Raw genomic sequence first — 115,343 nt, 5'->3', positions numbered from 1 at the left:
CGACTGCCGCCGCCACCGCCGCGGGATGCGGGGCGGCTGATGGGGCGGTGGGCGTCGGGCGCCGCGGCATCGGCCGTGTCGTCGGCGGCGCCTTCGCGCACGTCGGTGTCGAAGTCGGCCTTTGCCCCCGTCTCCGTCTCCGCCCCCGTCTCCGGGAGGCTGAACTCGGCGGTGGGGTGGGGCTCGTACGGGTCGAAGGAGTCCTGGTCGGCATAGGACTCATACGACTGGTGCGCCTCTTGTGCTTCGTGTGCCTCGTGGGTCGCCGACGCCTCGTGCAACATCTGTGCGGTTTGCGTGGTTTGCTCGGTTTGCTGTTCCTGCTCGGGCGTGGCGCCGGTGTTCCAGGCGGTGGCGTCGTATGCGCCGGTGTCGTACGTGGCCGTGCCGGTCGTCGCCCACTGGCCGGTCTGGTACCAGCCGTTGGTGTCCCACTGGCCCGTGGCGTCCGGGGTGCCGCCCTGTGCCGGAATTTCGGCGAAGGTGGCGGTGGCGGCCGTGGTCGCTGCCGTGCCGTAGTCGGCTCCGGGCGTCCAGGTGGCTGTGGTGTCGTACGTCGGGCCCGCGGCGTACTGCTGCTGGGGATCCGCTGTGTACGGGGCGTAGGCGTCGTACGAGGTGGTGGCGTGTGCACCCGTGTCCCACTGCGTGGAGTCGTACTGGCCGCTGTACCCGGCCTGGCCGGCGTCGTAGCCGCTGCCGTACGTGCCGTCGCTGCTGCCGGGAAGGGAGCCGAAGAGCGGGTCGCTGTCGAAGCTGCCGGTGGCTTGGCTGTCGTATCCGGCGTATCCGGCGTACCCGGCGTGGGGGTGCTGGTCGTTCACCAACTTCTCTCTCGCCTCGGCAGCAGGACCTGTGGTCTGGGGTCCGGCGGAGGGATCCCAGGGGGAGCAATGGCCGCGACTGTACCCGGCGGTACGTGACGTCGACAATCTTCGGCAGGCTCGGGCGGCTCAGGAAACGGGCAATCGGCCGTCTTTCGACGGACTGCCTACACAGCCTTGGCTCTATGTTCGAAACGCGTTCTATTTTTGGAGCCTCCGGCGGGGTGAGGTGAGGTGAGGTGAGGTGAGGCCGGGCCGGTCCGGTCAAGCCACCGAAGCTGCTCCTGTGGCTCCCGTGGCTTCGATCATCGATTCGCGGGATTCCAGCGCCTGCCGGACCGCGGCGGCGACGGTGGGGTGCACCGGGAGCGCGAGATGGCCGATGCCGCTGACGCGTACGTTCAGCGCGTCGAGATCCGGATGGTCGATGCAGGCCGCCTCGGCCGGGACGATCACCCGGTCCAGCTCGCTCCAGAAGCTCACGAACCAGGTGCGGCAGCCGGGGGCCGGCCTGCGCAGTTCCTCGATCGGCTCGGAGCCCGTACGCATCTGGCGCACGATGGGGTGAGCGCTGGCCAGTGGGGCGACGGATGTGCCCCCGTGCGGTGTGCCGAGGGTGACCAGGGTGCGGACCCGCTGGTCACCGCCCAGCCGCTGTACGTAATAGCGGGCGATCAGGCCACCGAGGCTGTGCCCGACGATGTCGACCTGGTGGTGTCCGGTGCGGGCGCAGATCTCCTCGACGTGCCGCCCGAGCAGCTCGGCCGCCGTACGGATGTCGCAGGTCAGCGGCGAGTAGTTGAGCGACTCCAGATGGCGCCAGCCGTGCCGGGCGAGGGAGCGGCGGAGCAGGACGAAGACCGAGCGGTTGTCGATGAAGCCGTGCAGGAGCACGACGGGCGGCCGCTCGCCGCCCTCGGCGGGGAGGGCGGACGTCCCGGCCGGGGCGGTGGGGGGTGTGGTGGTCGGTTCGGCCGGGCGCTGCGGGGGCCGTCGCTCCCCGGCGATGCCGGTGGGGTACAGGAGCACATGCCCGGCGAGGACCACCAGCTCAAGTGCGGTGGCCTTGAGCAGCGCGGATGACAGCCGGGCGCAGCACAGACACGGCCGGCGCAGCGGTAGGGGAAGGAAAGGCAGGACCTTCATGGCCGACCTCCTGCTTCGGCAAGCGGGGAGGCGGCTCCGGTCCCCGTATGCCCTCATGGGGTGCCGTTGCGGAGGTACGGGCGGCCCGCCCGTACCATCCGGCCGGGGTTCGGCCCCGATTCGCAGGCCCCTGCTCGCCGGTGGTGACCGGCGAGCGATCGGCCGACGGGCCCGATGACGATGGGCCCGGCAGCCCGTACCACCGTGCCGCGCGGCTGGCGGCGCGGTGGTACGGCGACCTCTTGGCGGCTCCCCTGGCGGCCGGTCCCGCACGGCAGGTGTGCCGCGTCAAGCGGGAACGGTGCCCGGTGAACATGTCCCACGTGTGATTTCCCCCTCCCCGTCCACCGCGAAACGACGGGTTGCGGGATGCTGGCGATAACGTTCGTTCACATCCCCGGCCCTTCAGGCACGGGAGACGCATGTGGAGGCAGTGATGGGTGTGACCGGTCCGATCCGTGTGGTGGTGGCCAAGCCGGGCCTGGACGGCCATGATCGCGGGGCCAAGGTGATCGCGCGGGCGCTGCGCGACGCCGGTATGGAGGTCATCTACACCGGGCTCCACCAGACGCCCGAGCAGATCGTGGACACCGCGATCCAGGAGGACGCCGACGCGATCGGCCTCTCGATCCTCTCCGGTGCGCACAACACGCTGTTCGCCAAGGTGATCGAGCTGCTGAAGGAGCGCGAGGCGGAGGACATCAAGGTCTTCGGCGGCGGCATCATCCCGGAGGCGGACATCGCACCGCTGAAGGACAAGGGCGTCGCGGAGATCTTCACCCCGGGTGCGACGACGGCGTCGATCGTCGACTGGGTCAACGCGAATGTCCGCCACCACGCGGAAGCCTGACTCCTCTCCACCGCAAGGCAGCGGGCCGACAGGCCCGCCTGCCCGTGGCGGTGTGCCGGGTGACGGCTGGGCGGGGGGTGGCCGGCGGGGGCCGCTTGCCGCCCCGGGCCCCGGCCCCTGCCGGACACTCCGGCCCCACTCGGGCCCCGGTCCCTCCGGGCCCCCGCCCGGGCCCAGGCGCCCGGCCCTCCCCCCGCCCAGGCGCCCGGTTCCCGCCTATTCCTCTCGGGCCGGAGTCCGCCGCTCCCCCCTCAGCCCGGTATCAGTTCCAGGTCCATCGCCGAGCGCAGCCGCAGCGTGGAGACCAGCCGTTGGAATGCCTCCGACCAGTAGCCGTTCGCGCCCGGTGCGGCGTCCTCCGGTTCGTCCGGGGTGGTGGTGAGGACCTCCAGGCGGTCCGCCTCGGCCGGGTTCAGGCAGCGCTCGGCGAGGCCCATCACGCCGCTGAAACTCCAGGGATAGCTGCCCGCGTCCCGGGCGATGTCCAGGGCGTCGACGACCGAGCGGCCGAGTGGTTCGGCCCAGGGTGTCGGGCAGACCCCCAGCAACTGGAAGGCCTCCGACAGTCCGTGCGCCGCAATGAAGTCGGCCACCCATTCGGCCCGTTCGGCTGCGGGAAGTATGGCGAGCAGTTTCGACCGCTCGGCGAGCGACGCCGTACCGGGGCCGTTCGACGGGGGGACGGACGGGGCGCCGAGCAGCGCGCGGGCCCACTCCGGATCCCGCTGCCGCACTGCTGCCCGGCACCATGCCGCGTGCAGTTCCTCGGCCCAGCCGTCGGCCACCGGCAGGCCGACGATCTCCTGTGCGGCGCGGCCACCGAACCGCACCGGCCAGGTGGCGAGGGGGGTCGCCTCCACCAACTGGCCGAGCCACCACGACCGTTCGCCCCGCCCGGACGGCGGCACCGCCACCACGCCGTCGCGCTCCATCGCCGCATCGCATTCGTGCGGGGCCTCCACGGCGACGGAGGCCTCGTCGCCGGTGAGGTCCGGGCTCACACAGGACATCGCGCGGCCCGCCATCCGTTCGGCGAACGCCGACTCCGGCAGCGCCGACAGCAGTTCGGCAGCAGTCGAGCGGACATTGCGACTGCGGTCGGAGAGCGCCTGTTCCAGGAAGGTCTCGTCCACTCCGGACAGTCCGGTGCGCAGTGAGTCGAGGAACATCAGCCGGTCCTCGGCGCGCTCGGTGGTCCATGTGGTGGCGAGCAGCGCGAGCGCTTCAGCGGGATCGTGTGCCCGTACGTCCCCGAGCAGGGTGACCCGTTCGGCGAACAGGCCCTCCTCCCACAGCCGGGCGACCGCTTCCGGCTCCGTGACGTCCGGCAGCAACGAGCCGCCGGACGAGCCGCGCAGCGCGAACTTCCACTCGGGGTTCAGCCCGGCCAGCCACAGCCCGCGCGGCCCGGCGAAGGCCAGGGCCTGCGGCCGCAGGTCGGTACGGGACCTGGCCGCGTCCAGCAGAGGCGGGAGCAGCGCGGCCGGGGCCCGGTAGCCGTGCTGATTGGCGGTGGCCAGCCACTGCGGGATCAGCTCCGTGAGATCAGGAGCCGTACCCCGCCGGCCGCCCGAGCCGCCCGGCGCCGACCGGTCCGCGAGCAGCTGGGCGAGCCTGCGCCGCGCGGCCGGGGGCAGTGGCGGCCGCGGGTCGGCGGGCGCAGGCTCGGGCCGGGCGGCCGCGGAGGCGGGCAGCAGCCCCGCTCTGCGTTGCACGGTGTGGAGCGCCGCCGCATCCAGAAGTCCGCCCGGTCCGCCGCCTCCCTCGGCCGGGCGGCGGTCGGTGCCGAGAAGCGCCGAGGTGACGAGCTCTTCCCAGGGCGCGGGTGTGACGGTGCGAGGCATTGGTCCCCCTTCGAATCCAACGTCAGATGAGCGGCACGGTCTCGGACATCGTGTCGACGCTGCCGATCCCGACGCCGTCGGCATCGACTCCGCAGGCTCCGGCGTCCGCGTCCGTGGACCAGGCCGCGAGCGGGTCGAACCCGCGGTGGCCGCACTCGCCGAAGACCGTGATGGGCGAGCCGCCGGAGAGCGCGACGAGCTTCCACAGGCCGGGCCGGGACAGCGCCGAAGGGGCGACGGGCAGGGCCGCGTCGCCCGCCGCGTCGACCAGCTGCCAGCCGTCCCCGGACGGTACGGGTATGACCTCGCGCAGTGTCACCGGCCAGGCGTCCAGCCAGGGATCGTCCCGCAGGGCGTCTCCGTACGCGCCGATCGCGGCCGCCGCCGTACCGCCCGGCGGTGGCGTACCGGTCGGTGACGGGACACCGAACTGCTCGCCCAGCTCCGCCCGTAGCCGGCCGGCGCCCGGATAGGGCGTCATTTCGGCGTCGATCGTGACGCCCACCGGCAGTGCCAGCCCGGGGGTGCGCCCGGCCGCCCCGAAGGAGAGCAGCAGAGCCGTGCGGCCCGAGTCCCTCCCGTACAGCCAGATGCGGCGTGTGACGATCTTGCCGTCCGGGGTGTCGTACTGGGCGAGGACCAGCCAGTGGTCGCGGACCGGTGGGCCCTCGGCGGGGGCGGTCAGCCCCACGCGGGTACGGACCGTGGCCGCCAGCGGCTCCGGCAGCCGGTCGATCCCCAGCCATGCGCTGTCCAGCAGATGCAGCAGCGCGCACTCCTCCAGCAGCCGCACCGGCCAGCCCGGCCCGGATGCCGGGATGGAGCCCAACTCCCGTACGCAGGCGGCAAGTCCGGGCGCCTGGGCGTCGACCATGCGGGCTGCCGTCTCCTCCCACAGCCCGTACCCCGACTGATCGGCTGCTGCCAGACCGCCGCGCAGCAGATCCGTCAGCCGCTGCTCCAGTTCCTGTGCACCGTCGGTGATCCGCCCGGCCCGGCGCTCGGCGCGTCGCCGGGCGGCCTCGGGGTCGGCCGGGCCCGAGGCCGGGGCGCCACCCGCCGGCGGCCCGCCCTTCTCCCCCTTGTCCGCCGTGCGCTTGCGACGGCCCGTCAGCCACTCACCGGCCCAGTCCGGCATCTCGTCGGCGGGCAGGGCCGATTCGCCGGACGCCCAGACCAGCAGCAGACCCAGTGCGTGCTTGCACGGGAACTTCCGGCTGGGACAACTGCACTTGTACGCAGGACCGGTGGTATCCACCACCGTTTGATACGGCTTGCTTCCGCTTCCCTTGCACAGCCCCCACACCGCACCCGAACCGTCACACCCGCCGCCCGACCACGGACCGGCCGAACCGAGCTTGCTCCCCGCTTTGCGTGACGTCTCGTCAGGAGCCAGGGCCAGGACCTGCTCCACCGTCCAGCGCGCCGCCGGGTCGGCGGTGCGCAAGGGTTCTCCCCCGTGAGATAGCAGCATGGGAACGACGGTAGAACGCGCCACTGACAATCGTCCTGACCTGCTGATTTGCCGTCACGCGTACCACTTGACTTTACCTGTCCTTTGCGATTCGCTGCGAACTCCAGACCTTTGAATCCGGGGGGATCAGCTGATGAACCGCACCGTCCGCAACATCCGCAACGTCCGCACCGTTCGGACGGCCGTCTGCGCAGCCGTCGTCCTCGGTCTCGCCGTGGGTCTCGGTGCCTGTTCCGAGACCGTCGACCAGGTGGACAAGGCCGTGGACGAGACATACGAAGTCACCTACGAGGTCACCGGCAGGGGTGTGGACGAGATCCAGTTCCACGCGGGCGGCGGCAAGGCCATGGACCCGGAGATCGAGACGGTCAAGTCCCCCAAGCTGCCGTGGCGGAAGACCGTCACGCTGCGCGGGATCATGCCGCCCGCCGTCATGCCGATCGCCCTGGACGAGGACGGGGCCGACGTCACCTGCTCGATCACGTACAAGGGCAAGGTCATCAAGAAGGTCGAGGGCGAGGGCCTCGTCACCGCGGGCGGCTGCGTCGCGGTCTCGCCGGTGACCGGCTGAACGCTCCACCCGTAACCGCTGAATCGGCCCTGACCTGCGGTCGGGGCCGATTGTCAGTGCCATGGTGCACGGTGGAAACCACATCAGGTCGACCGATCTGGAGGGGGATCCATGACCGTGTCCGAAACCACCGCCGCCGTTGGTGTACAGGCCCTGCGACCGCATGCCGAGGACGCCTTCGCCCACGAGCTGAAGGCCCTTGCCGCGGCCGACGACCGCCCGAGGCCCGCCCGTTGGCAGCTTTCCCCGTGGGCCGTCGCCACCTATCTGCTCGGCGGCACACTGCCGGACGGCACGTTGATCACGCCCAAGTACGTCGGTCCGCGCCGCCTCGTCGAAGTCGCCGTGACCACACTCGCCACCGACCGGGCCCTGCTGCTCCTCGGCGTTCCCGGTACCGCCAAGACCTGGGTCTCCGAGCATCTCGCGGCCGCCGTCAGCGGCGACTCGACGCTGCTCGTCCAGGGCACGGCGGGCACCCCGGAGGAAGCCGTCCGCTACGGCTGGAATTACGCACAACTGCTCGCGCACGGGCCCAGCCGCGACGCCCTGGTGCCGAGTCCGCTCATGCGTGCCATGTCCGACGGCATGACCGCGCGGATCGAGGAACTCACCCGCATCCCCGCCGATGTGCAGGACTCGCTGATCACGATCCTTTCGGAGAAGACGCTCCCCGTCCCCGAACTGGGCCAGGAGGTCCAGGCGGTCCGCGGTTTCAACGTCATCGCCACCGCCAACGACCGCGACCGCGGGGTCAACGAGCTGTCCAGCGCGCTGCGCCGCCGGTTCAACACCGTCGTGCTGCCGCTGCCGGCCACCCCCGACGCAGAGGTCGACATCGTGTCCCGGCGCGTCGACCAGATCGGGCGTTCGCTCGACCTCCCGGCCGCGCCCGACGGCATGGCCGAGATCCGGCGCGTCGTGACGGTCTTCCGCGAGCTGCGTGACGGAGTCACCACCGACGGCCGTACCAAGATCAAGTCCCCCTCGGGGACGCTGTCGACGGCCGAGGCGATCTCCGTCGTCACCAACGGCCTGGCGCTGGCCGCGCACTTCGGCGACGGGGTGCTGCGCCCCGGTGATGTGGCGGCGGGCATCCTGGGCGCGGTCGTCCGCGATCCCGCGGCCGACCGGGTGGTGTGGCAGGAGTACCTGGAGACCGTGGTCCGGGAGCGGGACGGGTGGAAGGACTTCTACCGCGCCTGCCGCGAGGTATCCGCATGACCCGGGCCGCGCGATCCGCCGGACCGCTGCTGCTGGGGGTGCGGCACCACGGCCCGGGCTCGGCCCGAGCCGTCCGTGCGGCCCTGGAAGCCGCCCGCCCGCAGGCGGTGCTGATCGAGGGACCTCCTGAGGGTGACGCACTGCTGCCGCTGGCCGCCGACGAGCAGATGCGGCCGCCGGTCGCGCTTCTTGCCCATGCTGTCGACGACCCGGGACAGGCGGCGTTCTGGCCGCTGGCCGCGTTCTCGCCCGAGTGGGTCGCGATCCGCTGGGCGCTGGCGCACGACGTCCCGGTCCGCTTCATCGACCTGCCCGCGGCGAACTCCCTGGCCATGGCACAGGCAGCGGAACGCGGAACGGACCGGCACGGGGACGGGGAAGTGGATGGGAATGGGGGAGTGGACGGGGACGGAGCCCGGGAGCCCGCTGCGGGCGGCTTGCCTGCGCATGCCCCGATCGACCCCATCGGTGTACTGGCCGAGGCGGCGGGTTACGACGATCCGGAGCGCTGGTGGGAGGACGTCGTCGAACACCGCACCCAGGGCGGCGAAGCCGTCGACCCGCGGGCACCGTTCGCCGCGCTCGCCGAGGCGATGACGGCCCTGCGCGAGGTGTACGGGGACGGCGGCCATCCTCGTGACACCGTCCGCGAGGCGTATATGCGCATCCAACTGCGCAAGACGGTGAAGGAGTTCGGGGACGACATCGCGGTCGTCTGCGGTGCCTGGCATGTGCCCGCGCTCGTTTCGAGGACCACGCTCGCCGCCGACCGGGCCCTGCTCAAGGGGCTGCCCAAGGTCAAGGCCGAGCTGACCTGGGTGCCCTGGTCGCACCGCCGGCTCGCCCGGCACAGCGGATACGGGGCGGGCATCGACTCGCCCGGCTGGTACGGACACCTCTTCGAGACCGCCGACCGCCCGATCGAGCGGTGGATGACCAAGGTCGCCGGACTCCTGCGCGACGAGGACCGGTTCGTCTCGTCCGCCCATGTCATCGAGGCCGTCAGGCTCGCCGAGACCCTCGCCGCCATGCGGGGCCGCCCGCTGGCCGGGCTGAGCGAGACGACCGATGCGATCCGGGCCGTGATGTGCGAAGGCTCCGATGTGCCGCTCGCGCTCGTACAGGACCGGCTGATCGTCGGCGAGACACTCGGCGAAGTGCCGGACACCGCCCCCGCCGTACCCCTGCAGCGCGACCTCACCCGACAGCAGCGCGCACTCCGGCTCAAACCGGAGGCGCTGGAGCGGGAGTTGGAGCTCGACCTGCGCAAGGACACCGACGCGGCCCGCAGTCGGCTGCTCCACCGGCTGCGGATCCTCGCCGTCGGCTGGGGCGAGCCCGCCGCAGGCCGGGCGAGTACCGGCACCTTCCGGGAGAGCTGGCGGCTGCGCTGGGAACCCGAGCTGTACGTACGGGTCGCGGAGGCCGGGACATGGGGCACCACCGTGCTCTCCGCGGCGACTGCCAAGGCCGAGACCCAGGCGGCCCAGGCGACCGCACTCGCCGAGGTCACCGCACTCGCCGAGCACTGCCTCCTCGCGGAACTGCCCGACGCGCTGCCTGCGGTGATGCGGGCCCTCGCCGACCGCGCCGCACTCGACGCCGACGTCGGCCGTCTCGCCGACGCCCTGCCCGCGCTGGCCCGCACCCTGCGCTACGGCGACGTGCGGTCCACGGACACCGCGGCTCTCGGCGAGGTCGCGGCCGGGCTCGCCGAGCGGATCTGCGTCGGACTCCCTCCCGCCTGCACCGGACTGGACGCCGACGGCGCAGCCGAACTGCGCCGTCGGGTGGATGGGGTCCACACAGCGATCGGGCTGCTCACCGGAGCCGTTCGGGCGGATGCTGACGGGGCCGGGCTGCGTGAGCGCTGGACCGCCGTGCTGCACAAGCTCGCCGCCCGGGACACGGTCGCGGGTGTCATCCGGGGCCGCGCGGCCCGCCTGCTGCTCGACGAAGGACGGCTCGCGGAGGACGACGCGGCACGGCTGATGGGCCTGGCCCTCTCGCCCGGCACACCCCCGGCCGACGCCGCGGCCTGGATCGAGGGGTTCGTCGGCGGAGCCGCCGGGGGCGGCATGCTCCTCGTCCACGACGAGCGACTGCTCGGCCTGGTCGACGCCTGGCTCACCGGGGTTCCATCCGGCACTTTCGCCGATGTGCTGCCCCTGTTGCGCCGCACCTTCTCGGTGTACGAAGCGGGCGTACGGCGCACGCTGGGCGAACTCGTACGGCGCGGTCCGTCCGCCGGGGGACCGACAGCCACCGCCACCGGGACGACGGCACCCGGCTTCGGCCCCGGACTCGACGGAGCCAGGGCCGACGCGGTGGTGCCGGTGCTGCGTCTGCTGCTCGGTCTGGACGCCGGCACCGGTCCGGACCCGGGCGGCGTCGACCCGGACAACAGAGATCCGGACGAGAGAGTCGAGAACGTCAAGGAACCGCTGGGGGCAACGGGATGACCACGGACACGGCCGGCACCGCACCGCACCCGGCCCACAGCTCGCCGCCCGGCCCGGCGGACCGCTCGGCACGACCCCGCCCGCAGTCGGGCCCGGCGAACGACGAGCGGCTGCGCCGGTGGCGGCTGGTCCTGGGCGGGGACAGCGCAGAGAGCACCGGCTGCACCCTCACCGGACGTGACGCCGCGATGGACGGCGCACTGACCGCACTGTACGGCGGCGGAGGCAGACCCGGGGGCCGGGGCGGGAGCAACCGCTCGGCCGGACTCGGGGCCTCCGCCCCCTCCGTGGCCCGCTGGCTCGGCGACATCCGCACGTACTTCCCCAGCTCCGTCGTCCAGGTCATGCAGCGCGACGCGATCGACCGACTCGGCCTCTCGGCGCTGCTCCTCGAACCGGAGATGCTGGAGGCCGTCGAGGCGGACGTCCATCTCGTCGGAACGCTCCTCTCGCTCAACAAGGTCATGCCCGAGACGACGAAGGAGACCGCAAGAGCCGTCGTGCGCAAGGTCGTCGACGATCTGGAGAAGCGGCTCGCCACCCGCACCCGGGCCACACTCACCGGCGCGCTGGACCGCTCGGCCAGGATCGACCGGCCCCGCCACCACGACATCGACTGGGGGCGAACGATCCGGGCCAACCTCAAGAACTACCTCCCCGAGTACGGCACCGTCGTCCCCGAGCGGCTCATCGGCTACGGGCGGGCCGCGCGGTCCGTGAAGAAGGACGTCATCCTCTGCATCGACCAGTCGGGGTCGATGGCCGCCTCCGTCGTCTACGCCTCCGTCTTCGGCGCGGTGCTCGCCTCCATGCGAACCCTGCAAACCAGGCTTGTCGTCTTCGACACGGCAGTGGTCGACCTCACCGACCAGCTCGACGACCCCGTCGACGTACTCTTCGGCACCCAGCTGGGCGGCGGCACCGACATCAACCGGGCGCTCGCCTACTGCCAGTCGAAGATCTCCCGCCCCGCCGACACCGTCGTCGTCCTCATCAGTGATCTCTACGAGGGCGGCATACGTGACGAGATGCTGAAGCGGGTCGCCGCGATGAAGGCATCCGGCGTGCAGTTCGTGACGCTGCTCGCGCTGTCCGACGAGGGCGCGCCCGCCTACGACCGCGACCATGCGGCGGCCCTCGGGGCCCTGGGCGCACCGGCATTCGCATGCACCCCGGATCTCTTCCCGGGAGTGATGGCGGCGGCGATCGAGAAGAGGCCACTTCCCATACCGGACAAGGAGACTCATCAGTAACAAGGGGCCTGCGCGACCCCGGGAGGTCCGTGCAAGCATCGTCCCGTCATCCGCGGAGGACCGCATTCCGCGGTCCGTCCCGCTGTCGGGAACGCGGCCTACGGCGCCGAGGGCCTGACGTCGGTCACTCCGGCGTATGTGGCCGATGCGACAGACTCGGTGCCCTCGTTCGGCACTCCCGAGTACCCGGCCCGGAGCATCTGATACCGGCGGCCCCGGACCGCCCGATCGGCCCGGTCCGGGGTACGTCCCCGCTGCACCGCAGGAGTGCCCGTTTGTCCACTGCGACCCGGGCACGGGCGGGATCTGTGACCGTAATCACCGCTCAGGTGCGATCTGCGATTTAGGGTCCTGTGGAGCGCGGGGATAACCTGCGAGATGGACATGCCGCGTACCCCGGGTCACCGTGTGCGCCTTCCTAGTGACAGAGCAGTCACGTTGCCCCTCGCGGCACGCCCACGCTGAAAACGAACCGCGAGACCACTGAAAAGGGACGGACGCGCGTGGACCTGTTCGAGTACCAGGCGAGGGACCTCTTCGCCAAGCACGGTGTACCGGTGCTGGCCGGTGAAGTCATTGACACGCCTGAGGCAGCCCGCGAGGCGACTGAGCGGCTGGGCGGCAAGTCTGTCGTCAAGGCGCAGGTGAAGGTCGGCGGCCGCGGCAAGGCCGGCGGCGTCAAGCTGGCCGCCACCCCCGACGAGGCGGTCGCCCGCGCGACCGACATCCTCGGCATGGACATCAAGGGCCACACGGTCCACAAGGTGATGATCGCCGAGACCGCGCCGGAGATTCTTGAGGAGTACTACGTCTCGTACCTCCTCGACCGCACCAACCGCACCTTCCTGGCCATGGCCTCGGTGCAGGGCGGCATGGACATCGAGGAGGTCGCGGAGAAGACCCCCGAGGCCCTCGCGAAGGTCCCGGTCGACTCCAACACCGGTGTCACGATCGAGAAGGCCCGTGAGATCGTCGCCCAGGCGAAGTTCCCGGCCGAGGTGGCCGAGAAGGTCGCCGAGGTCATGGTGACGCTGTGGGACACCTTCGTCGCCGAGGACGCGCTCCTCGTCGAGGTCAACCCGCTCGCCAAGGTAGCCTCCGGCGACGTCCTGGCGCTGGACGGCAAGGTGTCTCTCGACGAGAACGCCGACTTCCGTCAGCCCGAGCACGAGGCGCTCGAGGACAAGGCCGCAGCCAACCCGCTCGAGGCTGCCGCCAAGGCCAAGAACCTCAACTACGTCAAGCTCGACGGCGAGGTCGGCATCATCGGTAACGGTGCCGGTCTGGTCATGTCGACGCTGGACGTCGTCGCGTACGCCGGTGAGAACCACGGCAACGTGAAGCCCGCCAACTTCCTCGACATCGGTGGCGGCGCCTCCGCCGAGGTCATGGCGAACGGCCTGGAGATCATCCTCGGCGACCCGGACGTCAAGTCCGTCTTCGTCAACGTCTTCGGTGGCATCACCGCGTGTGACGAGGTCGCCAACGGCATCGTCCAGGCTCTTGCGCTGCTCAAGAGCAAGGGCGAAGAGGTCACCAAGCCGCTGGTCGTGCGCCTCGACGGCAACAACGCGGAGCTGGGTCGCAAGATCCTTTCCGACGCCAACCACCCGCTCGTTCAGCGCGTGGACACCATGGACGGCGCGGCCGACAAGGCCGCCGAGCTCGCCGCGGCTGCGAAGTAAGGGACGAGGGACTCCAACACCATGGCTATCTTCCTCACCAAGGACAGCAAGGTCATCGTCCAGGGGATGACCGGTGCCACCGGCATGAAGCACACCAAGCTCATGCTCGCTGACGGCACCAACATCGTCGGCGGCGTGAACCCGCGCAAGGCCGGCACGTCCGTCGACTTCGACGGCAACGAGGTACCCGTGTTCGGGACCGTCGCCGAGGCGATGGAGAAGACCGGCGCGAACGTGTCGGTTCTCTTCGTGCCGCCGGCCTTCGCCAAGGCCGCCGTCGTCGAGGCGATCGATGCCGAGATCCCGCTCGCCGTCGTGATCACCGAGGGCATTGCCGTCCACGACTCCGCCGCCTTCTGGGCGTACGCGGGCTCGAAGGGCAACAAGACCCGGATCATCGGCCCGAACTGCCCCGGCCTGATCACCCCCGGCCAGTCCAACGCCGGCATCATCCCGGGCGACATCACCAAGCCCGGCCGCATCGGTCTCGTGTCCAAGTCCGGCACGCTGACCTACCAGATGATGTACGAGCTCCGTGACATCGGCTTCTCGTCCGCCGTCGGCATCGGTGGCGACCCGGTCATCGGCACGACGCACATCGACGCCCTCGCGGCGTTCGAGGCCGACCCCGAGACCGACCTGATCGTGATGATCGGCGAGATCGGCGGCGACGCCGAGGAGCGTGCGGCCGACTTCATCGCGAAGAACGTCACCAAGCCGGTCGTCGGTTACGTCGCGGGCTTCACCGCCCCCGAGGGCAAGACCATGGGCCACGCCGGCGCCATCGTCTCCGGCTCCTCCGGCACCGCACAGGCGAAGAAGGAGGCCCTCGAGGCCGCCGGCGTCAAGGTCGGCAAGACGCCGACCGAGACCGCCAAGCTGGCGCGCGAGATCCTCGGCGCCTGATCGCTTCACCGCGACGGAGCAGCACCGCAGTATCGCGTCACCGCACAGACGGCGCGGGCCCGTACCCCGGTCAGGGGTACGGGCCCGCGCCGTATCTGTTTCTCCGTTCGGCCGCCCGCCTGTCGGTGCTCCCGGTCCTCCCGGTCAGCCGGCGTCGGGGACCAGCCGGGCCGGACCCTGTACGAGCTCGCCCTGAAGCTTCTTCTGCAGATTCAGGTCCTGCGGCGTCAGCTTCTGCGGGCCACCTCGTGGCGGCACCCCGCCGACCTGCTGAGCGGGCGACTCCGGGGTTTCGTACCGGGTCGGAGCCGTCGCCAGGGTGAACAGCGTCAGACCGATGAGCAGCACCGTGAAGGAGATGGCCGCTCTGGTCCACACCTGGGCCCTGCGCTCGCTGTCCGTACGGATCGCGTCGGGCGAGGGGAGCGAGGCGGGGGGCTGGGCCCGGGCGAGTGCGCCGAGCTGTTGATGCAGGAGCGCCGACTGCTCGGTGGGGGACGCCGACTCCGCCAGGTCGGGCAGCCGCTCGGCGACCGCGGCACGTGCGTTCATCAGTCTGCTCGCCGTCGCCGGGGTGCTGGCCTCCGTCTCCGCCGCGGTCTCCGGAAGATCCAGGCCGACGCCGTCGTAGAGCAGCAGGGTGCGGCGGTACGACGGCGGCAGGTCGAGCAGCGCGCCGAGCAGTACGCGCGCACCGGGTTCGGCGGGCGGTGGGTCGAGGGGGCGGTGCGTGCGGCGCAGCCGGTGCCAGGGCGACATCGCGTACTCGTACGCGGCGGCCCGCACCCAGCCCGCCGGATCACAGTCCACCGCGACCTCCGGCCAGTGTTCCCAGGCCCGCGCGAAGGCCCGCGCGACGGACTCCTGGGAGAGGTTCCGACGCCCGGTCAGCAGAAACGTCTGGCGGAAGAGGGCGGCGGCGCAGCTCTTGTACAAGGCATCGAACGCCTCGGCCGGCGCTTCAGATGCTTCAGGCATTTCAGGTTTTTCAGGCGCTTCGGACGCGGTACGGGTGGCGGATGGGCCGTCAGTGACAGATGTGCCGGATGCGCCGTGCTTGTCTGGCAGTTCAGGGGTGGCGCTTGGCTCGGTCGGGGCCATGGCGGTGCTCCCAGTGGCTTCGACGGGGGTCGGTGGACGGGACAGCGGACGGGATGGCGGTTGCTTCGTCATCACCGGCTCGGACAGCCTCGCGACCGCCTCCGGTGTCGCCGGGCGGGCCGCCCGTGTGGCGCATCGGACGAGCTCTCTGTCATGAAAGACCCCTCAGGGCCCGCGCTGGGTGAAAAAGTACATAAACGCATATTGAGCGACACAGCGGTCGTTCGCCTGTTACACGGAATAAGCGCGTGTCGTTGGGAGCATTGCCATGTGACCCAAGTGACCGAACGCAGCCCGTCGTTGTCGGCAGAGCAGGGCCGGTCCTCCGTTCTGGCCTTCGCCTTCCTGCGTGGGGCGCTTGCGGCCGGGCTGGGGCTGGGCGCACTCGCCGTGCTCGCCATGACGCTGTGGATCAGCTCCCCGACTCCCGACAACGGCCCCGGCGGGGCCCTCCATGTGGCGGTCGGGCTCTGGCTGCTTGCCCACGGTGCCGAGCTGATCAGAACCGACACGCTCGGCGGAGCCCCTGCCCCGGTCGGCCTCGTCCCGCTGCTGCTCGCCGTGATGCCGGTGTGGCTGGTGCACCGTGCGGCCCGTGACGCCCTGGAGTCGGTCGAGGAGCGCCCGGCGCCCCCGGCCGCGGGCGCGTTCGCCATGGTCAGCGGCGGATATCTGCTGGTCGGAGCCGCTGCCGCGGTCTATGCACGGGGTGGTTCGCTGTCCGTGTACGCACCGTCGTTGCTCTTCCCTTCAGCCGTTGTGGTGATGGGCGCGGCGGCTGCCGGGGTCTGGACGGCATCGGGGCACCCGATCGCGCCACCGTCCTGGGCGCCGGTGCGCCTGCACGAGAAGCTGGCGCGCACCCGGTTCAGGGAGCGCGCGGAGGCGGTGTGCCGGTCGGCCGCGGCCGGGGTGGCGGTGCTGCTCGGTGGCGGGGCGCTGCTCGTCGCGGTGGCGCTGGTGTGGCATGCACAGGCGGCTCAGCAGTCGTTCGTCCAGCTCTCGGGCGACTGGGCGGGCCGGGTCCCGGTGCTGCTGCTCGCGCTGGTGCTGGTGCCGAATGCAGCGGTGTGGGGTGCCGCGTACGGACTCGGGCCGGGCTTTGCGCTCGGTACGGCGTCCGCGGTCACCCCGCTCGCCTTCTCGGGGCGCCCGGCACTGCCCGTTTTCCCGTTGCTCGCCGCGGTGCCGGCCCAGGGTCCGGGGACGGTCCTGAACTGGGCGGCCGCCACGGTGCCGGTCGCGGCCGGGGTGACGGTCGCCTGGTTCACGGTACGGCGGGCCGCGCCCGCCCATGCGGGGCGGGAGGATGCGTGGAGCCTGTGGGAGACCGCGCTGACGGCCGGCCTGGGAGCGGTGGGGTGCGGGGTCGGCACGGCGGCGCTGGCCGCGGCCGCGGGCGGACCGCTCGGCACCGGGGCTCTGGCGGAGTTCGGCCCGTTGTGGTGGCTGACGGGTGCGGCGGCCCTGGCGTGGACGGCGCTGCTCGGCGTCCCCGTGGCGCTGCTGCTCCGGGCCTGGCGGCTGCGGGGAAGCGACGGGGGACGGCGGGTGCGACGGTCGGTGGGGGAGACCGCAGCGGCGGAGTGCGCGCCCGCAGCTCAGGTGCCTGCCAAGAGCCCCGGGCAGGTACCTCAGGAGCCGGATGATGGCAGCCGGCGGTGGTGGAAGCGGTCCGGGCGTCGGGACGAGGACGAGGTGGCCGAGGCGGTGCCCGGACCGGGAACCGTTCGCGTACCCGTCCGCGCTTCGGGGTGCGTACCCGCTGCGGCGGCTTCCCCCGCAACCGGCGGTGCTGCGTCGGCGTCCGCGGCGGGCGGGAGGAGCGACGACTCCGAGCCGTACGACTTCCTGCCGACCGACCCCTGGCACGAACGGACGGCCCGGCCAGGGGAGGCTGGGCCGTCCGTGGATCCGTAAATCCGTGACGTGTCAGTTCTTGACGCCGAAGAAGGGCTCCAGCGGCTTCGGCAGCAGGTCGTTGCAGGCCAGCTGCCCGGACTTGGTCAGGGCGTCGTTCACGCAGGTGTAGTAGTCGCGGTAGACGAGCTGCACCGTGAACGTCGTCGCGACGATCGAGAGTGCGAGCAGCGCCGTCACCAGGCCGCTGACCGCAGCCGTGGTCTGCTGCCTCCCGTAGCCAGGAGCGGCGGGGGCGCCGGGCGTGGACGCCGGAACACGCCCGGAACCGGAACCCTGGAGGGGACCGACGGCCGGCGTACCGGACGCTGCGGCCGTCCCGGGTGCTCCGGCGGCGCCGGGCGCGGACGCGCCGTTCGGCTTCGCCCGGAGCGAGCTGATCGACCAGTACACGGCGAGTGCGCCGAGCAGCAGGGCGATCTCCGGGAAGTCGAAGAGTGCGAAGAAGAAGGCCCACATGCCGCAGAGCAGTGCGTAGCGTGCGCGGCGCTGGGCGGGGTCGGTCGGATCCCAGCGCAGTCCGCCGGGGCTGCCCCCGGGGCCGCCCTGGCCGTTCGGCCCGCTCTGGCCCCCGGGGCGGCCGCCGAAGCCGCCGCTCTGGCGACCGGGCTGTTGGCTGCTCCACTGGCTGCCCCAGACCGGCCGGTCGTCGGAGGAGCCGCCCTCGGACGACCCGTCGCCGTTGCCCCGGCCCCCGTTCCCCTGGTTGTTCCCGTTGCCGTTTCCGGCGTCAGAAGGATGGCGGGGCTGCCAGGGCTGGTCGGGCCGGTCCTCGGGCGGTGCAGCGAACGGGTTGTCGCCCGCGGGACCGGAAGAACCGGAAGAGGGGGAAGGGCCCGTGGGGGACTGGCGCTCCCGCAGCATCAGTGGGGTCCGCTCGGGCAGCGGGTGGCGGAAGGCGGTGCGGCGGCGTCGGTCCGGCATATGGTGAACGTCTTCCCCATCTCGTCATTTCCGCCCTGCGGACGGTTCCCTGTCCCCTGACGCTACCTCCCGGCCAGGAGGGGCCGAAAGCTGGGAGCGCGGCTCAGGTGGCCGATACCCGTCACCCGGACCCCTCTCGTGCTTCGCCGCGGCCGACCTGCGGCCTCTCACCCCCGTCCCGTGGGGGTCTCCCGAGGTGCCGGTATCGTTGCTGGCGGTCGGCTCGTTCGTAGAGTTCCCCGTATCGAGGGGCTCGATTCTTTCGTACGACCATACAAATCAGCGTTGCTCTGCTTCACCACGCGAGAAAGGGCCCAGCCGTGGCCTCCCCGCCCCCCTCCGCCGCACCGGCCCGTCTGGTCGTGCTGGTCTCCGGCTCAGGTACGAATCTCCAAGCCCTGCTCGACGCCATCGGTGACGACCCCGAGGGCTTCGGCGCACAGGTCGTCGCGGTCGGCGCCGACCGCTCCGGCATCGTCGGCCTGGAGCGGGCGGAGCGCGCCGGACTGCCGACCTTCGTGTGCAGGGTCAAGGACCATGCCACCCGCGAGGAGTGGGACGCGGCACTCGCGGCCGCGACGGCCGAGCACCGCCCGGACCTCGTGGTGTCCGCGGGATTCATGAAGATCGTGGGCAAGGAGTTCCTCGCCCGGTTCGGTGGCCGGTTCATCAACACCCACCCCGCCCTGCTCCCCAGCTTTCCCGGTGCCCATGGAGTGCGTGACGCACTCGCGTACGGCGTGAAGGTCACCGGGTGCACCGTCCACTTCGTCGACGACGGCGTCGACACCGGCCCGATCATCGCGCAGGGCGTGGTCGAGGTGGCCGAAGAGGACACGGCGGAGGGCGAAGCCGCTCTCCACGAACGCATCAAGGAAGTCGAGCGCAAGCTGCTCGTCGAGGCCGTGGGGCGGCTCGCCCGTGACGGCTATCGCATTGAGGGACGAAAGGTTCATCTCGGTCATGTCGGTGAATAAGCCCATCCGTCGCGCCCTGGTCAGTGTCTACGACAAGACGGGGCTCGAAGACCTCGCCCGCGGTCTGCACGAGGCGGGTGTCGAGCTCGTCTCCACCGGCTCCACCGCCGGGAGGATCGCTGCTGCCGGGGTGCCGGTCACCAAGGTCGAGGAGCTCACCGGCTTCCCCGAGTGCCTCGACGGCCGCGTCAAGACGCTGCACCCGCGCGTCCACGCCGGCATCCTCGCGGACCTGCGCCTGGACGCCCACCGTGAGCAGCTCGCCGAGCTGGGTGTGGAGCCTTTCGACCTGGTGGTCGTCAACCTCTACCCGTTCAAGGAGACCGTCGCCTCCGGCGCGTCCGCCGACGAGTGCGTGGAGCAGATCGACATCGGCGGTCCGTCGATGGTCCGCGCCGCTGCCAAGAACCACCCGTCCGTGGCCGTCGTCACCAGCCCCGAGCGGTACGCCGACGTCCTCGCCGCGGTCAAGGCGGGCGGCTTCGACCTGACGACCCGCAAGCGCCTGGCCGCCGAGGCGTTCCAGCACACGGCCGCGTACGACGTGGCCGTCGCCTCCTGGTTCGCGGACGATTACGCGGCCGCCGACGACTCGGGCTTCCCCGACTTCTTCGGCGCGACGTACGAGCGCAAGAACGTCCTGCGGTACGGCGAGAACCCGCACCAGCCCGCCGCGCTCTACACCTCCGGCGCCGGTGGCCTGGCCGAGGCGGAGCAGCTGCACGGCAAGGAGATGTCGTACAACAACTACACGGACACGGACGCCGCGCGCCGTGCCGCGTACGACCACGCCGAGCCGTGCGTGGCGATCATCAAGCACGCCAACCCGTGCGGCATCGCGATCGCCGACGACGTCGCCGAGGCGCACCGCAACGCGCACGCCTGCGATCCGCTGTCGGCCTTCGGTGGTGTCATCGCCGTCAACCGTCCGGTGACCGTCGCCATGGCCGAGCAGGTCGCGGAGATCTTCACCGAGGTCATCGTCGCCCCGGCGTACGAGGACGGCGCGGTCGAGATCCTCGCCCGCAAGAAGAACATCCGTGTGCTGCGCTGCCCCGACGCCCCGACCTCCACGGTCGAGGTCAAGCCGATCGACGGCGGCGCGCTGCTCCAGGTCACCGACCGCCTCCAGGCCGACGGCGACGACCCGGCCAACTGGACCCTCGCCACCGGTGAGGCACTCCCCGAGGACGAGCTGAAGGAGCTCGCCTTCGCGTGGAAGGCCGCTCGCGCGGTCAAGTCCAACGCGATCCTGCTCGCCAAGGGCGGCGCCTCGGTCGGCGTCGGCATGGGCCAGGTCAACCGGGTCGACTCCGCGAAGCTGGCCGTCGAGCGTGCGGGCGAGGAGCGGGCCCGGGGCGCGTACGCCGCGTCCGACGCGTTCTTCCCGTTCCCGGACGGGCTGGAGATCCTGACCGCGGCCGGCATCAAGGCTGTGGCCCAGCCGGGCGGTTCGGTCCGTGACGAGCTGGTCGTCGAGGCCGCGAAGAAGGCGGGCGTGACGATGTACTTCACGGGTACGCGGCACTTCTTCCACTGATACGAGTTGCACCCGGGCAGCCCGGGTAAGACGGAAGGCCGCCAATTCCCCGGAACGAGTGGGGAATTGGCGGCCTTCGCAAGGCGGTGAGGGTGTTACACCTTCAGCATGCTCACTTCGTCTTGATGACGATCGTGCTGCCGGCGCGGTCGTGCCAGCCCTGGAGCTTGCCCGAGTTGTCGAAGAAGGGGGAGAGGTAGACCAGCAGCGTGCCGAGACCGCAGAAGAGCGAGCCGACCATCGGGATGATCCAGCGGATGAAGCCCGCACCCAGACCGGGGGCCTGGCCGGTGCTCTCCTTGACGACCTTGACGTTGAGGACCATCTTGCCGAGCGTGGCGCCCCAGATGGAGACCATCAGCCATTCGTAGAGCAGCGCGATCAGCGCGAACACGGCGATGAAGCCGAAGAAGCCCGCGAGTATGCCGACGCTGGCGTCGGTCGCGTCGTTCATGCACTGGGTGTAGGCAGCGGTGCCGTACTCGGTGCTGCTGCAGTCGTCGATGGACTTCGAGGCGCCCACGAGGCTCGCGACGCCGATCGCCGAGAAGATCACGTAGAGGATGCCGTACGCGACGCCGTCCAGCGCACGCGCGCCCAGGCGACGCCCCATCGTGGCGAGTTCGACGGTGCCGAGGCCCGCGACGTTGATGTAGCCGTTGTTGGCCTGGAGGGTGCCGCCCGGCTGCTGCTGCGGGTAGCCGTAACCCGGCTGGCCCTGCGGCTGGCCAGGCTGCTGCGGGTAGCCGTAGCCCGGCTGACCCTGCTGCGGCGGTACGCCCTGCGGCGCCTGCGGGTAGCCGTAACCGGGCTGGCCCTGCGGCGGCTGGTTCGGCTGCTGGCCGTACGGGTTGTTCGGATTCGGGTTCGGGTCGCCGAAACTCATCTGGGCGTTCCTCCAACGTGCGTGCGGGGACGATGCGGCCGCACGGAGGAAAGAAAGGTCAGCGGTCCGCCCCCCGGGTACTGCTGCGGCACTGCGGCAATAATCGTTATAAATGAAATGTAAGTTTGTCCAGTCGCGGCCCTTGCTTGTTGCGCAAGCGCAACATCGCGCCACCGCCTGCGGCCCGAATTGGTATGCGGGCGGGGTCATCCGCGAGTATGGGGACATGACTGCCCAGATTCTCGATGGCAAGGCCACCGCAGCCGCGATCAAGTCCGATCTCACCGTCCGCGTGGCGGCCCTCAAGGCGCAGGGCATCACCCCTGGCCTGGGAACCCTGCTCGTCGGGGACGACCCGGGCAGCCGGTGGTACGTGAACGGCAAGCACCGTGACTGCGCACAGGTCGGCATCGGCTCCATCCAGCGCGAACTCCCCGACACCGCCACCCAGGAGGAGATCGAGGACGTCGTACGGGAGCTCAACGCCAACCCCGAGTGCACGGGGTACATCGTGCAGCTTCCCCTGCCCAAGGGGATCGACACCAACCGCGTCCTGGAACTGATGGATCCGGCCAAGGACGCCGACGGCCTCCACCCGATGAACCTCGGCCGGCTCGTACTGAACGAGACGGGCCCGCTGCCCTGCACCCCGCAGGGTGTCGTCCAGCTGCTCCGCCACCACGACGTGGAGATCAACGGGGCACACGTCGTGGTCGTCGGCCGCGGTGTCACCATCGGCCGCTCGATCCCGCTGCTGCTGACCCGTAAGTCCGAGAACGCCACCGTCACCCAGTGCCACACCGGTACGCGTGACCTCTCCGCCCAGCTCAAGCAGGCCGACATCATCGTCGCCGCCGCCGGAGTGCCGCACATCATCAAGCCCGAGGACGTGAAGCCGGGCGCGGCCGTGCTCGACGTCGGCGTCAGCCGGGACGAGCACGGCAAGATCGTCGGGGACGTACACCCGGGCGTGGCCGAGGTCGCCGCCTGGATCTCCCCGAACCCCGGCGGTGTCGGCCCGATGACCCGTGCCCAGCTGCTCGTCAACGTGGTCGAGGCGGCCGAGCGCAACGCAGCCGACGCCGTCTGAGCCGGCTGACCCGATCCGGAAGGAACCCCATGGGTGCTGGTACGAGTCCGGCCGACCCGGCCGCCGAGGCGGACCGGACATCTCCGGTGCCGTCGGACGCGGACGTGCCCGCTGCGGGCGCGGCGGATGAGGCTGCGCCGGATCGGGCTGCGACCCGTGAGGGTGCTGCTTCGGAGGGCGCTGCTCGTGAGGGGGCGGTCGTCCGGTCGGATGCGGACTTCGATACCGAGGCCGATGAGGACTCCGGCGACGCGGACCGGGGCGAGGACACCCGCCCGGAGGCTGCCGCTGCCGCCGGCCCCGGTAGCGGTGCCCCGGTCGGCGCACCGCACAGTGGTCCGCGTCCGTCGCGGAGGTTCCCGTCCTTCACCCGGGACACCGCGCGCCCCGAGGGCGGTGGCCGTGCCGCGTCCGGGGACGCACCCGCCCCGGCCAGGCAGTGGCCGCTGCTCGCCGTGCTCTGTACGGCCGGGATCGGGCTGCTGATCGTGGCCGTCGACCCCTTCGCAGAGGCCTTCAGGATCGGCACGATGCTGATCGGTGTGGCCCTCATCGGGGGTGCCGTGCTGCGAGTCGTGGTCCCGTCGGTGGGCATGCTGGCGGTCCGTTCCCGCTTCACCGACATGGTGACGTACGGGTTGCTCGGCTTCCTCATCGTGATGCTCGCGCTGGTGGCGCAGCCCGAACCGTGGCTGGACATTCCGTTCCTGGAGGACGCGGTCCACTTCACGATCCGCTGAGGCCGTCCGTACAGCTACAGCTATGGCACACGGCTTGAGGACGGTGTCCGTCCCCTCCCCCGAGAAGGGACGGACACCCGAGGGCGGGGGCAGCCACCGGAACGCAAGCGTTCCGGAATGTGGTGGCTTGAGCGGCCTTGCCCCCGTCCTGGCTTCAGCCTCGTGGACGGCGAAGACCGCTACAAGGGAACCCTGTGGCCTGTGGCACGGAAGTGACCATTCCGCCACGGTGTGATCGCTCCGCAACGTGTTCGGCACGCATCGGTGTGTTCGGCACGCGTCGGTGGTGCCGGGGGCGTGCGCGGGCGCGCCCCGAGTCCCGAACACCCCCGTGCGCCCCGTCTGCCGGAACTGTCGACCTGCGTTCGTGCGTACTCCTGGGTAGTCCGGAGCGGAAGAAGAACCGGATCCGGGCAAGGGGAAGCAATGCCTCGTTGGAAGGCGCTGTCGGATGAACTCGACCCGCAGGTCAGGGAGTTTGCCGGCCAGCTGCGCAGGCTCGTCGACCGCAGAGGGCTGAGCATCGCCGCGGTGGCCGACCGCACGGGCTACAGCAAGACGTCGTGGGAGCGGTATCTGAGCGGGCGCCTGTTCGCGCCCAGAGGAGCGATCGTCGCTCTCGCCGAGGCGACGGGTACCAGTCAGGTGCATCTGACGACCATGTGGGAGCTGGCGGAGCGGGCATGGAGCCGTTCCGAGATGGGCCAGGACATGACGATGGAGCCCATCCGGATCTCCCGGGCGCGTGCGTCGCTCCCGCTGGTCCCGCAGCAGCCACCGCACCGGACCGGGGGCGGGGGAGCGGACCGCTGCGGTGGCGGCTGCAGGCGACCGGCCGTGCTCCTCGCGGGGGCGGTCGGTGTGCTGCTCGTACTGGCCGGGGCGGTGCTGCTGACCGGAGCGGGGCGGTGACGACGATGGCGAGAAGGCCCACCATCGAGCGACCGCCTCCCGGGTGAGCGGATACGGCTGGGTGAGCGCTGTGTGACGGGTTGTGTGCGGTGCCACAGGGGGCCGGGCGGTCGGGGGGTTCCGGGTCGGATAGCCTGATCGCTGGATATCTCTTCACGTCAAGATTCAGGGATGTCCAGCACCAGGGGCAGGGACCCCCACCGCCAGCTGTCTAACGGAGATCGCCATGACCCGCACTCCCGTGAATGTCACCGTGACCGGCGCAGCCGGCCAGATCGGCTACGCGCTGCTCTTCCGCATCGCCTCCGGCCACCTGCTCGGCCCCGACGTGCCGGTCAACCTGCGCCTCCTGGAGATCCCGCAGGGGCTGAAGGCCGCCGAGGGCACCGCGATGGAGCTCGACGACTGCGCCTTCCCGCTGCTGCGCAACATCGAGATCACCGACGACGCCAATGTCGGCTTCGCCGGTGCCAACGTCGCCCTCCTGGTCGGCGCCCGCCCGCGTACGAAGGGCATGGAGCGCGGCGACCTGCTCTCCGCCAACGGCGGCATCTTCAAGCCGCAGGGCAAGGCCATCAACGACAACGCCGCGGACGACATCAAGGTCCTCGTCGTCGGCAACCCGGCCAACACCAACGCGCTCATCGCGCAGGCCGCCGCCCCGGACGTACCGGCCGAGCGCTTCACCGCGATGACCCGCCTCGACCACAACCGCGCGATCTCGCAGCTGGCCGCCAAGACCGGTGCCGCCGTCTCCGACATCAAGAAGCTGACGATCTGGGGCAACCACTCGGCGACCCAGTACCCGGACGTCTTCCACGCGGAGGTCGCCGGCAAGAACGCCGCCGAGCTCGTCAACGACGAGGCGTGGCTGGCCGACACTTTCATCCCGACCGTCGCCAAGCGCGGCGCCGCGATCATCGAGGCCCGTGGCGCGTCCTCGGCCGCCTCGGCCGCCAACGCCGCCATCGACCACATCCACACCTGGGTCAACGGCACCGCCGCCGGCGACTGGACCTCCATGGGTATCCCGTCGGACGGCTCCTACGGCGTGCCCGAGGGCATCATCTCGTCCTTCCCGGTCACCACGAAGGACGGCAAGTACGAGATCGTCCAGGGCCTGGACATCAACGAGTTCTCCCGTACGCGCATCGACGCGTCGGTGCAGGAGCTCATCGAGGAGCGCGACGCGGTCCGCGAGCTCGGCCTGATCTGATCCGTACGCCCTTTGAGGCGTACACCACCGCCCCCGGCAGCGATCGTTGCCGGGGGCGGCTGCGTCGGTACGTGGCCGTGGCCGGGAACCGGCCGCCCCGCTCCCCGAGTCTGGGCTGTCATGCGCGTGACGATGATCCTTCCGGCCCTGACCGAGGCGACCAGCCCGCTGTTCCGGCCCATCAAGTACTCGCTCTTCCCGCCGCTCGGCCTGGCGACCCTCGCCGGCTACCTGGACCCGGACGACGAGGTGACGCTCCTCGACGAGCATGTCGAGCGGGTCGACATCGAGACGCTCGACAGCCCCGATCTGCTGGTCGTCCAGCCGTACATCACCTCCGCCCGGCGCAGCTACGAGATAGCCGACCACTTCCGCGCCCGGGGTGTCCACGTCGCCATGGGCGGCCTCCATGTGACCTCGCTCCCGGACGAGGCGTCGGCACACGCCGACACGATCTTCACCGGGCCGGGGGAGGACACCTGGCCGCTGTTCCTGAAGGAGTTCCGGAACGGTGTGCCGGGCCGCCGGTACGACTCGAAACTGCGCACCCTGGCCGGACTGCCGCCCGTGCGACGGGACCTGATCAAGCGGCATCTGTATCTGGTGCCCAACTCGATCGTCGTCTCGCGCGGCTGCCCGCACCACTGCGACTTCTGTTACAAGGACGCGTTCTTCGAGGGCGGCAAGTCCTTCTACACCCAGGCCGTGGACGACGCCCTCGCCGAGATCGAGCGGCTGCCCGGCAGGCATCTGTACTTCCTCGACGATCATCTGCTCGGCAACCGGCGCTTCGCCGAGGCGCTCTTCGACGGGATGGCCGGAATGGGGCGGCTCTGGCAGGCGGCCGGCACCGTGAAGTCGGTCCTCCAGCCGGATCTGCTGGAGCGGGCCGTGGACGCGGGGCTGCGCAGCCTGTTCGTCGGCTTCGAGACAGTCAACAGCGCGAACCTCGCCGAACGCCGCAAGGACCAGAACATCGGCAAGGACTACGCGGCCGCCGTGCGCCGGCTCCATGACGCCGGTGTCATGGTCAACGCCAGCTTCGTCTTCGGGCTCGACCACGACGGCCCGGACGTCTTCGACCGTACGGTGGAGTGGGCCGTCGAGCAGGGCATCGAGACGGCCACCTTCCACATCATGACGCCGTATCCGTCCACCGGTCTGTGGAAGCAGATGGAGGCCGAGGACCGGATCGTCCACCGGGACTGGGATCTCTACGACACCCGCCATGTCGTCCACCGCCCGAAGGGGATGACTCCCCGCCAGCTGGAGGACGGGTACTGGCGCGCGTACCGGGACTTCTACCGGTGGTCCAACATCTGGCGCGGTGCGGCTGCCCAGCCGGGCACGCACGAGCGGCTCAGGCATCTGGCGTACGCGGGCGGCTGGAAGAAGTTCGAACCCGCCTGGGACGCCCTGATCCGCTCCCGCAACGTGGTGCGGGCCATGCCGATGCTGGAACGGACCCTGGCGGCCTTCGGCGGCAGACAGGCGTGACCGTGCGCGGCCCCGGGGCGCCTACCCCTTCCGCAGCTCGTCCGCGATCTCGCGTACGGCTGCCATGGCCCGGCGCTGCAGCCCGGGGCCGAAAGTGATCCGGTCGGCGCCCAGTTCCCCCAGCCGGCGCGGGGTCGGGCCGTCCGGCCGGGCAAGGGCGTTGAGCGGGGCCGGGACAGCGGCGGCCAGCCGGGGCAGGGCCTCGGGCGGGGCCGCGATCGGGTAGACGCAGTCCGCGCCCGCCGCCACGTACAGCAGGGCGCGGCGAACCGTCTCCGCCTCCTGGTCCGTGCCGTCGGGGACGCCGTGGACGTAGGTGTCGACGCGGGCGTTGATGAAGAGCCGGTCGCCCGCGACCGCCCGTACCTCCGCCAGCCGGTCCGCCTGCCGCTGGGCATCGACGAGGGTGCCGTCGGTCGAGTCCTCCAGATTGCAGCCGACGGCTCCGGTGCCGAGGAGGCGTTCCACGAGTTCCTCCGGCGCCAGCCCGTAGCCCGCCTCGATGTCCGCCGAGACGGGGACGGCGGCCGGGACGGCGCGCACGATCCTGGCCACGGCCGCGAACATCTCGGCGGCGGGCGTCGCCCCGTCCTCGTAACCGAGCGAGGCCGCGACCCCGGCACTGGGCGTGGCGAGCGCCGGGAAGCCCGCATCGGCGAAGACGCGGGCGCTCGCCGCGTCCCACGGGCCGGGGAGGACCAGCGGATCGCCGGGGGCGCGGTCGTGGTGCAGTGCACGGAGGACGGATGCGGTCATCACGGGGCTCCCGGGGGTGTTCCGACGCAGGGGCGGGCGGGCGGGGTGGAGGCGTGCCGGGTCAGTGCTTGATGTCGCCGGGCTTGTAGTGACCGGGCACCATGCGGGTGGTCACGGCGAACCGGTTCCAGGCGTTGATCGTCGTGATCGCGGCGATGAGGTGGGCGAGCTCGGTCTCGTCGAAGTGCTTGGCGGCCTTCTCCCACACCTCGTCCGGAACGAAACCGTCGGTCAGTACGGTCACCGCCTCGGTCAGCTCGATGGCCGCGATCTCCTTCGGCGTGTAGAAGTGCTGCGACTCCTCCCACGCGCCGAGCTGGACGATCCGCTCGATGGACTCGCCCGCCGCCAGTGCGTCCTTGGTGTGCATGTCGAGGCAGAACGCGCAGTGGTTGAGCTGCGAGGAGCGGATCTTCACCAGCTCCCCGATGACCGGGTCGAGGCCCTTGCGGGATGCCGCGTCCAGCCGGACCAGGGCCTTGTAGACATCGGGGGCGAGTGCGGCCCACTGCTGCATACGGGGGGTGTGCTCGGGGGTGAGTCCGGAGGTCGGGTGGCTGTGCTCGTTCGTCGTCATGGGTACGACGTTACGGTGAGGATGGCGCAGCGGTATGGTCCATTTCCATGACGGATTCCTGGGCCACTTTCGGTGCCGACCTGCATCTGGAGACGACGGGTGCGGCGGGGTTGCGGGCCGGGCTCATGGACGCCCTGCGCGAGGCCGTACGGACGGGGCGGCTGGCGCCCGGCACCCGGCTGCCGTCCTCCCGCAGCCTCGCCGTGGACCTCGGCATCGCCCGGAACACCGTCGCCGACGCGTACGCGGAGCTGGTCGCCGAGGGGTGGCTCACCGCCCGGCAGGGTTCGGGGACCAGGGTGGCGCGGCGGGCCGAGCCGCGCCGGACGGCCACCAGGGCGACGCGCTCCCGGCCGGTGCGGTCCCAGCCCGCCCACAACCTGCTGGCCGGGTCGCCCGACCTCTCGACGTTCCCGCGCGCCGACTGGCTCAAGGCGGCCCGCCACGCCCTGACCGCCGCACCCAACGACGCCTTCGGGTACGGCGATCCGCGCGGGCGCATCGAGCTGCGCACCGTCCTCGCCGACTATCTGGCCCGCGCCCGCGGTGTGTACGCGGACCCGGAGCGGATCGTGATCTGCGCCGGTTTCGTGCAGGCGCTGAAGCTGATGGGGACGGTGCTGCGCAAGCGGCGGGTGCGGGAGGTTGCCGTCGAGTCGTACGGACTGGACGTGCACTGGAAGCTGCTCGCGGATGCCGGGCTGCGCATGCCCTGTCTGCCGGTCGACGGACTCGGGGCCAGGACCGGTGAACTGGCCGGGCTGCGCGGCGTGGGCGCGGTCCTGATGACGCCCGCGCACCAGTTCCCGACGGGGGCGCCGCTCCATCCGGACCGGCGGGCCGCGGCGGTCGACTGGGCGCGCGGCACGGGCGGCCTGATCCTGGAGGACGACTACGACGGGGAGTTCCGCTACGACCGGCAGCCGGTCGGGGCGCTCCAGGGCCTCGACCCCGAACGCGTCGTACACCTGGGAACGACGAGCAAGTCGCTGGCGCCGGGACTGCGGCTGGGGTGGATGGTGCTGCCGGAGAACCTGGTGGGGGAGGTGGCCGAGGCCAAGGGGGTGAGCGACTGGTCGTCGAGCGCGCTGGAACAGCTGACGCTCGCGGAGTTCATCGCATCGGGTGCGTACGACCGTCATGTGCGCTCGATGCGGCTGCGCTACCGCCACCGTCGCGACCAGCTCGTCGCGGTGCTGGCACAGCGGGCGCCCGATGTCCGGATCAGCGGTATCGCCGCCGGACTGCACGCCGTGCTCGAACTCCCGGAGGGCAGCGAGCCATCGGTGATGCGGGCGGCCGCGTGGCAGGGGCTGGCACTGGAGGGGATCTCGCGCTTCCGCCACCCGGAGGCGGCGCCGGGGCGCGACGCCCTGGTCATCGGTTACGGGACACCGACCGACAGCGCCTGGGCGGGCGCACTGGACGCACTGTGCCGGGTGCTGCCGTAGGCCCCGCCGTCGTACGGCAGACGGCAGTCCGACGACAGGACCGAGTACACCTGGGTCCTACAGCCTTCCGGGGGTGGTCGGTTCGGTCGGTTCGGCCGGTTCGGGCGTGTCCGCCGGGGCCTCGCCGAACCGGGCCAGGGCCAGCGCTCCCGCCACCGCCACCACGAAACCGGCGACCGCCGGCCAGACCAGGCCCTCGCGGGTACGGTCCCCGAGCCAGATGACGCCCACCAGCGCCGGGCCGATCGTCTCGCCGAGCACCATGCCGGCCGTCGCCGTCGTCACCGAACCGCGCTGCAGCGCCGATGTCAGCAGCAGGAACGCCGAACCGCCGCCCAGCAGCAGGGCGTACCCGGCCGGGTCGGCGAGTAGCGCCGACGGGGACATGTCGTTGATCAGCCGGACCGTGACCTCCACCACCCCGAAGCCACACCCCGCGCCGAGCCCCAGAACGAGCGCCCGCGGCCTCTCCGGGAGGCGCCCGGCTGCCACGCCGATCAGCAGAATGCCGAGGGAGATCCCCAGCATCGTCCAGCCCAGGGCCGCCGAGCCGGTCCCGTGGCCCTCACCGCCGGAGGCGAGCCCCAGCATGCCCAGGCCCGCGCAGACGACGCCGACCGCGGTCCATTCGACGCCGCTCAGCCGCACCTTGAGGAGCCGGGCGGCGACTACGGCGGTCACCGCGAGACTCGCGGCCAGGGCGGCGCCCACCGCGTAGATCGGCAGGGACCGCAGGGCGATGATCTGGAGGACGAAACCGCAGCCGTCGAGGGCGAGTCCGGCGATGTAGCGCCACTGGCGCAGGGCGCGCAGCAGCAGCGCCGGATCGACCCCCGCGTCCGCCCCCGGCTCGGCGGCGGCCCGCGAGGCGACGGCCTGGAGGACGGAGGCCGTACCGAAGCAGACGGCGGCGCCGAGCGCGCAGATCATCCCGATGAGCACACAGGGACTCTACTTGCGGCCGTTCGGTGCACCGGCTTTCGGCCGCAATGGGCGGCCATCTAATCTGACGAGTGGCCACATTGGCTTGATTCGTACGACGGGGGAGATGGAAGCATGGCCATACGCAGGCTGAGGTCGAGCACGGTGGTGCTCGGTGGCATGGGGGTGCTCGCAGCGATGATCACCTCCTGCGGTTCGGAACCGGACAAGCGGTGCGTCGACCCGCTCACCCGGGACAAGCTGCCGAGCTACGAATGTAAGAACGGCAGCGGCAAGGGGTCGTACTACTACGGCGGCAGCAGCAAGAACGGCAAGGTGGATGGCGGCAGCTTCAGCAAGTCCGCGGTCGACCGCGGCGGCTTCGGATGCTCGGGCACCGGCGGCGGCTGAACCGGTATGGAACGCCGCACCACGCAGCCGCGCCCCGGCTGGCAGCAGACGGTGGAGGAGCAGGGACTCGTCTACCCGCTCACCCGCTATCCGGACGGATCACTGCGCCCGTACTGGGACGAGAGCGCCTACTACGTCTTCTCGCTGCCCGAGGTCGAGGCACTGGAGGACGTCGTGGAGGAACTGCACACCATGTGTCTGGCCGCGGCCGCGCACATCGTGGAGCAGGACCGCTTCGCCGATCTCGGCATCACCGACCGCCGGCTGTCCGGACTCATCGCCCAGTCCTGGCACCGCCGTGACGAACTGCCGTCCCTGTACGGAAGGTTCGACCTGCGCTATGACGGAACCGGTCCGGCGAAGATGCTGGAATACAACGCGGACACCCCCACCTCCCTGGTGGAGGCCGCGAGCGCCCAGTGGTTCTGGATGGAGGACCGATTCCCGGGCGCCGACCAGTGGAACTCCCTGCACGAACGTCTCGTCGCGGCGTGGAAACGGCAGGCCGGCCTGTTGCCGCCCGGACCGCTGCACTTCGCGCACTCCGACGGGGACGAGCTGGGCGAGGACCTGATGACGGTCGCCTATCTGCGCGAGACCGCCGAACAGGCCGGCATCGACACGGAGGCGCTCTCCGTCGAACAGATCGGCTGGGACCGGCTTGCCGGGCGGTTCGTCGACGAGCGGCTCCGCTTCATCCGCAGCTGTTTCAAGCTGTACCCGTGGGAGTGGCTGGCGACCGACCGGTTCGGGCCGCATGTGCTGGACACCCTCGACAACGGCGGCGGCACCGGCACCACCTGCTGGATCGAGCCCGCCTGGAAGATGCTCCTCTCCAACAAGGCGCTGCTGGCGATCCTCTGGGAGCTCTTTCCCGGCCACCCGAATCTGCTCCCCTCCTATCTCGACGGCCCCCGTGAACTCGCGGCGACCGGTACGGGGGCGGGCGATGGAGGTGGCCTCGGCTACGTCGTCAAGCCGCTGCTCGGCCGCGAGGGGGCCGGGGTCACGATCCATGAGCCGGGAAGCCCCGTGGTGCTGCGGGACGAGCCGTGCTGCTACCAGGAACTGGCACCGCTGCCGGACTTCGACGGCAACCGGGTGGTGCTGGGGGCGTGGGTCGTCGAGGACGAGGCGGCCGGGCTCGGCATCCGCGAATCGGCGGGGCCGGTCACGGACGAGTACGCCCGCTTCCTGCCTCACGTGATCCTCTAGCCAGGGCCTTTCGTCCGGATCACGCCGGGCTCGCGGGCCCTGGCCCGATCCGGACGTAAGGCTCTGAGCCTGCCCGGCGACCGACGGCGGAACTCAGCCGCGCAGGACGGCGCGGAGCTGCTCGAGCCCCCAGTCCAGGTCCTCCTTGCTGATCACCAGCGGCGGGGCGATCCGGATCGTCGAGCCATGGGTGTCCTTGACCAGCACCCCCCGGTCCATCAGCTTCTCGGAGATCTCCCGGCCGGTGCCGTGGCTCGGGGCGATGTCGACGCCCGCCCACAGCCCGCGGCCCCGTACCGCCTCCACCGCGCCCCCGCCCACCAGCAGCCTCAGCTCCTGGTGGAGGTGCTCGCCCAACTCGGTCGCCCGCTGCTGGAATTCGCCGGTACGGAGCATCGCGATGACCTCCAGCGCGACCGCACAGGCAAGGGGATTCCCGCCGAACGTCGAACCGTGCTCACCGGGCCGGTACACCCCGAGCACATCCTTCGACGAGACCACCGCCGACACCGGGACCACGCCGCCGCCCAGCGCCTTGCCGAGCACATACATGTCCGGCACGACACCCTCGTGCTCACAGGCGAAGGTCTTCCCGGTCCGGCCCAGGCCCGACTGGATCTCGTCCGCGATGAACAGCACATTCCGCTGGCGGGTGAGTTCGCGCACCCGGGGGAGGTAGCCGGGCGGCGGCACCAGCACCCCGGCCTCGCCCTGGATCGGCTCCAGCAGCACCGCCACGGTGTTCTCGGTCATCGCCTCCGCGAGCGCGGTCAGATCCCCGTACGGAACGATCTCGAACCCCGGCGTGTACGGACCGAAGTCCTCCCGTGCCTCCTGGTCCGTGGAGAAGCTGATGATCGTCGTCGTCCGGCCGTGGAAGTTGTTCGCGGCGACAATGATCTTCGCCATGCCGTCCGGGACGCCCTTCACCCGGTAGCCCCACTTGCGGGCGGTCTTGACCGCGGTCTCCACGGCCTCCGCCCCGGTGTTCATCGGCAGCACCATTTCCATGCCGCACAACTCGGCGAGCTGTGTACAGAAGTCGGCGAACCGGTCGTGGTAGAAGGCGCGCGAGGTGAGGGTCACCCGTTCCAGCTGTGCCTTGGCCGCGTCGAGCAGGCGCCGGTTGCCATGGCCGAAGTTGAGCGCCGAATATCCGGCGAGCATGTCGAGGTAGCGCCGGCCCTCGACATCGGTCATCCAGGCTCCGTTCGCCGAAGCGACGACGACGGGCAGCGGATGGTAGTTGTGCGCGCTGTGCGCCTCGGCGGAGGCGATGGCAGTTTCCGTGGTCGACACGGGATCTCCGTTCGTCGTGCGGCGTGGGCGGAGGGTGGTGCCCACTTTGTATCGTCGGTCGGAACCCTGGCGAGGAAACCTTCAATTCACGGCGCGCCCGTCCGCGCCCTTCCACCGTCCCGTCGGCCCGACTGTGTTCCTCGTCCCATTCACGGCGGTGCGCGTCCTGTGTCCGCGCACCTTCCGCACCGGCTGCCGGAGATCGGTTCCGTACCTGAGACAATGGGTTTCATGGCCTCTGAACGCCCCCGCGTGCTCTCCGGAATCCAGCCCACCGCAGGCTCGTTCCACCTCGGCAACTACCTCGGTGCGGTCCGCCAGTGGGTGGCGCTGCAGGAATCCCACGACGCCTTCTACATGGTCGTGGACCTGCATGCGATCACCATTCCGCAGGACCCCGCGGAGCTGCGCGCGAACACCCGGCTTGCCGCCGCCCAGCTCCTCGCCGCCGGTCTCGACCCGGAGCGCTGCACGCTCTTCGTCCAGAGCCATGTCCCCGAGCACGCCCAGCTCGGCTGGATCATGAACTGCCTCACCGGCTTCGGCGAGGCCTCCCGCATGACGCAGTTCAAGGACAAGTCTGCCAAGCAGGGTGCCGACCGCACCACGGTCGGTCTCTTCACGTACCCGATGCTGATGGTCGCCGACATCCTGCTGTACCAGGCCGACCAGGTCCCGGTCGGCGAGGACCAGCGCCAGCACCTGGAGCTGACCCGTAACCTCGCCGAGCGGTTCAACGGCAGCTACGGCGACACGTTCACCGTGCCGGACCCGTACATCCTCAAGGAGACGGCGAAGATCTACGACCTTCAGGACCCGTCGTCGAAGATGAGCAAGTCGGCGGCCACCCCGAAGGGCCTGATCAACCTCCTCGACGAGCCGAAGGCCACCGCCAAGAAGGTCCGGAGCGCGGTCACCGACACCGACACGGTCATCCGCTTCGACCGGGCCGAGAAGCCCGGGGTCAGCAACCTGCTGACCATCTACTCCACGTTGACCGAAACCGGTATCGCGGATCTGGAGCAGAAGTACGAGGGCAAGGGCTACGGTGCGCTCAAGACCGACCTTGCCGAGGTCATGGTCGAGTTCGTCACACCGTTCCGCACCCGCACCCAGGAATACCTGGACGACCCGGAGACGCTGGACTCGATCCTGGCCAAGGGCGCGGAGAAGGCCCGCTCCGTCGCGGCCGAGACCCTGGCCCGGACGTACGACCGGATGGGCTTTCTGCCCGCGAAGCACTGAGTCCAAGGACCCTGGCGGTTTCGCGGCCGCAGGCGTCACACTGGCGACGGGAAGTTGAAAACGGTGGATGGCTGAAAACCGGCCATTGACCATCGAGGATTGAGGAGAACGACGTGGGGACCGTAACGCTCGGCGTTTCGATCGCGGTCCCGGAGCCCTACGGCAGCCTGCTCCAGGAGCGGCGCGCGAGCTTCGGGGATCCTGCCGCGTACGGCATTCCCACCCACGTCACGCTTCTCCCGCCGACCGAGGCCGAGGCGGCCGACCTGCCCGCGATCGAGGCGCATCTCGCGCAGATCGCCACGGGCGGCCGCCCCTTTCCGATGCGGCTGGCCGGCACGGGGACCTTCCGCCCCCTCTCGCCGGTCGTCTTCGTCCAGGTCGTCGAGGGGGCCTCGGCCTGCTCGTGGCTGCAGAAGCGGGTCAGGGACTCCTCCGGGCCGCTGGTGCGCGAGCTCCAGTTCCCGTACCACCCGCATGTGACCGTGGCGCACGACATCGCCGAGCAGGCGATGGACCGGGCCTACGAGGAGCTCTCCGACTACGAGGCCGCCTGGACCTGCGGTTCCTTCGCGTTGTACGAGCAGGGCCCGGACGGCGTCTGGCGCAAGATCAACGAGTTCCCGTTCGGTGCCGGGGACGGCGCGCCCGTCGTGCCCGCGCAGGGCGGCTCCTCCGTGGACGAGCCCTCCCTGCACCCCTGAGCGGCCCCGGCGGGCCTCTTCACTCCTTGAGCGCCCCGGCGCCCGAGGATCAGACCGGCAGGCGCCGGAACAGCGGGCGCGGTGCATGCCGCAGTGCCGACATCACTACACGCAGTGACCCCGGCACCCACACCGTCTCCGCACGCCGCCGCAGACCCGTCACGATCGCCGCCGCGACCGCGTCCGGAGTCGTCGCGAGAGGCGACGCCTCCAGCGGTGCAGCGGCGAGTCGTGCCACGGTGAGCCGCGGCGTCGCGGGCCGGGCCGCCGTTTCTGGCCGTACGACGCCGGGGCGTACGACCATCACGTGCACTCCCGTGCCGTACAGCGCGTCCCCCAGCCCCTGGGTGAACGCGTCCAGGCCCGCCTTGCTGGACCCGTAGATGAAGTCGGCACGGCGGACGCGTTCGCCGGCCACCGAGGACAGCACCACCAGCGAGCCGTGCCCCTGCGCCTGGAGTGCTCCGGCGCACACCAGCCCGGCGGAGACGGCCCCCGTGTAATTCGTCCGGGCGACCCGGACCGCGGAGAGCGGCTCCTCCTCGTCACGCTCCTGGTCGCCCGCGATACCGAAGGCGAGGAGCACCATGTCGATGTCGCCCTCGGTGAAGATCTTGCCGAGGGCGGTCTCGTGGGACTCGGAGTCGAGGGCGTCGAAGTCGACCGTACGGACGTCGGCGCCGCGTGTGCGCAGTTCGGCGGCGGCCGACTCCAGTCCGGGCGAGGGGCGGCCGGCCAGCCAGACCGTACGGGTCCGGCGGGCGATCAGCCGGCGTGCGGTGGCGAGAGCGATCCGAGACGTTCCGCCGAGAACGAGCAGGGACTGCGGGGCACCGAAGGCGTCCTTCACGGAAACACTCCTTGCGGACGAGGGGGCGAGGGAGGACGAGAGGGCGGAAGACCGCAGCGGTCAGAGCGAGAGGCGGCGCGACAGGTCCGAGCGGAACGCCCCGTTCGGGTCCAGCTCGGCGCGCAGTGACCGGAATTCGGCCAGCCGTGGATACATCGCGGCCAGCATCTGAGGCCGCAGCCGGGAGTCCTTGGCCAGGCAGACCCGGCCGCCGGCCTCCGCCACCTCCTCGTCCAGCGAGTCCAGGAACCCGGTCAGGCCCGGCAGCGCTGCGGGCAGATCGAGGGCGAGGGCCCAGCCGGGCATCGGGAACGACAGCCAGCCCGGGTCGCCTTCGCCGAACCGTTTGAGCACGGCGTGGAACGACGGGCAGCGCCGCTGGGAGATCCGGCGCACGATCCGGCGCAGCGCCTCCTCCTGTCCGTGCCCGACGACGAACTGGTACCGCACGGATCCGCCGCGCCCATGGATCCGGTTCCAGTGCGGCAGGCAGTCCAGGGGGTGGAAGAACGTGGACAGCTTCTGGAGCTCGCCGACGCGGTACCTGGGGGCGCTGCGGTAGTGGAGCTCGTTGAAGAGGGCGACGGAGGTACGACCGAGCAGCCCTTCCGGTACGAGAGCGGGTGCGACCGGCAGTTGTCCCGGGCGGAACGCGAGCGGTGTGCGCCGGGAGCGCGCCGGGAGCGCGTACCGGGGGGCGTGCTCCCCACGGGTGAGTACGGAGCGCCCTGTCGCCCGGCCGCGGGCGAGGAGATCGATCCAGGCGGCCGAATAGCGGTAGCGGTGGTCTCCGGCGGAGAGCCTGGCCAGCAGGTCGTCCAGGTCGACGGTCCGTTCGGTGTCCACCGACATCCAGGAGCTGGTGACACGGTGGCACCGGAGCGTGGCGGAGAGGATCACACCCGTCAGACCCAGGCCGCCCGCGGTCGCGTCGAAGAGGTCGGTGCCGGGCCGGACCGTAAGGATCTCGCCCTCGGCCGTCAGCAGCTTCAGCTCCTGGACGTGCCGCGAGAAGGAGCCGGCGAAGTGATGGTTGCGGCCGTGGATGTCGGCGCCGATCGCGCCGCCCACGGTGACATGACGGGTGGCCGGTGTGACGGGGACGAACCAGCCGAGCGGCAGCAGGACTTCCATCAGCCGGTGCAGGCTGACCCCGGCGTCGCAGACCACCAGGCCGGTGCCGGCGTCGATGGTGCGGATCCGGTTCAGGGCGGTCATGTCGAGGACGGAGCCGCCCGCGTTCTGTGCGGCGTCGCCGTGGGACCGGCCGAGCCCCCGGGCGATGGAACCGCGGGGTCCGCAACCGCGTACGGTCGCCGCCGCCTCCTCGTACGTACGGGGGCGGAAGCGCAGGGCGGTCGTCGGGGCGGTACGGCCCCAGCCGGTCAGGGACACGGTGTCGACAGACATGGTGGTGACCGTATCGCCCGAGAAAACCCTTTCGAGGGATTTGTTACAACACTCACCGATATGGGCGATTGAGTAAGTGTCAGCCCGTACGGCAGCGAAGGGGGATGCCGGTTTTCCGTGCCCGGGAGGGTAGTCGTACGTCATGGACTGGCTGAAAAACCTCCCTGTCATCGGGCCGATCGTCTCCCGGCTGATGGCGACGCACGCCTGGCGCTCGTACGAAACGCTGGAACGGGTCCACTGGGCCAGGCTCGCCGCCGCGATCACCTTCATCAGCTTCCTGGCGCTCTTCCCGCTGATCGCGGTCGGTGCGGCGATCGGTGCCGCGCTGCTCTCCACCGAGCAGATCCACAAGATCGAGAACCAGATCACCGAGCAGGTGCCGGGCATCTCCGACCAGCTCGGCATCAGCGATCTGGTCGCCCACGCGGGCACGGTCGGGCTGGTCGCCGGTGCGCTGCTGCTCTTCACCGGCATCGGCTGGATCGGCGCGATGCGGGGCTGTCTGCGCGCCGTGTGGGGCATGGACGACATGGACCTGGGCAATCCGGTCATCCGCAAACTCAAGGACGCCGGGCTGCTCTTCGGTCTGGGCGGGGCGGCGCTCGTGACTCTCGCGGTCTCCTCGGCCGGTTCCGTCGCCGTCGGCTGGACCGCCGGTCTGCTGGGCATCTCGGACCGCGGCGCGGGCGGTGTGGTGCTGCAGGTGGCCGCCATGGTCGTGGCGGCCCTCGCCGACTTCCTGCTGCTGCTCTATCTGCTGACGCTGCTGCCCGGCGTCGAGCCCCCACGGCGCCGGCTACTGGTCGCCGCGGCGATCGGCGCGGTCGGCTTCGAACTGCTCAAGCTGCTGCTCGGCAGCTATATGAAGGGCGTCGCGTCGAAGAGCATGTACGGCGCCTTCGGAGTGCCGGTCGCGCTGCTGCTGTGGATCAACTTCACGGCAAAGCTGCTGCTGTTCTGCGCCGCCTGGACGGCGACGCGGAACAGCAAGGACACCGAGAAGGACTCCGCGGCCGTCAGCGACGAGGAAGGCGGCGCACCAGGTCCGGCAGCGGCCAGCGCCGGTTGACCAGGAACACCCCGCCGGTCAGCAGCGCCAGGACGCCTCCGGCGATTCCCAGCGCGATCCCGACGCCCCCGCCGCCGTCGGCGGCAACGGCCTCGGTGTTGTGCGAGGGGCCGTTCCTGCCCTTGTCCTCCTCGTGCGCCGCCGCGGGGCCCTTCCCGGTGCCGGTCCCGGTACTGGCGGACTTCGGGGGCACCAGTTCGCCGACCGGGGTCACCTTGCCGCTCGCGGCGAAGCCCCAGTCGAGGAGGTCGGCGGCTTCCTTGTAGACGGCGTGGGGCTTGTCGGACGACGGGTTCATGACGGTGACGAGCAGCACCTTGCCGTTGCGTTCGGCGACACCGGTGAAGGTGTTGCCCGCGTGCGTGGTGTAGCCGTTCTTGACCCCCGCGAGGCCCTTGTACGGGTCGACGCCGTCCGCACCGGTGAGCAGCCGGTTGGTGTTCTGGATCTTGAAGCTCTCGCGCTTCCCCTTCTTCTCCGCGCCGGGGAAGTCGGCCTCGGCCGTCGAGCAGTACTCCCGGAAGTCCGCCTTCTGCAGCCCGCTGCGGGCGAACAGCGTCAGGTCGTACGCGCTGGAGACCTGGTCGGGCGCGTCGTAACCGTCGGGCGACACCACCTTCGTGTCGAGCGCCTGCAACTCCTCGGCGTGTGCCTGCATGTCGGCGACGGTCTTGGGAATGCCGCCGTACATCGAGGACAGCACATGCACCGCGTCGTTGCCCGAACGCAGGAACACCCCGAGCCACAGGTCGTGGACCGTATAGCTGAGGTTTTCCTTGACGCCGACCAGGCTGCTGCCCTCGCCGAGATCGGCGAGGTCCTCCTCCTGCACCGTGTACGTCCGGGTCTTCGGCTGCAGTCCGGGCATCACGGTGTCCGCGAAGAGCATTTTCAGGGTGGAGGCGGGGGGCAGCCGCCAGTGCGGGTTGTGCGCCGCGAGGACCTCGCCGTTCTCCGCGTCCGCGACGATCCAGGACCTGCCCGTGAGGTCCTTGGGCAGTACCGGGGCGCCGACCCCCAGCTTGACCTGCGTGCCGGTCCGGCCCAGCAGCTCGCCACCGACCCGGGACATACCGGCGGGTGGCTTCGGCCGGTTGGCGGGGGTGTCCTTGCCGACCGCCGATGCCGGACTGACGACAAATGTGGACAACAAGGCGGCAGAGGTGACCGTCAATGCGATCTTTTTCAGAGCAGGCACGGTCGGAAACGTACAGGGCGAAGATATGAATGCGGGTGCGGATGGCTTGACCCGCCGTGCGTACCGCCGGGACAGCCCACCCCGGGCGGCTTCCCGGGAGCGCGGCGGAGATACTGGGGCCATGAAGCTCAGCCGCTCCGTCTCCTGGTTCCTGCTCGCCTTCGGGGTGTGGAGCTGGTTCATCTGGATCACTTTCGTCAAGAACCTGTGGAAGGACGGCAGCGGACTCGCCTTCGACGACGCGGGTGACCCGACTGCGTACTTCTGGGTGCATCTGCTGCTCGCCATCACGTCCTTTCTCCTGGGGACGGCCGTTGGTGTGATCGGGTTCCGTGGGGTCAGGGCGCTGCGCCGCGAAGGTGCATAACAAGCCGTACGACGGGCGGGGGAGCGCAAGTGGCAGTGGCCGGTCTTGTAGTGACGGCAGTCGTGGTGCTCGCGCTGCTCGTCGGCGTGCACCGCTATCTGTGGCGCCGCTTCGTCGGTGACACGACGGCCGAGGGAAGCGCCCTGCGCCGGACCGGCACGGTGGCCGCCTGTCTCCTGCCGCTGCTGAGCATCGGCGCCCTGGTCTCCGGCCGTACGGGTGCGCCCTTCTGGCTCCAGCGGGCGCTGGCCTGGCCGGGGTACCTGTGGCTGGCCGCGCTGCTGTATCTGACGCTGGCTCTGCTGGTGGGCGAGGCGGTACGGCCGATTCTGCGGCGGGTGCTCGCGGGCCGTGCGAACGAGTCGAGCCGGCCGGATCGTCCGTCGGTGACGAAAGTACTCACGCCCAGGGCCGCCGACGCTCCCGCAGCGGACATCCTCGTCGCCGATGCCCCTGTCGCGGACACCCTCGCCGTCCCCACGCGCCGTCTGTTCGTCGCACGGGCCGTCGGGGGCGCCGCCGCCGTCGCCGGGCTCGGCACGGTCGGCTACGGCACCTACGGCGTGCTGCGCGGGCCGCGGGTCAAGCGGATCACCGTCCCGCTCGCCAAACTGCCCCGCTCCGCGCACGGCTTCCGGATCGCCGTCGTCAGCGACATCCACCTCGGCCCGATCCTCGGCCGCGCCCACACCCAGCGGATCGTCGACACGATCAACCGGACCCAGCCGGATCTGGTCGCCGTCGTCGGGGATCTCGTCGACGGAACCGTCGCCGACCTCGGTCCGGCCGCGGAGCCGCTGGCGCAGCTGACTGCCCGCCGGGGCAGTTTCTTCGTCACCGGTAATCACGAGTACTACTCCGGCGCCGGCCAATGGGTTGATCACGTACGGGAATTGGGGCTTCACCCCTTGGAGAATGCCCGGACCGAGATCGACGGATTCGATCTCGCGGGCGTCAATGACCTTGCCGGGGAGAGCGAGGGGCAGGGGCCCGATTTCGAGCGCGCGCTCGGTGACCGGGACCGTACCCGCGCCGCCGTCCTCCTCGCCCACCAGCCCGTCGTCATCCACGATGCCGTCGCCCACGGCGTGGACCTCCAGCTCTCCGGCCACACCCACGGGGGCCAGCTCTGGCCGGGCAATTTCATTGCCGAGCTGGCCAATCCCACGGTCGCCGGGCTCGACCGCTACGGCGACACCCAGCTGTACGTCTCGCGTGGAGCGGGTGCCTGGGGGCCGCCCGTACGGGTCGGTGCACCCTCCGACATCACCGTCGTGGAGCTCGCCTCCCGACAGGCCTGACACTCCGTCGACGGCCTGTTACCGATCTTGCCGATCGACCCAAGGTTTCAAGTGCCGAACAAAAGGCTATGAGTCCCACTTTTACTCTTCCAGATGTGAAAATCGTGTGATTGGCTGAGCGTGAACATGCGGTGATGTGCGTATCTGAGTGCAACGCCGAGGTGGGGCTGGTAAGGGAGAGCACGGCAATGCGGTCGATCCGGCTACGGATTCTCGCGATTCTCGCGGTTTTGGTCATCGCAGGCGTCGGCGCCTGGCAGCTGCTTCCTTCGGACGAGGTGAAGAAGGACCCGATCGCGGTCGGTACGACGGACATAGTCACCTCGCTCGACCCGGCGGGTGCGTACGACGCCGGTTCCTGGGCGATGTACAGCAACATCTATCAGTCCCTCATGACGTTCAAGTCCGGGGCGATCGTCCCCGAACCCGACGCCGCCGAGAGCTGTGGGTTCATCGGCCAGAAGCTCCAGACGTACCAGTGCAAGCTGCGCGACGATCTGTTCTTCTCCAACGGTCGCAAGATGACCGCCGCCGATGTCAAGTACTCCATCGAGCGCATGATCAGGATCAAGACGGATGTCGGTCCGTCGGTGCTGTTCCCGAGCCTCAAGAACGTGGTGTCCGAGGGCCGCACCATCACCTTCAACCTCTCCTCGCGCGATGCGACCTTCCCGCAGAAGCTCGCCACGGGAGCCGGATCGATCGTCGACCGCGAGTCGTACCCGCCGAACAAGCTCCGGGCCGGAAGCACGGTCGACGGCTCGGGCCCCTACATCCTGAAGTCGTACCGGCCGAGCGCCACCGCCGAGCTGGTCCCCAACCCCCGGTACAAGGGTGCGCTGAGCAAGACCGGTGTCCCGGTCACCGTGCACTACTACGAGGGGTCGGAAGCACTCCTGGCGGCCTGGAAGTCCGGGCAGGTCGATGTGACGCACCGCCAGCTGCCGCCTGCCACGCTCGCCGAGCTGAACCCCGGCGACCCCGATCTGCGCGTCACCGAGGCGGGCAGCGCCGAAATCCGCAATCTCGTCTTCAACGTCCGCGACGGTTCCCCGTTCGCCGACAAGAAGGTCCGGCAGGCCATCGCTTCGCTGGTCGACCGCGGGCCGCTGGTGACCGATGTCTACAAGGGCACGGTCGAACCGCTCTACTCGCTGATCCCGCAGGGCTACATCGGGCACAGCACACCGTTCTTCGACGCCTATCCGTCGCCCGATCCCGCGCGCGCGAAGAAGCTCCTGGAGGAGGCGGGCGTACAGACGCCGCTGCACTTCACCTTCGGCTACCGCGGCGGTGACGAGGCGTACGCGAACGAGACCGCGGAGCTGCGCAGCCAGCTGGAGGCGGGCGGCCTGTTCAAGGTCACGGTCAAGGCCGTCGAGTGGACGAAGTTCCAGAAGGAGTACGCGGCCGGCAAGTACGACGCGTACACCGTCGGCTGGTTCCCCGACTACCCGGACTCCGACACTTTCAGCCAGCCGCTGGTGGGCCACAGCAACAGCCTCCACAACGGCTACTCCAGCAAGAAGGTGGACGCCCTGATCGGCGCCACGCTGCAGTACAGCGACCGCGGCCGTACCTCGGCGGACTTCAAGGAGCTCCAGGCGCTGGTCGGCGAGGATGTGCCGCTCGTGCCGCTGTGGCAGAAGAAGGACTATGTCGTCAGCACGACCGATGTCTCCGGTTCGCAGTACCTCTCGGACGGCACCGGCCTTTGGCGGCTGTGGGAACTGAAGCGGATCTGACGGTCCGCCGCGCCGGACCCGGCGCGTACGACAGGATCAAAGGGGCGGTCTCCCGGCATTGCCGGGAGACCGCCCCTCTGCCTGGGGCCTGCCTAGGCCCGACGCCTCGCGGCGCCGGGCAGGAACTCCTCCAGCACCTCGTGAATCTGCCGCACCAGCGGTCGCAGCACCCGGAACCGGGAGAGCGCGATGGCGCGGGCGCCGATCGGGGCGGAGCGCTCGACCAGGCGGCGGCTGCGTTCGGTGTGCTCCGTCCGGTCGTACACCCAGTAGAGCACCAGGCCCATCTGCATCAGCCACATCAACTGCGGCAGCAGCTCGGCCAGTTCGGGATCGGTCTTGGCGTCGGAACCAGCCAGGCACCGCCGGTGGATGGAGATCGCCGCCTCGCGGGCCGCGACCGAATCCGCCGAGAACGGGCTGAGCGGGCTCTCCGGGTCGGCGGCGTTCTTGAAGAACTGGGCGGCGAAGCGGTGGTACGGCTCCGCCACGTCCAGCCACGTCAGCAGGACCCCGCGCATCCGCACCGCGAGGTCCTTGTCGCCGTCCAGGACCGGCTGGACCGCCGCTTCGTGCTCGGCGGCGAGCCGGTCGTAGAAGCCCTGGACGAGGTGTTCCTTGTTCGTGAAGTAGTAGTAGGCATTCCCGACGGAGACGCCGGCCTCCTGGGCGATGGCCCGCATCGTCGTCTTGTCGTAGCCGCGTTCCTGGAAGAGCCGGAGCGCGGTTTCGAGGATGAGTGTGCGGGTCTGCTCGCTCTTGGGAGCCTTGACTTCCTTCACGTCCTTCGCTTCCTTCACCACAGTCCCGAGGGTATCCGCCCCGGTCAGTCCCCAGGTCCGGGGACCGTACAGGCACTGTTCCCGTCACCGCACGGTGTCGCGGTCAGCGACCGGTACTTCGCGGCGGCGAGCACGGTCGCCCGGGCGAACGGGCGGCCTGCCGGGGTGGTCAGCCAGTGGGACCTGGGCCGGTGTTCGGCCAGCGCCCAGAGGCAGACGATCCATGCGTCGGTCCCGCGGTAGATCTGCCCCCGGTCGCCGATCACGGTGACCTCGTCGAGCGTCGCGGCGTGGTCGAGTCCGGGGAAGCGGCGGCGCGCCTCTTCGGAGTCCGCAGGGACGAGGTCGAGCGGAACGAGCTGACGCTGCTTCATCAGCCACTGGCGCAGATGGACGCAGAGCGAGCACTGCGCGTCGTACAGCACCGTGAGGCGTTCGACAGGCAGCCGCTGCCCGCCTGTTTTGGCTGTCATGGCGCGCTCAGGCCCTGGTGACGGGTGCGGCCCACGGACCGTTTCCCGGCCCCGTCCAGCCCTGTGGCGGTACGGGCGGGGTCTGCTCACGCTCCATCAGGCCCCTGCGGCGGATCTTGTTGAGCACATAGACGTTGCCGAGGTGCAGCACGCCGAGGACCAGCAGGACGACGCCGAGCTTCACCGACAGTGCCTCGAAGAGCCCGCGGGCGTCGGCGACCCCGTCGTCGTTCCTCAGGTAGAGGGTGACGAAGCCCAGGTTGACCAGGTAGAAGCCGACCACCAGCAGGTGGTTGACGGCGTCGGCGAGTTTCTCGTTCCCGTGCAGCACATCGGCGAGGAACACCCTGCCGTTGCGGCTGAGCGTGCGCGCCACCCAGACGGTGAGCGCCACGCTGATCAGCAGGTAGATGACGTACGCGACAACAGTGAGGTCCATGCCCCACCCTCCCTTGAACGCGTTCAAAAGCTGTTGTCATGGACTGTAGACCTGTCTTTGAACATGTTCAAGCCGGTACCTCGGCTGCCCGCTCCTCCTGCTTGCCGGGCTTCCCGAAACGCCGTACGCCCGGTACTGCCGCCGTCGCCAGACAGGCGGCGCCGACCGCCACCGCGGCGACGGCCAGGGGGACTTCGGCGCCCCAGGCCGAGGCGGCGAGCGGGGCCAGGGCATATCCGAGCGGCATCGCGCCGAGGGAGAGCAGCCAGTCGTACGAGGTCACGCGGGCCAGGGCGTGCGCGGGCACGGCGGACTGGACCGAGGTCTCCCAGACCGGGTTGAGGAAGCCGAGCCCGGCCTGCGCGATGCCGTAGGCGGCGATGGTCACGACCACGGGCGCGTGGACGGCGAGAAGACCGAGCGGGAGGGCGTACGTGGCGAGGCCCAGGTTGGCGATCAGGACCGGGCGGCGGGGGTGGGCCCGGCCGGCCAGCAGGGAGCCGAGGAGCAGGCCGACCGCGCCGGTCTGGAGGAGGGCGACCCAGACTCCCTTGCCGCCCAGCTCCCGGACGAAGAGTGCCGGACCCACGGTCATCAGGACGGCCGCCGCGCCGTTCCAGACGGCGTGGGCGATCAGGCTCGTCCAGTACCAGTCGCGGCCTCTGACCTCGCTCCAGCCCTCCTTGAGATCGGTGAGCAGGGAACGCCGGGGGATGGGTACGTGCCGGACCTTCATGGCGGACAGCAGCGCCGCGCTCACCGCGAAGCTCGCGCCGTCCAGCACGAAGGCCCAGCCCGGGCCCGCGGTGAGGATCAGGGCTCCGGCGAGGGCCGGGCCGCCGAGCCGGGTCGCGCTGTTGGCCACCGCCATCAGTGAGTTGGCGCGCAGTAGCCCCGACTCCGCCACGGTGCCGCGGATCAGCGGTGACACGGTCGGCATCGCGAACGCCCCGGCGGCGCCGCCGATCGCCTCGGCGAGGGCGATCTGCCAGAGCGCGGGGGAACCGCCGAGCAGTTCCGCGCCGACGAAGAGCTGGGCCACGCACCGTACGAGATCGGTGGTGAGCGCGACGGTGCGGGCGTTGAAGCGGTCGCCCACGACGCCCCCCAGTGGCAGCAGGAGCAGCTTGGGGATCATCGCGCATCCCAGGACCAGAGCGAGCGCTCCGGTCGACCCTGTGGCCAGATAGACGGCCAGGGAGAGGGCGGTGGGGATGGCGGAGTCGCCGAGGAGGGAGAGGGTGCGTCCGATGAAGAGCAGGCGGAAGGCGCGCGTGCGCAAGGGGTGCGGCATGCGCGCAACCTATTTTGGTTCCGAACTATTCGTCAACGAAATATCCCGTACCGAAGCGTATTTGGGGGCCGGGCGTACGCTTTCCCCATGGAGCGACGCGACTGGACCGACGGACATGTGGAGCGCTGGAAGCCCGTCCTTCCCGACCTCGATCCCGATGTCGAGGGCGCGGTGATTCGTATGAAGAGGCTCTCTGTCCATCTGCGCCGGGTGCGTGAACAGTCCCTGGTCGACTTCGACCTGGACCGCCAGGAGTTCGACACGATCCACAAGCTGGCCGGACGCGGCGGGAAGGCAGCCCCCTCCGAGCTCGCCGCCGACCTCGACCTCGCGCCCGCCTCCGTCACCGGCCGGCTGGACGCGCTCGAGCGGCGCGGCTTCGTCCGCCGTACGCCCTCCACCACCGACCGCCGACGGGTCGATGTGGAACTCACCGATGAGGGCCGCTCGACCTGGCTGGGCGCGATGGATGTCCTCGGCCACGAGGAGTACCGGCTGCTCGGCGTCCTCGACAAGGACGAACGCACGCTGCTCAACGACATGCTGCGGCGCATCATGGTGGTCGCGGAGGACCGGGGCGGCGCCGAGTGGGACTGAGGCGCGGGGTACCGGGCGCTCAGCCGGCTTCGTCGTCAGGGTCTCTGACGACGTGATCGGCCGGCTCCGCCCGGAGTTCGTCCAGATCCTGCGCCAGGACGCGGCCGAGCGTCTCGTTCCACTGCGCGGCCGCCTGCTCCGCCGACGAAACGGAAGCCGCGCCGCAGCGGCACGCCCGCGAGCAGCAGGGCGAACGCGCCGACCGGCCGTAGCAGCAGGCGCCCGTGCAGGTCAGCGTGACATCGACGGACCACCGTCCCTGCTCCGCGGGCCGCGGCCCGAGGTGCAGGCGCGCGACGCCCAGCCGGTGGTTCAGCCGCGCCGTCGCCGGGGCACGCAGGGCCGCGAGCGCCCCGGGCCGGGCGGCGGCCGCCGCCCACCAGGCGGCCGGATCGAGCGACGCCTTCCCCGACAGGCGGCGCAGCGAACCCGACCCCTCCGGGGCCCGCACCCCCCTCGATCTCCAGCGGCCCGGGGCGCTCGGGGCTGCGCAGCCGCAGGGCCATCCGGCCGGTGAACCCCGGTGACCGCACAAGCTGTTCCAGGTCGACGACGTGACGGTGTGCTGGAGGCGGGCCAACCCTGCGGACCGTCAGATGCTCATTGCGCGGGCCGTGTTGAGCTGGGCCATCACCATAGGGAAGGTATCCGGGCCCATCGCCGGGATCATCGTCGAGTGGTGCCTGCCGCCGCTGGTCACCGAGACCTGGATGAAGCCGGTCGTCTTCTTCTCCTTCATCAGGAGGAAGAGCAGACCGACCAGGCAGAGCAGCGCGAAGACGATCGCGAGCACGATCGCGACCGTCGGGATCTTCTCCTCGGTGCGCGACAGGTCCGTGGCCGTCCACACGGCGCCCTTGAGCGGCATCGTGCCGGCCGGCGTCACGATCTGGTCGTTCATGACGGTGATGTCGCCGAACGTCAGCATCGGCACACCGCCGCCGGGCAGTGCGCCCGGCTGCTGCGGGAAGCCGTAACCGGGCATGGTCGGCTGGGCCGCCTGCTCCGGGGGGTAGCCGTAGCCGGGGCCGGGCTGGGCCGCGGACTCGGGCAGCTGCTGCGGGTAGCCGTAGGCCGGCGCGCCCGAGCCGGGCAGGCCGTGCCCCTGGCCGTCCGCGACGGTGGGCGGATTGCCCGGCTGCTGGGGAGGCCCCCACTTGTATGAGTCGTCCGCGTACGGATTCGGATCGCTCAACGTTCCCCGCTTTCGATCAAGCCTGTGCGCCCCGTGCCTTGCTGCGCCGGAGGCGACGAACCGGTGTCCGGTTCCGCATGACCGTACCGTCAAGACCCGAGCGGTGCAGCAAGAGGCCCCGCTTCCCGCAGTGTTCGTGCGGAAAACGGGGCCTCGGATGCAACTGGTGCGCCAGTGGCGGTCAGAAGCGGCGCGTGATCAGCGCCCGCTTGACCTCCTGGATCGCCTTGGTGACCTCGATGCCACGCGGGCAGGCGTCCGTGCAGTTGAAGGTGGTGCGGCAACGCCACACACCGTCACGGTCGTTGAGGATCTCCAGACGCTGCTCGCCGCCCTCGTCGCGCGAGTCGAAGATGAAGCGGTGCGCGTTGACGATCGCCGCCGGGCCGAAGTACTGGCCGTCGTTCCAGAACACCGGGCACGAGGACGTGCACGCGGCGCACAGGATGCACTTGGTGGTGTCGTCGAACCGCTCGCGGTCCTCGGCGGACTGCAGACGCTCGCGGGTCGGCTCGTTCCCCTTGGTGATGAGGAAGGGCATGACATCGCGGTACGCCTGGAAGAACGGGTCCATGTCGACCACGAGGTCCTTGAGGACCGTGAGGCCCTTGATGGCCTCGACCGTGATCGGCTTCTCCGGGTTGATGTCCTTGATCAGCGTCTTGCAGGCGAGCCTGTTCTTGCCGTTGATCCGCATCGCGTCGGAGCCACAGATGCCGTGCGCGCAGGAGCGACGGAACGTCAGCGTGCCGTCGACTTCCCACTTGATCTTGTGAAGGGCGTCGAGAACACGCTCCTTCGGGTCGATCTCGATCTGGAAGTCCTGCCACTGGGCCTCGTCGGAGACCTCGGGGTTGAAGCGGCGGATCCGGAAGGTGACCGTGATGTACGGGGAGGCAGGGGACGCCGAGGGGTCGGTCTCCACCTTGTCCAGAGTCGGGGTTGCCATCAGTACTTACGCTCCATCGGCTGGTAGCGGGTCTGGACGACCGGCTTGTAGTCGAGCCGGATCGACTCGGTGCCGTCGTCGGCGACCTCGCGGTACGCCATGGTGTGGCGCATGAAGTTGACGTCGTCGCGGTTCGGGTAGTCCTCGCGGTAGTGACCGCCGCGGGACTCCTTGCGGGCCAGCGCGGAGGTCGCCATGACCTCGGCCAGGTCGAGCAGGTTGCCCAGCTCGATGGCCTCCAGGAGGTCCGTGTTGAACCGCTTGCCCTTGTCCTGGATGGACACGTTCAGGTAGCGCTTGCGCAGCTCGGCGATCTTGTCGACGGCCGTCTTGATGGTCTGCTCGGTACGGAACACCATCACATTGGCGTCCATGCACTCCTGCAGCTCCAGACGGATCGTCGCGACCCGCTCGGTGCCCGTCGAGTTGCGCAGCCGCTCGACCTGGTCGACGACCAGCTGCGCCGGGTTCTCGGGAAGCTCGACGAAGTCGTGCTTCGCGGAGTACTCGGCGGCGGCGATGCCCGACCGGCGTCCGAAGACGTTGATGTCGAGCAGCGAGTTGGTGCCCAGACGGTTGGCGCCGTGCACGGAGACGCACGCGACCTCGCCGGCGGCGTACAGGCCCGGGACGACGGTGGTGTTGTCGGCCAGCACCTCGCCCTCGACGTTGGTCGGGATGCCGCCCATGGCGTAGTGCGCGGTCGGCTGGATCGGGATCGGGTCCGTGTAGGGCTCGATGCCGAGGTACGTACGCGCGAACTCGGTGATGTCCGGGAGCTTGGCGTCCAGCTGCTCCGGCGGCAGGTGCGTGAGGTCGAGGTAGACGTGGTCGCCCTCGGGACCGCAGCCGCGGCCCTCACGGATCTCCGTGTAGATGGAGCGGGACACGACGTCACGGGACGCGAGGTCCTTCATGACGGGCGCGTACTTCTCCATGAAGCGCTCGCCGTCCTTGTTGCGGAGGATGCCGCCCTCACCACGGGCGCCCTCCGTCAGCAGGATGCCCATGCGCCAGATGCCCGTCGGGTGGAACTGGAAGAACTCCATGTCCTCCAGCGGCAGGCCGCGGCGCCAGGCGGCGGCCTGGCCGTCACCGGTCAGGGTGTGCGCGTTCGACGTCACCTTGAAGAACTTGCCGGTGCCGCCGGAGGCGAAGATGATCGCCTTCGCCTGGAAGACGTGGATCTCGCCGGTCGCCAGCTCGTACGCGACGACGCCTGCGGACTTCTTCAGCCCGGTCTCGGGGTCCTCCTGGAGCAGGAGGTCCAGGACGTAGAACTCGTTGAAGAACTCCACACCCTCCTTGACGCAGTTCTGGTACAGCGTCTGGAGGATCATGTGGCCGGTGCGGTCCGAGGCGTAGCAGGACCGGCGGACCGGGGCCTCGCCGTGGTTACGGCTGTGGCCGCCGAAGCGACGCTGGTCGATCTTGCCCTCGGGCGTGCGGTTGAACGGCAGGCCCATCTTCTCCAGGTCGAGAACGGAGTCGATGGCCTCCTTCGCCAGGATCTCGGCGGCGTCCTGGTCGACCAGGTAGTCGCCGCCCTTGATCGTGTCGAAGGTGTGCCACTCCCAGTTGTCCTCTTCCACGTTGGCGAGCGCGGCGGCCATGCCGCCCTGCGCGGCGCCCGTGTGGGAGCGGGTCGGGTACAGCTTCGTGAGCACGGCGGTACGGCTGCGCTTCGTCGACTCGATGGCCGCGCGCATACCGGCGCCGCCGGCGCCGACGATGACGGTGTCGTACTTGTGGATCTGCATGATTTCCTCTGGTCCCTCTGCCCGGCGCCTAGCGGATGTTCGGGTCGAAGGTGAAGATCACCAGCGTGCCCAGCAGGACGGTGAACACCGTGGCGGTGTACAGCAGCATCTTCAGCCAGAAGCGGGTGTTGTCCCGTTCGGCGTAATCGTTGATGACCGTACGGAGGCCGTTGGCGCCGTGCAGCATGGCCAGCCACAGCATCGCCAGGTCCCAGACCTGCCAGAACGGCGAGGCCCAGCGGCCCGCCACGAAGGCGAAGCCGATCTTGGAGACGCCGCCGTCCAGCACCAGCTGGATCAGCAGGTGGCCCAGGACCAGGACGACCAGGACGATGCCCGACAGGCGCATGAAGAGCCAGGCGTACATCTCGAAGTTGGTGCGCGAACCCTTGGGGGTCTTGCCGGTCCGCTTGCGCGGCGGCTCGATGACCGGGGCCGGGTGGTCGACGTCGTAGAGGCTGACGCCCTCGACGGAGCCGATCGCGGCGGAGGACTCGGTGGACATTGGCCTCAGCTCCCGAAGACTTCGCGTACGGCGTGGCCGAGGACGGGGTACAGGGCCCCGACCATCAGCACGACCCAGACACCCACGACGGACCAGAGCATCTGCTTCTGGTAGCGCGGGCCCTTGGCCCAGAAGTCCACGGCGACGATGCGGAGACCGTTCAGCGCGTGGAAGAGAATGGCGGCCACCAGGCCGTATTCGAGGAGCGCGACGATCGGCGTCTTGTACGTGGCCACGACGTCGTCGTAGGCCTCGGGGGAAACGCGGACGAGAGCGGTGTCCAGGACGTGTACGAACAGGAAGAAGAAAATGAGGACACCGGTGACTCGATGAGCCACCCAGGACCACATGCCTTCCCGGCCGCGGTACAGCGTTCCAGCCGGCACGGAAGAACCCTCCGGGAGCGGGGATTGGGGCCGGCCGGCTTGACTGTCGGTCTGACCCGGCCGGGTACGGTCCACCGGCCCCGGCCATCGTAGCGACGCTTTGTCGGTTCGTTCGCGCGGGGGCCTCTGGTGTGATCAAAGTGGCAATCAAACAGGCACGGACGGGCTAGAACGGACTGGTCCGCAGGGCTGACCGGCCCCGTTCCGTTATGAACCCGATACCAGCTCGATGATGCGGCCCCGGGCGAGTCGCCGCATCTCGTCCGCGGTGACCACCCGCTCCTGGTCGGGGTCGTGGCCCAGCCTGGCCCGGATTCCGGCGAGCACCTGGTCCGGCTGTTCGGCGGGCTCGAATCCGTCCAGGCAGATCACGAAGACATGGCCGAAGCGGCACTCGTATGCCGCGTGCGCGGCCCGGAGCGCGAGATGGGCGGAGTACGGCGCGGCGTGGTGCAGTCCGGGGGAGACCTCGGCGGCGAGTGCCTCGGCGAGATCCGGCGGGGACAGGTCGTAGCCCGCCTCGTCGGCGGCGGCCAGCAGCGCGTCCAGGTCGGGGTACGGGCGGTGGGCGGCCACCCGCCCGGCCCAGCGCCGGCTGCCGAAGCAGTCCAGCAGGGCGGCCTCGGCCTCGGCGGACGGTGCGGTGTTGAAGCGGTCGAGTTCCGGGGCGTCGGCCCGGTCCTGTGCCGGTCCGGATTTCTGGACGGGCACGGCCGTCCGGGTGGCCGGTCGCCGCAGTCGCTTCGGGAGGCCGGCGTGGGACTCGCTGGACCTGGACAGCGTGGGCTCCTCGAATCAACGGCATCGGTGAACCTGGAATGGGGCGGGACGGGTGAGACCAGGCGGATGCAGGGTGAAGGGAGAGACGAATGTGCCTCAAAGGTAGCGAGGCCGGGCAACGGTCGTCCGACAGATGCGCGAACTTCACCCGGACGGGAGAGTTTCGGAACGTCTGATGGACCGCATTTCAGGAAGATTGCCCGGCTATCTCCTGACTTATGCTCTATTTCCCATCGATACCGGAGGTTTCTGACCGATGTCGCCCTCACGTGGCGCTCTTGTGGCCGGTGCGGCCCTCACCGCGGCGGCTGCCGCGACGATCGCCGTCGTCGTCTGGCCGGAAAGCTCCGACAGCGGACTCGCGGGGGAGTCGGGGTCCCGCACGCCCTCGCACGCCTCGGCCACCCCCTCGCCGACCCGGAGCTACCCGCTCTCCACTCCGCCCCGCACCATCCCCGCCGTACGCGAGCACATTGCCGCCCGCGGCCCCGGCTGGCGGCCCGGCCCGGCCGCCGGGGTCGTCATCGCCGACGGCAGCGGGACGCTCGCGGACGAGGGGCAGCTGCTCGCCGAGGAACTGAAGATCCACTACCGGGGTGACGTCCCCGCCCGCGCGGGCGATGTGGAGCTGGCCCTCACTCCCGGCAAGGGCACCCCGGAGTCGTACACCCTCAGAACGCACGACGGACGGGTCACGATCAGCGGCCCCGACCAGGCCGGTGTCTTCTACGGGACCCGAACCCTGAAACAGTCGGTGCGCGCCGACGGCGACATGCCCGAGGGCGAGGTACGCGACCGCCCCGACCGGCCGCAGCGCGGCCTCAACCTCGACATCGCCCGCAAGTACTACACCGTCGCCTGGATCGAGGACCGGCTGCGCGAGATGGCCGACCTCAAGCTCAACCAGCTCGGCCTGCACTTCTCCGACGACCAGGCGTTCCGTATCCAGTCCGACACCCACCCCGAAGTGGTCTCGCCGCAGCACCTCACCAAGGCGGAGGTGCGGCAGATCCTCGGCCTCGCGGGCCGGCTGCACATCGAGGTCGTCCCCGAGATCGACTCCCCCGGCCATCTGGGCGCGGTCCTGCGCGCCCACCCCGAACTCCAGCTGCGCAATGTGTCGGGTGTGCGCTCGACCGGATCGCTCGACATCTCCAATCCGGGGGCGGCGAAGCTCATCGATGAACTCCTCGGCGAGTTCACCGAGCTGTTCGGCGGCCGGTACTGGCATCTCGGCGCCGACGAGTACCGCGCCCTGATGGCGAAGGACCCGGCCGCCTCGTACCCGCAGCTGCAACGCGCCGCCCAGCAGAAATACGGACCACAGGCCGGCATCAAGGACCTCGCCACCGGCTGGCTCAACGACCGCGCGGCGGTGGTGCGGCCGCACGGCAAGCAGCCCAAGGCCTGGAACGACGGCTTCTTCCGCGACGGAGTCGTGCATGCCGACAAGGACATCGAGGTCGAGTACTGGACGGGCAAGGAGTACGGCGCCCGGCTGCCGGAGGAGTATCTGAGCGAAGGCCGGCGTGTGGTGAACCTCAACGACGAGTTCCTCTATTACGTACTCGGTCAGCCCAACAACTTCGTCTACCCCACGGGCAAGCGGATCTACGACCAGTGGACCCCGCTCGTCCTGCGCGGCACCCAGCCCGTCCCGGCGCGCTACTCCGGCCAGATCCTGGGCGGCCGGTTCGCGGTCTGGGGCGACCTCCCGAACGCGCAGACCCCGGCGCAGGTGGCGCAGGGCATCCGGATGCCGCTGCGGGCGACGGCCCAGAAGCTGTGGGCCCCGGGCAAACCGGCGCTGAGCTGGGATCAGTTCCGGGCACTGGCCGCGCGGATCGACGGGGTGGGCTGAGCGGGGCGGACGGGATTCCCCGTGGACAGGGCGGTGGGCAAGGGTTACGTTCGCGTGCCGCGCGCTCCGGGGGAGGGGCGCGCGCGTTCCTTGTGTTCCTGGTTCAGAATCCTGGGGGGTTCCACACCGTGCTGTGCTCCACCTGCCGTCTCAGACCGCCGGTCACCGCGGACGGACACTGTCTTCTCTGTGCCGGACCGGCCGGGGCGGCGACCCCGGCGCCGCCGGTCCCGGCCTTCGTCGCTCCGCAGCAGTATCTGCGCTCGCCGGACGGGCTCGCGATGGCCGTCGTCATTCTGCTGGCCGTCGTCGCCGGGGCCGACCTGCTCGCCATGGCAGCGGGGCAGAACATCCGAAGGCTGCTCGGCGACGGGCTGGAGAACGACTTCGCGACGTACGACGACGCGGAGGCGGCCCTCGCGAACAATCTCTACGGGTCCGCCGGTGCGCTGCAGGGTGTCATGACCCTGGCCACCGCCGTCGTCTTCATCATCTGGTTCCGGCGGGTGCGGATGAACGCCGAGGTGTTCGACCCGAGCACGCAGCCGATGTCGCCCGGCTGGGCGGTCGGCGCCTGGTTCGTCCCGGTCGCCAACCTGGTGCTGCCGCGCCGGATCGCGGGCGGCATCTGGACCGCGAGCGCCCAGACCAACACCGACGGCAGCTGGCGCACGGTCCCGGCCACCCCGATGAATCTGTGGTGGGGGGGCGTGGGTCTGCTCGCTGGCCTTCTCCTGGGTCACGTCCCGGCAGTACATGAAGGCCGAGGACACGCAGGAGATCATCGACACGACGGGCCTGGTGATGGCGTCCGACGCGTTCGACATCGTGGCCGCCGTGCTCGCCATCCGCTTCGTACGCAAGCTGACCCGGATGCAGGGGGAGCGGGCAGCCCTCGGCGTGTATCCGCTGGGCGCCCAGGGGTAGCGGGACACACCCGCTGAGCGATGCTATTCGGCCCCTTCGGTGACGCTTTTGAGCCATCCGGCGCTGAACGCGGTAACGGGAAGCGCCGCGTCCTTGTGCACGCACGGGGACGCGGCCGACGGGAGACGCCGATGAGCCTGCTGGAACTGATCGCCGCCGCCGACGAGCGGGGGCTGGCCGCGAGCGCGGTCGCCTGCCTCGACCGCTGCCTGCCGCAGCCCGCCGACGGGGCCGATCCGGATCCGCTGCGCCCGCTCTGGGCGGGGTGCGCGGACGGCTCCGTGTGGCCGGACCGCCTCGCGGAGGTGCGCGCGGCACTGGACACCGCGGCCGACGGGGAGGGGGCGGCTCCGCGGATCCGGAAGCTGCTGGGCGACGCGCCCGTGGACCGGGCGGAGCCGGGGATGCGGGAGTGGGCGGACGCCTGCTCGCTGCTGGCCCTGGAGAGCCACCTCGGGCAGGACGCGGCGCCGTCCGCCGGGGCGGAAGCGGTGCGGTGCTGCCGCGAGGGCGATCCGGAGGCGGCCGGCCCGTTGCTGGCTGGGGAGTTGCGCCGACAGGTCCGGATCCTGGAGATGCTGGCGCAGACCACCGAAGCGTCGGGGGCGGCCGCCGGACTGCGCCAGGTGCTCGATGTGTCGACGGAGGGGCAGCGCGTGCTGCGCGCGGCGGTCTCGCGCCGGGCCCGCGGCCGGGCCTGACCCGGGGAGCTCCGCACAAGGCAGGAGCCCCCCGGGTCAGGCCGAGGGGCTCCAGTATGTGTGCGAATGACGCAGGCGGCCCGGGTGCTACGGGGCCAGAGTCAGCCCGATCCGGATCCCGGTGGGTGAACCGAGCGCCGACACCCCGTAGTACAGGCCGGTGTCCGCCTTGATGCCCGAGGTGCTGGTGTTGTCGATCTGCAGGATCGTGCCGTTGCCGGCGTCCTCGCCGTCCGCGCCGATCGCGATGTCCGCCCGGCTGTAGCCGGAGAGATCGGTGAGGGACACGGACGAGCCGAGCCGGTCGTTGGGCTCGGTGGAGCCGGGGATGCCCGTGGTGTCCTGGCTGTATCCGACGGCCCCGGTGCCGGTGGGGCCGGTGGCGGAGCCGCGGATCAGGAAGACCTGGCCGGCGTTGCTCTGGTTCACGCCGCCGCGGGTGATGTCCTCACCCGGTGCGCCGGTGAGGATGTCACCGTACCCGTCGAGGTTGACATCGCCGATGGAGACGGACGCTCCCATGTCGTCGCCGGTCTCGCCGCTGTCCGGTACACCGGTGGTGTCCTGGTGGATCGTCTTGCGGCCGGTCGAGGTCAGACCGGTGGCCGAGCCGAACACGGCCGTGACCGCGCCGCCCTTGGCGGTGTGCCCGGACTCGGTGGCGGACGGCTGGCCGACCGCCAGGTCGGTGGCGCCGTCGCCGTTGATGTCACCGGCGGCCAGCGAGCGTCCGCCACGGGCATCGAGGATGCCGACCCGCTGGAGTCCGGTGGTGGACCCCTTCAGCCACAGCAGGCGTCCGACGCCGCTCGGATCGCGGTAGTTGACGGCGGCGTCCGCGTAGCCGTCCTTGTTGAAGTCGCCGGTGACCGCGGCCGCGTAGCTCACGGCAGCGGTGTACGCGGCGGTGTTCAGGTAACCGGACTTGGCCGCGCCGGTCTTGCCGTCCCAGGCCCACCAACGCCCCGGCTTGCCCGGTGCGACGGAGAAGATGTCGGCCTTGCCATCGGCGTTGAAGTCGCCCGAGGTGACCGTCGTACCGAGCTTCTCGCCGCCGATCCGGCCCGAAGCGGTGACCGAGTAGCCCTTGCCGGTCGTGAGGCCCGGGCCGTACATCACGACGACCGTGCCGTTGTCGGCCTGTGTGATGTCCTCGCCAGGCCCACCGATGACCAGGTCGGCGTACCCGTCGCCGTTCACGTCGCCCCAGGCGTTGGACGAACCGAACAGGTCACCCGACTCGGAGCCGCCGGGCACGCCTGTGCTGTTCTGGTCCAGCTTGCGCTTCGCGGCCGAGCTCGGGCCGTCCTCGGTGCCGGGCAGCACGGTGACGCTGCCCGCGCTGCTCGCCGCTTTCGGGAGACCGGCGACCAGGTCGGTGACGCCGTCCCGGTTGAAGTCGGTGGTCGGGATCGCGGCATTGCGGGTGCCGTTGGTCGCGTACGTGCGGATCGCGCCGAGCTTGGCGTACAGGTTGGCGCCCGGGCACGCCGTGGCAAACCCGTCGCGGTGTCCGGCGATGGTGTTGAACGTGACGTCACCGGCGGGCTTGGTATTGCCGTCCGCGTCGGTGACGAGACGGGTCAGCGTCACCTTGGCGGTGGGGCTGACGCCGTACTGGCCGAGCTTCCACGCGGCGACCCGGGCGGCGGACTGCAGGGCGGCCTGGGTCGGCTTGCCGGTTTCGAAGTTGCCGAGCAGCGAGATGCCGGTCGAGTACGAGTTGAAGCCGTAGGAGTGGGCGCCCTTGACCGGGAGGTCGGCACCGCCGCCGCGGCCCTCGAAGATCTGGCCGCACTTGTCGACCAGGAAGTTGTAGCCGAGGTCGTTCCAGCCCTCGGTCTTCACGTGGTACGTCATGATCGCGCGGACCATGGCGGCGGAGTCGGCGCAGCTGTAGTTGTTCGTGTCGACGGTGTGGTGGATGTAGACCGCCTGCACCTTGTCGATGTACTCCGGTGCGTCCTCGACCAGCGACTCGTCGGCGCCCCACTGGGCGCGGCTGATGATCGGCGGCCGGTTGACGGTCGACGGCGGCGCGGTGGGTACGGTCGCCGTAGGCTCCGGAGTGGGCGAAGCGGTGGCCGTCTCGGAGGCGGGGGAAGTGGCGGTCGGCGTCGCTGTGTCCGTGGCCGTCGCGGTGTCGGTCGGCGCGGCCGGCTCCGTGGGTGTACCCGTGGGCGCATCGGTCGTGCTCGTCGCCGATGGGCTCGCGGTTTCCTCCGCGACGAACGCGGCGTTGTCCATGGAGTCCGGAGCGGCTGTGGCGGCCGCCGGGTTACGGGACTCGGTCTTGCTGACGCCCGGGTCCACCATGTGGAGCTTGAGCCCCTTCGGCAGCGCCCTGCCCGAGTTCACCTTCACCTGCACGGCGTTCGAGGCGCCGACCCACAACGGCTCGGTCGCCTGCCGGGCACCGGCCTTCTCGGGCCCGTCCGGCCCGTCGGCGGACAACTCCAACTCCCGCCAGGGCGACCACTTCCCGGTCTCGACGTCCCGGGTCCGCACCTGCGCGGCGCCGTTCACGTTCGCTGCCCCGTCCCAGCCGATGCCCACCAGCGAGAACGGCTCGGTGCTCGTGGTCGGCAGCGTCCGTTCGGTGGCCGTCCCCCCGCCCAGCGCGAGTGACCGCAGCTTCGCCGGACGCTGCTCCGGCCCCTGGGGGCCGGCCCGTCGGACGGGTTGGCGATGGCGACCGTCACCACTCCCGCCCCGCCGAGCACCACGGCACCGAGGGTCAGCCAGGCGCGGCGCTTCAGGCTCATCGGTCTGTACGCATGCGAACTGCGCGGGCTCAAATGCCCCACCTCTCAAGAGAGTTCAAGTACCCAGACGTTCATCGGGCCCCACCCGTCGAGCGGGCGGCCCGGGGTACCCAGCGAAGCCCAGGGTTCAAACGTCACGCCGATTTCCCCAGGAGTGACGCGCATCACAGAAGGGTGGGGCTGGTGCGGGGCTCACCCGGGCGCGGGGAGTTCGCCGCTGCAGGTGGCCCGCCCGTAGGCGCCGGTCGCCAGCGTGGACTGGACGTGTCGGCCGCGGATGGCCAGGGCGCAGGTCCCGGTGCCGCCCTTCGCATCGAGGACAACGCTGACCAGGGGCTCCTTCCCCAGCGGCACGGGGACGGTGGTGCGCCAGGGCAGCCGGACGTTCTGGACCGTGATCGAGCCGTGGTTGCCGCCATGCCGGACGTACGAGATGTCGGCAATGCCCTCGCCGGTGACCGCATAGGTGACATCGGCGGTCGGGACGGCGCGCGGCGCCGGTTTCTCCTCGGTGTCGAGAACGCCGTACGTCACCAGGCCCGCGCACGCCAGCAGCAGCGCTCCGGCCACCGCAATGCCGCGGCGGTCGATCGGGTTTGTTTTTCCGTCTCTGTGGTCCATCGATGCTCCCGATAAAGATTGGAATCAGGGAAATAGGTCCGTCTATACAGGGCCTGGAACAAAGAAATCCACCCCTTTCGCAAAAGGGGTCAAATCGCCGCCCGATTGGTCCGTCAGTGGCGGCATGCGGGCACGTATGCCCAGTTCGAGGCCTTAAGTGCGGTCACTTGACCAGACGTTGACCAAGGCCTCAGGATCCTCGCCCGAACCCCTGGTGGGGATTTTCATTTCTTCGCCATGGATTCGGTCAGGCTGTCTCGAAAACGTCGGGGTGGCTTATTCGGCGTGCTCGATTTCTTATTCGTCGGGCACCGTGCGAGGAGGAAAGCGTGCCGGAAAGATTCCGGCGAAGCCTGGCGGCGATGGTCGTCGGGGCCCTGGGAAGCTCCCTCATTCAGGCACCGGCGTTCGCCGCCGATGCCCCGAGGAGCGATGAACCCGGGGTCTTCGACACCGTTGCCGGCTGGTTCCGCGACGACGAAGAGAAGGAACCGGACAAGCCTCCGGTCGGCGGCGAACTGGAGATCCCCAGCCGTCAGAAGCTGCCCAAGGGCAAGAACGAGCCCAAGGCCACCCGGGTCAAGGAGCTGTCCGGGAAGCGCACCGCGCACTCCCGGTTCTGGCAGATGTCGGACGGCCGGGTGGAGGCGGAGATCTCCGCCGCGCCCACCGCCTACCGCTCAGGCGGTTCCTGGAAGCCCATCGACACCACGGTGCGGGCGGACGACGGCAAGGGCGGCAAGGGCTACGCCTTCGCCAACACCACCAACACCGGCCGCAGTCACTTCGGTTCGGACCCGGAGCGGCAGCTGCTGCGCTTCGAGACCGAGGGCGGACAGGCGGTCACCCTCGGCCTGGAGGGCGCGGCCAAGGGCGTCAGGCCCACGGCCAAGGACGACACCGTCACCTACAAGGGCGCGGTCGCCGGTGCGGATCTCTCGTACCAGGTGGGCGTGGGCCGGGTGAAGGAGAACATCACCCTGGCCGAACCCCCGGCCACGCCGCCGAAGTTCGTCTTCACCCTGAAGGCCGGGGAGTTGACCCCCAAGGAGCGGCCGGACGGCTCGATCGCCTTCTTCGGCGAGGCCCCAGGGGCACCGGTCCTGGTGATCCCGCCCGCGTTCATGACGGACGCCAAGAAGGACAAGGCATCCCCCTACGGGCACACCTTCAGCCCGAAGGTCTCCCAGAACCTCAGCCGCCACGGCAAGGACTGGCGGCTCACCGTCACTCCGGACGCGAAGTGGCTGGCCGCGCCGGAGCGGCAGTACCCGGTGGTGATCGACCCGACCATCACCATCGCGCCGTCCCCGACGGCAGCCAAGGACGTCATGGTCCGCTCGGACCAGCCGACGGAGAACTTCGACAGCACCTGGGACCTGTCAGCGGGCAAGACCAGCAGCACGGGCATCGCCCGCTCGCTGATCCAGTTCCCACTGGGTGAGATCCCCGCCGGATCGAAGATCGACGCGGCCAAGTTGAGCCTCTACTACGACCAGGTCCACACCACCGGCTCCAGCAACGTGGATGTGGAGGTCCGGCGGGCCACCGGCACGTGGTCCGAGACCGAGGCGAACTGGAACAACACCAGCGCGCTGGCGGGCGAGCAGTCCTCCACCACGGTGCTGCTGGACGACGGCGACCCGGGCACGGCCGCGGTCGGTGAGTGGCCCAGGGTCAGCGGTACGGGCTACTCGGGCGACTACGCGTACAACAAGAACTCCATCACGGGCGAGTCGTACACCTACCAGCCCCAGGTGCCCGAGACCGCCGACTACCGCGTCGAGGTGCACACCACCCCGCTCGCCGACGGCGCAACCGCCGCCCCGTACACGGTCAATTCGGCCGAGGGTACCGGCAGTTACACGGTGAACCAGGCGACCGGTACCGCAGGGTGGCGGCAGCTGGGCACCACCCAGCTGGACTTCACCAAGGGCAGCACCGGCAAGGTCGTTCTCGGTGACACCGGTGACGCGACCAAGCGGACCATGGCGGACGGGGTCCGTCTGGTCAACCCGGCGCAGATCCGCAAGGACATCGGCGAGTACAACTCCTGGCACAACTTCGCGGTGGCCGACACGGTCCAGAAGTGGGTCAGCGGTACATCCGCCAACAACGGCTTCGTCATCAAGGCCGTCGACGAGTCCTCCACCGCCCCGCTCGGCGGCCCCCAGTACGAGGCCGGGGACTACGACTACGGCGGCGAGACCTCCACGATCCCGCGCCTCTCGGTCACCTTCGGCAAGGTCGGCACCTCGCTGGCCTCGCCCACCGTGGTGCACGGTACGGGTCCGGAGCTGAGCTGGAGCGCGTACAAGAACACCACCGGTGACACCGGTCTGGACCTGGTCGAGTACCAGCTGCACCGCTCCACGCAGCAGGTCTTCACCCCGTCGGCCGCGACCCTGGTCGCCCCGGTCGCCAAGACCCTGACGGCGTACACCGACACCACGGCGACCCCGACCCCGGACACGTCCGCGGAGGAGATCGGCAAGTCGTACTACTACCAGCTCGCGGTCAAGACCAAGGACGGCCAGCTGCTCGGCTCCCCGACCCGGGTCGTCGGCATTCCCAAGGCCGGCCGCACCATGCGGCTCATCCAGGCCGGGCAGACCGAGGCCGGGCAGACCGACACCACTCTGTCCGCTCTCAAGCCGACCACCAATCTCAACACCATTGAGCAGGGCACGGTGGGCCAGGACTGGCTGAGCGTGGGCAACAACTCAGCCACGTACGGCAAGACCCGCGCGGTCATGAAGTTCCCCACCACGGGTATCCCCACCACCGCCACGGTGCTGGAGAGCAAGCTCTTCCTGTGGTCGACGCTCACCGAGCGGACCGGCACGCCCAAGGCGACCTACGATCTCCACGGTCTGACCAAGGCCTTCGACGAGACCACCGCCACCTGGAACAACGCCACGTCCACCACTGCGTGGACCGCGCCCGGCGGCGACTTCTCGGGCACCGTCTCGGACTACGTCCCCGGCTTCAGCACCGACCTCGGCCGCCACTGGTGGTACTCCACCGAGCTGATGAAGTCCTGGGTGAAGACGCCCGCCAACAACAAGGGCGCCCTCGTCAAACTGCGCGACGAGTCGCAGACCGGCCCGCAGGAGCGCTCGTTGTTCCTGTCGGCGGGCGCCCCGGACGCACAGCTGCGACCGCTGATGCGCGTGATCTACGTGGACGCCACCACGGAGGACACGTACTACGCGCCCCGGACCCCGTCCCGGATGACCCCCAACTCCACCTACACGGTGGACTTCACGGTCACCAACACCACCGCCACCACCTGGGCGGCGGGGGCGCGTCAGCTCTCGTACACCTGGAAACTGCCCGACGGCACGGACGTCACCACCGGCGGCAACCAGGTCAAGACGGCCATCCCGGAGCTGGCCCCCGGCCAGTCGGCGACGATCAAGGCGCAGGTCAAGACGCCGATCAACTCGGACTCCGGCAACAAGCGCACGGACTACGTCCTCGGCTGGGACGTCTTCAACCCGGCCGACTCGACCTGGCTGTCCGCCGGGACGGGCGGCATCCCGGTGCTGAAGCAGAACGTGGCGGTCGAGGACCCGACCTCCAACGCGCTGGGCCTGGAGAAGTTCTACTCGTACACGGGCAAGAACACCGGCGCTGGTTCGTCCCTGATGAACAACCTGGCCTCCGGCAACAGTGTGTGGCAGTACAACGCCATCAACAACCCGGGCCGCGGCGTCAACACCTTCGCCCGTCTCGCGTACAACACGCTGGACACCTCGGACACGGTCCTCGGTCACGGCTGGTCCGCGCAGGTCTCGGGACCGACGCGGCTCGGCGCTCCGCTGGACTTCCACCCGAATCCGAACCCGACCGAGATCAGGCTCCCGGACGGCGACGGCACGACCCATGTCTTCCGCAAGCAGCCGGACGGTTCGTGGAAGGCCCCGGCCGGTGTCCACTACAAGGTCACGCCGAAGGCGGGCCTGGACTGCACCCCTGCCAAGGACCCGATCCCGGACGCGTGGACGCTGACGCGCCCGGACGGCACGCGGTTCCTGTTCGGCTGCGACGGCTACATGACGTCGGTCGTCGACAACGACGGCAACACGCAGACGTACACGTACGAGGAGCGCAAGTCCAACAACAAGCCGACCAAGTTCCTGACGTACATCACGGACCCGGCCGGCCGTCAGTCGCTCACGATCGACTACTACGAGAAGGGCGACGCGTCCTACCAGTACATCGACGGTACGGGCGCGAAGGTCTCCGGCACCAACCTCACCAACTCGAAGATCTACGACCACGTGAAGTCCATGACGGACATCTCGGGTCAAGGGATCGGCACGGGTCGCAAGATCAGCTTCTACTACACCGACAAGGGCCTGCTCGGGCAGCTCGTCGACGGTGAGGACTCCTCGCAGCCGAAGGTCTTCAAGTTCACCTACGACGCGACGCAGGGCAACAAGAACGTCAAGCTGGTCAAGGCGACCGACCCGCGCGGCAACGCGACCGACCTGGCGTACTACTACCCGAAGGAGGGCGACGACCCGAAGTACCACTGGTGGACGCAGACGATCAGCGACCGCCGCAGATTCACCACGGACTTCGCGTACAAGCCCAACACCACCATCAGCGACAAGTTCACCGACACCAAGGTGACGGACGCCGAGTCGCACGCCACGGATCACGTCCTGGACGACTTCGGCCGTCCGGTACAGATGACGAATGCCAAGTCCCAGACCTCCAAGCTGAGCTGGGACGCGGACAACAACGTCGTTCTGATGGAGGAGCACAACAAGGCGAAGGCCGCGTACTGCTACGACCCCAGGACGGGCTATCCGCTGCGTCAATGGGACGCGGAAGTCACCAAGTCCTGGACCGGATTCAACCCGACGGACTACTGCAACCCGTCCTCGTACCCGGACAAGGCGACGGCGTTCGAGTACACCACGCGGATCGACGGCTACTCCGCCGACCTGTTCCGCAAGACGTCTCCGCTGGGCAACACCTGGCAGTTCGGCTATGACAAGTTCGGCAACCAGACGTCGGTGACCGACCCGGAGGGCGTCGCCACGGCGACGGTCGACGGCGACTACACGGCCACGACCGAGTACGACGGTTACGGCCAGCCGACCAAGCAGACCGATGCCAACGGCCACTCCACGACGTACGCGGAGTTCGGCCCGCACGGCTATCCGGCGAAGATCACGGACGCCCTCCGGGCCACCAGCACCTTCGTCTACGACGAGCGGGGCAACACCACCGAGGTGGTGAACGCCAAGGGCGCCAAGGTCACGCAGGCGTACGACTACTTCGGCCGCCCGCTGGAGCAGAAGTCACCGAAGGAACAGGCCGCCGGCGTCATCATCACGACGCCCGCCCCGGTCTACGACGCCAACAACAACATCGAGAAGGCCTTCGCACCGAACGGTGCGGAGACCTCGTCGGTGTACGACGCGGCGGACCAGGTCACCGCGTCCCTCGCGCCCAAGGACATCTCGACGGACGACGAGCGGCGCACGACCACCACGTACGACAAGGTCGGAAACCCCCTGACCGTCACGGAGCCCAAGGGCAATGTGACGACGACGGCCGGCGACTACACGACCACGTACTCCTACGACGAGATCTACCAGCCCGTCTCGGTGGTCAACGCCAAGGGCGACAAGGTCTCCAGCGAGTACGACAACGTCGGCAACCTGGTCACTGTCGTGGACCCGAGGAAGAACGCCACCGCCGACACGGCCGACTACACCACGAAGTACACCTACGACCTGAACCACCGGGTCACCAGGACGACGGACGCGGCAGGCAAGTTCACATCCGTCAACTACGACCTCGACGGACGCACCGACAGGTCGACGGACGCCGAGGGCAACACGAGCGAGACGGCCTTCGACCGGCGCGGCCTCGCCAAGGAGGTGAAGGTCCCGTACTCGAAGGACGGCTCCGGGAACATCACCTACCGGACGACCAGGATCGAGTACGACGAGGTCGGCAACCAGACGAAGGAGATCAGCCCGCGCGGCGTCGAGACGACCGACGACGCGACCGATTTCACCTCGGAGACGGTCTACGACGAGCTGAACCGGGTCAAGGAGCGGCTCACCCCGTTCGACAAGGACGATGCCAAGAACTCCACCCCGGACAAGACCCTCTACTTCTACGACACGGTCGGTCAGCTGGAGCGGGTCTCGGCTCCGCCGTCGCAGAACCAGTCGGTCCGTAACGACACCGAGTACACCTACTTCGACAACGGCTGGACGAGGACGGCCAAGGACCCCTTCGACATCACCACGGCGTACGACTACAACGTCCTGGGCCAGCAGACGAAGAACACGCTGACCTCGGCCGGCGGTTCCTCGCAGCGGACGATGACGTGGGACTTCTACCCGTCGGGCAACCAGAAGGCTCGCTCGGACGACGGCATCCCGGTCGGCAAGCAGGTGGTGGTCGTCGACTCCACCGATGTCAACAACACGGCCACCCAGGGGAACTGGGATGCGTCCCAGGCCATGGGCCAGTGGGGTTACGACGTCCGGACGCATCCCAAGGGCACCGGCACCTCGTCCTTCACCTGGCAGCTGAACATCCCGCAGGACGGTACGTACGAGGTCTTCACCCGGCACGGTGACGTGACCGGTGCGGCCACCGACGCCCCGTTCAAGATCACCCATGCGTCGGGTGAGGTCACCAAGCCCGTCGACCAGACCACCCGGTCCGGTGAGTGGGTCTCGCTGGGCTCGTACTCCTTCACCGAGTCGGGCACCCAGAAGATCACCCTGTCCGACCTGGCCGATGGCTCGGTCGTCGCCGACGGCATCAAGCTCGTCCGCGCCAACACGGGCGACACCGACAACGAGAAGAAGGACTTCACCTACCGCTACGACGTCAACGGCCTGCTGTCCGAGGTCAAGGACCTCGCCCCGGGTGCCAGGGCCGACGCGTACGCGATGACCTACGACGAGCTGAACCAGCTTTCGAAGGTCGAGGAGAAGCTGGGCGGCACGGTCAAGAACACGACCGCGCTGACCTATGACGCCAACGGGAACCCGGTCACGACGACCCACGATCTGACGTGGTCGAAGTCCGAGTACGACATCCGCGACATGGTCGACAAGATCACGAACGCGGACTTGCCGACGGCGGGCAACCAGCAGATCACCACCTTCACCTACACCGACCGCGGCCAGCCGCTGAAGCAGACGAAGCCGAACGGCAACACCGTCGACTACGGCTACTGGCTCAACGGTGCGGTGAAGTCGCAGACCGAGAAGAAGAGCGGCGAGGTGGTGGTCGCCTCGCACGACTTGGAGTACGACCCGAACGGGAACCGTTCCAAGGACACGTCGAAGGTGATGAACGCCGACAACGCGGCGGACTACCTCGACACCGTCTCGACGTTCGACTACGACCCGCAGGACCGCATCGCCAAGGTCACCAAGACCGGTGATGCGGCGGGCACGGAGACGTACGGCTACGACGGGAACTCCAACATCGTCGAGCAGACGGTGGGCGGGGCCACGTCCACATCGACGTACGACCGCAACCGTCTGCTGAAGACATCTGCGGGCGGTGTCGCCTCGACGTACAACTATGACCCGCTGGGCCGCCTGGACACGGTGTCCTCCAACGGGTCGGTGCAGCAGAAGAACACCTACGACGGGTTCGACCGGATAGCGAAGAGCACGGCGGGTACGGGGGCTTCGGCGAAGTCGACGTCGTATGTGTACGACGCCTTCGACCGCACGGTGTCCGAGTCCACGTCGGGCACGGGCGGGAAGACAACGGTCTTCACCTACCTGGGCATGGAGGACAAGGTGCTGCGGGAGGAGGTCGCCGGCAAGGCGACCAAGTCCTACCAGTACTCGCCGTGGGGCCAGAAGCTGACCCAGATCAAGCACAGCACCGATGCGACGAAGGAGTACTCGCAGTTCCTCTACCACCCCAAGGGTGATGTGGAGGCGATCACGAAGGATGACGGCAACACGCGTGCCACGTACGGGTATTCGGCGTACGGCTCGGATGACGAGAAGCAGTTCACGGGTGCGGACAAGCCGGATGCCGCGAACCCGGAGAAGGAGCAGTACAACGACTACCGGTACAACGCGGCGCGTCACGACGACGGTTCAGGCACCTATGACATGGGTTTCCGGAACTACGACCCGGGCCTGAACCGGTTCCTGACGCGTGACATGTACGGCGGCGCCCTGGACGACATGTCCTTGGCCACCGATCCGTACACGGGCAACCGGTACGCGTTCGCGGGCGGCAACCCGATCTCCTTCGTGGAGCTGGACGGCCACCTCTTCGGCATCGACATCTCCCTCTCGGACGTGGGCCACGCGGCACTCGACGTGGCGGGCATGGTCCCGGTGATCGGCGAGGTCGCCGACGTGGCCAACGGCGTCTGGTACATGGCCGAGGGCAACTACGTCGACGGTGCCATGTCGATGGCCGCCGCCATCCCCGGTGCCGGCAACGCGGTCACGGCCGCGAAGTGGGCCAAGAAGGGCGCCAAGGCCGTCGACGCGGTCAAGGGCGCGGCCAAGGCCGGTGGCAAGAAGGTCGCAGGCGGAGCAGAGAAGGTCGCTGGTAAGGCCAAGGCCGGGGTCAAGAAAGCCAAGGAAAGGGTCAAGGGCGGCCAGAAAGCCTGCACGAAGGGGGCGAAGAAGAACAGCTTCGTCCCCGGCACCAAGGTTGTCATGGCCGACGGGTCCAAGAAGAACATCGAGGACCTCAAGGTCGGCGAGTACGTCCTGGCCTCCGACCCGGAGACCGGCGACCTGCAGGCCCGTCAGATCACCGACACCATCGTCGGTGACGGGCGCAAGAGCCTGGTCCGGGTGACCGTCGACCCCGACGGTGCGAAGGGCCCGGCCAAGCCCGGCACGATCACGGCAACGACCGGTCACCCCTTCTGGCTCCCCGACTTCGGCCGGTGGGTCACGGCCGGGGAACTGAAGCCCGGAATGTGGCTCCAGACCGCGACCGGGGCCTGGTCCCAGGTCACGGGCGTCGACGAGACCGAGCGGACCCAGCGGGTCCACAACCTCACGGTCGACGGAGTCCACACCTACTTCGTGTACGTCGGCGGCACTCCGGCGCTGGTCCACAACGCCAACCCGCCGGTCCCGGGCGCCTGCGCCGTCACCGGTGGGCCCTACCGGGGCGGCCAGTACAAGGACCAGCACGCGAAGAAGGGCGTGATCGAGCGCAACCACATGCCGGCGAGCCAGTCCATCAAGGACGCCTTCGGCATGCCGGAGGGGCAGGGCCTGACCATCCAAATGGACAAGGCCGATCATCACGCCACGGAGAGCTGGGGCAGCAGTTACGACGGGCAGATGCACCGCGCCCACCAGTCGTACCTTCTCAAGCAGGGGCGCCTCACGGAAGCTCTCCAGATGGACATCGACAACGTGAAGTCGATGTTCCCAGGCAAGTACGATGCCGCGATCGATGAGATGCTCACGAAGCTGCCCAACTTCATCGAAGCCGCCAACAAGGCCGGGTTCAACCGGCCGATCGTCTAATCCCGGAGGCCGCCTTGATCGACATGGAGATTCTGCCGTTGGAGGGCTTTCCCGAGGTGCGCTTCGGGATGTCCAGGCAGTCCGTCAGAGAGACTCTGGGGGAGCCGTCCGTATTTCGCCGCTCGGCATACGCTCCGGTTCTCTCGGACGCCTATCACGGGTTGGGGATGATCCTGGGATACGACGACAGGGACTCGCTGTGTTCAATCGAGGTGGCCGCCCCGGCGGAGCTGAGTCTGCGAGGCGTGGGACTGCTCGACCGTTCCCACACGGAGGTACTGGCGGAGCTGCGCTCCGCCGGTGTTCCCGTGGAGCAGAAGGGCTCTGACTGGGTTGTCCCGGGGCTGGGCATCGTGCTCGGCAATCCGCATGCGGACGCTCCGGGGGACTTCCGCAGCGTTCTGATCTCCTCACGCACCCGAGTGATTTATGAATTCTCCTTCTTCGAAGGGGAAGGACGAATCGCGCCGGGGAACTTCGAGGTGGATCCCCACCGTGGCTTCGGAGTCGTGCGGCTGGGATCCCCGAGAGAAGAGGTGCGTGAACTGCTCGGCAGCGGAATGGAGTCCGAACCCGAATTCGGGCCCGCCTCGCAGGACCATTTCCTGTCAGCGGGTGCGGCTGTCGGATACGACTCCGAAGGGCGCGTGACGCGCGTCGTCATGGCCCGGCCCGCGCAAGTGGTGCACCGGGGCATGGAGCTGATCGGGCACCCGTACGCCGAAGTCCTGGCGGCGGCGCGCAGACAGGGCGTCACCGTCGTGGAGCGCGAAGCCGAACTCGTCTTTCCAGAGGGCGGGTTCAGCGTGTGGACGGCGCGCGTCGGAGACGACGCGCTGCCGATCGTCGCTGCGGCGCTCGGGCGGCACGACGCGTAGTGTCGGGACTGGGTGCGTGACGGCGGGGGCCGGCTGCCGCTTCTGGCGGCTGCTGGCCCCCGCCGAAACAACCCAGAAAATTCTTTAACTAAGACAAGTGGTCCAGGACGAGCTGCTACTGGCTCTGGATGGTGGCATTCAAAGTTCGTCAGGGTTCCGGACTCCGGGGCGCGAGCTAAAACGTTGCTGCGACCCAAGGGCTGTCCCGTGAAGGATTTCCATAGCGTGCAGGAGAAGCCGTTCCAGGCACGGAGTCGCGCGAACGGTTCAATCATGCCCGAGCGTGCCATTTTGGCCCGACTGGTGAGACTCGCTTCCCCGATCTCGTGTTCGAGGTCGAGGATGGAACATCCTGTGTCAATACGGTCGATACTCTCACTGATGGCGTGCGCGGCATCTCGGCCGATGAAGTCAGGATGGCCGGGGAGCTCGCTGATCGCACGGCTGACACCGAGGCGATCCTGAAAGTGGTCAGGAACTCCTGAGGACGTGCCCATGGCCAGGGGTGGTCATGGGCACGGATTCCCGGGCGACGCGGCGTTTCGGGCCGGTCTTACGCAGATCGGCGGCCGGGCGCGTCCTTGAGGGACGTGACGAACGATGTCCACGCGGGAGTCGTGACCGTGAGGACCGGGCCGTCGGTGAACTTGGAGTCGCGGACGGGGACGATGCCCGCGAGGCCGTCGGCGACCTCCACGCAGTCCCCGCCGCTGCCGTTGCTGTAGCTGCTCTTGCGCCAGACGGCCGTGCTCAAGTCAATCCCGTTGCTTGCCATTTCGACCATCCTCAGCCGCTTGCTCGATCAGGGCGAGGGACGCCTCCGGCGGCAGTGCGGCGGCCCTGAGCCGATCGTACGACCTGCGGTACTCCTTCACGAGGGCCGGATCATCGATGGTGTCACCACTGTGCAGAGCCTCCGTGTAGACCAGAGGCGGGGCGTCAGGAAAGGTCATGAGCTTGGCCGTGCCCAGCATGAAGGGGTGCGGCCCGCAGTTCCACGGAAGGATCTGGGGAACGATCCGGCGGCGCGTTGCCAGCGCCGCGATGCGCTCCAGCTGTTCGACCGCCTGCTCCGGTGGCAGAATCGGATGGCGCAGCAGCGACTCGGGCAGGATCGCCCAGTATTCCGGCGTCTTGTGGTCGTCCTCGAAGAGGCTGGCGCGTGCCATCCGGGCGGTGACCTTCTCCTCCACCTCGTCGTCGGGCGCCAGCGGGTGTGCCGCCCGGACCACCGCCCGCGCGTACGCGTCCGTCTGCAGCAGGCCGGGAATCAGGGTCGGGCACCACTCCTCGATGGTCTCCGCGTGCTTCTCCGCCTCCAGTACGCGCTCGAAGTAGCTGGCGTGGCCTCGCCTCTTCGCCTTCCGTACGTCCTCGCAGCGGCGCTGGAAGAAACCGTCGGTACCCAGCGCCCGGTCCACGTGCTCGGCCAGTTCGGCCGGCATGCGGCGCTGTCCGCGTTCGATCTCGCTCAGGTGGCTGGGGCCGTAGAAGCTGCCCTCCACCAGTTGCTGGAGGGTCAGTCCGGCCTCTTCCCGTTTCCAGCGCAACTCCTTGCCGTAGAAGGTGGGGACGCTTGCCGACCCGTCGATGTCCTTGCGCTGTCCCATCGTTCACCGCCATTGGTGTCGTTGCCGCCCGTTTCACGGCGTGTCCGCCCGAGTCCCGGGGATTTTCGCGCCGATGCCAACGCGCGAGGGCATAAGCGCAGTTCAGGGCCGGGAGCCCGAAGCTCTTTCACGGTAGGCCGTGCCACGTCAGAGTGTGAGTGATTCGTCACTGAGCGCACTGGAAGGTGTGACACCCCATGAACGGCCACCCCCACGACGGCACGGGTACGGACGCGGATGTGCAGGACTGCGTGAAGGACCTGCGGGCAGCCCTCGCCGCCCACGACGTCACGCTGCCCTCCCTCGGCATCGACCTGCCGACCTTCGCCGCCCGCTACCGCACTTTGCCGCTCGTCACGCTGGGCAACTGCAATCTGCCCACCGCACGCGCTCTGGTCGCCGCGCTGCGCAAGGGAGTCGCGTGATGCGACAGCCGCTGATCCTGGAACTTCTCGCCACCCCCGAGGCCGTGCCCGAGGTACGTCGCGCCCTGCGCGCGTACCTGGGCGGCCCCTGCGTCGACCTCCAGTTGTGTGCCACCGAGCTGATCACCAACGTCATCCGTCACCTCGGCGAGGGCATCCCCGTAACGGTCCGCGCCTCGTGCGACCAGGGCCGTACGCGAGTGGAGGTCACCGACCCCGACCCCCGGGCCCTGCCCGTCCTGTGCAGGGCGGCCGGCGACGACGAGACCGGCCGCGGCCTCGCCCTGCTCGATGCCCTGGCGCTGCGCTGGGGCGTGGAGCAGGGCCCCGGCACCAAGACGGTGTGGTGCGAGCTGCCGGACGGCGGCGACCGCACGTCCCCTGGTGAGCCTTCCGCGGTCATTCGGGTCGATTCGGAAGGGATGTCCGTGGGCGTGATCGCAAGGTGAATGCTGCTGTACAGTCCGCCCGCCGTGCAGGCTCGGTGGTCGTGACGAAGGAATGGGTACGTGCGAATTCGTTTCAGGTGTGCTGTGTTGCTTCTCCCTCTGCCGCTCTCGCTCGCCGCTTGCGGCACCGAGGACGGGCAGTCGGAGTCGGCTGTGTCGAAGAACTCGAAGAACTCGAAGAGCTCGGAGGCGAAGGAGTCGCCGAAGCCTTCCGCCGCCTCCGTGCCCGAGTCGCCGCAGGACTTCCTCGACCTGGCCGAGAAGGCGATGGCGGAGGAAAGCGCGTGGACGTTCTCCGTGAAGGGGCAGGAAGGGCTGACGCTGCAGGGCCGGAAGAGCGCTGCGTCCTACCGGGCCACGGTCCGGCGTGGCATGGCGCCGGAGGCGCTGCACTCGCAGGGTGCCAGCACCAGCAGCAAGGGGGCCAAGGAGAACGAGGAGATCTACGTCGTCGACGGCACGGCGTACCTCAGGAAAGGGGGCGCACCGTGGAAGGACGCGCCCGCTTCCGACCCCGAGATGCAGAACAAGGTCGAGGACCCGGTCGCGGCCATCGAGGAGTTCCGGGCGTACGCGCGGGCCGCCACCGGTGACGAGGTGAAGCTGACCGCGGAGGACGGCACGGTCGAACTCCGCGTCGGCAGCGACAAGCAGAAGCTGACAGCTGTCCGGGACCGTGCGTGGGTGAAGAAGGCGGTGCGGGAGTTCGACCCCACTGCCGAGCAGCTCCGCACGGCCGGTATCCCGGTGAGTGACGCGCAGCTCACCTTGTCCGGCCTGGAGGAGGTGTTGGTCCTGGACGCGACGACGTACCGCGTCAAGAGCCACCGCTTCGAGTTCGGCTTTCTGATCCCTTACGGCGGACAGAACATCACGTTCGAGCAGGACGTACGGCAGGACAACCAAGGCACGTTCAACGGGAAGATCGAACTTCCCGTCGGCGTGCGCTGACCTGGTCCGCAGTTCCAGCAGCCAGAGGCCGGCGACGACCCACGATCTGACGTGGTCGAAGTCCGAGTACGACATCCGCAACATGGTCGACAAGATCATCAACGCGGACTCGCCGACGGTGGGCAACCAGCAGATCACCCGTACGGGCGGCGTGGGCAGCAGTTTCGGTCGCGGCGCCGAGGAAGACCACCGTGATCAGTGGCGACGGCGCACCGACCGACAGGTCGGTTCCGCATGCCGTCCCTTGACCTCACGGGAGTGACCATGGCGAACGAGTTGAAGTACGGCGACAAGATCCACCTCCAGAACGGATACAACGGCTGGAAGGGCGGCTACCTGGATACCAACGGTCACAGCACCGATTCCGGTGGAAAGTACGCGGTCTCGACCGCAGAGAGCCCTACCCGTGGAGAGGGGACGGGTACCTGGGAGATTCTCTCGCTGACCGGCAAGGCAGTCGGCTCCCCTGTCATCAGCGGTGACGTGATCCAATTGCGCAACCTCTACGGCGGTGACGGCGGCTACCTCGACACGAACGGGCATGCGACCGTCCCCAGCGGAACGCCGGCGCCAAGTACAACGTCTCCACGTCCAAGGACAAGGACCGCGCGCCCGACTCTGGTACCGGCCGCTGGCGCATCACCGCCCAGACCTCCACGCCCGCCGACCAGAACATCCGTCCCGGCGACGTGATCCACCTGTGGAACCTCTATGCCGACAACGGCTATCAGTCAGGAAACTAGCGTCCGAGAAGCTCGAGCGCGGCCCGGACGGAGTCCAGAAGCGGCTGGCCGATCGTCCCGACGGTGGCGGCAATGGCAGCGAGGGCCATCAGCGACCGGCGCCGGGTCGCCGGTTCGGCGGACGGGCCGGCCGCGAGGACGGGCAGCGCGTCGTCGATGGACGCCCGGTCCTCCTCGGGCACCTCGCCGCGCAGCGCCCGCGCCAGCTCGACGACGGCCCGCAGCGTGTCCTCCAGAGTGGGCTGCGGGGCGTGATGGTTGTGGACGATGCCTGTGTGGCCGTCGCCGCCATTGATGACGACCTCGTCTCCGAAGTGGTAGTTCCCGCCCGTCACTTCGACACCCCCGTGTGACCGATACCGCCGTAGATGTTCACCGAGTCGCCGAAATGGTAGTTGCCATAGTTGGTGATCGCCAGCGATGTCACCGAGGCGTGGAACTCCGCGTCCGGCCGGTCGATCGCCTCGGCGATCGAGTACACGAGCCCGTTCAGGTACTCGAGTTTTCCCGTCACCAGGGCCGTGGACCGGCCGTTCGTCTCGACGGCGAGGACGGGGTGGCTCGCGGCGAAGACCACGCCAACCATCTCGGCGAAGAAGTAGATGAGCATGCCCACGACGACCACCAGGAAGAACTGGAACACGCCTTCGAGGTCGGAGGAGGATCCGTATCCGTACGACCCTCCCGACGAATCGGAGAGCCACATCAGGAGAAAGAGCAGGAGCAGGGTGAACCCGCCTCGCCTCAGGAACCGCGTGAACGCCTCTCCGCGACGCGGCGTCAGCCAGAAGGTGTAGACGCGGACGATGTTCTCCAGCGGGTAGGCGGCCCCGTGCACCCAGAGTAGCCGCTTGCTGATGACAAGGCCGTCGCGTGGCGGGACGCCCGGCGCGACACGGGGCGACGGCGCGTGTGTCGGCTTTGGTGGTGGCGCTTCGGACGCTCCCATGCTTCCCCCTGAGATGGAACGGCTGTGGCGTGGCACTCATTACGTACCCGAACCACGTACCCCACAAGGCGAGTTCAGGTCTTCCGAGAGGCGAATTCGGCCACCGCGAGAGTGTAGGCGTGGACCAGGGGACGGGGAGCGTCCACGCGCCAGGCGTGGGCGAAGCGGCTGGGCTTCCGTCGCCGACAGAGTGTGGAGGGTCGCTGATTCCTGGGAGCAGACCCTCACTTCTGGCGCATAGGCAGTAATTCGTTGACGGCTTGATCAATTCCGTTGGCGACGTAGCTGCGTCCGAACCCTTTGGCCCTGAGACTCGCTCTCGGGGCCAAAGTCATCCGGACCGCTACAACACGGCGCATGCCGTTTCTCATGGTGCGGATTTCATCGAGCTGGTTGTGGACGGTGACTGACGGCAGTCGTCCAGAAGGGCTGCCAAGGCCCCGTCAGCGGAGTCGGCCGGGAACACACGCAGGGCGGTCGCCCGGCCCGACGACACGATGACGTAGTGCCGGGCGAGGTAGGAGAGGTCTCCCCAGGGCTCTTGGGCATGGGCGCGCATCAGGATCTGGTCGCACCCCGTGCATGCGATCCACGGCACCAGGATGAGATCAGCCAGGTCTTGGCCGGCTCTGATCGACGTGCCGCTGACGGCGCCGTCGTCGTGCTCGATCAGCTGCAGACGGCCGGGCCTGCCGTCCCCGGGGCACCGGAGGACTCGGGGTGCCAGCGTTTCTCTCTCACCCCAGACTTTCGCCAGGACGGAGATCTCGGCTCTGACTGTCTCACTGATGGTCACTCGGTGAGCGAGGATGCCGGACACACACGCTCGGGGCGGGGTGATGGTTGTGCGAGCGGAAGTAATTCTTCCTGTTTCGGGCCGTGAGAACGAACACAGTGCCTTTCGCGTGATGTTCCCGGGTCCCTGAGCGCTGGGTCAGTGCCGGTGATCGCCGGCACGGCGAAGGGCAGGGTGAATCATGGGCGGGGACGAGCGGACAACGTTTCCCGAGGCGGCGGTGATGCGCTCCTACACATCGGAGTTCGTCGCCCGGCTCACGGCGCGCAATCGGCTGCCCCTGGACTACTCGGTCGCCAGCCTCCGGCTCGTCGATCTGGTCGTCGACGGTCTGCGGCGGGACCAGCCGCAACGGAACCGGGTCGCAGGGACTCTGCTGGGGCTCGGGGCGTACACCGGCGAGGTGATCGTCCGTAGGGCCGGTGGGACATGGGTGGACTTCGACGCCGCACAACGGGAGCTGTTCGGGCAGGCGGTGGGCGTGCGGATGCCCGACGGACGGGTCTGGAATCCGCTCGGCAAGGTCGTCAACCGCTTCGAGTCGGGGGCGGAGGAATCGGTGCAGCGGCTGTATCTGCTGCTGCACGGACGGACAGCGCAGCGGAAGGCTGCATGCGGGTAGCTCGCGCGTATGAGGAACCTGTGACATTTCTGTGGGTCCGGGCGCAGAAGGAGAGTGGGGGCTGCCTCGGCAGGAAACAGGCACGGTGGCCGGTGCCGGAGCGGGCGTCGAGTAGGGAAGTGTGTTGGGCACGGGCGGGGAGCAGCGCCGCAGGCAGATGTACGACGCCGAGCTCGGCGATGCCGTCGAGCGTGCCCAGCAGGGGGACAAGGACGCCTTCGCCGTCGCGTACCGGATGGTGCAGCCCGGCCTCCTCGGCTACGTACGCGGACTGGTCGGCGACGACGCCGAGGACGTGACCTCCGACGCCTGGCTGGAGATAGCCCGCGATCTGGGACGGTTCCGCGGCGACGGAGCAGGGTTCCGCGGCTGGACCGCGATGATCGCCCGCCACCGTGCGCTCGACCACTTGAGGAAGCTGAAGAGGCGGCCCCGCACCACCTTGATCGAACAGGACGTGCTTCAGTTGCCCGGCGGCCACGACACGGCCGCCGCGGCGCTGGAGACGCTCTCCACCCAAGCTGCGCTGGAGATCATCGGCACGCTGCCGCGCGAGCAGGCCGAGGCCGTACTTCTGCGGGTGGTCGTCGGTCTGGACGGTCCTGCGGCGGCGCGCGTGCTCGGCAAGCGTGCGGGGGCGGTCCGCACGTCCGCGTACCGCGGACTCAAGAGGCTGGCGGGGCAGTTGTCCCCGGGCCGTGCGGCAGGTGCTGTGACGAACAGGGTGAGCCGGACGCTGGGAAATGAAGAATGAGACACGAATCGCAGCGGCCGCCCGAAGCGCCGGAGACACCTGAACTTGCCACCCTGCTCGCGGCAGCGCGGCGTACCGGGGCGCTCGACCCCAGCGACGAGAAGCGCGCGACCGCCGCCTTCGTGGCCGCGCGGGACGAGGGCGCGCACGCCGCGGTGGTGCGGTGGCGGCGTCGACGTGACGACTGGCGTCCGGCGAAGCGACGGCGCGGTGTGCGCTCGTTCCGGGTGATGCTCGGCGGCTTCGTGGCTGCGGCGACGCTCGGCGGGGTCGCGGTGGCCGCGGGTTCGGGGGCGATTCCGGCACCTTTCGGTGGCGGTGAGCCCGACGGGGCCCAGTCCGTACGCCCCCCGCGCACCTCTCCCGCGACACCCGGTGGGCGACCCTCCGGCGAGGAGTCGCTGCGGCTGGACGGCGACGGTACGGCGCCGGGGGCCACGAACGCTCCGGGCGACGTGCATCCTTCCGGCCGGCCCGACCGGGCACAGGACGATGTCGCGCTGTGTCGTGTGTACCTCAGCCACCGGGGCAGCGGGAAGGCCAGGGACGCGGCCGCCTTCGCACGGCTGGAGGCGGCCGCGGGCGGTGCGTCGGAGGCGGCGGTGACGGCCTACTGCGACGGGCTCCTCGGACAGCCGTCACCGGGGGAGCCGAAGAAGACCCGGGGCAACCGGGACGCGAAGGGGGAGGCGGAGAAGAAGACCGTGCCTGAGCAGAAGCAGGGCGGGCCGGCGCCGTCGAAAGCGAGCGGGACCCGGACCGGGAGCGACGGCCAGGACAGGACCGCTGTCGACTGAATCGCCGGCCGGTCCGTCACCGGGCTGGAGGGGCGTCCTCCGGGAACGGCGCCGGGCGGGATCCCGGACCGGCCGAACAGGGAGAACTGAGGGTGAACGAGGACGACCGGGGCCGCCACCCCCCACAGGAGAGGCCCCGGTCGTCTTCCGCGGGGCCGTAGGACGACCCCGTACTTCTCTCAGCGCCGTCGCTGCGTTTTCTGTCACACCGCACCGTGTCGGAAGAATGTTGCAGGTTGTACAAGCCATGGACGCGACACCCGCGAAGGACGTAGCGTGCTGAGTCGCGCAGGGTGGCGCGGCAGTGATGACCAGCTGCGATTCAGGACAGCAGGGCAGGTTGAGGGAGTGCTGGGGGACGACGCGGAGCTCACCACCGCGGTGCTCGCGGCGCAGGACGGGGACGAAGACGCCTTCCGTACTGTGTACCGCGCTGTACAGCCGCGACTGCTGGGCTACATACGGACACTCGTGGGGGATCCGGACGCCGAGGACGTGGCGTCCGAGTCCTGGCTGCAGATAGCGCGCGACCTCGACCGGTTCAGCGGCGACGCCGACCGCTTCCGCGGCTGGGCGGCACGGATAGCCCGTAACCGTGCCCTGGACCATCTGCGGATGCGTGGCAGGCGCCCCGCGATCGGCGGCGACGAGTCGGAGCTGTCGGAGAAGCCGGCCGAGTCCGACACCGCCGACGAGGCGATGGAGGCCCTGGCCACCGGCCGCACGATGTCGCTCATCGCCCAGCTGCCCCAGGACCAGGCCGAGGCCGTGGTGCTGCGGGTGGTCGTCGGCCTGGACGCGAAGAGCGCGGCCCAGACGCTGGGCAAGCGGCCGGGGGCGGTACGCACCGCGGCACACCGGGGACTGAAGCGGCTGGCCGAGCTGCTGCGCACGGACGACGCGGACCATGCCGGCGGCCGCCCCGGTGACGGGGACGGCGAGGGCGGCGACGGCCGTGCCGAAGGCGGCGCGGGCATCGCCGCGGACCGTGTTCCCGCGGGCGATCCGGCGGATCCGCCCGCCCCTCGTACAAGCACGGCGGGTCGTACGGCGGAACTCGGAGCCGTGCCCGCCCAGCGCCCCTCCCACAACGGTTCGGCGGCGCCGGCCGGTGTGACGCATTCGCGTCCGTGGACGCAGAAGGACATGTGATGGCCGACGAGCACTACGAATGGCTTGACAAGGACGCGGCGGAGAAATTGCTCCGCGGCGAACCGGTCGATCCCGTGGGCGGTCAGTCGCGTACAGAAGCGGAAAGGCTCGCGGCAGCGCTGGACGCCGCCGCACGGGCTGCCCGCCCGGCCACCGGCGAACTGCCGGGCGAGGCCGCGGCGCTGGCCGCCTTCCGCACCGCCGCGCAATCCGCGCGCACACGGGCGGCGAACCCGCAGGTGAAGGGGTACGCCGAGAAGACGGGCGAACCGGCACCGGCCGACACACTCGAACCGGTGCACATCCGGCCCGCCTCCGGCGGCTTCGCCCCGCACCGCCCCTCTTCCTCCGCGGGCTCCGGCCGTACCCGCTCCCTGGGCTGGAGCCGGCCCATCCGCTTCGGCCTGGTCGCCTCCTTCGCGGGCTGCGCGCTCGGCGGGGTGGCCGTGGCCGCGAGCACCGGGATGCTCCCCGGACCGTTCGGCGGGCACACCCCCGTACCGGCGGCCTCCGTCTCCGCCACGGCGACACCCGAGGAACTCGGCTCGGGGGCCGTCACCGACGAGAGCCCGTCCGCACGGCCGCCCGCCTCCCCGGAGACGGGGCCCTCCACCGGCCCGGCGGATCCCTCCGCCCCCACCGGTGACCGGGGCAACGGCGCAACCGGCAAGGGTGAGGACCGCAAGAGAGACGACAACCGGAAGCCCGACGGCACCGCGAGCGGAACCCCGAACGGCACCGGGAACGGCAAGCAGCCCGACAACTCCGGGAACGGCACCTCAGGCGACTGGTACGCCAGGGCGCTCAAGGCCTGCCACGACTACCGCGACGGCAAACTGGACGACGACCGCAGACGGAATCTCGAAGCGCTGGCGAAGGGCGCCCGCAATCTGGACCGGTTCTGCGACCGCGTGATCGCCGAGGACACGGACGGCCAGAACGGACCGGGCAGCGACAGCGACGGCGAGCAGAGCGACGACGGCGATTCGAACGGGGACAGCGGCGGCTCCAACACGCTCCCCGCGATCCGGTTCACCACCCCGCCGCCGTCGCCCTCGACCCCGGTCTCCTCGCCGGCAGCGGACCGGGCGTCCCTCGGCGCCGTCGGATCGCCCGGCTGAGATCCGTGCGCGCCAGTCCTTTTCAAGCCGTCCGCCACCGGGTGTGACGTTTTTCGAGGCCACGGCGCAGTACAGAGTGAGCCGACTGGTCATCGGCAGCGCTCAGAGCCGGGGTCCCCCCCGTACCTGCGGCTCAGCGCAATGGCGCGGGCGGGACACGTTCCCCCGGTCCCGTCCGCGCCCCTTTCCTTCCGGCCGGACAGGCCCTACCCGTAGACGACGACCTTGTCGCCCGTCCTCACCTGGGCGAAGAGCGAGGCGATCTTTCCCTCGTCACGGACATTGACGCAGCCGTGCGAGGCGCCGCTGTAGCCACGGGCCGCGAAGTCCGCCGAGTAGTGCACCGCCTGGCCGCCGCTGAAGAACATCGCGTACGGCATGGCCGTGTGGTAGATCGTCGACACATGGTGCCGTGACTTCCAGTAGACGGAGAAGGTGCCTTCGCGGGTCGGCGTGTACTGGGAGCCGAAGCGCACGTCCATCGACGAGACGACGCGGCCGTCGATCATCCAGGACAGCGTCCGGCTGTTCTTGCTGATGCAGAGCACCCGGCCCGTCATACAGCGCTTGTCCGGCTTGGTCACGGGCAGGGTGGTCGGCGGATTCAGCTCGGCGGCCGTCGGCTCGTGTGTCATGCCGAGCAGCTTCTGCCAGGTGACGGTGTCCGTCCTGCCCGTACGGGAGAGGCCGCGCTTGCCCTGGAAGGACTGGACGGCGGCGACCGTGACGGTGCCGTAGTAGCCGGTGGGGGAGCGGTCGAAGTGGCCGATCTGCCGCAGCCGGGCCTGTAGTTCCCGCACCTGCTTGCCCTCGGAACCGCTCGCCATCAACGTCGTGCCCTGCGGGTCCGGCTTCACCGGCTTCGGCGTGGGCTTCGCGGTGGCCTGCGGGGACGACGAGGATGCGTCCGGCGAGGGCGACTGCGACGCCGGGGGCTTGGCGTCGTCGGTCGCCGTGGCCCGGGGCGGTGACGACGGGGCCGCGGACGCGCCGTCGGCGGGCTGCGCCTTGCAGCCGGCGGTCGCGGCGGTCATGGCGAGAACGGCGAGCGCCGCCGTGGCCGTGGTCCCCGCCCAGCCCCGTGTCCTGACCCGCGCCCTGCCCGGTGCCCTGCGCCGTGACGTGCTTCCGGTGATGCTGCGTATCATCTCGGCCCCCTGATTCTCCGGGTTTCTCCGGTGTCCCCTTGGACGGATTCCCGCTCTGCCCGGTTGCCAAAGCCCGCGCATGATGGGGAGAGCGGCGGCGAGGGCCGTGGGGTAGGGCTGTGAGCAAGGTCCCAGCCCGTGCACCTCCACCGGTCTCGTGCCCGCCGCTACAGTCCGTCGCGGGAATCCTTGGTTACCAGTAAGTAGCTTTACTGACAGCTTCAGCGGGAGGCACAGCAGATGACGCGCGAGTCGGAGTCGGGACTGCCCATCGAGCCGGTGTACGGGCCGGACGCACTCGACGGGTGGAACCCCGACGACAAGCTGGGAGAGCCGGGTGCCTACCCCTTCACGCGCGGCGTCTACCCGTCGATGTACACCGGCCGGCCGTGGACGATGCGCCAGTACGCAGGTTTCGGCACGGCCACGGAATCCAACGCCCGCTACAAGCAGCTGATCGCCAACGGCACGATGGGCCTCTCCGTCGCCTTCGACCTGCCCACCCAGATGGGCCACGACTCCGACGCGGCGATCGCGTCCGGCGAGGTCGGCAAGGTCGGGGTGGCGATCGACTCGATCGACGACATGCGGGTCCTGTTCGGCGGAATCCCGCTCGACAAGGTCTCCACCTCGATGACGATCAACGCGCCCGCCGCGCTGCTGATCCTCATGTATCAGCTGGTCGGTGAGGAGCAGGGCGTCCCGGCGGAGAAGCTCACCGGCACCATCCAGAACGATGTCCTCAAGGAGTACATCGCCCGCGGCACGTACATCTTTCCGCCGGGGCCCTCGCTCCGGCTGATCGCCGACATCTTCAAGTACTGCCGGGCCGAGATCCCGAAGTGGAACACCATCTCGATCTCCGGCTACCACATGGCGGAGGCCGGGGCCTCGCCCGCGCAGGAGATCGCGTTCACCCTCGCGGACGGCATCGAGTACGTCCGTACCGCCGTCGCGGCCGGCATGGACGTCGACGACTTCGCCCCCCGTCTCTCCTTCTTCTTCGTCGCCCGTACGACGATCCTCGAAGAGGTCGCGAAGTTCCGCGCCGCCCGCCGGATCTGGGCGAGGGTGATGAAGGAGGAGTTCGGCGCGAAGAACCCCAAGTCGCTGATGCTGCGCTTCCACACCCAGACGGCGGGCGTCCAGCTCACCGCCCAGCAGCCCGAGGTCAACCTGGTGCGCGTCGCCGTCCAGGGCCTGGCCGCGGTCCTCGGCGGTACGCAGTCGCTGCACACCAACTCCTTCGACGAGGCGATCGCCCTGCCGACCGACAAGTCCGCCCGCCTCGCCCTCCGTACCCAGCAGGTCCTGGCGTACGAGACGGACGTCACGGCCACCGTGGACCCGTTCGCGGGTTCGTACGTCGTCGAGAAGATGACCGACGACGTCGAAGCTGCGGCCCTGGAGCTGATGCTCAAGGTCGAGGACATGGGCGGCGCGGTCAACGCGATCGAGCGCGGCTTCCAGAAGAACGAGATCGAGCGCAGCGCGTACCGCATCGCCCTGGAGACCGACAGTGCCGAGCGTGTCGTGGTCGGCGTCAACCGCTTCCAGCTCGACGAGGAGGAGCCGTACGAGCCGCTGCGCGTCGACCCCGCGATCGAGGCCCAGCAGGCGGCCCGGCTGGCGAAGCTGCGGGCCGAGCGCGACCGGGGCGCGGTCGACGAGGCGCTGGGCCGGCTGAAGAAGGCGGCCGAGGGCACGGACAACGTCCTGTACCCGATGAAGGACGCCCTCAGGGCACGGGCGACGGTGGGCGAGGTGTGCAATGCGCTGCGGGAGGTGTGGGGGGCTTACGTGCCGTCGGACGCGTTCTGAAGTGATGTCCACCCGCAGGGGTTGTGAGCTGCTGTCGGTTCTGAGCCGAAGTGAGTGGTGGCGTGTGGGGGGATGCGCCCAGTACGCAACAGTGGGCTCAAAACTCACTCACGCACACTGGTTAGGAACGGTGATCTCTCGCTGAATGTCCGTGGCCCCGGACAAGCTCATGAACAGTGGTCCCCGAAAGGACGATGCCGTGGCCGTAATACAGCACGAGGAGCAGGTGCGGGAGCAGCCCACGCTGACGCTCGGCGAGGCGGCCGAACAGCTCGCACGCTCGCTGCCCGGGCATCGCGTGGAGATTCTCCAGGGGAGGCTCACTGCTACACCACCGGCGGACGGAACGCATGCTCTGGCCCTGTCCTGGCTGGGCGAGGAGTTCGGCGCCAGGGCGCGCACGGTGGGGCTCAGACTCGTCCAGGGGGTCGGGCTGTGGTTGCCTTCCGGGCCGGAGGACTACGCGATTCCCGACCTGTCGGTTGTCGAGGCTGATATCAAGGGCGCCCATGTCATGAAGAACTGCTACGCCGCCCATGCCTTCCGCATGGTGGTGGAGGTGACCTCGACCAATTGGGCGGACGATCTCGGTCCCAAGGTCGAGGACTACGCACAGGCGGGCATTCCGGTCTACGTCGTGGTCGATCGCAAGCATGACCAGGTGCTGCTCTGCAGTGACCCGCGGGGCGGCGAGTACAAGAACAAGGTGCCCCACAAGCGCGGGACGTCGTTCACCGCGCCGGACGTGGTCGGTGTCGAGATGAAGCTCTCCGTGGACCGCCTCGACGGCGACGAGGACTGACCGTTCCTAGCCAGTGTGCATGAGTGGGTCCTGGACCCATCGATGTGTACTGGGCGCATCCCGAACGGTGTTGGATGCGCTGGGTTGCCGCTTTCGCGTCCCGTTCGGCGGCACGTCTCTGGGGGCGTGGTCCGTTGCGGGTGGGCGGGTTCCGTCACGTCCTCGGGTGCCTGGCCTGGCCTGGGCGGTCCGATGCCTCGCACGATCTCTCCGGTCGTGTGGGGGCGGTGCCGTCCGACGCCGGATCGGGTGTCCGAGGGCGCGTCGTCCGATCGCGATGCCGGCGGCATCGTGACGGGACATCTTTCGCTTGGGGGTGGCCAGTGGTTTCTGCCAGTGCTGGGCACCCCACAGGGAGGTATAGGCCGGGTCGACCGCGACAATACTCAGGCCCTGTTCGGCGGCCATGGAGACCAGCCGGGCCTTGAGTTTGCCGGTCGGAATACCCGAGATCAGCTGCCGGAACCTCTTCTTGCGGCCGTATTTCTCCCGCGTTTTCTCGGTGGTGAAGTCGAGGTCTTCGATGCCGATCGCGGTCACGCCGCACCGCTTGGCCCAGTTGATCAGGCGGGTCAGCGCGTGGCGGATCTGGGCATCGCGGTGAGCGGTGGTGCCGGACAGGTCGTAGAAGAACCGCCGGGGCTCGCCGATGGGGTTGCCGTGTGGGTCGAGGTGGTAGGCGGCGAAGTGGTCGGCGTTGGTGTCGACGCCGACCATGCCCCGGGCGCGGGCGGCCTCCAGCGGGATGGTCTGGACGACGGGGCGTTGCCAGGACGCGGTGAGGTACCAGCGGCCACGCTCCACGTCGAGGTGGATGCGGTAGGCCACGGCCCGGTTGGCTTCGATGCGGTCGGCCCACTCCTGGCCCCGGTGCGCGAACGCCGCGGTCGAGTTGAGGGTGTATCGGCCGTGCTTGGCGTTGGCCAGGTGTGCGAGCGGGGCGGGCAGTTTGATGCTGACCTCGCCGTCCGGGGTGACGCGGATGGTCTCGTTCCCGAATCGTTTCCCGGACTCGCCGTCGGCGGCGATGAACCAGCGTTCCGCTTCCCAGCGTTCTCGCCACTGCTCTTCGGTGAGCTGGGCCTGGGTGAGGTGGTGGCGGGTGTTGAGGAGACGTTTGCCGCCCCGCACGACCCGGACGCGTCCGGCCTGCCGGTCACGAACGGCGGCATCGTGCCGGGCTTCCAGCGCCGCGAGGCGGCGGGACTTGTGGAACCACTCGCCCTTGGAGCGGTAGCCACCGGCTGCCCGCTTCGATCCCCTCGCGCTGATGGGGAGGGACAGGCGGTGCCGCAGCGTCCTGATCCCGGCCTCCAGGTTCCGGATGTGCGCCGCCTGACAACGCCGGGCCAGCGCCCACTGATCGTGTGTGGCCTTGGTGATCGCACCGGCGATCCGCGACGACGACAGCGGCGTCAGGTCCCGCTTGCGCGATGCCCAGGTGTCCGCGCTGTGCTCCAGACCATCCTCACAACGGGCCCTGAGATCACGGAAAGCCAGACGGCCCTGATGTTCACCGACCGCACGCAGGACTATCTCGTCCTGGGGCGTGAGGTGCTTGAGACGGTCCCGGACCGCCACCCCGCAAGGCCCGGGCGCCACGAAGGGTGCCGTCAACTCCCGCACACCACCCACCACAACACCCCCTCCCCCAGACTGGACACCTGCCACCTGCCCAACGAGCAGCAGACGCCAAGGTCACCCATTCGATCCCAGAACTTCCGTTCCCACCCCGCGAAGCCGCCGACAGGACCCACTCCTGCTCACTACAACGCACTTCAGCTCAGCAAACCGACAGCAGCTCACAACCCCGGATTTCCCCGAACCCCCCGAACGGAGTGTCGTACCCGCGTGCGACACTCCGTTTCATGCTGGGTGTCACCGATCTTCCGACCTATCTCGCCGGCCTGGTGCTGATCGTTCTTCTGCCGGGGCCGAATTCGCTGTACGTGCTGTCCGTCGCCGCCCGGCGCGGTGTGCGGACCGGTTATGTGGCGGCGGCCGGGGTGTGGACCGGGGACACCGTGCTGATGACGTTGTCCGCGCTGGGGGCCTCGTCGCTGTTGCAGACGACGCCGGTGTTGTTCGCCGTCGTCAAGTTCGCGGGTGCGGGCTATCTGACCTGGCTGGCGATCGGCATGCTGCGGGCCGCGGTGGCCATGTGGCGCGAGCGGCACCGGCGGATGGCCGAGCTGACCGATGAGACCGCCGGACCCGAGGCCGCCGCGGCGATGGAGCGACCGTACCGGCGGGCGCTGGTGGTCAGCCTCTTCAACCCGAAGGCGATCCTGTTCCTGATCTCGTTCTTCGTGCAGTTCGTCGACCCAGGCTACGCCTACCCGGCGCTGTCCTTCCTGGTGCTGGGCACGCTGCTGCAGATCGCCAGCTTCCTCTATCTGTCGATGCTGATATTCAGCGGCACTCGCCTGTCTGCCGTGTTCCGCCGCCGCAAGCGGCTGTCGGCGGGAGCCACTTCGGCGGCCGGTCTGCTGTTCCTGGGGTTCGCGGCGAAGCTCTCGCTCAGCAGCGTGTGACCGCGGCGACGCCCAGCGGGGCCAGAGGCAGGGCAGCGAGGCACGGTACGGGGTGCGCTGAAGGCCTTCGTACCCCGTACCCCGGCCGTCGAGCCAGGCGTCGAGCCGGCCGTCGCGTCAGGCGTCACGTGAGCGTCGTCCAGCGTTCACCACCCGTCGCCCCAGTGGCCACTCCGTCCTCGACGGGGCTGATTACGTTCAGCGGCTACAAGATCGAAGGCGAGGGCCGGCGTGCCGAAACTGTCCGTTGTCGTACCGCTCCACAATGTCGCCCCGTATGCCGACACCACGCTGGGCAGTCTTGCCCGCAATGCGGCCGGGGACGTCGAATTCCTGCTGGTCGACGACTGTTCCACGGACGAGACGCCGTCCGTCATCGACCGCTGGGCCGCGAGACTCCCGCAGGCCCGGGTCATCCGGCACGACACGAACGTGGGGATCGCCGCCGCACGCAACAGCGGAATCGAGGCGGCGAGCGGTGAGTTCCTCACCTTTCTCGACGGCGACGACTGGTACGCCCCCGGGCACCTGGCGCGGCTCCTGGAAGCAGTGGAGGAACTGGGCGTCGACTTCGTCCGCAACGACCACGTCCAGGCGACGGGCACCAGCCGGGTGATCCGCCGCGCCCCCGCCCGGGTGCGGGACAGGGCGACGGACCCGCGGGCGGGGATCGCGTACCCGACGATGGAGACGATGGTCGACTACCCCTTCGTCTGGGCCGGGCTCTACCACCGACGGCTCTTCGAGGACGGCGCCCTGCGCTTCGACTCCGCCCTGCGCACCGCCGAGGACCGGTTGTGGACCTGGCGGCTGCATCTGCGGGCACGCACCTGCGCGGTCCTGGGGCTCCACGGGATCTTCTACCGGCGCGGTGTCACCACCTCGCTGACCCAGATCAAGGACTCCCGCCAACTGGATTTCTTCCCCGCGTACGACACCCTGCTGGAGGAGCTGGCGCAGGACCGGGACGCGGAACTCCTCCTGCCCAAGGCGGTCCGTACGTACTGCGCGCTGATCGCCTTCCACAGTGAGAAGGCGGGCGAATACGAGGCCGGCACCGCCCGCAGCCTGAGACGGGAGTCGATCGCCGCGCTGCACCGCATGCCCCAGCACGTACTGGACCACACCCTGATGACGATGGACACGAAGCGCAGCACCTTGCTCCGACGCCTGCGTGACAAGCAGAAGGCCGCCTGACCCATGCCTACGCGCACCCAGATCTTCCAGGTGTCGACCCTGTACGGGGCCGCCACGCTCGCTGCCGCGCTCGACGCCGGCCAGTTCGGACCACCGGCGGAGAGCCGCCGGATCCTGCTGGTGTCCAACAACGCCCCGGTACCGGAGACGGCCGCCGGGCTGGACGCGATGCTCGGCTACGACCGCATCGCTGCCCGTTTCGACTCCGTCGTCAGCTGGAACGAAGCGATCCGCCCGTACCACCCGGGCGCCTGGGGCCCGCGTGCCGAGGACGTCGTGCTGTGGCAGCGCGCACTGCGGCTCGCCTGGGGACTGGGTGAGGAACCCGTCGAACTGGTTCTGGAATCCATCCAGGTCGACCCGGCCCGCGCACTCGGGGCGATCTTCTCCGAGAGCACCCTGCACGTCTACGCGGACGGCCTCATGAGCTATGGGCCGACCCGCACCAAGCTGCCCCAGACGATGGGCTGCCGGGTCCAGCGCGTGCTCCACCTCGACCTGGTGCCCGGGCTCAGGCCCATGCTCCTGTCCGAATTCGACGTGGAGCCCGAACTCGTACCGGCGGACGCCTTCCGCAAGGTCCTCGGTGAGATCGCCGGGGCGGCGGACGGCGACCCGCAGCTCACCGAGGCGGTGGAGCAGGCCCCCACCGCCGTACTCCTGGGCCAGTACCTGGCCGCCCTCGACATCCTCACCGCCGACGAGGAGGAGGACCTGCACATCCGTATGCTGCGCGGGGCCGCCCGGGCCGGCCACACGTCCATCCTCTTCAAGCCCCACCCCACCGCCCCCGCCCGCTACTCCGACGCCCTGGACCGCGCCGCCGCCGAGGCCGGGGTCCGGCTCGTCACGATGGACACACCCCTGCTGGCGGAGACCCTCTTCGAGAGGTGCGCACCCGCGCTCGTCGTCGGCTGCTTCTCGACCGCCATGCTCACCGCCGCGGCGTACTACGGCATTCCCGTCGCTCGCGTCGGCACGGGCCGGGTGCTGGACCGCCTCGCCCCGTACGAGAACAGCAACCGCATTCCGCTGACGATCGTCGACCACCTCGTGCCCGATCTGGAGGACCACGGCAGCGGTGACGTTCCCGCACTGCCGCCCAGCTCACCGGCGACCCTGGGCCCCCTCGTCCGCACGGTCGGCTACTGCATGCAGTCCGAACTCCACCCGGAACTGCGCGGTGAGGCGGAGGACTGGCTGCGGGACCGGCTGGACGTCAGCACCCAGCGCTACTTCAAGCGCCGCCGTCTCGGCAAGCTCTCCCTGCCCGGTGGCAGCGCCGAGGGCACCGCGGCCCGACTGCGCCGGACGGTGCGGCGCACCCGCAGCACCCTGAGTCGGTGATGGCTGCTCAGCGGGCACGCGTCCTTCACCTCCGCGCCATCCGCAGGAAGTGACTGTTCACCTCGCCGGAGTTCCCCGGGCGGCGGTGCGTTCATAGCCTTCGAAGACCATGTCATCCACCGTCTCCCCGGCCGGAACACCGGCCTCCTCGCCCTCACCGGCATCAACGGACCCACAGGCCGAAGAGGTCCAGGAGGCCCGCCCGCGCCGCGAGCACCGTTACGACATCGATCTCATCAGACTGCTCTGCTCGGTCGGCGTGATCCTCTGCCATACGGGCTCCGCGTTCGTGAACGTCGTGGGCCGCAAGCCGTCGGGCGGCTCGGGCACCTACTGGGCAGGGCTGGCGGCGGACTCGGCGGGCCGATTCGCCGTGCCCCTGTTCTTCGCGATCGCCGGGTGGGTCGTCCTCGTCGGCGCCCCGCCGACGGACGGTGCGCGGCTGCGGCAGCGCATTGTCCGCATCGCGCTGCCGCTCGCCGTGTGGACGGCGGTGTACCTGGCGTGGGGCCGCTGGCGCGGAACCAATGACGATCCGGTCGGTGACCTGGCGCTCGACTCGGTCTTCGCCTCGGTGCGTCCCGCCTACCACCTCTGGTACCTGTACGCCTACATTCCCGTGATCATGCTCCTGGCCTTCGCGACGATGGTGAAGGCGGGCAAGCGGCCGTGGGGCCTGGGCGCGGCGCTCCTGGTCCTGGCCGCGGCACCGTCGCTCTTCGGTGACCTCTCCTCGGTCACGGGCTGGGACGTGCCGCGTTTCGGCTGGGGCTTCGGCCCGTACCAGTTGATCTACGCGGTGCTCGGCGCGCTCCTGTTCGCGCTGCCCGCCGGAGCCGTCGGGAAGCGACGCCTGCTGTGGCTGCTGCCGACGGCGGCGGCGCTGGCTGCGGTGATCGTGTACCAGTACAAGGTCCACTACGCGATTCCGTACGCCAGTGTGCTGGTGGCCCTGTTCAGCGTCGGTGTGCTGCTCACCCTGCACCGGTTGAGGGTTCCCGAAGGGCTGCGTCCCCTCCTGACCCGGCTGGCCGACGCCTCCTTCGGCGCCTACATGGTCCACGTCCTGATCCTCGGCGTGCTCACCGACCTGTTCGTCTCCGCCGACCTGACGTTGCCGGTGGCCGCTGCACTGGTCGTCGCGGTGACCGCGGCGACGACGTTGCTGGCGTTCGGTGCGGGCCTGCTGTGGGCGCGGCTCGGGATGAGCCGGATCCTCGGCTGAGCCGCCGGGCCGGGACGGGCCGCACGCGGCGCGGGCCCCGGAGGGCCGACGCGCCGCGTGCGCCCGCAACCACGGATGTGGAACACGATCGTCCTCTCGGGATTCCGATGTGCAGGAAGGCGCACGTGACCATCCTGGGAACGCCGAGCACGATCGCAGAGCCGGTGATGAGTCCACAATGGGTGTTCTTTTCGGTGATCGTGATCCGGACATGTGCGGCGGTGAACGCGCGGTGGATTTCCCTCATGCCCGAGGGGAATTTCCTTCGATAAGGAAAAGGGAGCGGCGAACACGCCGTGCGACGGCCGGGGGATACGGTGGCTCCGCGCGCCGCAATGAATGTCAATCGGATTTTCTGTCGATCGTCAACGTGGCTGATGCGGCGCTCTTGACATTCTCGGCGTGGCATCAAGGCCGTGGGCGCGGCCGGCCGCTCGTCCGGAATCCGGGCGAGCGGCCCCCGTCAGCGCAGTACGGTCCGCCCCAGCCGGCGAGCACGGCGCGCCGTCCGCCGCAGGGCCGGATTGCGGGAGAGCGTGGCGAGTCTGCCGGGCAGACCACCGGGGAGCCCGAGCACCGTCAGTTTGCGACGGGAGAAGAACTGCTGCTCGTCCGGTGTGACGCCGTCCTCGAGATACGCGGTGGCGTCCGGCCTCAGATGCGGGTAGATCCGCGGCTGCATCATGAACCCGAGGGTGGTCACGAGCCGGCCCGGATCCCCGGGCGTCCGGGTGCGCCCCGTTTCGAGTTCGGGCAGCAGGGTGTGGGCGAGAACCGCCGGTACACGATTGCTGTTCTGAAGCGGGGTCAGGCGCTTCAGCAACGTTCCCGTCCCGGTGCGGGCGGTGTCCAGACCGTACAGCTGCCGGGCGGTGAAGAGCGCGGTGGAGAAGCAGCCCACGACGAGTGCCGGGCGCAGCTGCTCGTACAGCGTCTCGGCGAGCACCGGTACGTCGAGAACGGTGAGTTCCACACCGAGCCGTCCGGCCTCGGACTCCAGGAGACGGGACCAGCGGGCGGGCGCCGTCGGATGGGGCTTGAAGACGATCTGCCGGTGCCCGAGCGCCGCGGCGCCACGCAGCATCCGCAGGTGGAGTTCCTCTTCCTCCTCCGTCGTGAGGATCTTCAGCGCCGAGAGGTACTGGCCGAGAAGGAGCGCCGGACTGTTGTACGGGACCTCCGGCGCGGGCGAGACCGCTGCGACTTCCCCGAGGACCCTGCGGAAGGTGTCATCGGGGATGATCTGCGACTCCACGCCGAACTCCGTCAGCAACAAGGGCTTCAGGCCCGGCACCAGATCGAGGTGGAGAAGCCGGCGCACGCGTGTACCGAGCAGCGGATCGAGCTTGATCCGGGTGGGCCCGTAGCTCATCAGCCCGTCCGCGTACACATCCACGGCCGCGCCCATGAAGATCCCGGTGACGGCGAGAGCCGGGTTGACCTGGATGGATTCGACGGTGAGCTCGACGTCGTCGTCGCCGAGCTCCCACAGCCTGCGCAGATGGCGTTCCCAGAGCGGGACGTCCTCGGGCCGTGGGGACCAGCCCGACGGATGGAACGGTTCGATCGCCGCGTTCCAGGAGAGCACGTCGTCGAACCGGCCGCGCAGCGCCTCGAAGCCCGGCATCGTGTCGAGCGCCGGTGCGACCTCGGGGACGGTGGCGTTGTTGCTGATCAGCAGGGCGCGCCGGTCCGCGGGCCGGACCAGGCCCGCGTCGATGGCCGCGGCCACGGTGGCCGCACCGTAGAGGGTGGACACGCAGAAGATCTGGGTGGTCATGCGGTGGCCCCCGCACCTGCGAAGGGCCGGCGGCGCAGCCGCCGCAGTCGGGCGGACCTGTCGGTACCCATGGAGTTGATCGTCTCTTCCAGAATGTTCTGCGGCATACGGTGCAGCGCGGCCGCACTCATGGTGAGAAGGCGGCGGGCCACGGCCGGTTCGAATTTGGAGATCTCCGCCAGGTGGTGGGAGATGATCGCGCAGTAGGTGCGTACGGCCTTCGGCAGCAGCGCGTCGGCCTCCGGATCCTGCGCGGTCTCCTCCAGCACCTGATCGAACGCGCGGATGAAATCGAGCTGCCGGATGTCGCCGATCTGGGTGAGCGAGGAGGCGACGCCGCGCCGGTAGAACACGCCGAGCAGCCCGACCGCGGCGAACGACTCCGCCTCCCGGTGCAGCCGCCAGATCCACGGCCGGTCCTCGGCGGTGCGCAGCCCGTCCGTGAAGTGGATCAGACCGCGCTCGACCAGGCGGCGGTGATAGGCACCGGCCCAGGCGAACGGGTAGTCGACGGAGGTGGTGCGGCCGACCGGGAGAATCGCGTCGCGCGGACGCATCGGCACGTCGCGCAGGCCGTGGGGCACCCGGCGCACGGTGCGTGCCTTGGCGGTGCACTGCACGTGGTCGGTCCGTATGAAGTCGCAATCCAGACGGTCCATCGCGTCGACCAGGGCGGCGCAGTGTCCGGGAGCCAGCCAGTCGTCGCCGTCGAGGAACGTGACGTACCGCCCGCTCGACGCGTCGAGACCCGTGTTGCGGGCGGTCGCCAGCCCCTGGTTGTGTTCGTGCCGCCTCAGGACCACCCCCGGGATCTCGTCCCGCGCCCGGCGCAGGATGTCCGCGGTCCCGTCGGTCGAGGCATCGTCGACGAGGATGAACTCGAAGTCCTCGTGCGCGTTGGCACGCAGGCTTCTGAGGGTGTCGGGGGCATATGTCTGCACGTTGTAGAACGGCACGATGACGGAGAGCTTAACCACCCGAGTCACGCTAAGGGCGGGTTCGGCATTTACCTTGTCCCGGAAAAAGACTGTGGGTGAACGGCGCATGTGGGAATAGTGAACCGGCGTGAATCCGTGGGTTGCCCGGCCATTTCCCGGGTCGATTAGCCAATCGTCGGTGGGCTGTTAACCATTTGTTGCCGCCGTGTTGGGCCGCCCATCGAAATGCCTTCCTAAGTTCTGGGACGTGCCCCCACGTACCGATAAGACGACCGCCCTCCGGGTAGCCGTACTCGCCGACTCCGACACCCGCTGGAAATGGGGCGCGCTCACCGCGCGCCGCCTCACCGCCGGCGCGTCCGGGACGTCGGCGCAGCGCGTCGAGATCAGCGGACTGCTGCTGCGCGGCCGGGCCACCCCGACCCCGCGCCAGCTCGCCGAGGTCGGCGATGTCGGTATCGACGCCGACCGGGTGCGCGAGGTGACGGCCGTCGAATTCCTGCACACGGTCCGGGACGAGGGATACGACGTCGTCGTACTCGCCCTCGTCGGGGGAGCCGTCCAGGCGATGCTGCACGGTCTGGCCGCGCTGCGGCTGCCCGCCCGGCCCGTCGTCGTCACCGGCTATGTCGGCGTCGTCTACGAGAAGCTCGCCGACGGACTGCTGCTGCGGCACGGCGCGGACATCGTCCTCGCCAACTCCCGCCACGACGCGGAGCGCTTCCGCGCGGTGTACGAGGGAGTGGGCGCCGACGCCTCGGCCGTCACCGAGGCCGCACTGCCGTTCCTCGGCGGCGAGCCGCACCGCCCGCAGGCGGGCCGCGACACGGTCGTCTTCGCCGCCCAGCCCTCCGTACCGGCCTCCCGCGCCGACCGTACGTATCTGCTGCGCAGGCTCGTCGAGCACGCCAGGCTGCACCCGGACCGCGAGGTGCTGCTGAAGCTGCGCTCCAAGCCCGGTGAGCACACCACGCACATCGAGGAACTCCCGTACCAGCGGCTCGCGGAGAAGCTGCCCGGCGGACTGCCGCCCAACTTCCGTCTGGTGTACGGGCACATGGGCGAGGTCCTGGACCGCACCGACCTGCTGGTCACGGTCTCCTCGACCGCCGCGCTGGAGTCCTTGCACCGGCGCATCCCGACCGCGATCCTCACCGACCTGGGCGTCCGCGAGGCCCTCGGCAACCACCACTTCATCGGCTCCGGCCTGCTCACCTCCTGGGACCACCTGGACGGCGGCCACCGCCCGGAGCCCGACGGCGCATGGCTGGCCGGCCAGGGCGTCGCCGCCGACGGCACGTACGCCACGGCCTACGACAACGCCCGCGCACGCGTCGAAGCCCTGCTCGCCGCCGCCCGCCTGCCCGACCTCGCCCCGTACTACACACCCGCCACCGCCCCCGGCTACCTCCCCGGCATCCTCGCCCGCCACCACCTGGCCCCCGACGGCCACCCACTGCCGGGTGCCGAACGGCCCCGCGAGGCCGGCGGAGTGCGCGGCGCGGTCCGCGACGCGGTACGCGAAGCGGCGCGGGGCGCGTACCGGCAGGGCGTGCAGCGGGTCGCCCCCGTCATCCGGCGGATGGGCGAGCTGTGAACACCTCCACTTCCACCACGACACCAGGAGCAGCGATGACGCCGCCCACCGTGCTCGCCGTGATCCCCGCCCGCGGCGGATCCAAGGGCGTCCCGGCCAAGAACCTCGCCCAGGTCGGCGGCGTACCGCTGGTCGCCCGTGCCGTACGCGCCTGCCTGGCCTCCCGCGAGGTCACGGACGTCGTCGTGACGACCGACGACGCGGCCATCGCCGACGCGGCCCGCGCCGCCGGCGACACGCTGGGCGCCCCGGACCGGGTCCACATCGTCCAGCGCCCGGCGGCCATCGCCGGGGACAAGGCGAGCAGCGAGGACGCGGTGCTGCACGCACTGGACGCGTACGAGGCGATGCACGACCGGAAGGCCGACGTGGTGCTGCTGGTCCAGTGCACCAGCCCCTTCGTCGTGCGGGAGGACATCGACGGCGTCGCCGCGGCCGTCGCCCGTGACGGCGCCGACACGGCGGTCACGGTCGCCCCGTTCCACGGCTTCCTCTGGCGCGACGGCAGTGCGCTGGAGGAGGACAACTACGGCGTCAACCACGACAAGTCCGTCCGGCAGATGCGCCAGGACCGCCCGGAGGACCTGCTGGAGACCGGCACCGCGTACGCCATGAACGCCGCGGGCTTCCGTATCCACCGCCACCGCTTCTTCGGCCACACCGCCCTGGTGCGCACCGACGCCGCCCGGGTCCTGGAGATCGACGACCCGCACGACCTGGCCCGCGCCCGCGCCCTCGCGCCGCTCCTGGACCCCTCACCGCTGCCCACCCGGGACGACATCGACGCGGTCGTCCTCGACTTCGACGGCACGCAGACCGACGACCGGGTCCTCATCGACGCCGACGGACGCGAGATCGTCGCCGTCCACCGCGGCGACGGCCTGGGCATCGCGGCCCTGCGCAAGGCCGGAATGCCGCTGCTGATCCTCTCCACGGAACAGAACCCGGTCGTCGCGGCCCGCGCCCACAAGCTCCGCATCCCGGTCCTGCACGGCATCGACCGCAAGGACCTGGCGCTCAAGCAGTGGTGCGACGAGCAGTCCATCGATCCGGAACGCGTCCTCTACGTCGGCAACGACGTCAACGACCTGCCGTGCTTCGCGCTGGCCGGCTGGCCCGTCGCGGTCGCGAGCGCCCATGACTCGGTCCGCGCCGCAGCGCGCGCCGTCACGACCACCCCCGGCGGATTCGGCGCCATCCGCGAGATCGCGGCCTGGCTGCTGGGCCCCACTCTCACGACCACAGTTCCCACCCAGTCCCCCAAGTAACTCATCCCCCAAGCAACCCCCCAGCCCCCAAGTAAGGAACGCACCTCATGAGCACCTCCCGTCTGCGCACCCTCGGCACCCGCACCGCGGGCCCGGGCCGGCCCGTCTACGTCACCGGCGAGATCGGCATCAACCACAACGGCGACCTCGACAACGCCCTCGCGCTGATCGACGTGGCGGCCGAAGCCGGCTGCGACGCCGTCAAGTTCCAGAAGCGCACCCCGGAGATCTGCACCCCGCGCGACCAGTGGGACATCGAGCGCGACACCCCCTGGGGCCGGATGACGTACATCGACTACCGCCACCGCGTCGAGTTCGGCGAGGCCGAGTACCGGACCATCTCCGAGCACTGCGCCAAGCGCGGCATCGACTGGTTCGCCTCCCCGTGGGACACCGAGGCCGTCGCCTTCCTGGAGAAGTTCGACGTCCCCGCCCACAAGGTGGCCTCGGCCTCCCTCACCGACGACGAACTCCTGCGTGCCCTGCGGGCGACCGGCCGCACGATCATCCTCTCCACCGGCATGTCGACCCCGCGCCAGATCCGCCACGCGGTAGAGGTCCTGGGATCGGACAACATCCTGCTCTGCCACGCCACTTCGACGTACCCGGCCAAGGCCGAGGAGCTGAACCTCCGGGTGATCAACACCCTCCAGCAGGAGTACCCCAACGTCCCGATCGGCTACAGCGGCCACGAGACCGGCCTCCAGACGACCCTCGCCGCCGTCGCCCTCGGCGCCGCGTTCGTCGAGCGCCACATCACCCTCGACCGCGCCATGTGGGGCTCCGACCAGGCCGCCTCCGTCGAGCCGCAGGGCCTCACCCGCCTCGTCCGCGACATCCGCACCATCGAGGCCTCGCTCGGCGACGGCATCAAGAAGGTGTACGAGTCCGAGCTCGGCCCGATGAAGAAGCTCCGCCGGGTCGCGGGCGTCGTCGCCGAGAGCGCCGAGACGGCCCCGGCCGCCGAGCCGGTCGCGGTCTGACGGGCCGACCGGTGAACCTCGCCTTCGTCGAGAGCCCGGTCCAGCTCCTGAACGTCCTGGAGTGGGCCTACACAGAGGGAGGCGACGACCATGTCCTCACGGACATCACGGTCGTCGTCCTCCCCCCGGTCGACCCGATGTCGCGCGGCCAGCTGCGCCGGATGGCGGAGCTGGCCCGCGACGAGGGCGTCAACGTCCGCTGGCAGGAGGCGCGCGGCGGCGCCGGCGCGCCCCTGAAGACCCTGCGTTCACTGGCCGGACTGCTGCGCAGGGCGGAGCGGATCGTCATCGGCGACCCCTTCTCCCGCTATGTCCAGCTCCTGCTCACCATGGTCCGCGCCCGCCGCCTCACGGTGGTCGACGACGGCACGGCCACCATGGAGTTCGTCGCCCAACTGGCCCGCGGCGAACGCCTGGTGCGCTGGCACCGCAAGGGCAGCTCGGGCCCGCGCGAACTGGTCCTGGCCCCGGTCACGGCCCGCGCCCGCAGCCGCTTCACCCCGTCCGCCACCCGTACGGTCGAGGTCTTCACGGCGATGCCGGTCGAGGCTCCGCCCGGCGTCACCGTCACCCCCAACACCTTCGCCTGGACCCGCGCCCGCTTCGGCCCGCCGCTGCTCACCAAGGGCGCGGACCTGGTCGGCACCTCGCTCGTCGAGACGGGCGTGGTCGACCAGGCCCAGTACCTGGAGGCCGTCGCGGCCCTGGCCCGCACCCATGGGGCCACCCGCTACTTCGCCCACCGCCGCGAGTCCACCGACAAGCTCCACGCCCTGGAAGCCGCCACCGGCCTGGAGATCGTCCGCCCCGACCTCCCCCTGGAACTCATTGCCCGCCGCGGCCCCATCGGTCGTACGGTCCTGAGCTTCCCCTCCACGGTCGTCCACACCCTGCCCCTCGCCCTCGTCGGCACGGACGTCAAGGTCGCGGTCTGCGACATCGCCCCGGAATGGCTCCGCGACACGGCATCCCCGCGCGCCCAGGGCTTCCTGAGCGGCGTCACGGAAACGGCCCGCGACGTCCAGCGCCTGGCGCCCTGGCGGGTGACGGCGGTCACGGAGGCGTAACCGCTGCAGCCTCGCGGCCGGACCGCCCGGCCGCGTCACTTGCCCGGGTGCTCCAGCATGCGGGTCAGGAGATTACGGGTGGCCCGCTGCACATGCGGGTTGAGGTGCCGGGGTTCGCCGAGGGCCAGCGGCCAGTGGAACGTCCCGGCGGCGAAGACGAGCGTGCCCTGCCTGTTCTCGCACAGACTGGTGTTCTGGACGGTGCGGCCGCGGCCCATGCGGTCGATGTACGGGGACGCGGAGAGCAGCGTCTGTTCGCTTTCCGCGGGCCGGGGCATGGACGGATCGAAGCCGTCTGCCTCGACACCGACCAGATCCGGAATCTCGTCGCCGTCCCGCAGACCGGTGCCCGACCAGAACCAGTGACCGCTCCGGCGGACCACCAGGGGCACGGGCTCGTCGACGATGCCGTTGTACTGGACGCCCAGCAGCCCCTGCTCCGCCTGCCGGTGCTTCGTGCCGAGTTGACGCCATCGCACGGTGGGGCCGGCCACGCCCGGCTCGGGGTCCGGGGTCTCCTTGTAGCAGGTCACCACGCGGCCCGACCGGCCGTCGGCGGAGTCTTCGAGACGTATGTGGAAGTAGATGTTGTTCGAGGCGAGAAAGGCGAGATGGGTCCCGGCGTCGACGGCGCCCTCGGCGCAGTCGCGCATCTCCTCGGACCAGTACTCGTCATGCCCGGAGAACAACATGACGCGGTACTTCGAAGGGTCGATCCGTCCGTCGTGCAGATCCACGCTGCTGGCATACGTGATGTCGTAACCGGCGCTCTCCGCCCACCGCGCGGCGCTGGTGTCCAAATTGAACCAGCGAGGCAGGCCCGACCGCGGATAGGGCCGGTCGAAGGAGACCTTGAAAGCGCGTTCGTCGACCCCGCCCCACTTCCCGTCGGCGTACCCCCTGTACAGGTTCTTTCCGCTGTGCCCGTCGAACGGCCAGAAGTTGTAGGCCTGGTAGGTGGTGAAGGGCACGACCATCAGGATGTCGGAGCGGCGTGCGGTATCACGTACGACGAAGGGCGTGTGGCTGCGGTAGCCGTCCTGGGACGTGAATACGGCCAGGTACATCCCCGACACCCACGTCTTCGGGACATCCAGCGTCCACGCAACCGGCCAGTCACAGGCAATGAGCCCGGTACCGGCAGCCGCACCCGGCTTGGTCCGGGGCCGCACGCTCACCCGGTCACTCGTCACCAGATGCCGGGCGCCCGATCCGCCGTAATGGCCGATGCGGTAGATCGCCACCGTGCACTCCTGGGCGAGGTGCGACGACAGGTGGAAGTCGATCGACTCACCACAACTCACCGAGGTTTTCGACGCGTAGCCCTGAATCTGGACCAGTTCGTCCATCACGTTTTTCGTGCCGCCCCGGCCCACGGCCCACTCTCGCGAGCCGGTCGCGCGGTTCTCCCGCACCACGGGGTTGTCGCCGGTATGCGCAGTCGAGCCGGACTCACCCAGCATCCGGTACCCGGTGATCGCGGCAGCACCGACCCCGAAGGCTCCTATCGCCGTCCGGCGAGACATCTTCGACACAGGACACACCCCCGGGCCTGGACGCCAGGCCCGGTGCCACATGCGTCTGGACATCCGTGACCGGCGAACGCACTACTTCCTGTGCGCCGCCCGTCATCGATTGGTCATCGTATGAACACAATCGGCGGAAAGTGTGAATGGCGGGGTGCATTTCAAGACTTCGTCAGGACATGTCAGCCACCCGTTGAGCGGCGGCGATCGCGGCCGTGAGTGAGCCGGTCGCAATCCCTTGTTGTCGGCCCGCGCCCGGGAACGTTCCCGCCCGTCGCCTCTCGTGCCGTTGTGCCCTCTCTGGTCGTGATGCGGACCGCGTGCGGAGAAGGGCACGGTCATGTTGTCCGAAACCACTCCTGGCCGGTCACCGGAGGCAGTTGCCGACCCCGCTCCGGAACCGACCGCGTTCGGCCGGTGCAAGCAGGTGCCCTGACGGCACCCTGACTCCCGAGTGCCCCACGGGCCAGGGTTTGTCGGGGGGAAGCCCCGATGGTGGCCAGGGAGGCGTGAGATCGATCATCGGAGCATGTACACAAGGGAATTGATGGAGCGACAGGGCGCGATGGCCAAGACAGGGTTCCTCGCGGGGCCGGCCCTGATGGCCGGGTACGGAGCGGTGCGGCTGACCGGGCGCGCCGTCAGTGATTACGGGCCCGGGGTGTGGTGGACGCTGGCGCACCTGCTGTTCCTGGCCGGGGGGCTCGTGTTCGTGCCGGTGTTCCTGGGGCTGCGGAAGACCGCCGTGGTGCGCGGCGGCAGGCGGGCCGCCGTCGAGGTGGCGGCCTGGGCCGGGCTGGTCGGGGCGGCGGCGGTGGCGGTCCAGGCGGTGATCGACCTGGTGGTCGGGTTCGTCGCGGCGGACGAGCAGGCCATGAGCGACCTGTTCGGGCGGGTGCAGGACGTACCCGGTGTGATGCCGTTGGTCTACACGGCGGTGCCGTTGCTGTTCTGGCTCGGACTGCTGGCCCTCGTCACCCTGCTCGCGCTCTTCCGCCGGGACCTGGTCCGGGCGTGGGCTCCCGTCGCGGTACTGGCCGGGGTCGTGCTGACGGCCATCCCTGATCTTCGCAGGGAATCCCGGCCTTCAGGCCGGGCGGGAATGCGATCCTTGGGCCGGAGACGCGGAGCGCCGGAGTGCTCTGCGTTGTCAGTGGCGCCAGCTATGTTGATCGGACTGACCGAAGGGCGGTGGCTGGGTGATTCGTGCGTACAAGTTCCTCATGCGGCCCACCGCCCGGCAGGGCCAGGCGCTCGGTGAGATGCTGCGAGATCACTGCTCGCTCTACAACGGCGCCCTGCAGGAACGGCGTGATGCCTACCGTCATGTATCGAAGACGAGCATCAAGTACGGGATGCAGTCGGCGCAGTTGAAGGATATTCGGACGTTCGACCCGGAGCGTCAGGGGCGTTGGCCGTTCTCCTCGCAGCAGGCGACCTTGCGCCGGTTGGACAAGGCGTTTGCGGCGTTCTTCCGGCGGATCAAGGCTGGGGAGACACCTGGATACCCGCGTTTTCGTGGGGTGAACTGGTTCGACACGGTGGAGTTCCCGAAGGACGGGGACGGCTGCCGCTGGGATTCCACCCCGCACGACCCTGTCACCCGCGTGCGCTTTCAGGGTGTCGGACATGTCAAGGTCAACCAGCACCGGCCCGCAGTGGGCAAGGTCAAGACGGTCAGCGTCAAGCGCGAGGGTCACAAATGGTTCGTCGTGCTGACCGCCGAGCAGGAGCGGCCCGAGCCACTGCCGCCAACGGGCAGCGTGGCCGGCATCGACCTGGGCATCGCCAACTTCCTCGCCGACTCCAACGGCGGGTTCGTGGAGAACCCCAGGCACGGACGCCGCGCTGCCGCGAGGTTCGAAGCCGCCCAGCAGGCGCTGTCCCGGTTCCCGCGCCGGAAGGCGAAGGACCGCACCGCCAACCACCGGCGGGCCGTGGAGCAGGTGGCCAAACTGCATGGCAAGGTGCGCCGTCAGCGCCTGGATCACACGCACAAGACCGCCCTCGGCCTGGTCCGCGCGCACGACTTCATTGCGCACGAAGATCTCAAGATCCGCAACATGAGCAGGGCCCCCGCCTCCAAGCCGGACCCCGACCAGCCGGGCACCTTCCTGCCCAACGGTGCCGCCGCGAAGGCCGGGCTGAACCGCTCGATCAACGATGCCGGTTGGGGGGTGTTCCTGACGATCCTGCACGCAAAGGCTGAAAGCGCCGGGCGGGAAGTGGTCGCCGTGGACCCCCGCAACACCTCCCGTACGTGCCCCGAATGCGGGCACACCGCGAAGGAAAACCGGCCTACACAGGAAAAGTTCCACTGCGTCGCATGCGGCCACAGCGCACACGCCGACACAGTCGGGGCTCTCAACGTCCTGCGGGCCGGGCTGGTCCGTCGCGAAGCCCAACCGGCATAGCGAGAAGCCCCGCTCTTCAGGGCGGGGAGGAGTCACGAACCTGGATCTGCTGCCGGTCCGGTCGGTGCCCTGTGCATCGGCCTGGCGCTGCTGCCGGTGCGCCGCAGCCAGTAGAAAAATGGGCGAGTTTACCCACCTCCATCTCACGCCACACGCTCCGACGCCACATTTTGTTCGTCTATGCGGCTGAACTTTTGTTGATCTGTGGTCAGTTGAGGGGTCAAGGGCCTTACCCTTCACCAGGTGAACCAGTTGATGTCCCGTGATTCCGATGACCGGCTGCCCGGGGATGAGGCGCTGCCCGGCACTCTGCCCGAGCCCTTGCGTGCCGAACTGATCGCCTTCCGGCGCGACTTGCACATGCACCCCGAGCTCGGCAACCAGGAGTTCCGTACCACCGCGGCCATCAAGGCCCGGCTGGAGAAGGCGGGGCTCGCACCCCGGGTGCTCGACACGGGGACGGGGCTCATCTGTGACGTGGGAAGCCGGAGCGGCGACCCGCGGCCCATGCTGGCTCTGCGCGCGGACATCGACGCTCTGCCCATCCCGGACACCAAGGCGGGCGTCCCGTACCGCTCCACGGTCCCCGACCGGGCGCATGCCTGCGGGCACGACATCCACACCACCTCGGTCCTCGGTGCCGGGCTCGTGCTCGCCGAACTGGACCGGCGGGGGCTGCTCCCGAACCCGGTGCGGCTGATCTTCCAGCCGGCCGAGGAGGTGCTGCCCGGCGGGGCGCCCGACACGATCCTGTCCGGGGCGCTGGAGGGCGTCGGGCGGATCATCGGGGTGCACTGCGACCCGAAGGTGGACGTGGGGCGGATCGGGCTGCGGGTCGGGGCGATCACCTCGGCCTGCGACCGGCTGGAGGTGTCGCTCGACGGGCCGGGCGGCCACACCGCCCGGCCGCACCTGACCACCGACCTGGTCACCGCCGCCGCCAAGGTCGCCACCGAGGTGCCCGCGCTGCTGGCCCGCCGGGTCGACGCGCGCGCCGGGCTCGCCGTCACCTGGGGGCGGCTGGAGGCCGGCCACGCCTGCAATGTGATCCCGCAGCACGCCGAACTGTCCGGCACCGTCCGCTGCCTGGAGCTGGCCGCCTGGCGGGAGGCCCCCGACCTGGTGCACGCCGCGATCGACGAGGTGGCCGGGATGCACGGCGCCAAGACGGTGATCGACTACGTCCGGGGCGTCCCGCCCGTCGTGAACGACGCCGCCGTGATCGATCTGCTCACCTCGGCGATGACCGCGCGCCGCGGATCGCATGCGATCGAGGACACCGAACAGAGCCTGGGCGGCGAGGACTTCTCCTGGTACCTGGAACACGTCCCCGGCGCCATGGCCCGGCTCGGGGTGCGCACGCCCGGCGACACCGCCCGTCTCGACCTGCATCGCGGCGATTTCGACGCCGACGAGGAGGCCATCACGGTCGCCGTGGAGCTGTTCACCGCGGCCGCACAGCTGGACGGCAACTCTGCCTGAGCCGGGATGGGCGGGAAGGCGCCCGTAAGTTCGCGGGCGCCTCCCATTCTTCAACCGCTCTCAACGGGCCTCAGATACGAGTCCTGTTGACGCCTACCTTGAAGATGCCGACGTTGGTGTCGGTCGAGCACTTCGCACTGGACGTCTTCCCATTGCCCTTCCTCGGGCCATAGACGAGCCATTGCTTTCCGTGAGGGTCGATGCAGGTGAGCTTCACCTGGGCACCTTCAAGGGGCCAGGGGAGCATTCCGGTGCACTTTGCATATCCCACGTTGGGAGAGGTTTTTTTGTACCACGTGTCGCAATCGATATCCTGAGTGCCGACTTCAGCTGCCGAGGCGCTGGGTGCGACAATCAAGGATGCCACTGCGATCGCAGCGCCAAATGCTGAGACGAGTGCCTTCTTCAAGGTTGCCCTTCCATGTGTTTCGAAGGCCTGGTGGGCCCGGCTGGTAATGGTTGCGGGCGCTGAGCACTACAGCCCTCGTGATCACCGAGGACGAATGCGGTCCGCTTTCTTTCATTGGGTGACCCAATGAGTGGTTCGCCCTGACAGAGAGGTCGCGGTAGCCAGGGAGAGAAACCTGTCCCGGAATCCCTGGCGGGCGTGCGGCGTCAGCTACGGCACTTCGCCGCGTTGTCGGAACGCCCGAATACATCCAGTATTCGGGCGCCCCTCCGCCTTGCGATGCACCGCATCTGACGCCGCACACTGGTCCACCAGGGATTACGGGACAGCCTTTAGCCGCTGTAGCTGACGCCGACCTTCAATACGCCAACATTCGTGTCGGTTGAGCACTTCCCCTTGGAAGTCTGACCGTTCTTCTTCCATGGGCCGTAGGCGAGCCACTGCTTCCCATGGGGGTCAATACACGTGATCTTCGCTCGGAACTTGTCGAACATTGCAATTTCGGTGCAGCGGGCGTTTCCGTAGTTGGGTGAGCTGTACGTGATCCACGTGTCGCAGTTCCCGACACTGCCGCCGGCGGAGGCGGCTGGTGCGAAACCGAATGACGCGGTCGCGAAAGTGAGAGCGAGGCAGGATGCGGTGAGCGCTCTTTTCACAGTTCCCCTTTGTGAAATGGGGTGCAGCGCGACTGCAGGAATCATCCGGAGTTCCCGTTTGGTCGGTCCGGTCGCGCAGGCAGGATTCTCGGAAACTTGATTTCTTCTGCTCTGCGCATTCAGGATGATTGGCGCTGCGACACCCCGACTTGATCAACTGGTGGTCGATTTATATCAACACTTTGCCGTCCATGGCAAGAAACTTTACCTTCGCACGCTTGTGGCATCTGCGGAATTTAGAATTCCGATTTCCCTGCCCGCTCGGGTTTCGAAACGCTTTGGGTTCGGCGGTTCGCCCGTGATGTCCTCGGTCGGCCGGGAGTGCGCCCCGCGGTGACATGCGGTGGCCAGGCGGACCTTGAGTGCCGTACCCCTGTCCTGGTCGGCTGATCAGTGTCTTCCACGCAACGGGGTACCTTGTCGTCGAGCCGTTCATCGCCTCCGTGTAACTCGATGGCAACCACCTGTAGCCGGGCAGGTCGCCCCTCGTACGCGACGATCCGATAACGGCTTCCGTACAGGGCTTTATCTGACATCTACGCGCGTTACGATCGCCGCGAAACCAGCGCCGGAAGAGGCGCTTCGGTCAGGTTTGAAGGAGCCTTCCCTTGCGCCGGATCACCCGGATCACCACCGTGGGCCTTGCGTCCGCGGCGCTCGCACTCAGCGCCACGGCCTGTGGCGGTAAGACATCGTCGGATGCTGGTTCCGACTCCAAGGAAGCCAAGACGGCCATCGCGTACGACGTCGGTGGACGCGGCGACCAGTCGTTCAACGATGCCGCCTACGCCGGCCTGGCCAAGGCCGAGAAGGAACTCGGCTACAAGGGCACCGAGGCCGAGCCGTCGGACGGCGAGGCGGACGCCGACAAGGTGCAGCGTCTCACCACGCTGGCCCGCGCCGGCAACAACCCGGTGATCGGCGTCGGCTTCGCGTACGCGCCCGCCATCGAGAAGGTCGCGGCGAAGTTCCCGAAGACCACCTTCGGCATCATCGATGACGCCTCGAAGACCGGCAAGAACATCGCCAACATGGTCTTCAATGAAGAGCAGGGCTCGTACCTCGCCGGTGTCGCGGCGGCCAAGGTGACCAAGTCCAAGACGGTCGGCTTCATCGGCGGTGTGGAGACCCCGCTGATCAAGAAGTTCCAGGCGGGCTTCGAGCAGGGCGTGAAGGACACCGACCCGTCTGTGAAGGTCCTGCCGCAGTACCTGACCCAGCCGCCGAACTACGAGGGCTTCTCCAAGCCCGACCTCGGCAAGGCCGCCGCCCAGGGGCAGCTCGACAAGAAGGCCGACGTCATCTACGCGGCGGCCGGTCTGGCCGGCTCCGGGTCCATTGAGGCCACCGCGAAGGCGGGCAAGTGGGCCATCGGCGTGGACTCCGACCAGTACAACCAGAAGGGCCTGGCTGCCTACAAGGGCCAGATCCTGACCTCGGTCACCAAGGACGTCGCGGACTCCGTCTTCGACCTGATCAAGTCGGTCAAGGACGGCAAGCCGCAGTCCGGTGAGGTCCGCTACGGCCTGGACAAGGACGGCGTCGGCCTGGCCGACTCCAACCCGGCCTTCACCAAGATGACCGACGTCATCGCCGCTGTCGACAAGGCGAAGCAGGCCATCATCGACGGCAAGGTCACCGTCAAGACCACCCCGTAACGGCACCTGCGTCACCGCAACTGCCGTACGGCTGGTTCCCCAGAGCCCGGAGCGCACCTCGATGCTGCTCCGGGCTCACGGGGTGTCCGTCCGAGAAGTTCCGCCCGTCACAGCGTCTCTCCAGCACGGGGCCGCCCCGGTCTCCCGCCATGTGCTTGTGCATATGCGCCTCACGATTCGGTAGCACTACGCGTGTAGACAGCCCTCCGGCGCGATAACTTCACCCCGCCCCTGCCCCTCCGCCCCCGCTCCTGTCCGGCCAAGGAGAGTGCGTCATCAACGCGTCCAGCCCCCCCGCCGTAGAACTGCACGGCATCACCAAGCGTTTCCCCGGTGTCGTCGCCAACCGGGACATCGACATCACCATCCGCAAGGGCACGGTTCACGCCCTCGTCGGTGAGAACGGTGCCGGCAAGTCCACACTGATGAAGATCCTCTACGGCATGCAGAAGCCGGACGAGGGCACCATCACGATCGACGGGGCCGAGGTGGCGTTCGGCAGCCCGGCCGATGCCATCGACCGCGGCATCGGCATGGTGCACCAGCACTTCATGCTCGCCGACAACTTCACCGTCCTGGAGAACGTGGTTCTCGGCGGTGAGAAGCTGCACGGCATCGGCTCCGCCGCACGCAAGAAGATCATGGAGATCTCGGACGCGTACGGTCTGGGGGTCCGGCCCGACGCCCTCGTCGAGGACCTCGGTGTCGCCGACCGTCAGCGTGTGGAGATCCTCAAGGTCCTCTACCGGGGCGCGCGCATCCTGATCCTGGACGAACCGACCGCCGTGCTCGTGCCGCAGGAGGTCGACGCGCTCTTCGACAACCTGCGCGAGCTCAAGGCCGAGGGCCTGACGGTCATCTTCATCTCGCACAAGCTGGGCGAGGTCCTGTCGGTCGCCGACGACATCACGGTGATCCGCCGCGGCACGACGGTCGGCACCGCGGACCCGGCCAACACCACCACCAAGCAGCTCGCCGAGCTGATGGTCGGCAGCGAGCTGCCCTCTCCCGAGACCCGTGAGTCCACGGTGACGGACACCCCGATGCTGCGCGTCGAGAACCTCGCGCTCACCGTGACCGATCCGGACGGTGCGGTGCGTGACGTGCTGGCCGGCATCGACCTCACCATCCACAAGGGCGAGGTACTGGGCATCGCCGGTGTGGAGGGCAACGGCCAGACCGAGCTGATCGAGGCCCTGATCGGCATGAGGGACCCCGACGGCGGAGTGATCACCCTCGACGGCGACGACATCTCGCACGTTCCCACGCGCAAGCGACGCGAGAGCGGCATCGGCTACATCCCGGAGGACCGCCACCGGCACGGCGTACTGCTGGAGGCGTCCCTCTGGGAGAACCGGATCCTCGGCCATGTCACGGAACGGCCCAACAGCCGGGGCGGGCTGCTGGACATCAAGGCGGCCCGCGCCGACACCGAGCGGATCGTGCGCGAGTACGACGTCCGCACCCCCGGCATCGAGGTCACCGCGGCCTCCCTCTCCGGCGGCAACCAGCAGAAGCTGATCGTCGGCCGGGAGATGAGCCACAACCCGAAGCTCCTGATCGCCGCGCACCCCACCCGCGGTGTGGACGTCGGCGCGCAGGCGCAGATCTGGGACCAGATCCGCGAGGCGCGCCGCGAGGGCCTCGCTGTTCTGCTCATCTCGGCGGACCTGGACGAGCTGATCGGGCTCTCCGACACCCTGCGCGTCATGTACCGCGGTCGGCTGGTCGCCGACGCCGACCCCGGCACCATCACCCCGGAGGAACTGGGCTCGGCCATGACCGGCGCCGCCACCGGTCATCTCGAGGCAGCACCGGAGGACGAGGACCGATGAAGAAATTCGACAAGGACCGGCTGATCCTGGGCTTCGCCGGCCCCGTTCTCGCCCTGGTCGTCGCCTTCGCGCTCACCACCGTGGTGCTGCTCGCCTCGGGCAAGAACCCCTTCGAGCCGTACCGGTTGATGTTCGACTCGGCGGCGTACGTCGACGTGCAGGTGCTGATCATCAACCAGGCGGGTACGTACTACCTCGCCGCCCTCGCGGTCGCCATCGGTTTCCGGATGAACCTCTTCAACATCGGCGTCGACGGCCAGTACCGGCTCGCCGCGATGATGGCCGCGCTGGTCGGCGCGAGCGTCGACCTTCCGGGACCGCTGCAGATCGCGCTGATCGTGATCGTCGCGATGCTGGTCGGCGCCTTCTGGGCAGGCATCGCCGGCTTCCTCAAGACCACTCGGGGAGTGAGCGAGGTCGTCTCGACGATCATGCTCAACTCCATCGCGACCGCGCTGGTCGCCTGGCTGATCCTGCCGAAGAACTTCGGTGTGCAGCCCGCCGGCTCCAACAACCTGACCACCGGCGACATCCCGGAGTCCGCCTGGTTCCCCGGCCTGTCCATGGGAGCGGAGGCGGGGGAGATCTACGGATTCACCTTCGTCGCGGCGGCCTGCGGTGTCATCTACTGGTTCGTCCTGAACCGCACCCGCTTCGGCTTCGACCTGCGGGCCACGGGCGAGAGCGAGAGCGCCGCCCAGGCGTCCGGAGTGGACGCCAAGAAGATGGTGCTCACCTCGATGCTGATCTCCGGAGCCGTCGCCGGCCTCGCCGGCATGCCGACGCTCCTCGGTGACACGCACACGTACAGCCTCGACTTCCCGACCGGAATCGGCTTCACCGGCATCACCATCGCCCTGCTCGGCCGGAACAACCCGATAGGCATCGCCTTCAGCGCGCTGCTGATCGCTTTCCTGGACAAGACGTCCGCCTCTCTCGACCAGTTCGGGTACGAGAAGGAGATCGCCACGATCATGCAGGGCCTGATCGTGATCTCGGTCGTTGTCAGTTACGAACTCGTCCGCCGTTACGGAACCCGCCGCCAGCAGCAGAAGGTCGGCGAGGAACTCGCCGCCGGTCATGCCCTCACGACCGAGAAGGAGGCCGCACTGTGAGCGCCAGTAAAGTCGCCGCCGCAAGCGTCGCCCCCAAGAAGGGCGGCGGTCGCCGCAAGCTCACCCTGCCCGTCGTACTGCTGATCGTCGCGGGCGGGCTCGCCCTGGTCTCGCTGGTCCGTCTGATCAGCGGCGCCAACGACGTGACCTCCGTGGGTCAGGTCGCCGGTGCCCTCGAACTGGCCGTCCCCATTGGTCTGGCCGGGCTCGGCGGCCTGTGGGCGGAGCGCGCGGGTGTCGTCAACATCGGCCTCGAGGGCATGATGATCCTGGGCACCTGGTTCGGCGCCTGGGCCGGGTTCCAGTGGGGCCCCTGGGTGGGTGTCCTGTTCGGCATCCTCGGCGGCGCCCTCGGCGGCCTGCTGCACGCGATCATCACCGTCACCTTCGGGGTGAACCACATCGTCTCCGGTGTGGCCATCAACATCCTCGCCGCCGGGCTCACCCGCTACCTCTCCAACTTCGCCTTCGACGGTGTCGAGGGAGGCTCCTCCAAACAGTCGCCACGTATCGAGGCGATCGACCGGATCACCATTCCGGGGCTGTCGGACTGGCTGATCGATCTCCAGCAGAGACACTGGTTCCTCGTCTCCGACATCGCCGGAGTCGTCGGTGGCCTGATCACCAACCTGTCCTGGCTGACCGTGGTCGCACTGCTGCTGATCCCCGGCACCTGGTGGGTGCTGTGGCGCACCTCGTTCGGTCTGCGGCTGCGCTCCTGCGGCGAGAGCCCGGTTGCCGCCGAGTCGCTCGGCGTCAACGTGTACAAGTACAAGTACATCGCCGTCGTGGTGTCCGGCGGCATGGCCGGACTCGCCGGTGCCTTCCTCGCGATCGTCTCCACCGGCATCTACCAGGAGAGCCAGACGGGCGGCCGCGGTTACATCGGTCTCGCTGCGATGATCTTCGGCAACTGGATGCCGGGCGGTATGGCGCTGGGCGCGGGCCTCTTCGGCTTCACCGACAGCCTCAAGCTGCGCGGCGGCGCCGAGAACGTGCACGCGATGCTTCTGCTGCTGGCGATTTTGCTGGTGGTCGTGGTGCTCTGGAAGCTGTACCAGAAGAAGTACGTGGCCGCGGTGATCTCGGCAGCCGTCTCCGCGCTGCTCTTCACCTGGTACGCGCTGACGGACCAGGTGCCGAGCCAGTTCGTCGACGCGGCCCCGTACGTCACCACGCTGCTCGTGCTCGCGCTCTCCGCGCAACGGCTGCGCATGCCGAAGGCGGACGGCCTCGTCTACCGGAAGGGTCAGGGCAAGTGACGGCCGCCGCGGAGGTCGACTGGGCGGCGCTGCGGAGCGCCGCGCGGTCCGTCATGACACGTGCGTACGTTCCCTACTCGCACTATCCGGTCGGCGCCGCGGCCCGCGTCGACGACGGCCGTACGGTGTCCGGCTGCAACGTCGAGAACGCCTCGTACGGCATCGGGCTGTGCGCCGAGTGCGGCCTGGTCTCCCAGCTCCACGCCACGGGCGGCGGGCGGCTGACCCACTTCACCTGTGTGGACGGGGCGGGCGAGATCCTGGTGCCGTGCGGCAGGTGCAGGCAGCTGCTGTACGAGTTCGGCGGGCCGGAGCTGATCCTGGAGACGCCGGACGGCTTGCGCACGCTCGACGAGATGCTGCCGCAGGCGTTCGGACCGGACCATCTGAAGTAGAGACCATCTGCAGCAGCACCACCGTGGCCCTCCTGCCCGTCGGGAGGGCCACCCCCATCTCAACCCTCTATGCGCGTAGAGTCATTCAGGACTCTTGCGTACGTACGTACCGGCCGGAAGGACTCCCAGGACATGGACGCCATCTCCGTCATCCGCACCAAGCGCGACCGGGGCGAGCTGACCCCCGAACAGATCGACTGGGTCATCGATGCCTACACCCGCGGCGAGGTGGCCGACGAGCAGATGTCCGCGCTGGCCATGGCGATCCTGCTGAACGGCATGAACCGTACGGAGATCGCCCGCTGGACCGCCGCCATGATCGCTTCCGGCGAGCGGATGAACTTCGACGCGCTCTCCCGCCCCACCACCGACAAGCACTCCACCGGCGGCGTCGGCGACAAGATCACCCTGCCGCTCGCCCCGCTGGTCGCCGCCTGCGGCGCCGCCGTGCCTCAGCTCAGCGGCCGCGGACTCGGCCACACCGGCGGCACGCTCGACAAGCTGGAGTCCATCCCCGGCTGGCGCGCCCACCTCTCGAACGCCGAGATGCTGAACGTCCTGGACACCACCGGCGCCGTGATCTGCGCCGCCGGTGACGGGCTCGCCCCCGCCGACAAGAAGCTGTACGCGCTCCGCGATGTCACCGGCACCGTCGAGGCCATCCCGCTGATCGCCAGCTCGATCATGTCCAAGAAGATCGCCGAGGGCACCGGCGCACTCGTCCTGGACGTCAAGGTCGGCTCGGGCGCCTTCATGAAGACCATCGAGGACGCCCGCGAACTGGCCTCCACCATGGTCGCGCTGGGCACCGACAGCGGAGTCCGGACGGTCGCGCTGCTCACCGACATGGCCACCCCGCTCGGCCTGACCGCGGGCAACGCCCTGGAGGTGCGCGAGTCGGTCGAGGTGCTGGCCGGCGGCGGCCCGAAGGACGTCATCGACCTCACCCTGTCCCTCGCCCGCGAGATGCTGGACGCGGCCGGGCTCAAGGACGCCGACCCGGAGAAGGCCCTCGCCGACGGCTCCGCGATGGACGTCTGGCGCCGGATGATCTCCGCCCAGGGCGGCGACCCGGACGCCACGCTTCCGGTCGCCCGCGAGCAGCACGTCGTGACGGCCCCGTCCACCGGCGTACTGACCCGCCTGGACGCGTACGACATCGGCGTCGCCGCCTGGCGCCTCGGCGCGGGCCGGGCCCGCAAGGAGGACCCGGTGCAGGCGGGCGCGGGCATCGAACTGCACGCCAAGCCCGGTGACACGGTCACGGCCGGACAGCCGCTGCTGACGCTGCACACCGACACCCCCGAGAAGTTCGACTACGCGCTGAAGGCCCTGCCCTCCTCGTACGACATCGCCCCGGAGGGCACGGAGTTCACACCGACGCCGGTCGTGCGCGAGCGCATCGCGTAACTGCGTAGCCGCGCGCCGCACGGAACGCGAACGGCCCGCCGGGGCGGAGGAATCCGTCCCGGCGGGCCGTTCTCATGCGGTCGGTGCGCCTATCGGCTCGCTTACTTGCCGAAGTAAGCGTGGTAGATCGACACCGACGACTTGTTGCCCTGCTTGTCCGTGACATCGGCCCGGTAGGAGATGGACTTGCCCTTGGCCGGGTTCTTCACGGAGAGCTTGCCCGACTTGACCGTGGTCTTCTTCCAGGTCTTGCCGGCGTCGTAACTGACGTACACCGCCAGCGACTTGAGGTTCTTACCGGCGGCCGCACCCTGTACCGTCACCGGCACGGAAGCGGTCCTTCCGGCCGTCACCCTGCCGTCCAGCGTCACATTGGGCGTGAAGCGGACCGTGGAGACCGGCAGCAGAGTCGGGCGGGCGGTCTTCTTGGACCGGAAGGTCCAGCTCGCGTCGATCCGGGTGGAGACGGCCGAGACCTTGGAGCTGCGCTGCGCCGAGGTCGTCAGCCTGTAGTCGGCGGCAGCGGACGGCACGGCGATGGGGGTGCCACCCTCCAGCGGGTCCGCGTTCTGGGCGAGCTTCTTGCCGTTGCGGTACAGCACGGTCTTGACCGAGCTGTACGTGGACCAGCCGATGTTGCCGCTGCCGTCGGCCGCCAGTGGCAGCTCCCAGGTGATTTCGTTGCCGTCGCGGAAGATCCCGTAGCCGGAGCCGACCGCGGGGCCGAACACCGCGGTGTTGACCTTCTTCGTGTAGGTCTTGCCCGCCTTGAGGGTCTGCGGGTCACCGAGGGAGTACCGCGCGTCGGTCGCCGGGTAGCCGTCCTCGTCGAGTTCGCCGTCCTGGTTGAAGTCGAAGGTCCACTTCGCCTTGTCGGCGGTGGAGACATAGGCGGTGGCGGTACCGGGGAGTTTCTGCTCGGTCCAGGACGCCCAACTGCCGAGCAATCCGGGAAGCGAGCCCCCTGCCGAGAGCTCGCCGGTCTTGCCCTTGACGGAAGAGCCGAGACCGATGCTCACCTTGGCCAGCTGGCTGGAGGTGAACTTGCGGCTGTAGCCGGTCGCAGCCTGGGTCACCGGACCGCCGAGCGCGATGTCGTACCGGGTCGAGGCTCCCTTGCTCCAGGTGCCGGACCAGTACTGGGAGAGCGAGCCGTCGGTCACCTTCGGGCCGACCTGCGCGGTATGGAAGTTCTGGTAGGTGCCCAGAAGCCAGCCGTAGGTGTAGGAGTTGTTCTTGCTCCCGAACTGGAGGTCGGACGTGGCCAGTTGGGGTTTCGTGCCGGTGGCGGGCAGGGTGAAGTTCACCGGCTTCGCCTTGCGCGCGTCGAACGTCACGGTGACGTTCTTCGTGATGTTCAGGTTCGGCTGGGACAGCCAGTCGGTGCCCTTGGTGTAGTCCTCCGGGTCGATGTAGACGCCCGAGTTGAGCGTGTAACCGCCCCTGGGAACGCGCACCTTCGCCGTTCCGCCGTCGCCCGTCGGGTTCCGCCACACGTCGCGCGCCTGGCCGGACAGTCCGTAGAGGGAGGAGTCGTAGAACTTGGCGGGCTTGCCGTCACGTCCGATGGTCTTGACCGTGAGGTCGTACGACTCGATCTCGCGCTCGACCGCGGCCGCGGTGCGGACGGTCTGGCCGCCGCCGGTCCCGACGACGTACGCGGAGTAGGAGCCGTCGGCCGTGCCGCCGAGCTTGGTGTTCACGGTCAGCGGTACGTCGGCGGTGCCGCCCGCGGGGACGGTCACCTTGTCGGCGCCGAGGGTGAAGAAGCCGGCCGGGGCGGGCTTGCCCTTCGGACCGGTGGCCGTGACCGCGAGGTCGAGGGTGACGTCCGTCGTACCGAGGTTGCGGTACGTCAGCTTCTTGCTGACCGGGGTGTCATCGGTGTGCGGCCACTGCTGCACACCGAAGCTCACCGAGACCGGGTCGGCGACGACGGTCTGCGCGATCGCCTTGTCGACGGCGATCCGGCCCGAGCCCTGCTCGAACGGTGTGTACGCACCCGGCTTCGTCGAGGCCGTGAGCGCGCCCTTGAGCTCGGCGTACTTCCACTCCGGGTGCTGCTGCTTGAGGAGCGCCGCGGCGCCCGCGACGTGCGGGGTCGCCATCGACGTACCGGAGATCGTCAGATAGCCCGGCGGGTTCTGCCCGACCTCCTGGTCGATGGCGGAGCCGGGCGCGGCCGCCGCCGTGATGTCCACGCCGGGGGCGGTGACATCGGGCTTGATCGCGCCGTCGCCGACGCGCGGGCCCCGGCTGGAGAAGTCGGCCAGCTTGTCGTTGTCGTCGACCGCGCCGACGGTCAGTGCGGCGTCCGCGCTGCCCGGCGAGCCGACCGTGCCGGCGCCGTCGCCCTCATTGCCCGCCGCGATGGCGAACAGAACGCCCTTGTCGGCCGACAGCTTGTTCACCGCCGCTTCGAGCGGATCGATCTCGGGGGTGTCGCCGCCGCCGAGGCTCAGGTTGATGACGTCGGCGCCCTGCGCGACCGCCCATTCCATGCCGGCCAGGATGCCGGAGTCGTCGCCGAAGCCGTCGTCGTCGAGCACCTTGCCCTCGAGCAGCTTGGCGTCCGGGGCGACGCCCTTGAACTTCCCGCCCGACTTGGCGCCCGTACCGGCCGCGATCGAGGACACATGCGTGCCGTGCCCGACGCGGTCCTTGGTGTCGGGCGACGAGGTGAAGTTCTTCGTGTCGAGGATCTGGCCCTGGAGATCGGGGTGGGTGGTGTCCACACCGGTGTCCAGGACGGCGATCTTGACGCCCTTTCCGGTGTAACCGGCCTTCCAGGCGGCCGGTGTGCCGATCTGCGGCACGCTCTTGTCGAGGCTCGCCTTGCGCACGCCGTCCAGCCAGACCCGGTCGATGCCGGCGGCCGTGGTGCGCTGGGCGCCGTGCGAGGGCTTGCTGGTGAGTGCCTGCCAGACGTCCTGGGCGTCGTGCTCCGGTGTGGTCACCGACTCGGCGTTCAGCGACTTCAGGGTCCGGTCGACCCGGGTGGCACCCGCGTCACGGACCTCCGCCTTCGCGGCCGCCGCCTGGGCACCCCGGTAGGCGACGATCAGCTTCAGACCCGCCTTCTGGGCCCTGCGGTTCTCCGCACGGTTCAG

98 protein-coding genes and 2 pseudogenes (2 of these 100 cut by a window edge) are annotated in these 115,343 nt (G+C 69.5%); 61 read left to right on the top strand and 39 right to left on the bottom strand.

The features are described from left to right. Positions 1–824 carry the 5' portion of a M23 family metallopeptidase gene (locus tag NRF20_RS18320; RefSeq protein WP_398631287.1) on the bottom strand. Its footprint begins 739 nt before the window's first position, so only the first 824 of its 1,563 coding nucleotides appear in the window; its start codon is at positions 822–824; the stop codon falls past the left edge of the window. 264 nt (positions 825–1,088) lie between these two features. Then, a complete protein-coding gene (locus NRF20_RS18315) occupies positions 1,089–1,970 on the bottom strand; it encodes an esterase/lipase family protein (protein WP_398631286.1) in 882 nt (293 codons plus the stop codon). A 436-nt stretch (positions 1,971–2,406) separates the two neighbouring features. Here NRF20_RS18315 and NRF20_RS18310 point away from each other — a divergent pair, with 436 nt between their 5' ends. Beyond that, entirely contained in the window at positions 2,407–2,820 is a 414-nt protein-coding gene (locus tag NRF20_RS18310) for a cobalamin B12-binding domain-containing protein (protein WP_398631285.1), read from the top strand. A 251-nt stretch (positions 2,821–3,071) separates the two neighbouring features. Here the strand turns inward: NRF20_RS18310 and NRF20_RS18305 are convergent, their stop codons facing one another. Next, positions 3,072–4,664: a DUF5691 domain-containing protein gene (locus NRF20_RS18305; protein ID WP_398631284.1), complete on the bottom strand. Its 1,593-nt coding sequence runs from the start codon at positions 4,662–4,664 to the stop codon at positions 3,072–3,074. 22 nt (positions 4,665–4,686) lie between these two features. Further along, positions 4,687–6,138 carry an SWIM zinc finger family protein gene (locus NRF20_RS18300; protein WP_413752913.1) on the bottom strand — a complete coding sequence of 484 codons (1,452 nt, stop codon included), beginning with the start codon at positions 6,136–6,138 and terminating at the stop codon, positions 4,687–4,689. A gap of 133 nt (positions 6,139–6,271) precedes the next feature. Between NRF20_RS18300 and NRF20_RS18295 the strand changes: the two genes are divergently transcribed. From NRF20_RS18295 to sucD, 6 genes are all read left to right on the top strand, one after another. Continuing rightward, entirely contained in the window at positions 6,272–6,709 is a 438-nt protein-coding gene (locus NRF20_RS18295; protein ID WP_413752912.1) for a hypothetical protein, read from the top strand. A 111-nt stretch (positions 6,710–6,820) separates the two neighbouring features. Then, the gene (locus tag NRF20_RS18290) at positions 6,821–7,933 is read left to right on the top strand and encodes an ATP-binding protein (protein ID WP_413752911.1); all 1,113 of its coding nucleotides are present in this window, start codon (positions 6,821–6,823) and stop codon (positions 7,931–7,933) included. Then, positions 7,930–10,395: a DUF5682 family protein gene (locus NRF20_RS18285; protein ID WP_413752910.1), complete on the top strand. Its 2,466-nt coding sequence runs from the start codon at positions 7,930–7,932 to the stop codon at positions 10,393–10,395. The genes NRF20_RS18290 and NRF20_RS18285 overlap by 4 nt, the downstream gene beginning before the upstream one ends. Continuing rightward, on the top strand, positions 10,392–11,648 hold the full coding sequence (locus tag NRF20_RS18280; RefSeq protein ID WP_398631279.1) for a VWA domain-containing protein: 1,257 nt from the start codon (positions 10,392–10,394) through the stop codon (positions 11,646–11,648). The genes NRF20_RS18285 and NRF20_RS18280 overlap by 4 nt, the downstream gene beginning before the upstream one ends. Before the next feature lie 503 nt (positions 11,649–12,151). Then, positions 12,152–13,333: an ADP-forming succinate--CoA ligase subunit beta gene (gene sucC, locus NRF20_RS18275; protein ID WP_266358625.1), complete on the top strand. Its 1,182-nt coding sequence runs from the start codon at positions 12,152–12,154 to the stop codon at positions 13,331–13,333. A gap of 21 nt (positions 13,334–13,354) precedes the next feature. After that, positions 13,355–14,239 carry a succinate--CoA ligase subunit alpha gene (gene sucD, locus NRF20_RS18270; RefSeq protein ID WP_266358624.1) on the top strand — a complete coding sequence of 295 codons (885 nt, stop codon included), beginning with the start codon at positions 13,355–13,357 and terminating at the stop codon, positions 14,237–14,239. 144 nt (positions 14,240–14,383) lie between these two features. Here the strand turns inward: sucD and NRF20_RS18265 are convergent, their stop codons facing one another. After that, positions 14,384–15,217 (bottom strand): RNA polymerase sigma factor, encoded by an 834-nt coding sequence (locus NRF20_RS18265; RefSeq protein WP_398631278.1) that lies wholly within the window; start codon positions 15,215–15,217, stop codon positions 14,384–14,386. Positions 15,218–15,619: 402 nt separating this feature from the next. On the opposite strand from NRF20_RS18265, the gene NRF20_RS18260 reads away from it, so the two are divergent. Next, positions 15,620–17,260, top strand: coding sequence for a DUF6350 family protein (locus NRF20_RS18260; RefSeq protein WP_413754576.1), 1,641 nt, complete (start codon positions 15,620–15,622; stop codon positions 17,258–17,260). 12 nt (positions 17,261–17,272) lie between these two features. Here NRF20_RS18260 and NRF20_RS18255 read toward each other — a convergent pair whose 3' ends face one another. Then, positions 17,273–18,184, bottom strand: coding sequence for a hypothetical protein (locus tag NRF20_RS18255; RefSeq protein WP_398631277.1), 912 nt, complete (start codon positions 18,182–18,184; stop codon positions 17,273–17,275). 320 nt (positions 18,185–18,504) lie between these two features. Between NRF20_RS18255 and purN the strand changes: the two genes are divergently transcribed. After that, positions 18,505–19,161, top strand: coding sequence for a phosphoribosylglycinamide formyltransferase (purN, locus tag NRF20_RS18250; protein ID WP_114246185.1), 657 nt, complete (start codon positions 18,505–18,507; stop codon positions 19,159–19,161). Beyond that, the gene (gene purH, locus NRF20_RS18245; RefSeq protein WP_398631276.1) at positions 19,148–20,701 is read left to right on the top strand and encodes a bifunctional phosphoribosylaminoimidazolecarboxamide formyltransferase/IMP cyclohydrolase; all 1,554 of its coding nucleotides are present in this window, start codon (positions 19,148–19,150) and stop codon (positions 20,699–20,701) included. Before purN ends, purH begins: the two co-directional genes overlap by 14 nt. Positions 20,702–20,813: 112 nt before the next feature. Here purH and NRF20_RS18240 read toward each other — a convergent pair whose 3' ends face one another. Next, a complete protein-coding gene (locus tag NRF20_RS18240) occupies positions 20,814–21,587 on the bottom strand; it encodes an RDD family protein (RefSeq protein ID WP_266358617.1) in 774 nt (257 codons plus the stop codon). Positions 21,588–21,813: 226 nt separating this feature from the next. On the opposite strand from NRF20_RS18240, the gene NRF20_RS18235 reads away from it, so the two are divergent. The 5 genes and pseudogenes from NRF20_RS18235 to NRF20_RS18215 all read left to right on the top strand — a co-directional run bounded on the left by NRF20_RS18235 (position 21,814) and on the right by NRF20_RS18215 (position 27,042). After that, positions 21,814–22,677: a bifunctional methylenetetrahydrofolate dehydrogenase/methenyltetrahydrofolate cyclohydrolase gene (locus NRF20_RS18235; protein WP_189275158.1), complete on the top strand. Its 864-nt coding sequence runs from the start codon at positions 21,814–21,816 to the stop codon at positions 22,675–22,677. 29 nt (positions 22,678–22,706) lie between these two features. Next, entirely contained in the window at positions 22,707–23,417 is a 711-nt protein-coding gene (locus NRF20_RS18230; protein ID WP_398631275.1) for a DUF3017 domain-containing protein, read from the top strand. 426 nt (positions 23,418–23,843) lie between these two features. Continuing rightward, positions 23,844–24,174: pseudogene (locus NRF20_RS18225) on the top strand (helix-turn-helix domain-containing protein); the annotation flags it as partial. A gap of 381 nt (positions 24,175–24,555) precedes the next feature. After that, positions 24,556–25,545, top strand: coding sequence for a malate dehydrogenase (locus tag NRF20_RS18220; protein WP_266358614.1), 990 nt, complete (start codon positions 24,556–24,558; stop codon positions 25,543–25,545). Positions 25,546–25,665: 120 nt separating this feature from the next. Further along, positions 25,666–27,042, top strand: a complete 1,377-nt coding sequence (locus NRF20_RS18215; RefSeq protein WP_398631273.1) for a B12-binding domain-containing radical SAM protein — start codon at positions 25,666–25,668, stop codon at positions 27,040–27,042. A gap of 21 nt (positions 27,043–27,063) precedes the next feature. Here NRF20_RS18215 and NRF20_RS18210 read toward each other — a convergent pair whose 3' ends face one another. Continuing rightward, entirely contained in the window at positions 27,064–27,798 is a 735-nt protein-coding gene (locus tag NRF20_RS18210) for an isocitrate lyase/PEP mutase family protein (RefSeq protein ID WP_413752908.1), read from the bottom strand. Positions 27,799–27,859: 61 nt separating this feature from the next. Then, a complete protein-coding gene (locus tag NRF20_RS18205; protein WP_413752907.1) occupies positions 27,860–28,375 on the bottom strand; it encodes a carboxymuconolactone decarboxylase family protein in 516 nt (171 codons plus the stop codon). A gap of 47 nt (positions 28,376–28,422) precedes the next feature. Here NRF20_RS18205 and NRF20_RS18200 point away from each other — a divergent pair, with 47 nt between their 5' ends. Next, positions 28,423–29,826, top strand: coding sequence for a PLP-dependent aminotransferase family protein (locus NRF20_RS18200; RefSeq protein ID WP_413752906.1), 1,404 nt, complete (start codon positions 28,423–28,425; stop codon positions 29,824–29,826). A 57-nt stretch (positions 29,827–29,883) separates the two neighbouring features. Here the strand turns inward: NRF20_RS18200 and NRF20_RS18195 are convergent, their stop codons facing one another. Beyond that, positions 29,884–30,756: a hypothetical protein gene (locus NRF20_RS18195; RefSeq protein WP_413754575.1), complete on the bottom strand. Its 873-nt coding sequence runs from the start codon at positions 30,754–30,756 to the stop codon at positions 29,884–29,886. A 126-nt stretch (positions 30,757–30,882) separates the two neighbouring features. Here NRF20_RS18195 and NRF20_RS18190 point away from each other — a divergent pair, with 126 nt between their 5' ends. Both NRF20_RS18190 and NRF20_RS18185 read left to right on the top strand, forming a co-directional pair. Then, a complete protein-coding gene (locus NRF20_RS18190; RefSeq protein WP_398631269.1) occupies positions 30,883–31,158 on the top strand; it encodes a hypothetical protein in 276 nt (91 codons plus the stop codon). Between the two features lie 6 nt (positions 31,159–31,164). Further along, positions 31,165–32,373: a glutathionylspermidine synthase family protein gene (locus NRF20_RS18185; protein ID WP_413752905.1), complete on the top strand. Its 1,209-nt coding sequence runs from the start codon at positions 31,165–31,167 to the stop codon at positions 32,371–32,373. 93 nt (positions 32,374–32,466) lie between these two features. On the opposite strand, the gene rocD is transcribed toward NRF20_RS18185, so the two are convergent. Next, a complete protein-coding gene (gene rocD, locus NRF20_RS18180; RefSeq protein WP_398631267.1) occupies positions 32,467–33,672 on the bottom strand; it encodes an ornithine--oxo-acid transaminase in 1,206 nt (401 codons plus the stop codon). Positions 33,673–33,903: 231 nt separating this feature from the next. Between rocD and trpS the strand changes: the two genes are divergently transcribed. Continuing rightward, positions 33,904–34,917 (top strand): tryptophan--tRNA ligase, encoded by a 1,014-nt coding sequence (trpS, locus tag NRF20_RS18175; RefSeq protein WP_398631266.1) that lies wholly within the window; start codon positions 33,904–33,906, stop codon positions 34,915–34,917. A 113-nt stretch (positions 34,918–35,030) separates the two neighbouring features. Next, a complete protein-coding gene (locus NRF20_RS18170; RefSeq protein WP_398631265.1) occupies positions 35,031–35,621 on the top strand; it encodes a 2'-5' RNA ligase family protein in 591 nt (196 codons plus the stop codon). Between the two features lie 49 nt (positions 35,622–35,670). Here NRF20_RS18170 and NRF20_RS18165 read toward each other — a convergent pair whose 3' ends face one another. Both NRF20_RS18165 and NRF20_RS18160 read right to left on the bottom strand, forming a co-directional pair. Next, on the bottom strand, positions 35,671–36,471 hold the full coding sequence (locus NRF20_RS18165) for a decaprenylphospho-beta-D-erythro-pentofuranosid-2-ulose 2-reductase (protein WP_398631264.1): 801 nt from the start codon (positions 36,469–36,471) through the stop codon (positions 35,671–35,673). Positions 36,472–36,531: 60 nt separating this feature from the next. Next, positions 36,532–37,881 (bottom strand): FAD-binding protein, encoded by a 1,350-nt coding sequence (locus tag NRF20_RS18160; RefSeq protein ID WP_413752904.1) that lies wholly within the window; start codon positions 37,879–37,881, stop codon positions 36,532–36,534. 142 nt (positions 37,882–38,023) lie between these two features. On the opposite strand from NRF20_RS18160, the gene NRF20_RS18155 reads away from it, so the two are divergent. Continuing rightward, positions 38,024–38,953 carry a YihY/virulence factor BrkB family protein gene (locus NRF20_RS18155; protein WP_398631262.1) on the top strand — a complete coding sequence of 310 codons (930 nt, stop codon included), beginning with the start codon at positions 38,024–38,026 and terminating at the stop codon, positions 38,951–38,953. Here the strand turns inward: NRF20_RS18155 and NRF20_RS18150 are convergent. Continuing rightward, positions 38,901–40,151, bottom strand: coding sequence for a D-alanyl-D-alanine carboxypeptidase family protein (locus NRF20_RS18150; protein WP_398631261.1), 1,251 nt, complete (start codon positions 40,149–40,151; stop codon positions 38,901–38,903). The two genes, NRF20_RS18155 and NRF20_RS18150, sit on opposite strands and share 53 nt — an antisense overlap. A gap of 121 nt (positions 40,152–40,272) precedes the next feature. Here NRF20_RS18150 and NRF20_RS18145 point away from each other — a divergent pair, with 121 nt between their 5' ends. The 3 genes from NRF20_RS18145 (at position 40,273) to NRF20_RS18135 (ending at position 43,564) form a co-directional block, all read left to right on the top strand. Further along, on the top strand, positions 40,273–40,518 hold the full coding sequence (locus NRF20_RS18145) for an SCO4848 family membrane protein (RefSeq protein WP_266358592.1): 246 nt from the start codon (positions 40,273–40,275) through the stop codon (positions 40,516–40,518). A 29-nt stretch (positions 40,519–40,547) separates the two neighbouring features. Beyond that, the gene (locus NRF20_RS18140; RefSeq protein WP_413752902.1) at positions 40,548–41,819 is read left to right on the top strand and encodes a metallophosphoesterase; all 1,272 of its coding nucleotides are present in this window, start codon (positions 40,548–40,550) and stop codon (positions 41,817–41,819) included. A 188-nt stretch (positions 41,820–42,007) separates the two neighbouring features. Next, positions 42,008–43,564 carry an ABC transporter substrate-binding protein gene (locus NRF20_RS18135; RefSeq protein WP_398631259.1) on the top strand — a complete coding sequence of 519 codons (1,557 nt, stop codon included), beginning with the start codon at positions 42,008–42,010 and terminating at the stop codon, positions 43,562–43,564. Positions 43,565–43,656: 92 nt separating this feature from the next. Here NRF20_RS18135 and NRF20_RS18130 read toward each other — a convergent pair whose 3' ends face one another. From NRF20_RS18130 to NRF20_RS18115, 4 genes are all read right to left on the bottom strand, one after another. Then, on the bottom strand, positions 43,657–44,367 hold the full coding sequence (locus tag NRF20_RS18130) for a TetR/AcrR family transcriptional regulator (protein ID WP_266358590.1): 711 nt from the start codon (positions 44,365–44,367) through the stop codon (positions 43,657–43,659). A 23-nt stretch (positions 44,368–44,390) separates the two neighbouring features. Continuing rightward, a complete protein-coding gene (locus NRF20_RS18125) occupies positions 44,391–44,819 on the bottom strand; it encodes a thiol-disulfide oxidoreductase DCC family protein (RefSeq protein ID WP_398631258.1) in 429 nt (142 codons plus the stop codon). Positions 44,820–44,826: 7 nt separating this feature from the next. Then, positions 44,827–45,258, bottom strand: a complete 432-nt coding sequence (locus NRF20_RS18120) for a hypothetical protein (protein ID WP_398631257.1) — start codon at positions 45,256–45,258, stop codon at positions 44,827–44,829. Positions 45,259–45,325: 67 nt separating this feature from the next. Then, the gene (locus NRF20_RS18115; RefSeq protein WP_413752901.1) at positions 45,326–46,552 is read right to left on the bottom strand and encodes an MFS transporter; all 1,227 of its coding nucleotides are present in this window, start codon (positions 46,550–46,552) and stop codon (positions 45,326–45,328) included. 87 nt (positions 46,553–46,639) lie between these two features. Here NRF20_RS18115 and NRF20_RS18110 point away from each other — a divergent pair, with 87 nt between their 5' ends. Then, positions 46,640–47,149 (top strand): MarR family winged helix-turn-helix transcriptional regulator, encoded by a 510-nt coding sequence (locus NRF20_RS18110; protein WP_398631255.1) that lies wholly within the window; start codon positions 46,640–46,642, stop codon positions 47,147–47,149. A gap of 19 nt (positions 47,150–47,168) precedes the next feature. On the opposite strand, the gene NRF20_RS18105 is transcribed toward NRF20_RS18110, so the two are convergent. From NRF20_RS18105 to NRF20_RS18075, 7 genes are all read right to left on the bottom strand, one after another. Further along, a complete protein-coding gene (locus tag NRF20_RS18105) occupies positions 47,169–47,600 on the bottom strand; it encodes a hypothetical protein (protein WP_413752899.1) in 432 nt (143 codons plus the stop codon). Between the two features lie 141 nt (positions 47,601–47,741). Continuing rightward, positions 47,742–48,344 (bottom strand): hypothetical protein, encoded by a 603-nt coding sequence (locus tag NRF20_RS18100; protein WP_266358585.1) that lies wholly within the window; start codon positions 48,342–48,344, stop codon positions 47,742–47,744. Positions 48,345–48,525: 181 nt separating this feature from the next. Beyond that, positions 48,526–49,293: a succinate dehydrogenase iron-sulfur subunit gene (locus tag NRF20_RS18095; RefSeq protein ID WP_398631253.1), complete on the bottom strand. Its 768-nt coding sequence runs from the start codon at positions 49,291–49,293 to the stop codon at positions 48,526–48,528. Further along, the gene (gene sdhA, locus NRF20_RS18090; RefSeq protein ID WP_398631252.1) at positions 49,293–51,053 is read right to left on the bottom strand and encodes a succinate dehydrogenase flavoprotein subunit; all 1,761 of its coding nucleotides are present in this window, start codon (positions 51,051–51,053) and stop codon (positions 49,293–49,295) included. The genes NRF20_RS18095 and sdhA overlap by 1 nt, the downstream gene beginning before the upstream one ends. A gap of 28 nt (positions 51,054–51,081) precedes the next feature. Beyond that, positions 51,082–51,558, bottom strand: coding sequence for a succinate dehydrogenase hydrophobic membrane anchor subunit (locus NRF20_RS18085; protein WP_114246213.1), 477 nt, complete (start codon positions 51,556–51,558; stop codon positions 51,082–51,084). Between the two features lie 5 nt (positions 51,559–51,563). After that, entirely contained in the window at positions 51,564–51,944 is a 381-nt protein-coding gene (gene sdhC, locus NRF20_RS18080; RefSeq protein WP_093900148.1) for a succinate dehydrogenase, cytochrome b556 subunit, read from the bottom strand. A 207-nt stretch (positions 51,945–52,151) separates the two neighbouring features. Then, positions 52,152–52,655, bottom strand: coding sequence for a 2-oxo-4-hydroxy-4-carboxy-5-ureidoimidazoline decarboxylase (locus tag NRF20_RS18075; protein WP_398631251.1), 504 nt, complete (start codon positions 52,653–52,655; stop codon positions 52,152–52,154). Between the two features lie 325 nt (positions 52,656–52,980). Here NRF20_RS18075 and NRF20_RS18070 point away from each other — a divergent pair, with 325 nt between their 5' ends. From NRF20_RS18070 to NRF20_RS18055, 4 genes and pseudogenes are all read left to right on the top strand, one after another. Next, positions 52,981–54,585 (top strand): glycoside hydrolase family 20 protein, encoded by a 1,605-nt coding sequence (locus NRF20_RS18070; RefSeq protein WP_398631250.1) that lies wholly within the window; start codon positions 52,981–52,983, stop codon positions 54,583–54,585. Between the two features lie 281 nt (positions 54,586–54,866). Beyond that, a pseudogene (locus tag NRF20_RS18065) lies at positions 54,867–55,235 on the top strand (DUF4328 domain-containing protein); the annotation flags it as partial. Positions 55,236–55,341: 106 nt separating this feature from the next. Beyond that, positions 55,342–55,512, top strand: a complete 171-nt coding sequence (locus NRF20_RS18060; protein WP_413752898.1) for a hypothetical protein — start codon at positions 55,342–55,344, stop codon at positions 55,510–55,512. Positions 55,513–55,643: 131 nt separating this feature from the next. After that, the gene (locus NRF20_RS18055) at positions 55,644–56,213 is read left to right on the top strand and encodes a hypothetical protein (protein WP_398631248.1); all 570 of its coding nucleotides are present in this window, start codon (positions 55,644–55,646) and stop codon (positions 56,211–56,213) included. Between the two features lie 87 nt (positions 56,214–56,300). Here NRF20_RS18055 and NRF20_RS18050 read toward each other — a convergent pair whose 3' ends face one another. Next, complete coding sequence (locus tag NRF20_RS18050) at positions 56,301–58,739, bottom strand: FG-GAP-like repeat-containing protein (protein WP_413752897.1); 2,439 nt, start codon at positions 58,737–58,739, stop codon at positions 56,301–56,303. Positions 58,740–59,170: 431 nt separating this feature from the next. Beyond that, positions 59,171–59,599, bottom strand: coding sequence for a hypothetical protein (locus NRF20_RS18045; protein ID WP_398631246.1), 429 nt, complete (start codon positions 59,597–59,599; stop codon positions 59,171–59,173). Positions 59,600–59,961: 362 nt separating this feature from the next. Between NRF20_RS18045 and NRF20_RS18040 the strand changes: the two genes are divergently transcribed. The 3 genes from NRF20_RS18040 (at position 59,962) to NRF20_RS18030 (ending at position 70,480) form a co-directional block, all read left to right on the top strand. Further along, positions 59,962–69,117, top strand: a complete 9,156-nt coding sequence (locus NRF20_RS18040) for a DNRLRE domain-containing protein (RefSeq protein WP_413754574.1) — start codon at positions 59,962–59,964, stop codon at positions 69,115–69,117. A gap of 14 nt (positions 69,118–69,131) precedes the next feature. Continuing rightward, positions 69,132–69,995, top strand: a complete 864-nt coding sequence (locus tag NRF20_RS18035; RefSeq protein WP_398631245.1) for a hypothetical protein — start codon at positions 69,132–69,134, stop codon at positions 69,993–69,995. Between the two features lie 326 nt (positions 69,996–70,321). Further along, positions 70,322–70,480 carry a hypothetical protein gene (locus NRF20_RS18030; RefSeq protein ID WP_413752896.1) on the top strand — a complete coding sequence of 53 codons (159 nt, stop codon included), beginning with the start codon at positions 70,322–70,324 and terminating at the stop codon, positions 70,478–70,480. A 68-nt stretch (positions 70,481–70,548) separates the two neighbouring features. Here the strand turns inward: NRF20_RS18030 and NRF20_RS18025 are convergent, their stop codons facing one another. Both NRF20_RS18025 and NRF20_RS18020 read right to left on the bottom strand, forming a co-directional pair. Beyond that, positions 70,549–70,770 (bottom strand): DUF397 domain-containing protein, encoded by a 222-nt coding sequence (locus NRF20_RS18025; protein WP_398631243.1) that lies wholly within the window; start codon positions 70,768–70,770, stop codon positions 70,549–70,551. Further along, positions 70,751–71,605 (bottom strand): helix-turn-helix domain-containing protein, encoded by an 855-nt coding sequence (locus tag NRF20_RS18020; RefSeq protein ID WP_398631242.1) that lies wholly within the window; start codon positions 71,603–71,605, stop codon positions 70,751–70,753. The genes NRF20_RS18025 and NRF20_RS18020 overlap by 20 nt, the downstream gene beginning before the upstream one ends. Positions 71,606–71,802: 197 nt before the next feature. Between NRF20_RS18020 and NRF20_RS18015 the strand changes: the two genes are divergently transcribed. The 5 genes from NRF20_RS18015 to NRF20_RS17995 all read left to right on the top strand — a co-directional run bounded on the left by NRF20_RS18015 (position 71,803) and on the right by NRF20_RS17995 (position 74,123). Beyond that, positions 71,803–72,030 (top strand): hypothetical protein, encoded by a 228-nt coding sequence (locus NRF20_RS18015; RefSeq protein WP_398631241.1) that lies wholly within the window; start codon positions 71,803–71,805, stop codon positions 72,028–72,030. Then, complete coding sequence (locus NRF20_RS18010) at positions 72,030–72,479, top strand: ATP-binding protein (RefSeq protein WP_398631240.1); 450 nt, start codon at positions 72,030–72,032, stop codon at positions 72,477–72,479. The genes NRF20_RS18015 and NRF20_RS18010 overlap by 1 nt, the downstream gene beginning before the upstream one ends. A gap of 84 nt (positions 72,480–72,563) precedes the next feature. Beyond that, entirely contained in the window at positions 72,564–73,430 is an 867-nt protein-coding gene (locus tag NRF20_RS18005; protein WP_398631239.1) for a hypothetical protein, read from the top strand. Positions 73,431–73,512: 82 nt separating this feature from the next. Beyond that, the gene (locus tag NRF20_RS18000) at positions 73,513–73,692 is read left to right on the top strand and encodes a hypothetical protein (RefSeq protein WP_398631238.1); all 180 of its coding nucleotides are present in this window, start codon (positions 73,513–73,515) and stop codon (positions 73,690–73,692) included. A gap of 2 nt (positions 73,693–73,694) precedes the next feature. After that, on the top strand, positions 73,695–74,123 hold the full coding sequence (locus NRF20_RS17995) for a hypothetical protein (protein ID WP_398631237.1): 429 nt from the start codon (positions 73,695–73,697) through the stop codon (positions 74,121–74,123). 46 nt (positions 74,124–74,169) lie between these two features. On the opposite strand, the gene NRF20_RS17990 is transcribed toward NRF20_RS17995, so the two are convergent. The 3 genes from NRF20_RS17990 to NRF20_RS17980 all read right to left on the bottom strand — a co-directional run bounded on the left by NRF20_RS17990 (position 74,170) and on the right by NRF20_RS17980 (position 75,918). After that, a complete protein-coding gene (locus tag NRF20_RS17990) occupies positions 74,170–74,508 on the bottom strand; it encodes a hypothetical protein (protein WP_266358567.1) in 339 nt (112 codons plus the stop codon). Beyond that, entirely contained in the window at positions 74,505–75,122 is a 618-nt protein-coding gene (locus NRF20_RS17985) for a DUF6232 family protein (RefSeq protein WP_398631236.1), read from the bottom strand. The genes NRF20_RS17990 and NRF20_RS17985 overlap by 4 nt, the downstream gene beginning before the upstream one ends. A gap of 367 nt (positions 75,123–75,489) precedes the next feature. After that, positions 75,490–75,918, bottom strand: a complete 429-nt coding sequence (locus tag NRF20_RS17980; protein ID WP_398631235.1) for a hypothetical protein — start codon at positions 75,916–75,918, stop codon at positions 75,490–75,492. A 181-nt stretch (positions 75,919–76,099) separates the two neighbouring features. Here NRF20_RS17980 and NRF20_RS17975 point away from each other — a divergent pair, with 181 nt between their 5' ends. The 5 genes from NRF20_RS17975 (at position 76,100) to NRF20_RS17955 (ending at position 80,364) form a co-directional block, all read left to right on the top strand. Beyond that, the gene (locus tag NRF20_RS17975; protein ID WP_398631234.1) at positions 76,100–76,540 is read left to right on the top strand and encodes a hypothetical protein; all 441 of its coding nucleotides are present in this window, start codon (positions 76,100–76,102) and stop codon (positions 76,538–76,540) included. A 124-nt stretch (positions 76,541–76,664) separates the two neighbouring features. Continuing rightward, positions 76,665–77,294 (top strand): RNA polymerase sigma factor, encoded by a 630-nt coding sequence (locus NRF20_RS17970; RefSeq protein ID WP_266358563.1) that lies wholly within the window; start codon positions 76,665–76,667, stop codon positions 77,292–77,294. Then, positions 77,291–78,091, top strand: coding sequence for a hypothetical protein (locus NRF20_RS17965; RefSeq protein ID WP_398631232.1), 801 nt, complete (start codon positions 77,291–77,293; stop codon positions 78,089–78,091). Before NRF20_RS17970 ends, NRF20_RS17965 begins: the two co-directional genes overlap by 4 nt. 348 nt (positions 78,092–78,439) lie before the next feature. Then, a complete protein-coding gene (locus tag NRF20_RS17960) occupies positions 78,440–79,243 on the top strand; it encodes an RNA polymerase sigma factor (RefSeq protein ID WP_398631349.1) in 804 nt (267 codons plus the stop codon). Continuing rightward, on the top strand, positions 79,243–80,364 hold the full coding sequence (locus NRF20_RS17955) for a hypothetical protein (protein ID WP_413752893.1): 1,122 nt from the start codon (positions 79,243–79,245) through the stop codon (positions 80,362–80,364). The genes NRF20_RS17960 and NRF20_RS17955 overlap by 1 nt, the downstream gene beginning before the upstream one ends. A 206-nt stretch (positions 80,365–80,570) precedes the next feature. Here the strand turns inward: NRF20_RS17955 and NRF20_RS17950 are convergent, their stop codons facing one another. Continuing rightward, positions 80,571–81,398 carry a L,D-transpeptidase family protein gene (locus NRF20_RS17950; protein WP_398631348.1) on the bottom strand — a complete coding sequence of 276 codons (828 nt, stop codon included), beginning with the start codon at positions 81,396–81,398 and terminating at the stop codon, positions 80,571–80,573. A 354-nt stretch (positions 81,399–81,752) separates the two neighbouring features. On the opposite strand from NRF20_RS17950, the gene NRF20_RS17945 reads away from it, so the two are divergent. Both NRF20_RS17945 and NRF20_RS17940 read left to right on the top strand, forming a co-directional pair. Next, entirely contained in the window at positions 81,753–83,333 is a 1,581-nt protein-coding gene (locus NRF20_RS17945; RefSeq protein ID WP_413752892.1) for a methylmalonyl-CoA mutase, read from the top strand. Between the two features lie 199 nt (positions 83,334–83,532). After that, positions 83,533–84,135, top strand: coding sequence for a Uma2 family endonuclease (locus NRF20_RS17940; protein ID WP_413752891.1), 603 nt, complete (start codon positions 83,533–83,535; stop codon positions 84,133–84,135). Positions 84,136–84,141: 6 nt separating this feature from the next. Here NRF20_RS17940 and NRF20_RS17935 read toward each other — a convergent pair whose 3' ends face one another. Beyond that, positions 84,142–85,770, bottom strand: a complete 1,629-nt coding sequence (locus NRF20_RS17935; RefSeq protein WP_413754573.1) for an IS200/IS605 family accessory protein TnpB-related protein — start codon at positions 85,768–85,770, stop codon at positions 84,142–84,144. A 233-nt stretch (positions 85,771–86,003) separates the two neighbouring features. On the opposite strand from NRF20_RS17935, the gene leuE reads away from it, so the two are divergent. The 4 genes from leuE (at position 86,004) to NRF20_RS17915 (ending at position 90,438) form a co-directional block, all read left to right on the top strand. Then, a complete protein-coding gene (leuE, locus tag NRF20_RS17930; RefSeq protein ID WP_398631228.1) occupies positions 86,004–86,669 on the top strand; it encodes a leucine efflux protein LeuE in 666 nt (221 codons plus the stop codon). 231 nt (positions 86,670–86,900) lie between these two features. Then, positions 86,901–87,866 (top strand): glycosyltransferase family 2 protein, encoded by a 966-nt coding sequence (locus NRF20_RS17925; RefSeq protein WP_413752890.1) that lies wholly within the window; start codon positions 86,901–86,903, stop codon positions 87,864–87,866. Between the two features lie 3 nt (positions 87,867–87,869). Next, on the top strand, positions 87,870–89,213 hold the full coding sequence (locus NRF20_RS17920; RefSeq protein ID WP_413752889.1) for a polysialyltransferase family glycosyltransferase: 1,344 nt from the start codon (positions 87,870–87,872) through the stop codon (positions 89,211–89,213). Between the two features lie 109 nt (positions 89,214–89,322). Beyond that, on the top strand, positions 89,323–90,438 hold the full coding sequence (locus NRF20_RS17915; protein ID WP_413752888.1) for an acyltransferase: 1,116 nt from the start codon (positions 89,323–89,325) through the stop codon (positions 90,436–90,438). 463 nt (positions 90,439–90,901) lie between these two features. On the opposite strand, the gene NRF20_RS17910 is transcribed toward NRF20_RS17915, so the two are convergent. Further along, a complete protein-coding gene (locus NRF20_RS17910; RefSeq protein WP_398631224.1) occupies positions 90,902–92,218 on the bottom strand; it encodes a polysialyltransferase family glycosyltransferase in 1,317 nt (438 codons plus the stop codon). After that, the gene (locus tag NRF20_RS17905; protein WP_398631223.1) at positions 92,215–93,195 is read right to left on the bottom strand and encodes a glycosyltransferase family 2 protein; all 981 of its coding nucleotides are present in this window, start codon (positions 93,193–93,195) and stop codon (positions 92,215–92,217) included. Before NRF20_RS17905 ends, NRF20_RS17910 begins: the two co-directional genes overlap by 4 nt. Positions 93,196–93,403: 208 nt before the next feature. Here NRF20_RS17905 and NRF20_RS17900 point away from each other — a divergent pair, with 208 nt between their 5' ends. From NRF20_RS17900 to NRF20_RS17885, 4 genes are read left to right on the top strand one after another with little or no spacing between them, the layout of a single operon-like run. Continuing rightward, positions 93,404–94,753, top strand: a complete 1,350-nt coding sequence (locus tag NRF20_RS17900) for a DUF6716 putative glycosyltransferase (protein ID WP_413752887.1) — start codon at positions 93,404–93,406, stop codon at positions 94,751–94,753. Between the two features lie 35 nt (positions 94,754–94,788). After that, positions 94,789–96,021, top strand: a complete 1,233-nt coding sequence (locus NRF20_RS17895) for a cytidylyltransferase domain-containing protein (protein ID WP_398631221.1) — start codon at positions 94,789–94,791, stop codon at positions 96,019–96,021. Positions 96,022–96,068: 47 nt separating this feature from the next. Continuing rightward, positions 96,069–97,004: an N-acetylneuraminate synthase family protein gene (locus NRF20_RS17890; RefSeq protein WP_398631220.1), complete on the top strand. Its 936-nt coding sequence runs from the start codon at positions 96,069–96,071 to the stop codon at positions 97,002–97,004. An 11-nt stretch (positions 97,005–97,015) separates the two neighbouring features. After that, positions 97,016–98,071 (top strand): hypothetical protein, encoded by a 1,056-nt coding sequence (locus NRF20_RS17885; protein WP_398631219.1) that lies wholly within the window; start codon positions 97,016–97,018, stop codon positions 98,069–98,071. A gap of 35 nt (positions 98,072–98,106) precedes the next feature. Here NRF20_RS17885 and NRF20_RS17880 read toward each other — a convergent pair whose 3' ends face one another. After that, the gene (locus tag NRF20_RS17880) at positions 98,107–99,597 is read right to left on the bottom strand and encodes a N,N-dimethylformamidase beta subunit family domain-containing protein (protein ID WP_398631218.1); all 1,491 of its coding nucleotides are present in this window, start codon (positions 99,595–99,597) and stop codon (positions 98,107–98,109) included. A 529-nt stretch (positions 99,598–100,126) separates the two neighbouring features. On the opposite strand from NRF20_RS17880, the gene NRF20_RS17875 reads away from it, so the two are divergent. The 3 genes from NRF20_RS17875 (at position 100,127) to NRF20_RS17865 (ending at position 103,493) form a co-directional block, all read left to right on the top strand. Continuing rightward, the gene (locus tag NRF20_RS17875) at positions 100,127–100,858 is read left to right on the top strand and encodes a hypothetical protein (protein ID WP_413752886.1); all 732 of its coding nucleotides are present in this window, start codon (positions 100,127–100,129) and stop codon (positions 100,856–100,858) included. Then, positions 100,797–102,011, top strand: a complete 1,215-nt coding sequence (locus NRF20_RS17870; RefSeq protein ID WP_413752885.1) for an RNA-guided endonuclease InsQ/TnpB family protein — start codon at positions 100,797–100,799, stop codon at positions 102,009–102,011. The genes NRF20_RS17875 and NRF20_RS17870 overlap by 62 nt, the downstream gene beginning before the upstream one ends. A 255-nt stretch (positions 102,012–102,266) precedes the next feature. After that, on the top strand, positions 102,267–103,493 hold the full coding sequence (locus tag NRF20_RS17865; protein ID WP_413754572.1) for an amidohydrolase: 1,227 nt from the start codon (positions 102,267–102,269) through the stop codon (positions 103,491–103,493). A 70-nt stretch (positions 103,494–103,563) separates the two neighbouring features. On the opposite strand, the gene NRF20_RS17860 is transcribed toward NRF20_RS17865, so the two are convergent. Beyond that, positions 103,564–103,902 (bottom strand): hypothetical protein, encoded by a 339-nt coding sequence (locus tag NRF20_RS17860; RefSeq protein ID WP_413752884.1) that lies wholly within the window; start codon positions 103,900–103,902, stop codon positions 103,564–103,566. 1,264 nt (positions 103,903–105,166) lie between these two features. Here NRF20_RS17860 and NRF20_RS17855 point away from each other — a divergent pair. The 6 genes from NRF20_RS17855 (at position 105,167) to NRF20_RS17830 (ending at position 112,233) form a co-directional block, all read left to right on the top strand. Then, the gene (locus NRF20_RS17855; protein WP_413752883.1) at positions 105,167–106,216 is read left to right on the top strand and encodes a BMP family lipoprotein; all 1,050 of its coding nucleotides are present in this window, start codon (positions 105,167–105,169) and stop codon (positions 106,214–106,216) included. A gap of 251 nt (positions 106,217–106,467) precedes the next feature. Continuing rightward, positions 106,468–108,051, top strand: coding sequence for an ABC transporter ATP-binding protein (locus NRF20_RS17850; RefSeq protein ID WP_413754571.1), 1,584 nt, complete (start codon positions 106,468–106,470; stop codon positions 108,049–108,051). Then, entirely contained in the window at positions 108,048–109,166 is a 1,119-nt protein-coding gene (locus NRF20_RS17845; RefSeq protein ID WP_413752882.1) for an ABC transporter permease, read from the top strand. The genes NRF20_RS17850 and NRF20_RS17845 overlap by 4 nt, the downstream gene beginning before the upstream one ends. Further along, entirely contained in the window at positions 109,163–110,428 is a 1,266-nt protein-coding gene (locus tag NRF20_RS17840; protein ID WP_266358530.1) for an ABC transporter permease, read from the top strand. Before NRF20_RS17845 ends, NRF20_RS17840 begins: the two co-directional genes overlap by 4 nt. Continuing rightward, complete coding sequence (locus NRF20_RS17835; protein WP_114246244.1) at positions 110,425–110,823, top strand: cytidine deaminase; 399 nt, start codon at positions 110,425–110,427, stop codon at positions 110,821–110,823. The genes NRF20_RS17840 and NRF20_RS17835 overlap by 4 nt, the downstream gene beginning before the upstream one ends. A gap of 132 nt (positions 110,824–110,955) precedes the next feature. Next, positions 110,956–112,233, top strand: coding sequence for a thymidine phosphorylase (locus NRF20_RS17830; RefSeq protein WP_413752880.1), 1,278 nt, complete (start codon positions 110,956–110,958; stop codon positions 112,231–112,233). 101 nt (positions 112,234–112,334) lie between these two features. Here the strand turns inward: NRF20_RS17830 and NRF20_RS17825 are convergent, their stop codons facing one another. Next, positions 112,335–115,343, bottom strand: the 3' portion of a protein-coding gene (locus NRF20_RS17825) for a S8 family peptidase (RefSeq protein WP_413752878.1). It continues 285 nt past the right edge of the window; the window shows 3,009 of its 3,294 coding nt (coding positions 286–3,294); its start codon lies off the right edge, out of view; it ends in the stop codon at positions 112,335–112,337.

Origin of the sequence: Streptomyces sp. R-74717 (assembly GCF_047305335.1) — a bacterium.
GTDB lineage: Bacteria > Actinomycetota > Actinomycetes > Streptomycetales > Streptomycetaceae > Streptomyces > Streptomyces atratus.
Note: the sequence above shows the minus strand (reverse complement) of the source record. Positions and strands in the feature narration are given on the sequence as shown.

Excerpts from the sequence above, each read along its gene's own strand:
- NRF20_RS18210 (WP_413752908.1), bottom strand. The coding sequence starts at position 27,798 with ATGACCGCATCCGTCCTCCGTGCACTGCACCACGACCGCGCCCCCGGC.
- NRF20_RS17865 (WP_413754572.1), top strand. The coding sequence starts at position 102,267 with ATGTCCCGTGATTCCGATGACCGGCTGCCCGGGGATGAGGCGCTGCCC.
- NRF20_RS18020 (WP_398631242.1), bottom strand. The coding sequence starts at position 71,605 with ATGGGACAGCGCAAGGACATCGACGGGTCGGCAAGCGTCCCCACCTTC.
- NRF20_RS18160 (WP_413752904.1), bottom strand. The coding sequence starts at position 37,881 with ATGTCTGTCGACACCGTGTCCCTGACCGGCTGGGGCCGTACCGCCCCG.
- NRF20_RS18305 (WP_398631284.1), bottom strand. The coding sequence starts at position 4,664 with ATGCCTCGCACCGTCACACCCGCGCCCTGGGAAGAGCTCGTCACCTCG.
- NRF20_RS18195 (WP_413754575.1), bottom strand. The coding sequence starts at position 30,756 with ATGATCTGCGCGCTCGGCGCCGCCGTCTGCTTCGGTACGGCCTCCGTC.
- NRF20_RS18060 (WP_413752898.1), top strand. The coding sequence starts at position 55,342 with ATGAAGGCCGAGGACACGCAGGAGATCATCGACACGACGGGCCTGGTG.
- NRF20_RS17890 (WP_398631220.1), top strand. The coding sequence starts at position 96,069 with ATGAGCACCTCCCGTCTGCGCACCCTCGGCACCCGCACCGCGGGCCCG.
- NRF20_RS18120 (WP_398631257.1), bottom strand. The coding sequence starts at position 45,258 with ATGGACCTCACTGTTGTCGCGTACGTCATCTACCTGCTGATCAGCGTG.
- NRF20_RS17915 (WP_413752888.1), top strand. The coding sequence starts at position 89,323 with ATGTCATCCACCGTCTCCCCGGCCGGAACACCGGCCTCCTCGCCCTCA.
- NRF20_RS18200 (WP_413752906.1), top strand. The coding sequence starts at position 28,423 with ATGACGGATTCCTGGGCCACTTTCGGTGCCGACCTGCATCTGGAGACG.
- NRF20_RS18235 (WP_189275158.1), top strand. The coding sequence starts at position 21,814 with ATGACTGCCCAGATTCTCGATGGCAAGGCCACCGCAGCCGCGATCAAG.
- NRF20_RS18115 (WP_413752901.1), bottom strand. The coding sequence starts at position 46,552 with ATGCCGCACCCCTTGCGCACGCGCGCCTTCCGCCTGCTCTTCATCGGA.
- NRF20_RS17895 (WP_398631221.1), top strand. The coding sequence starts at position 94,789 with ATGACGCCGCCCACCGTGCTCGCCGTGATCCCCGCCCGCGGCGGATCC.
- NRF20_RS18125 (WP_398631258.1), bottom strand. The coding sequence starts at position 44,819 with ATGACAGCCAAAACAGGCGGGCAGCGGCTGCCTGTCGAACGCCTCACG.
- NRF20_RS17920 (WP_413752889.1), top strand. The coding sequence starts at position 87,870 with ATGCCTACGCGCACCCAGATCTTCCAGGTGTCGACCCTGTACGGGGCC.
- NRF20_RS18110 (WP_398631255.1), top strand. The coding sequence starts at position 46,640 with ATGGAGCGACGCGACTGGACCGACGGACATGTGGAGCGCTGGAAGCCC.
- NRF20_RS17965 (WP_398631232.1), top strand. The coding sequence starts at position 77,291 with ATGAGACACGAATCGCAGCGGCCGCCCGAAGCGCCGGAGACACCTGAA.
- NRF20_RS18220 (WP_266358614.1), top strand. The coding sequence starts at position 24,556 with ATGACCCGCACTCCCGTGAATGTCACCGTGACCGGCGCAGCCGGCCAG.
- NRF20_RS17950 (WP_398631348.1), bottom strand. The coding sequence starts at position 81,398 with ATGACCGCCGCGACCGCCGGCTGCAAGGCGCAGCCCGCCGACGGCGCG.
- NRF20_RS17845 (WP_413752882.1), top strand. The coding sequence starts at position 108,048 with ATGAAGAAATTCGACAAGGACCGGCTGATCCTGGGCTTCGCCGGCCCC.
- sucD (WP_266358624.1), top strand. The coding sequence starts at position 13,355 with ATGGCTATCTTCCTCACCAAGGACAGCAAGGTCATCGTCCAGGGGATG.
- NRF20_RS18040 (WP_413754574.1), top strand. The coding sequence starts at position 59,962 with ATGGTCGTCGGGGCCCTGGGAAGCTCCCTCATTCAGGCACCGGCGTTC.
- NRF20_RS18055 (WP_398631248.1), top strand. The coding sequence starts at position 55,644 with ATGAGCCTGCTGGAACTGATCGCCGCCGCCGACGAGCGGGGGCTGGCC.
- NRF20_RS17995 (WP_398631237.1), top strand. The coding sequence starts at position 73,695 with ATGGCGAACGAGTTGAAGTACGGCGACAAGATCCACCTCCAGAACGGA.
- trpS (WP_398631266.1), top strand. The coding sequence starts at position 33,904 with ATGGCCTCTGAACGCCCCCGCGTGCTCTCCGGAATCCAGCCCACCGCA.
- NRF20_RS18230 (WP_398631275.1), top strand. The coding sequence starts at position 22,707 with ATGGGTGCTGGTACGAGTCCGGCCGACCCGGCCGCCGAGGCGGACCGG.
- NRF20_RS17985 (WP_398631236.1), bottom strand. The coding sequence starts at position 75,122 with ATGGGAGCGTCCGAAGCGCCACCACCAAAGCCGACACACGCGCCGTCG.
- NRF20_RS18095 (WP_398631253.1), bottom strand. The coding sequence starts at position 49,293 with ATGGCAACCCCGACTCTGGACAAGGTGGAGACCGACCCCTCGGCGTCC.
- NRF20_RS18280 (WP_398631279.1), top strand. The coding sequence starts at position 10,392 with ATGACCACGGACACGGCCGGCACCGCACCGCACCCGGCCCACAGCTCG.
- NRF20_RS18215 (WP_398631273.1), top strand. The coding sequence starts at position 25,666 with ATGCGCGTGACGATGATCCTTCCGGCCCTGACCGAGGCGACCAGCCCG.
- NRF20_RS18300 (WP_413752913.1), bottom strand. The coding sequence starts at position 6,138 with ATGCTGCTATCTCACGGGGGAGAACCCTTGCGCACCGCCGACCCGGCG.
- NRF20_RS18190 (WP_398631269.1), top strand. The coding sequence starts at position 30,883 with ATGGCCATACGCAGGCTGAGGTCGAGCACGGTGGTGCTCGGTGGCATG.
- NRF20_RS18290 (WP_413752911.1), top strand. The coding sequence starts at position 6,821 with ATGACCGTGTCCGAAACCACCGCCGCCGTTGGTGTACAGGCCCTGCGA.
- NRF20_RS17830 (WP_413752880.1), top strand. The coding sequence starts at position 110,956 with ATGGACGCCATCTCCGTCATCCGCACCAAGCGCGACCGGGGCGAGCTG.
- NRF20_RS18255 (WP_398631277.1), bottom strand. The coding sequence starts at position 18,184 with ATGCCGGACCGACGCCGCCGCACCGCCTTCCGCCACCCGCTGCCCGAG.
- NRF20_RS18310 (WP_398631285.1), top strand. The coding sequence starts at position 2,407 with ATGGGTGTGACCGGTCCGATCCGTGTGGTGGTGGCCAAGCCGGGCCTG.
- NRF20_RS18025 (WP_398631243.1), bottom strand. The coding sequence starts at position 70,770 with ATGGCAAGCAACGGGATTGACTTGAGCACGGCCGTCTGGCGCAAGAGC.
- NRF20_RS18205 (WP_413752907.1), bottom strand. The coding sequence starts at position 28,375 with ATGACGACGAACGAGCACAGCCACCCGACCTCCGGACTCACCCCCGAG.
- NRF20_RS17880 (WP_398631218.1), bottom strand. The coding sequence starts at position 99,597 with ATGTCTCGCCGGACGGCGATAGGAGCCTTCGGGGTCGGTGCTGCCGCG.
- NRF20_RS18240 (WP_266358617.1), bottom strand. The coding sequence starts at position 21,587 with ATGAGTTTCGGCGACCCGAACCCGAATCCGAACAACCCGTACGGCCAG.
- NRF20_RS18000 (WP_398631238.1), top strand. The coding sequence starts at position 73,513 with ATGGTCGACAAGATCATCAACGCGGACTCGCCGACGGTGGGCAACCAG.
- NRF20_RS18045 (WP_398631246.1), bottom strand. The coding sequence starts at position 59,599 with ATGGACCACAGAGACGGAAAAACAAACCCGATCGACCGCCGCGGCATT.
- NRF20_RS17875 (WP_413752886.1), top strand. The coding sequence starts at position 100,127 with ATGTACACAAGGGAATTGATGGAGCGACAGGGCGCGATGGCCAAGACA.
- NRF20_RS18015 (WP_398631241.1), top strand. The coding sequence starts at position 71,803 with ATGAACGGCCACCCCCACGACGGCACGGGTACGGACGCGGATGTGCAG.
- NRF20_RS18315 (WP_398631286.1), bottom strand. The coding sequence starts at position 1,970 with ATGAAGGTCCTGCCTTTCCTTCCCCTACCGCTGCGCCGGCCGTGTCTG.
- NRF20_RS17945 (WP_413752892.1), top strand. The coding sequence starts at position 81,753 with ATGACGCGCGAGTCGGAGTCGGGACTGCCCATCGAGCCGGTGTACGGG.
- NRF20_RS18010 (WP_398631240.1), top strand. The coding sequence starts at position 72,030 with ATGCGACAGCCGCTGATCCTGGAACTTCTCGCCACCCCCGAGGCCGTG.
- NRF20_RS18070 (WP_398631250.1), top strand. The coding sequence starts at position 52,981 with ATGTCGCCCTCACGTGGCGCTCTTGTGGCCGGTGCGGCCCTCACCGCG.
- NRF20_RS18295 (WP_413752912.1), top strand. The coding sequence starts at position 6,272 with ATGAACCGCACCGTCCGCAACATCCGCAACGTCCGCACCGTTCGGACG.
- NRF20_RS17955 (WP_413752893.1), top strand. The coding sequence starts at position 79,243 with ATGGCCGACGAGCACTACGAATGGCTTGACAAGGACGCGGCGGAGAAA.
- purH (WP_398631276.1), top strand. The coding sequence starts at position 19,148 with ATGTCGGTGAATAAGCCCATCCGTCGCGCCCTGGTCAGTGTCTACGAC.
- NRF20_RS18145 (WP_266358592.1), top strand. The coding sequence starts at position 40,273 with ATGAAGCTCAGCCGCTCCGTCTCCTGGTTCCTGCTCGCCTTCGGGGTG.
- NRF20_RS18155 (WP_398631262.1), top strand. The coding sequence starts at position 38,024 with ATGGACTGGCTGAAAAACCTCCCTGTCATCGGGCCGATCGTCTCCCGG.
- NRF20_RS18265 (WP_398631278.1), bottom strand. The coding sequence starts at position 15,217 with ATGCCTGAAGCATCTGAAGCGCCGGCCGAGGCGTTCGATGCCTTGTAC.
- leuE (WP_398631228.1), top strand. The coding sequence starts at position 86,004 with ATGCTGGGTGTCACCGATCTTCCGACCTATCTCGCCGGCCTGGTGCTG.
- NRF20_RS17910 (WP_398631224.1), bottom strand. The coding sequence starts at position 92,218 with ATGACCACCCAGATCTTCTGCGTGTCCACCCTCTACGGTGCGGCCACC.
- NRF20_RS18135 (WP_398631259.1), top strand. The coding sequence starts at position 42,008 with ATGCGGTCGATCCGGCTACGGATTCTCGCGATTCTCGCGGTTTTGGTC.
- NRF20_RS18185 (WP_413752905.1), top strand. The coding sequence starts at position 31,165 with ATGGAACGCCGCACCACGCAGCCGCGCCCCGGCTGGCAGCAGACGGTG.
- NRF20_RS17975 (WP_398631234.1), top strand. The coding sequence starts at position 76,100 with ATGGGCGGGGACGAGCGGACAACGTTTCCCGAGGCGGCGGTGATGCGC.
- NRF20_RS18285 (WP_413752910.1), top strand. The coding sequence starts at position 7,930 with ATGACCCGGGCCGCGCGATCCGCCGGACCGCTGCTGCTGGGGGTGCGG.
- NRF20_RS18085 (WP_114246213.1), bottom strand. The coding sequence starts at position 51,558 with ATGTCCACCGAGTCCTCCGCCGCGATCGGCTCCGTCGAGGGCGTCAGC.
- sdhA (WP_398631252.1), bottom strand. The coding sequence starts at position 51,053 with ATGCAGATCCACAAGTACGACACCGTCATCGTCGGCGCCGGCGGCGCC.